This window comes from Pantoea vagans (assembly GCF_004792415.1).
Lineage (GTDB): Bacteria > Pseudomonadota > Gammaproteobacteria > Enterobacterales > Enterobacteriaceae > Pantoea > Pantoea vagans.
Genome location: NZ_CP038853.1, coordinates 3,835,255 through 3,950,597 on the forward strand (window position 1 = coordinate 3,835,255; position 115,343 = coordinate 3,950,597).

General features: G+C 55.6%; 88 protein-coding genes, 11 tRNA genes, 6 rRNA genes and 1 riboswitch (3 of these 106 cut by a window edge). Of the genes, 23 read left to right on the forward strand and 82 right to left on the reverse strand.

All coding sequences use genetic code 11. The features are described 5' to 3' along the window. Positions 1–1,170, forward strand: the 3' portion of a protein-coding gene (locus EGO56_RS17960; protein WP_135910426.1) for a YjbH domain-containing protein. It extends 921 nt beyond the left edge of the window; 1,170 of the gene's 2,091 nt are visible here — the last part of the coding sequence; its start codon lies off the left edge, out of view; its stop codon occupies positions 1,168–1,170. A gap of 320 nt (positions 1,171–1,490) precedes the next feature. Here the strand turns inward: EGO56_RS17960 and metH are convergent, their stop codons facing one another. Then, positions 1,491–5,126: a methionine synthase gene (gene metH / locus EGO56_RS17965; RefSeq protein WP_420371903.1), complete on the reverse strand. Its 3,636-nt coding sequence runs from the start codon at positions 5,124–5,126 to the stop codon at positions 1,491–1,493. Between the two features lie 242 nt (positions 5,127–5,368). Here metH and iclR point away from each other — a divergent pair, with 242 nt between their 5' ends. Continuing rightward, positions 5,369–6,196 carry a glyoxylate bypass operon transcriptional repressor IclR gene (iclR, locus tag EGO56_RS17970; protein WP_033734860.1) on the forward strand — a complete coding sequence of 276 codons (828 nt, stop codon included), beginning with the start codon at positions 5,369–5,371 and terminating at the stop codon, positions 6,194–6,196. Here iclR and aceK read toward each other — a convergent pair. From aceK to EGO56_RS18010, 8 genes are all read right to left on the reverse strand, one after another. Beyond that, positions 6,171–7,919: a bifunctional isocitrate dehydrogenase kinase/phosphatase gene (gene aceK / locus EGO56_RS17975; protein ID WP_135910427.1), complete on the reverse strand. Its 1,749-nt coding sequence runs from the start codon at positions 7,917–7,919 to the stop codon at positions 6,171–6,173. The genes iclR and aceK overlap by 26 nt on opposite strands. Before the next feature lie 62 nt (positions 7,920–7,981). Further along, complete coding sequence (gene aceA / locus EGO56_RS17980; protein ID WP_135910428.1) at positions 7,982–9,283, reverse strand: isocitrate lyase; 1,302 nt, start codon at positions 9,281–9,283, stop codon at positions 7,982–7,984. 17 nt (positions 9,284–9,300) lie between these two features. Next, positions 9,301–10,899 (reverse strand): malate synthase A, encoded by a 1,599-nt coding sequence (aceB, locus tag EGO56_RS17985; RefSeq protein ID WP_135910429.1) that lies wholly within the window; start codon positions 10,897–10,899, stop codon positions 9,301–9,303. Between the two features lie 262 nt (positions 10,900–11,161). After that, positions 11,162–12,091, reverse strand: a complete 930-nt coding sequence (gene metA, locus EGO56_RS17990; RefSeq protein WP_013359748.1) for a homoserine O-acetyltransferase MetA — start codon at positions 12,089–12,091, stop codon at positions 11,162–11,164. 179 nt (positions 12,092–12,270) lie between these two features. Then, positions 12,271–12,386, reverse strand: a 5S ribosomal RNA gene (gene rrf, locus EGO56_RS17995). 196 nt (positions 12,387–12,582) lie between these two features. Continuing rightward, positions 12,583–15,488, reverse strand: a 23S ribosomal RNA gene (locus tag EGO56_RS18000). A 212-nt stretch (positions 15,489–15,700) separates the two neighbouring features. Further along, positions 15,701–15,776: transfer RNA gene (locus tag EGO56_RS18005), tRNA-Glu, on the reverse strand. A gap of 86 nt (positions 15,777–15,862) precedes the next feature. Next, a 16S ribosomal RNA gene (locus EGO56_RS18010) occupies positions 15,863–17,400 on the reverse strand. Together the 16S, 23S and 5S rRNA genes with 1 tRNA gene alongside form the textbook arrangement of a ribosomal RNA operon. 631 nt (positions 17,401–18,031) lie before the next feature. Between EGO56_RS18010 and purH the strand changes: the two genes are divergently transcribed. Both purH and purD read left to right on the forward strand, forming a co-directional pair. After that, positions 18,032–19,621, forward strand: a complete 1,590-nt coding sequence (purH, locus tag EGO56_RS18020; RefSeq protein WP_135910431.1) for a bifunctional phosphoribosylaminoimidazolecarboxamide formyltransferase/IMP cyclohydrolase — start codon at positions 18,032–18,034, stop codon at positions 19,619–19,621. A 19-nt stretch (positions 19,622–19,640) separates the two neighbouring features. Then, positions 19,641–20,921 carry a phosphoribosylamine--glycine ligase gene (gene purD, locus EGO56_RS18025; protein WP_135910432.1) on the forward strand — a complete coding sequence of 427 codons (1,281 nt, stop codon included), beginning with the start codon at positions 19,641–19,643 and terminating at the stop codon, positions 20,919–20,921. 32 nt (positions 20,922–20,953) lie between these two features. Here purD and EGO56_RS18030 read toward each other — a convergent pair whose 3' ends face one another. The 6 genes from EGO56_RS18030 to nudC form a co-directional block, all read right to left on the reverse strand. Then, positions 20,954–21,616 (reverse strand): DUF1481 domain-containing protein, encoded by a 663-nt coding sequence (locus tag EGO56_RS18030; RefSeq protein WP_135910433.1) that lies wholly within the window; start codon positions 21,614–21,616, stop codon positions 20,954–20,956. Positions 21,617–21,687: 71 nt separating this feature from the next. Beyond that, on the reverse strand, positions 21,688–21,960 hold the full coding sequence (gene hupA, locus EGO56_RS18035; RefSeq protein ID WP_003850136.1) for a nucleoid-associated protein HU-alpha: 273 nt from the start codon (positions 21,958–21,960) through the stop codon (positions 21,688–21,690). A gap of 188 nt (positions 21,961–22,148) precedes the next feature. Further along, entirely contained in the window at positions 22,149–22,739 is a 591-nt protein-coding gene (locus EGO56_RS18040; RefSeq protein ID WP_013359744.1) for a YjaG family protein, read from the reverse strand. Between the two features lie 63 nt (positions 22,740–22,802). After that, on the reverse strand, positions 22,803–23,471 hold the full coding sequence (gene nfi / locus EGO56_RS18045; protein WP_013359743.1) for a deoxyribonuclease V: 669 nt from the start codon (positions 23,469–23,471) through the stop codon (positions 22,803–22,805). A gap of 2 nt (positions 23,472–23,473) precedes the next feature. Beyond that, positions 23,474–24,541 (reverse strand): uroporphyrinogen decarboxylase, encoded by a 1,068-nt coding sequence (gene hemE, locus EGO56_RS18050; RefSeq protein WP_013359742.1) that lies wholly within the window; start codon positions 24,539–24,541, stop codon positions 23,474–23,476. A 40-nt stretch (positions 24,542–24,581) separates the two neighbouring features. Continuing rightward, the gene (gene nudC, locus EGO56_RS18055; RefSeq protein ID WP_135910434.1) at positions 24,582–25,352 is read right to left on the reverse strand and encodes an NAD(+) diphosphatase; all 771 of its coding nucleotides are present in this window, start codon (positions 25,350–25,352) and stop codon (positions 24,582–24,584) included. 89 nt (positions 25,353–25,441) lie between these two features. Here nudC and EGO56_RS18060 point away from each other — a divergent pair, with 89 nt between their 5' ends. The 3 genes from EGO56_RS18060 to thiE all read left to right on the forward strand — a co-directional run bounded on the left by EGO56_RS18060 (position 25,442) and on the right by thiE (position 28,840). Then, positions 25,442–25,948, forward strand: a complete 507-nt coding sequence (locus tag EGO56_RS18060; protein WP_013359740.1) for an Rsd/AlgQ family anti-sigma factor — start codon at positions 25,442–25,444, stop codon at positions 25,946–25,948. Between the two features lie 152 nt (positions 25,949–26,100). Continuing rightward, a riboswitch (TPP riboswitch) is annotated at positions 26,101–26,201 on the forward strand. A gap of 87 nt (positions 26,202–26,288) precedes the next feature. Then, positions 26,289–28,211: a phosphomethylpyrimidine synthase ThiC gene (thiC, locus tag EGO56_RS18065; RefSeq protein WP_135910435.1), complete on the forward strand. Its 1,923-nt coding sequence runs from the start codon at positions 26,289–26,291 to the stop codon at positions 28,209–28,211. 2 nt (positions 28,212–28,213) lie between these two features. Continuing rightward, on the forward strand, positions 28,214–28,840 hold the full coding sequence (gene thiE, locus EGO56_RS18070; protein WP_135910436.1) for a thiamine phosphate synthase: 627 nt from the start codon (positions 28,214–28,216) through the stop codon (positions 28,838–28,840). 193 nt (positions 28,841–29,033) lie between these two features. Here the strand turns inward: thiE and EGO56_RS18075 are convergent, their stop codons facing one another. Next, entirely contained in the window at positions 29,034–30,488 is a 1,455-nt protein-coding gene (locus EGO56_RS18075; protein ID WP_135910437.1) for an aminotransferase-like domain-containing protein, read from the reverse strand. A gap of 174 nt (positions 30,489–30,662) precedes the next feature. Between EGO56_RS18075 and EGO56_RS18080 the strand changes: the two genes are divergently transcribed. Further along, positions 30,663–30,845: a DUF1127 domain-containing protein gene (locus EGO56_RS18080; RefSeq protein ID WP_033734941.1), complete on the forward strand. Its 183-nt coding sequence runs from the start codon at positions 30,663–30,665 to the stop codon at positions 30,843–30,845. A 55-nt stretch (positions 30,846–30,900) separates the two neighbouring features. Here the strand turns inward: EGO56_RS18080 and rpoC are convergent, their stop codons facing one another. The 13 genes from rpoC to EGO56_RS18145 form a co-directional block, all read right to left on the reverse strand. Then, positions 30,901–35,124 (reverse strand): DNA-directed RNA polymerase subunit beta', encoded by a 4,224-nt coding sequence (rpoC, locus tag EGO56_RS18085; RefSeq protein ID WP_013359734.1) that lies wholly within the window; start codon positions 35,122–35,124, stop codon positions 30,901–30,903. A 129-nt stretch (positions 35,125–35,253) separates the two neighbouring features. Then, on the reverse strand, positions 35,254–39,282 hold the full coding sequence (gene rpoB, locus EGO56_RS18090; protein ID WP_013359733.1) for a DNA-directed RNA polymerase subunit beta: 4,029 nt from the start codon (positions 39,280–39,282) through the stop codon (positions 35,254–35,256). A gap of 329 nt (positions 39,283–39,611) precedes the next feature. After that, a complete protein-coding gene (gene rplL / locus EGO56_RS18095) occupies positions 39,612–39,974 on the reverse strand; it encodes a 50S ribosomal protein L7/L12 (RefSeq protein ID WP_009092660.1) in 363 nt (120 codons plus the stop codon). 65 nt (positions 39,975–40,039) lie between these two features. Further along, on the reverse strand, positions 40,040–40,537 hold the full coding sequence (rplJ, locus tag EGO56_RS18100) for a 50S ribosomal protein L10 (RefSeq protein ID WP_003848098.1): 498 nt from the start codon (positions 40,535–40,537) through the stop codon (positions 40,040–40,042). 388 nt (positions 40,538–40,925) lie between these two features. Next, positions 40,926–41,630 (reverse strand): 50S ribosomal protein L1, encoded by a 705-nt coding sequence (gene rplA, locus EGO56_RS18105; RefSeq protein ID WP_010261038.1) that lies wholly within the window; start codon positions 41,628–41,630, stop codon positions 40,926–40,928. Between the two features lie 3 nt (positions 41,631–41,633). Beyond that, positions 41,634–42,062, reverse strand: coding sequence for a 50S ribosomal protein L11 (gene rplK, locus EGO56_RS18110; protein ID WP_006121495.1), 429 nt, complete (start codon positions 42,060–42,062; stop codon positions 41,634–41,636). A 147-nt stretch (positions 42,063–42,209) separates the two neighbouring features. Continuing rightward, positions 42,210–42,755, reverse strand: a complete 546-nt coding sequence (nusG, locus tag EGO56_RS18115) for a transcription termination/antitermination protein NusG (protein ID WP_013359732.1) — start codon at positions 42,753–42,755, stop codon at positions 42,210–42,212. Position 42,756: 1 nt separating this feature from the next. Then, positions 42,757–43,140 (reverse strand): preprotein translocase subunit SecE, encoded by a 384-nt coding sequence (gene secE, locus EGO56_RS18120; protein WP_135910438.1) that lies wholly within the window; start codon positions 43,138–43,140, stop codon positions 42,757–42,759. Positions 43,141–43,371: 231 nt separating this feature from the next. Then, positions 43,372–44,556 carry an elongation factor Tu gene (tuf, locus tag EGO56_RS18125; protein WP_013359730.1) on the reverse strand — a complete coding sequence of 395 codons (1,185 nt, stop codon included), beginning with the start codon at positions 44,554–44,556 and terminating at the stop codon, positions 43,372–43,374. A 108-nt stretch (positions 44,557–44,664) separates the two neighbouring features. After that, positions 44,665–44,740, reverse strand: a tRNA-Thr gene (locus EGO56_RS18130). A gap of 5 nt (positions 44,741–44,745) precedes the next feature. After that, a tRNA-Gly gene (locus EGO56_RS18135) sits at positions 44,746–44,820 on the reverse strand. A 190-nt stretch (positions 44,821–45,010) separates the two neighbouring features. Continuing rightward, positions 45,011–45,095: transfer RNA gene (locus EGO56_RS18140), tRNA-Tyr, on the reverse strand. Positions 45,096–45,103: 8 nt separating this feature from the next. Next, positions 45,104–45,179 (reverse strand) — tRNA-Thr (locus tag EGO56_RS18145). A gap of 768 nt (positions 45,180–45,947) precedes the next feature. On the opposite strand from EGO56_RS18145, the gene coaA reads away from it, so the two are divergent. Beyond that, positions 45,948–46,895: a type I pantothenate kinase gene (gene coaA / locus EGO56_RS18155; RefSeq protein WP_033784445.1), complete on the forward strand. Its 948-nt coding sequence runs from the start codon at positions 45,948–45,950 to the stop codon at positions 46,893–46,895. A gap of 43 nt (positions 46,896–46,938) precedes the next feature. Here coaA and birA read toward each other — a convergent pair whose 3' ends face one another. The 11 genes from birA to pepQ form a co-directional block, all read right to left on the reverse strand. Further along, positions 46,939–47,898: a bifunctional biotin--[acetyl-CoA-carboxylase] ligase/biotin operon repressor BirA gene (birA, locus tag EGO56_RS18160; protein ID WP_095706383.1), complete on the reverse strand. Its 960-nt coding sequence runs from the start codon at positions 47,896–47,898 to the stop codon at positions 46,939–46,941. After that, positions 47,895–48,932 (reverse strand): UDP-N-acetylmuramate dehydrogenase, encoded by a 1,038-nt coding sequence (murB, locus tag EGO56_RS18165; protein ID WP_135910440.1) that lies wholly within the window; start codon positions 48,930–48,932, stop codon positions 47,895–47,897. The genes birA and murB overlap by 4 nt, the downstream gene beginning before the upstream one ends. Positions 48,933–49,082: 150 nt before the next feature. After that, a 5S ribosomal RNA gene (rrf, locus tag EGO56_RS18170) occupies positions 49,083–49,198 on the reverse strand. Between the two features lie 92 nt (positions 49,199–49,290). Next, positions 49,291–52,198, reverse strand: a 23S ribosomal RNA gene (locus EGO56_RS18175). A gap of 208 nt (positions 52,199–52,406) precedes the next feature. Next, a tRNA-Ala gene (locus EGO56_RS18180) sits at positions 52,407–52,482 on the reverse strand. Between the two features lie 142 nt (positions 52,483–52,624). Then, positions 52,625–52,701 (reverse strand) — tRNA-Ile (locus EGO56_RS18185). 73 nt (positions 52,702–52,774) lie between these two features. Then, positions 52,775–54,317, reverse strand: a 16S ribosomal RNA gene (locus EGO56_RS18190). A gap of 410 nt (positions 54,318–54,727) precedes the next feature. Further along, on the reverse strand, positions 54,728–55,261 hold the full coding sequence (hemG, locus tag EGO56_RS18195) for a menaquinone-dependent protoporphyrinogen IX dehydrogenase (RefSeq protein ID WP_135910441.1): 534 nt from the start codon (positions 55,259–55,261) through the stop codon (positions 54,728–54,730). A 17-nt stretch (positions 55,262–55,278) separates the two neighbouring features. After that, a complete protein-coding gene (gene trkH / locus EGO56_RS18200; RefSeq protein WP_013359724.1) occupies positions 55,279–56,730 on the reverse strand; it encodes a Trk system potassium transporter TrkH in 1,452 nt (483 codons plus the stop codon). A gap of 32 nt (positions 56,731–56,762) precedes the next feature. Continuing rightward, positions 56,763–57,380, reverse strand: coding sequence for an IMPACT family protein (locus tag EGO56_RS18205; protein WP_135910442.1), 618 nt, complete (start codon positions 57,378–57,380; stop codon positions 56,763–56,765). Then, a complete protein-coding gene (gene pepQ / locus EGO56_RS18210; protein WP_033734842.1) occupies positions 57,380–58,711 on the reverse strand; it encodes a Xaa-Pro dipeptidase in 1,332 nt (443 codons plus the stop codon). Before pepQ ends, EGO56_RS18205 begins: the two co-directional genes overlap by 1 nt. A 187-nt stretch (positions 58,712–58,898) precedes the next feature. On the opposite strand from pepQ, the gene fadB reads away from it, so the two are divergent. Both fadB and fadA read left to right on the forward strand, forming a co-directional pair. Beyond that, the gene (gene fadB / locus EGO56_RS18215) at positions 58,899–61,082 is read left to right on the forward strand and encodes a fatty acid oxidation complex subunit alpha FadB (protein ID WP_135910443.1); all 2,184 of its coding nucleotides are present in this window, start codon (positions 58,899–58,901) and stop codon (positions 61,080–61,082) included. Positions 61,083–61,092: 10 nt separating this feature from the next. Continuing rightward, positions 61,093–62,256: an acetyl-CoA C-acyltransferase FadA gene (fadA, locus tag EGO56_RS18220; RefSeq protein ID WP_013359720.1), complete on the forward strand. Its 1,164-nt coding sequence runs from the start codon at positions 61,093–61,095 to the stop codon at positions 62,254–62,256. A gap of 70 nt (positions 62,257–62,326) precedes the next feature. On the opposite strand, the gene fre is transcribed toward fadA, so the two are convergent. From fre to pepE, 3 genes are all read right to left on the reverse strand, one after another. Next, positions 62,327–63,028 (reverse strand): NAD(P)H-flavin reductase, encoded by a 702-nt coding sequence (gene fre / locus EGO56_RS18225; protein ID WP_008926461.1) that lies wholly within the window; start codon positions 63,026–63,028, stop codon positions 62,327–62,329. Positions 63,029–63,069: 41 nt separating this feature from the next. After that, entirely contained in the window at positions 63,070–64,554 is a 1,485-nt protein-coding gene (gene ubiD, locus EGO56_RS18230) for a 4-hydroxy-3-polyprenylbenzoate decarboxylase (protein WP_010257222.1), read from the reverse strand. Between the two features lie 80 nt (positions 64,555–64,634). Next, entirely contained in the window at positions 64,635–65,360 is a 726-nt protein-coding gene (gene pepE / locus EGO56_RS18235) for a dipeptidase PepE (RefSeq protein ID WP_135910444.1), read from the reverse strand. A 206-nt stretch (positions 65,361–65,566) separates the two neighbouring features. Between pepE and rfaH the strand changes: the two genes are divergently transcribed. Next, a complete protein-coding gene (rfaH, locus tag EGO56_RS18240) occupies positions 65,567–66,055 on the forward strand; it encodes a transcription/translation regulatory transformer protein RfaH (RefSeq protein ID WP_033734838.1) in 489 nt (162 codons plus the stop codon). Here rfaH and tatD read toward each other — a convergent pair. The 10 genes from tatD to udp all read right to left on the reverse strand — a co-directional run bounded on the left by tatD (position 66,052) and on the right by udp (position 75,542). Next, a complete protein-coding gene (tatD, locus tag EGO56_RS18245) occupies positions 66,052–66,834 on the reverse strand; it encodes a 3'-5' ssDNA/RNA exonuclease TatD (RefSeq protein ID WP_033734837.1) in 783 nt (260 codons plus the stop codon). The two genes, rfaH and tatD, sit on opposite strands and share 4 nt — an antisense overlap. 88 nt (positions 66,835–66,922) lie before the next feature. Next, a complete protein-coding gene (tatC, locus tag EGO56_RS18250; protein WP_013359715.1) occupies positions 66,923–67,681 on the reverse strand; it encodes a Sec-independent protein translocase subunit TatC in 759 nt (252 codons plus the stop codon). Further along, positions 67,681–68,382, reverse strand: a complete 702-nt coding sequence (tatB, locus tag EGO56_RS18255; RefSeq protein WP_135910445.1) for a Sec-independent protein translocase protein TatB — start codon at positions 68,380–68,382, stop codon at positions 67,681–67,683. Before tatB ends, tatC begins: the two co-directional genes overlap by 1 nt. Positions 68,383–68,385: 3 nt before the next feature. Next, entirely contained in the window at positions 68,386–68,640 is a 255-nt protein-coding gene (gene tatA / locus EGO56_RS18260) for a Sec-independent protein translocase subunit TatA (RefSeq protein WP_009088506.1), read from the reverse strand. A 109-nt stretch (positions 68,641–68,749) separates the two neighbouring features. Continuing rightward, complete coding sequence (gene ubiB / locus EGO56_RS18265; protein ID WP_033734835.1) at positions 68,750–70,387, reverse strand: ubiquinone biosynthesis regulatory protein kinase UbiB; 1,638 nt, start codon at positions 70,385–70,387, stop codon at positions 68,750–68,752. Beyond that, positions 70,384–70,989 carry a ubiquinone biosynthesis protein UbiJ gene (ubiJ, locus tag EGO56_RS18270; protein ID WP_135910446.1) on the reverse strand — a complete coding sequence of 202 codons (606 nt, stop codon included), beginning with the start codon at positions 70,987–70,989 and terminating at the stop codon, positions 70,384–70,386. Before ubiJ ends, ubiB begins: the two co-directional genes overlap by 4 nt. 11 nt (positions 70,990–71,000) lie before the next feature. Further along, positions 71,001–71,759, reverse strand: a complete 759-nt coding sequence (ubiE, locus tag EGO56_RS18275) for a bifunctional demethylmenaquinone methyltransferase/2-methoxy-6-polyprenyl-1,4-benzoquinol methylase UbiE (RefSeq protein ID WP_008926452.1) — start codon at positions 71,757–71,759, stop codon at positions 71,001–71,003. Between the two features lie 75 nt (positions 71,760–71,834). After that, positions 71,835–73,334, reverse strand: coding sequence for a DNA recombination protein RmuC (rmuC, locus tag EGO56_RS18280; RefSeq protein WP_135910447.1), 1,500 nt, complete (start codon positions 73,332–73,334; stop codon positions 71,835–71,837). 85 nt (positions 73,335–73,419) lie between these two features. Next, positions 73,420–74,688, reverse strand: a complete 1,269-nt coding sequence (locus EGO56_RS18285) for a tetratricopeptide repeat protein (RefSeq protein ID WP_135910448.1) — start codon at positions 74,686–74,688, stop codon at positions 73,420–73,422. A 92-nt stretch (positions 74,689–74,780) separates the two neighbouring features. Further along, entirely contained in the window at positions 74,781–75,542 is a 762-nt protein-coding gene (udp, locus tag EGO56_RS18290) for a uridine phosphorylase (protein WP_033734831.1), read from the reverse strand. Between the two features lie 304 nt (positions 75,543–75,846). Here udp and EGO56_RS18295 point away from each other — a divergent pair, with 304 nt between their 5' ends. After that, positions 75,847–76,680, forward strand: coding sequence for a dienelactone hydrolase family protein (locus EGO56_RS18295; protein ID WP_135910449.1), 834 nt, complete (start codon positions 75,847–75,849; stop codon positions 76,678–76,680). A gap of 259 nt (positions 76,681–76,939) precedes the next feature. On the opposite strand, the gene metE is transcribed toward EGO56_RS18295, so the two are convergent. Then, the gene (metE, locus tag EGO56_RS18300) at positions 76,940–79,210 is read right to left on the reverse strand and encodes a 5-methyltetrahydropteroyltriglutamate--homocysteine S-methyltransferase (RefSeq protein WP_135910450.1); all 2,271 of its coding nucleotides are present in this window, start codon (positions 79,208–79,210) and stop codon (positions 76,940–76,942) included. A 144-nt stretch (positions 79,211–79,354) separates the two neighbouring features. Here metE and metR point away from each other — a divergent pair, with 144 nt between their 5' ends. Further along, positions 79,355–80,281: an HTH-type transcriptional regulator MetR gene (metR, locus tag EGO56_RS18305; protein WP_013359706.1), complete on the forward strand. Its 927-nt coding sequence runs from the start codon at positions 79,355–79,357 to the stop codon at positions 80,279–80,281. An 83-nt stretch (positions 80,282–80,364) separates the two neighbouring features. Further along, the gene (locus EGO56_RS18310) at positions 80,365–80,844 is read left to right on the forward strand and encodes a YehS family protein (RefSeq protein WP_013359705.1); all 480 of its coding nucleotides are present in this window, start codon (positions 80,365–80,367) and stop codon (positions 80,842–80,844) included. Between the two features lie 219 nt (positions 80,845–81,063). Here the strand turns inward: EGO56_RS18310 and EGO56_RS18315 are convergent, their stop codons facing one another. Further along, positions 81,064–81,927: a carboxylate/amino acid/amine transporter gene (locus EGO56_RS18315; protein ID WP_135910451.1), complete on the reverse strand. Its 864-nt coding sequence runs from the start codon at positions 81,925–81,927 to the stop codon at positions 81,064–81,066. 374 nt (positions 81,928–82,301) lie between these two features. Here EGO56_RS18315 and glpT point away from each other — a divergent pair, with 374 nt between their 5' ends. After that, on the forward strand, positions 82,302–83,642 hold the full coding sequence (glpT, locus tag EGO56_RS18320) for a glycerol-3-phosphate transporter (RefSeq protein ID WP_033734825.1): 1,341 nt from the start codon (positions 82,302–82,304) through the stop codon (positions 83,640–83,642). A 46-nt stretch (positions 83,643–83,688) separates the two neighbouring features. Here the strand turns inward: glpT and yigL are convergent, their stop codons facing one another. Continuing rightward, positions 83,689–84,489, reverse strand: coding sequence for a sugar/pyridoxal phosphate phosphatase YigL (gene yigL, locus EGO56_RS18325; RefSeq protein ID WP_033784698.1), 801 nt, complete (start codon positions 84,487–84,489; stop codon positions 83,689–83,691). 52 nt (positions 84,490–84,541) lie between these two features. Beyond that, positions 84,542–85,534, reverse strand: coding sequence for a lysophospholipase L2 (gene pldB, locus EGO56_RS18330; protein ID WP_135910452.1), 993 nt, complete (start codon positions 85,532–85,534; stop codon positions 84,542–84,544). A gap of 112 nt (positions 85,535–85,646) precedes the next feature. Between pldB and rhtB the strand changes: the two genes are divergently transcribed. Continuing rightward, complete coding sequence (gene rhtB, locus EGO56_RS18335) at positions 85,647–86,270, forward strand: homoserine/homoserine lactone efflux protein (RefSeq protein ID WP_010257290.1); 624 nt, start codon at positions 85,647–85,649, stop codon at positions 86,268–86,270. Positions 86,271–86,315: 45 nt separating this feature from the next. On the opposite strand, the gene EGO56_RS18340 is transcribed toward rhtB, so the two are convergent. From EGO56_RS18340 to pldA, 4 genes are all read right to left on the reverse strand, one after another. Next, positions 86,316–87,122 carry a DUF1460 domain-containing protein gene (locus tag EGO56_RS18340; protein WP_135910607.1) on the reverse strand — a complete coding sequence of 269 codons (807 nt, stop codon included), beginning with the start codon at positions 87,120–87,122 and terminating at the stop codon, positions 86,316–86,318. Between the two features lie 211 nt (positions 87,123–87,333). Then, a complete protein-coding gene (rhtC, locus tag EGO56_RS18345) occupies positions 87,334–87,957 on the reverse strand; it encodes a threonine export protein RhtC (RefSeq protein ID WP_135910453.1) in 624 nt (207 codons plus the stop codon). Positions 87,958–87,969: 12 nt separating this feature from the next. After that, positions 87,970–89,799: an ATP-dependent DNA helicase RecQ gene (recQ, locus tag EGO56_RS18350; RefSeq protein WP_135910454.1), complete on the reverse strand. Its 1,830-nt coding sequence runs from the start codon at positions 89,797–89,799 to the stop codon at positions 87,970–87,972. Between the two features lie 24 nt (positions 89,800–89,823). After that, positions 89,824–90,702: a phospholipase A gene (pldA, locus tag EGO56_RS18355; RefSeq protein ID WP_135910455.1), complete on the reverse strand. Its 879-nt coding sequence runs from the start codon at positions 90,700–90,702 to the stop codon at positions 89,824–89,826. 194 nt (positions 90,703–90,896) lie between these two features. Between pldA and EGO56_RS18360 the strand changes: the two genes are divergently transcribed. Together EGO56_RS18360 and rarD are read left to right on the forward strand one after the other, a co-directional pair. Next, positions 90,897–91,367, forward strand: a complete 471-nt coding sequence (locus EGO56_RS18360) for a thioesterase family protein (protein WP_033734820.1) — start codon at positions 90,897–90,899, stop codon at positions 91,365–91,367. 23 nt (positions 91,368–91,390) lie between these two features. Next, positions 91,391–92,290 carry an EamA family transporter RarD gene (gene rarD, locus EGO56_RS18365; protein WP_013359694.1) on the forward strand — a complete coding sequence of 300 codons (900 nt, stop codon included), beginning with the start codon at positions 91,391–91,393 and terminating at the stop codon, positions 92,288–92,290. On the opposite strand, the gene EGO56_RS18370 is transcribed toward rarD, so the two are convergent. From EGO56_RS18370 to EGO56_RS18410, 10 genes are all read right to left on the reverse strand, one after another. Further along, positions 92,261–93,313 (reverse strand): AbrB family transcriptional regulator, encoded by a 1,053-nt coding sequence (locus tag EGO56_RS18370; RefSeq protein ID WP_135910456.1) that lies wholly within the window; start codon positions 93,311–93,313, stop codon positions 92,261–92,263. The genes rarD and EGO56_RS18370 overlap by 30 nt on opposite strands. Before the next feature lie 97 nt (positions 93,314–93,410). Beyond that, a complete protein-coding gene (corA, locus tag EGO56_RS18375) occupies positions 93,411–94,364 on the reverse strand; it encodes a magnesium/cobalt transporter CorA (RefSeq protein ID WP_013359692.1) in 954 nt (317 codons plus the stop codon). A 177-nt stretch (positions 94,365–94,541) separates the two neighbouring features. Further along, on the reverse strand, positions 94,542–94,598 hold the full coding sequence (gene ysgD, locus EGO56_RS22710) for a YsgD/CorL family protein (protein ID WP_350769477.1): 57 nt from the start codon (positions 94,596–94,598) through the stop codon (positions 94,542–94,544). Between the two features lie 67 nt (positions 94,599–94,665). Then, positions 94,666–96,828, reverse strand: coding sequence for a DNA helicase II (gene uvrD, locus EGO56_RS18380; protein WP_033734817.1), 2,163 nt, complete (start codon positions 96,826–96,828; stop codon positions 94,666–94,668). Between the two features lie 153 nt (positions 96,829–96,981). Beyond that, positions 96,982–97,698: a 5-amino-6-(5-phospho-D-ribitylamino)uracil phosphatase YigB gene (gene yigB / locus EGO56_RS18385; RefSeq protein ID WP_013359690.1), complete on the reverse strand. Its 717-nt coding sequence runs from the start codon at positions 97,696–97,698 to the stop codon at positions 96,982–96,984. Then, on the reverse strand, positions 97,695–98,600 hold the full coding sequence (xerC, locus tag EGO56_RS18390) for a tyrosine recombinase XerC (protein WP_135910457.1): 906 nt from the start codon (positions 98,598–98,600) through the stop codon (positions 97,695–97,697). The genes yigB and xerC overlap by 4 nt, the downstream gene beginning before the upstream one ends. Beyond that, positions 98,597–99,301 (reverse strand): DUF484 domain-containing protein, encoded by a 705-nt coding sequence (locus EGO56_RS18395; RefSeq protein ID WP_013359688.1) that lies wholly within the window; start codon positions 99,299–99,301, stop codon positions 98,597–98,599. The genes xerC and EGO56_RS18395 overlap by 4 nt, the downstream gene beginning before the upstream one ends. Then, entirely contained in the window at positions 99,298–100,122 is an 825-nt protein-coding gene (gene dapF / locus EGO56_RS18400; RefSeq protein WP_033734938.1) for a diaminopimelate epimerase, read from the reverse strand. The genes EGO56_RS18395 and dapF overlap by 4 nt, the downstream gene beginning before the upstream one ends. 28 nt (positions 100,123–100,150) lie before the next feature. Next, a complete protein-coding gene (gene lptM / locus EGO56_RS18405) occupies positions 100,151–100,351 on the reverse strand; it encodes an LPS translocon maturation chaperone LptM (RefSeq protein WP_013359686.1) in 201 nt (66 codons plus the stop codon). 147 nt (positions 100,352–100,498) lie between these two features. After that, positions 100,499–103,057: a class I adenylate cyclase gene (locus EGO56_RS18410; protein ID WP_061061275.1), complete on the reverse strand. Its 2,559-nt coding sequence runs from the start codon at positions 103,055–103,057 to the stop codon at positions 100,499–100,501. A 318-nt stretch (positions 103,058–103,375) separates the two neighbouring features. Here EGO56_RS18410 and hemC point away from each other — a divergent pair, with 318 nt between their 5' ends. The 4 genes from hemC to hemY are packed head-to-tail and all read left to right on the forward strand — an operon-like array spanning position 103,376 to position 107,400. Next, positions 103,376–104,317, forward strand: coding sequence for a hydroxymethylbilane synthase (hemC, locus tag EGO56_RS18415; RefSeq protein ID WP_135910458.1), 942 nt, complete (start codon positions 103,376–103,378; stop codon positions 104,315–104,317). Next, entirely contained in the window at positions 104,314–105,042 is a 729-nt protein-coding gene (gene hemD, locus EGO56_RS18420; protein WP_135910459.1) for a uroporphyrinogen-III synthase, read from the forward strand. The genes hemC and hemD overlap by 4 nt, the downstream gene beginning before the upstream one ends. Positions 105,043–105,067: 25 nt before the next feature. Beyond that, positions 105,068–106,201 carry a uroporphyrinogen-III C-methyltransferase gene (gene hemX / locus EGO56_RS18425; RefSeq protein ID WP_013359682.1) on the forward strand — a complete coding sequence of 378 codons (1,134 nt, stop codon included), beginning with the start codon at positions 105,068–105,070 and terminating at the stop codon, positions 106,199–106,201. A gap of 2 nt (positions 106,202–106,203) precedes the next feature. Then, positions 106,204–107,400: a protoheme IX biogenesis protein HemY gene (gene hemY / locus EGO56_RS18430; RefSeq protein ID WP_013359681.1), complete on the forward strand. Its 1,197-nt coding sequence runs from the start codon at positions 106,204–106,206 to the stop codon at positions 107,398–107,400. Positions 107,401–108,509: 1,109 nt separating this feature from the next. Here hemY and EGO56_RS18435 read toward each other — a convergent pair. Further along, positions 108,510–108,586, reverse strand: a tRNA-Pro gene (locus EGO56_RS18435). A gap of 20 nt (positions 108,587–108,606) precedes the next feature. Beyond that, positions 108,607–108,693: transfer RNA gene (locus EGO56_RS18440), tRNA-Leu, on the reverse strand. A gap of 16 nt (positions 108,694–108,709) precedes the next feature. Further along, positions 108,710–108,785: transfer RNA gene (locus EGO56_RS18445), tRNA-His, on the reverse strand. 98 nt (positions 108,786–108,883) lie between these two features. After that, positions 108,884–108,960 (reverse strand) — tRNA-Arg (locus tag EGO56_RS18450). A gap of 158 nt (positions 108,961–109,118) precedes the next feature. Further along, positions 109,119–109,859 (reverse strand): lipopolysaccharide N-acetylmannosaminouronosyltransferase, encoded by a 741-nt coding sequence (gene wecG / locus EGO56_RS18455; protein WP_135910460.1) that lies wholly within the window; start codon positions 109,857–109,859, stop codon positions 109,119–109,121. A 25-nt stretch (positions 109,860–109,884) separates the two neighbouring features. Further along, entirely contained in the window at positions 109,885–111,228 is a 1,344-nt protein-coding gene (wzyE, locus tag EGO56_RS18460) for an ECA oligosaccharide polymerase (RefSeq protein ID WP_135910461.1), read from the reverse strand. After that, complete coding sequence (gene wecF, locus EGO56_RS18465; RefSeq protein WP_135910462.1) at positions 111,225–112,292, reverse strand: TDP-N-acetylfucosamine:lipid II N-acetylfucosaminyltransferase; 1,068 nt, start codon at positions 112,290–112,292, stop codon at positions 111,225–111,227. Before wecF ends, wzyE begins: the two co-directional genes overlap by 4 nt. Beyond that, the gene (wzxE, locus tag EGO56_RS18470) at positions 112,289–113,539 is read right to left on the reverse strand and encodes a lipid III flippase WzxE (RefSeq protein ID WP_135910463.1); all 1,251 of its coding nucleotides are present in this window, start codon (positions 113,537–113,539) and stop codon (positions 112,289–112,291) included. The genes wecF and wzxE overlap by 4 nt, the downstream gene beginning before the upstream one ends. Continuing rightward, complete coding sequence (rffA, locus tag EGO56_RS18475) at positions 113,539–114,669, reverse strand: dTDP-4-amino-4,6-dideoxygalactose transaminase (protein ID WP_033784417.1); 1,131 nt, start codon at positions 114,667–114,669, stop codon at positions 113,539–113,541. Before rffA ends, wzxE begins: the two co-directional genes overlap by 1 nt. Then, positions 114,656–115,343, reverse strand: the 3' portion of a protein-coding gene (rffC, locus tag EGO56_RS18480) for a dTDP-4-amino-4,6-dideoxy-D-galactose acyltransferase (protein WP_135910464.1). It continues 20 nt past the right edge of the window; 688 of the gene's 708 nt are visible here — the last part of the coding sequence; the start codon falls outside the window, past its right edge — the gene reads right to left on this strand; it ends in the stop codon at positions 114,656–114,658. The genes rffA and rffC overlap by 14 nt, the downstream gene beginning before the upstream one ends. Beyond that, positions 115,341–115,343 carry the final stretch of a glucose-1-phosphate thymidylyltransferase RfbA gene (rfbA, locus tag EGO56_RS18485; protein ID WP_008926428.1) on the reverse strand. The gene runs 879 nt beyond the window's last position, so only the last 3 of its 882 coding nucleotides appear in the window; its start codon lies beyond the right edge, outside the window — the gene reads right to left on this strand; it ends in the stop codon at positions 115,341–115,343. Before rfbA ends, rffC begins: the two co-directional genes overlap by 23 nt.

Below are 115,343 nucleotides of genomic sequence, written 5' to 3' on the forward strand. Positions count from 1 at the left end.
CAGCTGACCGATCTGAAATACAACGCCGGTCTTGATGGTCCGCGGATTCAGACTCAGGGCCACACGTTGTATGTGTCAGGCGAGCAGACGAAGTATCGTGATACCCGTGAAGGGGTAGATCGCACTAACCGCATCATCATGAACCACCTGCCGGACGGCATCGACACCATCAATGTGACCGAGTCGCGCTTTAACATGCCGCAGGTGACCACTGAAACGAAAGTTGCCAGTCTGCGTAACGATCTGGAAGGCTACCCGCTGGGCCACGAACAGCCGCTGCAACAGACCCGCAAAGAACCGGTCGATCCGGGCAACACCGAGCAGGGGATGTTTATCCGCCAGGATCGCCTGAACTACAGCCTGTCACCGGTGCTGAACCAGTCGGTGGGCGGCCCGGAAAGCTTCTACATGTATCAGGTTGGCGTGATGGCCAGCGCGGATTACTGGCTGACGGATCACCTGCTGGTGGGCGGCAGTCTGTTTGGTAACCTCGCCAACAACTACGATAAGTTCAACTACAACGGCGCACCGGCGGACTCATCGCTGCCGCGCGTGCGTACCCATATCCGCGACTACGTTGAGAACAACGTTTACGTTAACGATCTGCAGGCGAACTATATGGGCCACCTCGGTAACGGCTTCTATGGTCAGGTCTACGGCGGCTATCTGGAGACGATGTACGGTGGCGTGGGCGGCGAGTTGCTTTATCGTCCGGTCGATGCGAACTGGGCGGTGGGCGTCGATGCCAACTACGTCCGTCAGCGTGACTGGGACAATATGATGCAGTTTAACCGCTACAAAGCGTCAACCGGCAACCTTACGGGTTACTGGCGTCCGTGGTTCATGCAGGATGTGCTGGTGAAAACCAGCGTCGGTCAGTATCTGGCAAAAGATAAAGGCGTGACGGTCGATGTGTCGAAGCGCTTCGACAGCGGCGTGATGGTCGGTGTTTATGCCACCAAAACCAACGTGTCGTCTGAAGAGTATGGCGAAGGCGACTTCACCAAAGGCTTCTATATCTCTATCCCGATGGATCTGTTCACCGTGACGCCAACACGCGGTCGCGCGCAGGTGAACTGGGTGCCGCTGACGCGTGATGGCGGTCAGATGCTGGGACGTAAGTACCAGCTGTATGATCTGACGTCGGATCGCGACGCTCGCTTCAACTAAGCAGAGGCGGCCTCCGGGCCGCTTCATGCTGTTTACAGAAGCAGGCTCAGGGAGCAAACGCCCTGCGTAAAGACGCAAAAACGCCATCCGTGGCATGCTCAGCGCGGGCCATCCCTGGCCCGCGATGCTTTACTCCGGGCGTTTGCTCCCATCGCTTTGACTCCGGCGCGTTTCAGGCGACCATCTGAACGCTTCAGACCGCTGAAAAAAGCCGAAACAGGGTGAATCTGACCGTGTTTCCTGCGCTGGCTCGATATCACAGCTGACAGGTCCCGAGTTGATTCCCCTCCCTTCAAGCGGCCCTCTGGCCGCTTTTTTATTTAATCCGCATCGTAGCCGAGATTCGGTGCCAGCCAGCGCTCCACCTCTGTGACCGATATTCCTTTACGTGCCGCATAATCCTCCACCTGATCACGCTGAATCTGCGCCACGGCGAAATAGCGGCTGTCAGGATGGCTGAAATACCAGCCGGACACCGCCGCACCCGGCCACATGGCAAAGGATTCGGTCAGTTTCATGCCGGTCTGCTCTTCAACCGCCAGCAGACGCCAGATGGCAGCTTTTTCAGTGTGATCCGGGCAGGCCGGATAGCCTGGCGCCGGACGTATCCCCTGATAATTCTCCCGAATCAGCTCTTCATTGCTGAGGTTTTCGTTGGGCGCAAAGCCCCAGATCACCTTACGCACCCGCTCGTGCAGGTATTCAGCAAAAGCTTCCGCCAGACGGTCCGCCAGCGCTTTGACCATGATCTTGTTGTAGTCATCGTGCTGACGATCATAGGCCTCCGCCAGTGCATCCTCTTCCAGTCCGCCGGTCACCGCGAACGCGCCAAGGTAATCCGCTTTTCCCGCTGACTTCGGGGCAACGAAATCCGCCAGACAGTAGTTGGCGAAGTCGGTTTTCTCGGTCTGCTGACGTAAGTGATGACTCACACACAATATTTCATCGCGTCGCTCGTCGCGGTAAATATGGATATCATCGCCAACCCGGTTAGCCGGGAAAATACCGACCACGCCACGCGGCTTCAGCAGCGACTCCTCACTTAATCTGTCGAGCATCGCACTGGCATCGGCAAACAGACGCTGTGCCTCTTCACCCACCACCTCATCCTCAAGAATGCGGGGATATTTACCCGCCAGCGACCAGGTCATAAAGAACGGCGTCCAGTCGATGTAGTTGCGTAGCGTCGCAATACTGGCCTCCACCTGACTGACATCAGCGCGATGCGGCACCGGCGGCGTGTAGCTTTCCCAGTCAATCGACGTGGCGTTATCGCGCGCCGCCTGCAGCGAGACCGGCGGCGTGCGTGGCTTTTTACGTGCATGCTGGATGCGCACGGTCTCATACTCTTTGCGGGTTCGGGCAACGAAGTCGTCTTTCAGCGTGGCGGAAAGCAGCGACGACACCACGCCAACGGTGCGAGAGGCGTTCTGCACATAGACCGTCGGGCCGCTGTAGTGCTGTTCAATTTTGACGGCAGTATGTGCCTTCGAAGTGGTCGCGCCGCCAATCAGCAGCGGTAAGGTAAAGCCCTGCCGCTCCATCTCTTTCGCCATATTGACCATCTCATCCAGCGACGGCGTAATCAGGCCAGACAGGCCGATGATGTCCGCCTTCACTTCACGCGCCGTTTTGAGGATTTTCTCGCCCGGCACCATCACGCCAAGGTCGATAATTTCGTAGTTATTACACTGCAGCACCACGCCGACGATATTCTTGCCGATGTCATGCACGTCGCCTTTGACGGTAGCCAGCACGATTTTACCGTTGCTGCGCCCCGCCTCTTTGCTGGCTTCGATAAACGGCTCCAGATACGCCACTGCCTGCTTCATCACGCGCGCCGATTTCACTACCTGCGGCAGGAACATTTTTCCTTCGCCGAACAGGTCGCCGACCACGTTCATTCCGGACATCAGCGGCCCCTCAATCACCTCTATCGGACGGGGCACCTGCTGGCGCGCCTCTTCGGTATCCTGCTCAATGAACTCCGTGATGCCTTTGACCAGCGAATATTCGAGCCGCTTCACCACGTCCCAGCTGCGCCACTCGGCGAGCTGCTTGTCCTGCGCGCCATCACTTTTGCCGCCACGGTATTTCTCCGCCAGCGCCAGCAGCCGCTCGGTGCCATCATCCCGTCGGTTGAGGATCACATCCTCCACCGCCTCGCGCAGTTCTGCCGGCAGATCGTCATAGATGGCCAGCTGGCCTGCGTTAACGATGCCCATATCCATGCCGTTACGGATGGCGTAGTAGAGAAACACCGCATGTATCGCTTCACGCACCGGATCGTTGCCACGGAATGAAAACGACACGTTGGATACGCCGCCGGAGATCAGCGCATGAGGCAGTTCACGCTTGATGTCTTCACAGGCACCGATGAAATCCATGGCGTAGTTGTTGTGCTCGTCGATGCCGGTGGCGACCGCAAAGATGTTGGGATCGAAAATGATATCTTCCGGCGGAAAGCCGACCTGTTCGGTCAGGATCCGGTAAGCGCGGCGACAGATTTCGATTTTACGGGCGCGGGTATCTGCCTGGCCCACTTCGTCAAATGCCATGACCACCATCGCCGCGCCGTAACGCCGCACCTGGCGCGCATGGTGGATAAAGGCCGCTTCACCCTCTTTCATCGAAATCGAGTTCACAATCCCTTTGCCCTGAATGCACTGCAGCCCTTTCTCAATCACCGCCCATTTCGAGGAGTCGATCATAATCGGCACCCGGGCAATATCGGGTTCGCCCGCAATCAGATTCAGAAACCGCACCATCGCCGCTTCGGCGTCGAGCATCCCTTCATCCATGTTGATGTCGATAATCTGCGCGCCGCTCTGAACCTGCTGCAGTGCCACTTCCAGCGCGTCGTTGTACTTCTCTTCTTTGATCAGCCGCTTAAATTTTGCTGAGCCGGTGACGTTGGTGCGCTCACCGACGTTAACAAACAGCGACTCTGCGGTGATGTTCAGCGGCTCCAGACCGGAGAGGAGACAGGCCACCGGAATCACCGGCAAGGGACGCGGTGCGACGCCTTCAACCGCCGCGACCATGGCCGCAATATGTTGCGGCGTAGTGCCACAGCAGCCGCCAATAATGTTCAGGAAGCCCGAAGTAGCCCACTCACCTATCTGCTGCGCCATCAGCTCTGCATCGAGATCGTATTCGCCAAAGGCATTGGGCAGTCCGGCGTTGGGATGGGCAGTCACGTAGCCTTCAGCGATGCGCGACAGCTCCGCCACATACTGACGCAGCTCATCGGGGCCCAGCGCGCAGTTCAGGCCAAAAGAGAGCGGTTCGGCATGACGCAGGGAGTTGTAAAACGCTTCCGTAGTCTGACCGGAGAGCGTCCGACCGGAGGCGTCGGTGATGGTGCCAGAGATCATCAGCGGCAGCTTCACACCCAGCGCGTCCATCTCGGTCTTCACCGCATAGACAGCCGCTTTGGCATTCAGCGTATCGAACACCGTTTCGATCATGATGAGGTCAGCACCGCCCTCCACCAGCGCACGGGTCGATTCACGGTAGGCTTCCACCAGTTGATTAAAGGTGACGTTGCGATAAGCAGGATCGTTGACGTCGGGTGAGATCGAGCAGGTACGGTTGGTCGGGCCGAGCACACCCGCAACGTAACGCGGACGATCCGGCGTTTTCGCCGTCCACGCATCGGCACAGGCACGCGCCAGTCGGGCCGCTTCGAAATTGATCTCCGCCGACAAGCTTTCCATCTGGTAATCTGCCATCGCAATCGACGTGGCGTTGAAGGTGTTGGTTTCGAGGATATCTGCACCGGCAGCCAGATAAGCGTCGTGGATCTCGCGGATCACCGACGGTTTACTCAGCACCAGAAGATCGTTGTTGCCTTTGAGATCGCAGGGCCAGTCAGCAAAACGGCTGCCGCGATAATCCTCTTCCTCCAGCCGGTAGCTCTGGATCATGGTGCCCATGCCGCCATCCAACACCATAATGCGTTGTGCGAGCTGCTGATGTAGCGCGTCGATTTTAGTGCTCACTGTTGCCCCATTCACGTCAGTCTGCTGGTGGAAAACCCTGTTTTTCATTCTGGCACAAGCCTGTCTGGCGACAAAGTAACCTCTTCTGCGACAGGTTCCAGTCATGTCCATACAGGTCTGACCAGAAAACCAGCGTTTGCAAACGGTGTGATTAAAACGAAAATGATTTCCACAATGAAAAAGGAGAGACAACAATGGCAACGCCCGTTCCCGTTAAGCGCGGTAAGAAACCCCGCGGCACCCCTGTCGCCGCACCTGCGGGCGGTCAGGTTCAATCACTGACGCGCGGCCTGACGCTGCTGGAGCTGATTGCGGATTCACATGGCAGCGTGGCGCTGACCGAGCTGGCACAGCAGGCGGGCCTGCCTAACTCCACCACGCATCGCCTGCTCAGCACCATGCAGCAGCAGGGTTTTGTCCGCCAGGTGGGCGATCTCGGGCTGTGGACAATCGGCGCGCACGCCTTTGTGGTCGGCAGCAGTTTCCTGCAAAGCCGCAATCTGCTGGCGCTGGTCCACCCGGTGCTGCGCAGCCTGATGGAACAGTCCGGTGAGACGGTGAATCTGGCGGTGCTGGATCTCAGCGACCACCAGGCGGTGATCATTGATCAGGTGCAGTGCACCCAGCTGATGAGGATGTCTGCGCCGATTGGCGGCAAGCTGCCGATGCATGCTTCAGGCGCAGGCAAAGCGTTTCTGGCGCATCTGGGTGATGAACAGATTACCGCCCTGCTGCATCAGAAAGGATTGCATTACTACACGCCGAAGACCCTGATGTCGCCGCAGAGCCTGAAAGAGAATCTGGCGCAGGTGCGCAAAGCGGGCTTTTCGCTGGATGATGAAGAGCATGCACTCGGACTGCGCTGTGTCGCCGCGCCTATCTATGATGAACATGGCGAAGCGTTTGCCGCACTCTCCATCTCCGGCCCCATCGCCCGCATGACGGACGATCGCATTACGGAGTTAGGTGCGCTGGTCATCCGGGAAGCGCGTCAGGTTACGCTGGCGTACAGCGGTCGTTAACGGTGTCTGCCGCGTAGCAGACGCTGAAACGCTGCGTCTGCCGCCAGGCGATCACCTCTTCCACATGCCCCTGGGCGATGCGCTGCTGCTGCGCGCGCCACCAGCGGGCGTCGAATATCTCCGGATGCAGTTGCAGCAGTAAGGCGCCAGTCGCGGCTTCACTGCATAACGCATAGCGGAAGGTTTCCGGGAAGACATCATCCGGTCCGACGCTGTACCACGGCTCAGCGCTGAGTTCATCTTCCTCATAGCGCGCCGCGGGCACCTCGCGGAAGTTCAGCTCCTGCATCGGGCGAATCTCATCGTAATCGTAAAAAATCACGCGGCCATGGCGGGTTATGCCGAAGTTTTTGAACAGCATGTCGCCAGGAAAGATGTTGGCGGCTGCCAGCTGTTTAATCGCGTGGCCATACTCTTCAATGGCGTGTCGTTGCTCAGCGTCGCTGGCCTGCGCCAGGTAGAGGTTGAGCGGCTGCATACGACGCTCCAGCCACAGATGACGAATGATCAGGCGATCGCCTTTGATACAGAGCTTCTCTGCCACACAGGCGTGAAGTTCCGTCAGCAGCGCCGGTGAGATGCGCGACAGCGGCAACGCAAACTGCTCGAACGCCTGCGTATCCGCCATTCGTCCCACGCGATCGTGCTCTTTGACCTGCTGATAACAGGCGCGGACCTGCGCTTCCGTCACCTCTTTTTGCGGTGCGAAGCGATCCTTTATTACCTTGAACACCCAGTCAAAGCCCGGCAGCGTGAAGACCAGCATCACCATGCCGCGCACGCCGGGCGCGATCTCAAAAGCGGTGTCACTCTCTGCCAGCGCCTGAAGATATTCACGATAGCTTTCGGTTTTACCGTGCTTCTGGCAGCCAATCGCCATATAGCGCTCCGCCAGCGTTTTGCCAGGCAGAATCGGTTGCAGCCAGGCAACCAGCGCCGCAGGCACCGGGGCATACACTATGAAATAGGCACGGGCAAAACCAAAGACAATGCTGGCGTCATTCACATCAGTCAGGCAGGTATCGATCCACAGTTCGCCAGCTTCCGTGCGCTGTATCGGCAGCAGACAGGGAAAAATGCCCTCCGGCAGCTGCAGGCGCGCCACCAGCCAGGCGGTTTTGTTGCGATAGAAGAGTTCACTGTTGACCTCAAGCCAGCCCTGATCCAGCCGGGGGAAATGCGACTGCAGGTGGCGGACAATCCAGCCGACATCACGCGCGCGGTGCTGCCAGGGCAGCGTCAGCGGTAAATCTCCCAGCACCTGATCCACCAATGCCTGCCAGCCCCGCTCCGGCTGATAATGGCGCGACAACGGTCGCAAAGGTGTCACCGGTGCAGTCTGGGACTGAGAGCTGAAAATAAACAGCCGGTCCGGCTGCAGGTCGGTATGTCCATGCAGCCGGCAGTAAACCGAGTTAAAGAAGCTTTCAGCAATTTCATGCCGGGGATAGCCGGGCAGCAGGCTTTGATAGTGTTCCTTGACCCGCAGCCAGAAAATCTCATCCCAGCTGGCCGCGCCATTCAGCACCCGCAGTTGATCGGCGACCAGACTGACGTGATGATCATAGAGATGAATGCGGGCCTTCATGGCATGCTGCACCGCCTGCCATTCTGCCTGCTCGAACCGCTGCTGCGCCCCGGCGGTAATATCCAGAAAACGGCCATACTGCGCATCAAAACCCTGCAGGATAGTGTGGGCGATCAGGGATTCACGTGGCGGCATAGTCAGCTCCGGTCAATGCCCGCCCGCGTGGTGCGGGCGGGGAATCCGTCATAGGAGAAGTGTCAGAACTGGTGCTCTTCGGTCGAACCGGTGAGCGCGGTGACCGAAGACTTACCGCCCTGAATGATGTTGGTCACCTGATCGAAATAGCCAGTGCCGACTTCCTGCTGATGCGACGAGAAGCTGTAACCGCAATCGCGGGCAGCGAACTCAGGCTGCTGAACCTTTTCAACGTAGTGACGCATCCCTTCGCCCTGGGCATAGGCATGCGCCAGATCGAACATGTTGAACCACATGCTGTGGATGCCCGCCAGCGTGATGAACTGGAAGCGATAGCCCATGTCGCTCAGCGCCTGCTGGAACTTCGCGATGGTGCGGTCGTCGAGGTTCTTCTTCCAGTTGAACGATGGCGAGCAGTTGTAGGCCAGCAGTTTGCCGGGGAAGCGCGCATGGATGGCGTCGGCAAAGCGCTGCGCCATCGCCAGATCCGGCGTTGAGGTTTCACACCACAGAATGTCAGCATAAGGGGCATAGGCCAGCCCGCGACTGATCGCCTGTTCAATGCCAGCGTGGGTGCGGAAGAAGCCTTCTGCCGTCCGGTCGCCACGGATAAAAGGACGATCGTATTCATCGCAGTCTGAGGTAATCAGGTCCGCGGCGTCGGCATCGGTGCGGGCCAGCAGCACGGTGGGTACTCCCATCACATCCGCAGCCAGCCGCGCCGCCACCAGTTTCTGAATCGCTTCCTGAGTCGGTACCAGCACTTTGCCGCCCATGTGACCGCATTTTTTCACCGCCGCCAGCTGATCTTCGAAGTGAACCGCAGCCGCGCCCGCCTGAATCATCGCCTTCATCAGCTCATACGCATTGAGTACGCCGCCAAAACCGGCTTCCGCATCAGCGACAATCGGCAGAAAGAAATCGGTATACCGGCTGTCACCCTTTTCGATACCGCTGGACCACTGAATCTGATCGGCGCGCTGAAAGGTCTGATTGATGCGCGTCACCACTTCCGGCACCGAGTTCACCGGATAAAGCGACTGATCGGGATACATCTGCCCGGCTACGTTGGCATCCGCAGCCACCTGCCAGCCAGAAAGGTAAATTGCTTCAATGCCCGCTTTGGCCTGCTGCAGTGCCTGCCCGCCGCTGAGCGCTCCCAGACTGTTGATATATCCTTTCTTCGCTTCGCCGTTCAGCAGCGCCCATAACTTCTCCGAACCGCGCTCCGCCAGCGTACAGGCGGGCAGGACCGAGCCGCGCAGATTGACGACTTCTGCTGCGCTATAAGGGCGGGTAATGCCCTGCCAGCGTGCGGTCTGCCAGAGTTGTTCCAGTTGATCGATCTGTTGAGTTCGTGTCATGGCAATAGCTCCTCTGTTCAGGGGATCAGGCGGTAGCCTGGCAGGGTAAGAAAGGAAACCAGCTCGCGTTCGGTGGTGATCTGCGCCATCAGCTGCGCCGCGTCGTCATAGCGACCGGCACTAAAGCGGGCTTCGCCCAGCGCGTTTTGCAGCAGATGCAGCTCTTCGTTCAGCCAGCGCAGAAACAGTTCGGCCGTGACCCGCTGGCCACTGTTCAGCACTTGCTGGTGACGAATCCATTGCCAGATTGAGGTGCGCGCAATCTCAGCAGTAGCGGCATCCTCCATCAACCCGTCAATCGGCACACAGCCGTTACCACTGATCCAGGCTTCAAGGTATTGCAGCGCGACGCGGATGTTGGCGCGCATTCCGGCTTCGGTGCGCTCACCCTGACAGGGTGCGAGTAATTGCTCCGCCGTGATCGGGGCATCTTCTTCACGCATGACATGCAGCTGATTCGGCCGGTCGTCCAGCGCAGCATCGAAGACCGCCATAGCGGTATCCGCCAGGCCCGGATGCGCAATCCAGGTGCCGTCATGCCCGTTGCCCGCCTCCCGTTGTTTATCTTCCGTCACGCGCTGCAGCACCCAGGCATTGCGCGTCGGATCTTTAGCGGGTATCAGGGCTGACATTCCGCCCATCGCGAATGCTCCCCGGCGATGACAGGTTTTAATCAGCAGGCGCGAGTAAGCATCCAGAAACGGCTGAGACATGGTGACGGACTGGCGATCCGGCAGGACGCGATCCGGATGCTGTTTCAGGGTTTTGATGTAGCTGAAGATGTAATCCCAGCGGCCACAGTTGAGTCCAACGATGTGATCGCGCAGGTTCCACAGGATCTCATCCATCTGAAACACGGCGGGTAAGGTTTCAATCAGCACTGTTGCTTTGATCGTGCCGCGCGGCAGATCGAACTGATCCTCGCTGAAGCTGAAGATCTCACGCCACCATGCGATCTCCTGCCAGCTCTCGGTCTTAGGCAGATAGAAGTAAGGTCCGCTGCCCTTAGCCAGCAAAGGTCGGACGTTGTGGAAAAAATAGAGCGCGAAATCAAACAGCCCGCCCGGAATCACCTCACCCTGCCAGCTGACATGTTTTTCTGACAAATGCAGGCCGCGAACCCGGCACATCAGCACCGCTGGATTAGCGCCGAGCTGATAAATTTTGCCCGTGTCGCTGGTGTAACGCAGCGTGCCCTGCACCGCCTCACGCAGGGTAAGCTGCCCGTCAATCAGCTTTGACCACTCCGGCGACAGCGAATCCTCAAAGTCGGCCATAAAAACTTTTACGTTTGCGTTCAGGGCATTAATCACCATTTTTCGCTCGGGCGGGCCCGTGATCTCGACCCGACGATCTTCTAAGTCTGCCGGAATGGATTGAATATGCCATTCGCTGGATCTTATGGAAGCCGTTTCCATATCGAAGTCTGGCAGATAGCCCTGGTCATATTGCTGCTGACGCTGCTGGCGAGCTGATAACAGCACGTTGCGTTGTGGTGCAAAGCGTGCAACCAGCACCTCCAGAAAAGAGACGGCCTCGGGGGTTAACAACTGCTGTTCGGCATGGTTAAAGGGCTGGCTGAAAGAGAGGGTATGGCTGATCACTGAGTCTGTCATGCTGGCTTTCTCCTGTATTCAAAGGATCGAATGCAGCGGATCCACACGGTGTTCGTTTTGTGAGCGACAGGATCAGAGCATAAGCATTTATTTTTCTAAATCAAAAACTATTTCCATTTTTGGATATAAATTATTCTATCCCAATGTTTTACATGCAATTAAAGTTATTTTTATTAAAGGAACGACTTTCATTCTTGTTTTAGCGACGAAAAAAAACCGTGTTGCCTTTGGCTAACACGGTTCAGTTGCTCGTCGGGTGCGACTATTCCAGCGTTGGATTCATGCGGCGCAGATCGAACGGGGTGATCTGGTAAACATAGTAGTTGAGCCAGTTCGAGAACAGCAGATTGCCGTGACTTCGCCAGGTGGCGCGCGGTGGCAGAGCCGGATTATCCTGCGGGAAGTAGTTATACGGGACTTCCGGGCTTACTCCCGCTTCATAATCGCGATGATACTCACCCGACAACGTCAGCGCATCATACTCCGGGTGACCGGTAACAAACACCAGACGTTTGTCTTTACTCGCCATCAGATAGGCGCCGGTTTGTTCCGATTCAGCAAACAGCTCAAGATCGGTGTAATCCGTGATCAGCTGAGTAGGAAAATCAGCATAGCGTGAGTGTGGCGCAAGGAAATTATCATCAAAACCCCGGGTCAGTAACGCATGGGGATGCAGAATCTGGTGCTCATAGACGCCAGACAGCTTGTTATGCCGGGTTTGCTTGGGAATGCCATACAGAATATTAAGCGCAGCCTGCACGGCCCAGCAGACAAACAGGGTTGAGGTGACATGCTCATTTGCCCAGTGCAGTACGCGCTGAATCTGGGGCCAGTAGGCGACATCATTAAAATCGACCAGTCCCAATGGTGCACCTGTCACGATTAAGCCATCGTAGTTGTCATGCTGGATATCTTCAAAATTGCAGTAGAAGTTGTTGAGGTGCTCAGTAGGCGTATTGCGTGACTCACGGCTGTCGATGCGCAGCAGCTGAATATCGATCTGTAAGGGCGAGTTGGAAAGCAGACGCAGAAACTGGTTCTCCGTTTCGATCTTTTTCGGCATCAGATTCAGTATGAGCACTTTAAGCGGTCGGATCTCCTGAACACTGGCGCGCGACGATGTCATGACAAAGACATTTTCGTCGCGCAAAAAATTCACTGCCGGTAATTCGTCGGGAACCCTGATTGGCATAGCCTGCTCACCTCTCGCAACCATATAAACGTTTAGACATCTGGATGCCCAACATTAGCCTGATCGTTGTAAGATGTCGAGGTTTCATGCAGAAAATGAAAATGTTTCAGCTTAAAGTGACAAACAACAGACGTAAAAAAGCCCCGCACTTTCGTGCGGGGCTTCTTCACTTATTTAATGCCTGGCAGTTCCCTACTCTCGCATGGGGAGACCCCACACTACCATCGGCGCTACGGCGTTTCACTTCTGAGTTCGGCATGGGGTCAGGTGGGACCACCGCGCTACAGCCGCCAGGCAAATCTTGGTGCACGAAACGAACCTTTTACGCCATGACCGCGTTGCCATCGCTCAGCCACACCGGTCACATACCTCAGTATGCTCCCGCTGATGTCTTCGCTCTGCGCCCTGTCACGCCGCAAAATCTTTCGTTTCCGCTAATTTTATCCGGAATAAGCTGAAAATCTGTCTCTCAAAAACGCCTCTGGCGTTGTAAGGTTAAGCCTCACGGGTCATTAGTACCGGTTAGCTCAACGCATCGCTGCGCTTACACACCCGGCCTATCAACGTCGTAGTCTTCAACGTCCCTTCAGGACCCTCAAGGGGTCAGGGAGAACTCATCTCGGGGCAAGTTTCGTGCTTAGATGCTTTCAGCACTTATCTTTTCCGCACTTAGCTACCGGGCAATGCCATTGGCATGACAACCCGAACACCAGTGGTGCGTTCACTCCGGTCCTCTCGTACTAGGAGCAACCCCCCTCAATTCTCCAGCGCCCACGGCAGATAGGGACCGAACTGTCTCACGACGTTCTAAACCCAGCTCGCGTACCACTTTAAACGGCGAACAGCCGTACCCTTGGGACCTACTTCAGCCCCGTGATGTGATGAGCCGACATCGAGGTGCCAAACACCGCCGTCGATATGAACTCTTGGGCGGTATCAGCCTGTTATCCCCGGAGTACCTTTTATCCGTTGAGCGATGGCCCTTCCATTCAGAACCACCGGATCACTATGACCTGCTTTCGCACCTGCTCGAGCCGTCACTCTCGCAGTCAAGCCAGCTTATGCCATTGCACTAACCTCACGATGTCCGACCGTGATTAGCTGACCTTCGTGCTCCTCCGTTACTCTTTAGGAGGAGACCGCCCCAGTCAAACTACCCACCAGACACTGTCCGCAGCCCGGATTACGGGCCTACGTTAGAACATCAAACATTAAAGGGTGGTATTTCAAGGTTGGCTCCACGCAGACTGGCGTCCGCGCTTCAAAGCCTCCCACCTATCCTACACATCAAGGCTCAATGTTCAGTGTCAAGCTGTAGTAAAGGTTCACGGGGTCTTTCCGTCTTGCCGCGGGTACACTGCATCTTCACAGCGAGTTCAATTTCACTGAGTCTCGGGTGGAGACAGCCTGGCCATCATTACGCCATTCGTGCAGGTCGGAACTTACCCGACAAGGAATTTCGCTACCTTAGGACCGTTATAGTTACGGCCGCCGTTTACCGGGGCTTCGATCAAGAGCTTCTCCTTGCGGATAACCCCATCAATTAACCTTCCGGCACCGGGCAGGCGTCACACCGTATACGTCCACTTTCGTGTTTGCACAGTGCTGTGTTTTAATAAACAGTTGCAGCCAGCTGGTATCTTCGACTGGCTTCGGCTCGGGGAGCAAGTCCCTCCACCTACGCGCCAGCGTGCCTTCTCCCGAAGTTACGGCACCATTTTGCCTAGTTCCTTCACCCGAGTTCTCTCAAGCGCCTTGGTATTCTCTACCTGACCACCTGTGTCGGTTTGGGGTACGATTCTGTGTTACCTGATGCTTAGAGGCTTTTCCCGAAGCTGGGCATTTATCACTTCAGCACCGTAGTGCCTCGTCGTCACGCCTCAGCGTTGATAAGGGACCGGATTTACCTGGACCCTCCGCCTACACGCTTAAACCGGGACAACCGTCGCCCGGCTGATATAGCCTTCTCCGTCCCCCCTTCGCAGTAACACCGAGTACAGGAATATTAACCTGTTTCCCATCGACTACGCCTTTCGGCCTCGCCTTAGGGGTCGACTCACCCTGCTCCGATTAACGTTGAACAGGAACCCTTGGTCTTCCGGCGAGCGGGCTTTTCACCCGCTTTATCGTTACTTATGTCAGCATTCGCACTTCTGATACCTCCAGCATGCCTCACAGCACACCTTCGACGGCTTACAGAACGCTCCCCTACCCAACAACGCATAAGCGTCGCTGCCGCAGCTTCGGTGCATGGTTTAGCCCCGTTACATCTTCCGCGCAGGCCGACTCGACCAGTGAGCTATTACGCTTTCTTTAAATGATGGCTGCTTCTAAGCCAACATCACGGCTGTCTGTGCCTTCCCACATCGTTTCCCACTTAACCATGACTTTGGGACCTTAGCTGGCGGTCTGGGTTGTTTCCCTCTTCACGACGGACGTTAGCACCCGCCGTGTGTCTCCCGTGATAACATTCCTCGGTATTCGCAGTTTGCATCGGGTTGGTAAGCCGGGATGGCCCCCTAGCCGAAACAGTGCTCTACCCCCGAGGATGAGTTCACGAGGCGCTACCTAAATAGCTTTCGGGGAGAACCAGCTATCTCCCGGTTTGATTGGCCTTTCACCCCCAGCCACAGGTCATCCGCTAATTTTTCAACATTAGTCGGTTCGGTCCTCCAGTTAGTGTTACCCAACCTTCAACCTGCCCATGGCTAGATCACCGGGTTTCGGGTCTATACCCTGCAACTTAACGCCCAGTTAAGACTCGGTTTCCCTGCGGCTCCCCTATACGGTTAACCTTGCTACAGAATATAAGTCGCTGACCCATTATACAAAAGGTACGCAGTCACCCCCATAAAGAAGGCTCCCACTGCTTGTACGTACACGGTTTCAGGTTCTGTTTCACTCCCTCGCCGGGGTTCTTTTCGCCTTTCCCTCACGGTACTGGTTCACTATCGGTCAGTCAGGAGTATTTAGCCTTGGAGGATGGTCCCCCCATATTCAGACAGGATACCACGTGTCCCGCCTTACTCATCGAGCTCACAGCACATGCGCTTTTGTGTACGGGAGTATCACCCTGTACCCTGCGACTTTCCAGACGCTTCCACTAACACACATGCTGATTCAGGCTCTGGGCTGCTCCCCGTTCGCTCGCCGCTACTGGGGGAATCTCGGTTGATTTCTTTTCCTCGGGGTACTTAGATGTTTCAGTTCCCCCGGTTCGCCTTGCAGCACTATGTATTCATGCTGCAATGATGCACAGAGTGCACCGGGTTTCCCCATTCGGACATCGACGGCTGTAGCGGTTCATATCACCTTACCGTCGCTTTACGCAGATTAGCACGTCCTTCATCGCCTCTGACTGCCTGGGCATCCACCGTGTACGCTTAGTCGCTTAACCTCACAACCCACAGGCGTTTTTCAACGCTGCGAGCTGCAAGCATTTGAGAGACTCGAACATGTCGCGTTTTTCATTCTTATTACGGAGAATGAAAACGACACGTCGTTTCAATTTTCAGCTTGTTCCGGATTGTTAAAGAGCAATATCTTAAACATGACTCTTAAGTCATCTTTAAGATATGTGGGCAACATCTTTCACCTGTCACCAAGCTTTGGCGTCCCCTAGGGGATTCGAACCCCTGTTACCGCCGTGAAAGGGCGGTGTCCTGGGCCTCTAGACGAAGGGGACAATTAAGTCTGTCTTCGAAAGACACTTTGCTCGTTATTTTCTATCAGACAATCTGTGTGGACACTGCGCGGGAAGGTATCTTCAGGTAAGGAGGTGATCCAACCGCAGGTTCCCCTACGGTTACCTTGTTACGACTTCACCCCAGTCATGAATCACAAAGTGGTAAGCGCCCTCCCGAAGGTTAAGCTACCTACTTCTTTTGCAACCCACTCCCATGGTGTGACGGGCGGTGTGTACAAGGCCCGGGAACGTATTCACCGTGGCATTCTGATCCACGATTACTAGCGATTCCGACTTCACGGAGTCGAGTTGCAGACTCCGATCCGGACTACGACGCACTTTGTGAGGTCCGCTTGCTCTCGCGAGGTCGCTTCTCTTTGTATGCGCCATTGTAGCACGTGTGTAGCCCTACTCGTAAGGGCCATGATGACTTGACGTCATCCCCACCTTCCTCCGGTTTATCACCGGCAGTCTCCTTTGAGTTCCCGACCGAATCGCTGGCAACAAAGGATAAGGGTTGCGCTCGTTGCGGGACTTAACCCAACATTTCACAACACGAGCTGACGACAGCCATGCAGCACCTGTCTCAGAGTTCCCGAAGGCACCAAAGCATCTCTGCTAAGTTCTCTGGATGTCAAGAGTAGGTAAGGTTCTTCGCGTTGCATCGAATTAAACCACATGCTCCACCGCTTGTGCGGGCCCCCGTCAATTCATTTGAGTTTTAACCTTGCGGCCGTACTCCCCGTGCGGTCGACTTAACGCGTTAGCTCCGGAAGCCACTCCTCAGGGGAACAACCTCCAAGTCGACATCGTTTACGGCGTGGACTACCGTGGTATCTAATCCTGTTTGCTCCCCACGCTTTCGCACCTGAGCGTCAGTCTTTGTCCGGGGCCGCCTTCGCCACCGGTATTCCTCCAGATCTCTACGCATTTCACCGCTACACCTGGAATTCTACCCCCCTCTACAAGACTCAAGCCTGCCAGTTTCAAATGCAGTTCCCAGGTTAAGCCCGGGGATTTCACATCTGACTTAACAGACCGCCTGCGTGCGCTTTACGCCCAGTAATTCCGATTAACGCTTGCACCCTCCGTATTACCGCGGCTGCTGGCACGGAGTTAGCCGGTGCTTCTTCTGCGGGTAACGTCAATCGACGCGGTTATTAACCGCATCGCCTTCCTCCCCGCTGAAAGTACTTTACAACCCGAAGGCCTTCTTCATACACGCGGCATGGCTGCATCAGGCTTGCGCCCATTGTGCAATATTCCCCACTGCTGCCTCCCGTAGGAGTCTGGACCGTGTCTCAGTTCCAGTGTGGCTGGTCATCCTCTCAGACCAGCTAGGGATCGTCGCCTAGGTGGGCCATTACCCCGCCTACTAGCTAATCCCATCTGGGTTCATCCGATAGTGAGAGGCCCGAAGGTCCCCCTCTTTGGTCTTGCGACGTTATGCGGTATTAGCCACCGTTTCCAGTGGTTATCCCCCTCTATCGGGCAGATCCCCAGACATTACTCACCCGTCCGCCACTCGTCACCCGAGAGCAAGCTCTCTGTGCTACCGTCCGACTTGCATGTGTTAGGCCTGCCGCCAGCGTTCAATCTGAGCCATGATCAAACTCTTCAATTTAAGTTTGATTTGCTTAAACAAGTTAAGCGGTGCTCATCTGTAAAACGTCATAATGAATTTCATTATGTGTTCACTCGTGAGGCTTTGATATTTTGTTGCGTCCTGAGACGCTGATATCAATCCTGCGAGTGCCCACACAGATTGTCTGATAAATTGTTAAAGAGCAGTGCGAACAGTGCGTTAGCGTCCTGTCGCGAGGTGGCGTATATTACGCTTTCCTCCTGCAGAGTCAACTTCTTTCTCAGAAGTTTTTCTCCGGCGGCGCAGTCTCCTGTGCCTCTCAACCCGTTTCCCGTTGCCGGTGTTCCGTGTTGATGGATGCGCATTATAGGGAGTTCGCGCAGAGGCGCAACCCATAAAATGCATAAAAAAGCGCGTTCGCTGCATTCCACAGCAAAAGCCGCTGTTATACGCAGTTACGCACAATGTTATCCACACGGAGCGGGCTAATCGAATTTAGGCGAGCATCACGCAAACGTTTTCGCTACAATGCCGGGCAATATTCCGGACCCCCTTATCGGGGCGTTACCTGAGGTTTTTGATCTTTTCTTCTTATATAGAAGAGAAAACCGCGATAAAACCTGATGTAACGCTCTTATATACGCGAAACAAAGCCAAGGGATAAACCACCATGCAACAACCTCGTCCTGTACGCCGCGCATTGCTCAGTGTCTCTGACAAAGCCGGTATCCTCGAATTTGCTCAGGCGCTCTCCCATCGCGGTGTCGAACTGCTCTCCACAGGTGGAACCGCTCGCCTGCTGGCGGATGCGGGCCTGGCTGTCACCGAAGTCTCTGATTACACCGGTTTCCCGGAAATGATGGATGGACGCGTCAAAACCCTGCATCCGAAAGTGCATGGCGGCATTTTAGGTCGTCGCGGCCAGGATGATGCCATCATGGCGCAGCACGACATCAGCCCAATCGACATGGTGGTCGTTAACCTCTATCCCTTTGCACAGACGGTCGCCCGTGAAGGATGTTCACTGAAAGATGCGGTGGAAAACATCGATATCGGTGGCCCGACAATGGTGCGCTCTGCTGCCAAGAACCATAAAGATGTCGCCATTGTGGTCAGCAGCAGCGACTACGACGCCATCATTGCTGAAATGGACGCTCACGAGAACGCGCTGACGCTTGAGACCCGTTTCGATCTGGCCATTAAAGCGTTCGAACACACTGCCGCGTATGACAGCATGATCGCTAACTACTTCGGTACCCTGGTGCCTGCCTATCACGGCGAACGCAATCAGCCCGCCGGCCGTTTCCCGCGTACCCTGAATCTGAACTTTATCAAGAAGCAGGATATGCGTTACGGCGAGAACAGCCATCAGGATGCTGCCTTCTATATAGAAGAGAATATCACTGAAGCCTCAGTAGCGACCGCGCAGCAGGTTCAGGGCAAAGCACTCTCCTATAACAATATTGCTGACACGGATGCGGCACTGGAGTGTGTGAAAGAGTTCAGTGAACCTGCATGCGTCATCGTTAAGCATGCCAACCCTTGTGGTGTCGCAACTGGTGACGATCTGCTGGCAGCCTATGAGCGAGCTTACCAGACCGACCCGACTTCCGCGTTTGGCGGCATCATTGCCTTTAACCGCGAGCTGGATGAAGCGACGGCGCAGGCGATTATCAGCCGCCAGTTTGTAGAGGTGATCATCGCGCCCGCCGTTTCCGAAGCCGCGCTGAAAATCACCGCTGCGAAGCAGAATGTCCGTGTCCTGATCTGCGGCCAGTGGCAAAACCGTACCGCTGCGCTGGATTTCAAACGCGTCAACGGCGGCCTGCTGGTCCAGGATCGCGATCTTGGCATGGTCGAAGCCAGCCAGTTGCGTGTCGTCAGCAAGCGCCAGCCAACCGGGCAGGAACTGCGTGATGCACTGTTCTGCTGGAAAGTTGCGAAGTTCGTTAAGTCCAATGCCATTGTGTATGCACGCGACAACATGACGATTGGTATTGGTGCGGGTCAGATGAGCCGCGTTTACTCCGCAAAAATTGCAGGTATTAAAGCAGCCGATGAAGGTCTGGAAGTGAAAGGCTCAGCCATGGCGTCAGATGCCTTCTTCCCGTTCCGCGATGGTATCGATGCCGCCGCCGCGGCAGGCGTGAGCTGCGTTATCCAGCCAGGCGGCTCCATCCGCGATGAAGAAGTGATTGCGGCAGCGGATGAGCATGACATTGCGATGATCTTCACCGACATGCGTCACTTCCGCCATTAATCGATTCGGAGAGTAACAGATGAAAATTTTAGTCATCGGCAACGGCGGACGTGAACATGCTCTGGCCTGGAAAGCGGCCCAGTCACCACTGGCGGAAACCGTATTTGTCGCGCCGGGTAATGCGGGCACGGCATTAGAGCCTGCGCTGCAGAATGTCGCAATCGGAGCCACCGACATCCCTGCTCTGCTTGAGTTTGCAAAGCGTGAAAAGATCGATCTGACGATTGTCGGACCGGAAGCGCCGCTGGTGATCGGCGTCGTAGATGCCTTCCGTGAAGCGGGGCTGGCTATCTTTGGTCCGACGCAGGCCGCGGCACAGCTGGAAGGCTCTAAAGCCTTTACCAAAGATTTCCTGGCGCGTCACCAGATCCCCAGCGCAGCGTATCAGAACTTTACCGATGTTGAGCCTGCTCTTGCGTATCTGCGTGAGAAAGGCGCGCCCATCGTTATCAAAGCCGACGGCCTGGCCGCAGGTAAAGGCGTCATTGTCGCGATGACGCTGCAGGAAGCTGAAGATGCGGTTCAGGATATGCTGGCCGGTAACGCCTTTGGCGATGCCGGACACCGTATTGTGATTGAAGAGTTTCTGGATGGCGAAGAAGCCAGCTTCATCGTGATGGTGGACGGCGAGAATGTGCTGCCTATGGCCACCAGCCAGGATCATAAACGTGTCGGCGATGGCGATACCGGTCCGAACACCGGTGGCATGGGCGCTTACTCGCCGGCACCGGTGGTCACCGATGAGATCCACCAGCGCGTGATGGATCAGGTCATCTGGCCGACCGTGCGTGGCATGGCAGCTGAAGGCAACGTCTACACCGGTTTTCTCTATGCCGGCCTGATGATCGATCACACCGGGCAGCCGAAAGTGATCGAATTTAACTGCCGCTTCGGCGATCCGGAAACGCAGCCGATCATGCTGCGCCTGCAGTCGGATCTGGTCGATCTTTGCCTGGCTGCCTGCGACGGCAAGCTGGATCAGAAAACGTCACACTGGGATCCCCGCCCTGCGCTGGGTGTGGTACTGGCGGCCGGCGGTTATCCGGGTGATTACGCTCAGGGCGATCAGATTCATGGCCTGCCACTGGAAGAAGTGGCTGACGGCAAGGTTTTCCACGCCGGAACACGTCTGGAAGAAGATCGGGTGTTGACGAACGGTGGCCGCGTGCTGTGCGTCACCGCGCTGGGTGACGATGTTGCTGCGGCACAAAAGCGGGCTTACGAGCTGACAAAGCCGATCTCCTGGCAGGGCAGCTTCTGTCGCCGCGATATCGGCTATCGCGCTATTAATCGTAAATAAGCAAAGGGGGCACAGGGTGCCCCCTCTTCAATTCACATATCGTCTTCTGTCGGCTGCTGTGAGCAGTCATCCTGCTGGCTGACCCGCAACAACTGTATCCCTTCAGGCGCTTCAAGCCATGACACCATCAGCGGTGCCGATGCGCTACGCTGCTGCTGTATCAGTATCTGCAGATCGTCAGCATCAAAAGCGGATCTGACCTGCTGGCCTTCACAACTCTCCAGCACATTATTTCCCAGCCAGTGTCCCTGTTTCAGAAACACCTGACCGCTTAACAGCGCATCGCTGAGGTTACGCATGCGCTGAGCATCAAACTTATAGAGTTCAACTGCATCCGGGCTGACCGCTTCACGCCGGCCTGCAAGCTGGCGCTGCATAAAGTTGAGACCACCGGCCTGGTCGAAGCGCAGGGTCACATCGTCAGGTTGCTTGCCCTTTACCTGACGCTGAATGCTGATCAATGACTCTTCCAGCCAGACATAGTCAGTCACTTCACCTTCCCCGCCACTGAACGACGTATAGAGGGTACGGATATGAACCGACTGATGGTCGCTATTTTTGCGCCAGATTCGCACAACACCACGATCGGCAAGATAGCCACTGGCAGAAAAGGGAGGAATATCCGGCGTCGAGCTACAGCCGAAAAGAAACAGAGAGAGAAACAGAACAGATAAACGCGGTAACAGCGAAGTCATGATGGCTGGCCTCTTAAAAACAAAAGGGGCGAAACGCCCCCTGTTTTAAAGCTTAACCGCAGTGCGACGTCTTACTTAACGGCGTCTTTCAGCGCTTTACCAGACACGAATGCCGGTACGTTTGCTGCAGCGATTTTGATCTCTTTGCCAGTCTGCGGGTTACGACCGGTACGCTCAGCGCGGTGGTTCACTTTAAAAGTACCAAAACCAACCAGTTGTACAGCATCACCATCTTTCAGAGACTCAGTGATCGCAGCCAGAGTAGATTCCAGCGCTGCCTTTGCCTGGGTTTTAGACAGGTCAGCTTTTTCTGCGATCACATCAATCAGTTGAGTCTTGTTCATAAGTTATCCTTAAAGTGTATTTATCGCTTGCTAAGCAACGAGTGCGAGGGAAAAGCCATATTCTGGCACTCTTCTGCCTGCACGCACCGATAGCCACAATTTTCAGCCCCCCAAATGTAGACCAGACAGGGGGCCAATGTGAAGCCTTCAGGCGCGCTAATTCGGGCCTGAAGTCACGTTTTATCGCCTTACTGCTGGAAATTTATACCGATGTTGCTAATTCCCGCTTCACGCAGGTCAGATCGCAGGCCTTTAATCAATTCAAGGTCGCGCTCTTCACACTCCGCCAGCAGACGGAAAATCTCCCACTGGAGGTCCCACTCATCGATGATAGCCGGGTTTTCACGCAGCTCTTCATCGGTCATTTCGCGTCCAGCCTGGGTCATCTCCAGCATAGCGACAGTGGTAATTGAGGTCTCGCTGACTTCAATAGCATGCTCAAGCGTTTCGCCGCTCAGCTGCGCATGGACGACTTCGCTTAATGCCACACAGGCATCGATAGCCGGATAAACGCCGTAAACCTCAAATGCATCGCCATCAGGAATGGCGGCTTCGAGTTTTTCCAGCTGGCTGTCGAAGTTAATCTTCGCATCTTTAACCGTCAGGTTTTCCCAGATTAGATCAAGAATCCGGCGATAGAGTGCCGGATCGGCAAATTCAGTCTGCTCGCAGAATGCGCGATAGTTGGGATACATGCGTTCGCACAGGCAGGCCATAAAAGTCAGGTGCTGCCAGCTTTCCAGCTTCGCCAGACGCAGATGAACGGGGTTCTGTAACATAAAGGTGGCTCTTATTCGTTTCTCTGGCCGCAGTGTAACTGCAAAACCGCAGCACAAACAGTGTTAAAGCGCGTTTTGCCAGCGCTGGAAAGCGGTTCGGTTAGAGGCAACCGCATCGGCCCAGCGGGTGGGTTCCGGCAACCGGTAACCGCGCGTACAGTTTTCGACCCACTGCAGCGCCGTATCCAGGCTGACACGATGACCGGTGGCGACAAACAGCGGATTACAACGCAGCTTGCTGCGCCATACCCAGCCTATCTGCTCACCTTTGTCGATCAGCGGCTGACGGCTGCCAGGCTGCGCATCCAGATCGTCAAAACGACCGCAGAGACGGCTTTTCGCAACGCCAATAGTGGGCACATCGACCAACAGGCCAAAATGCGATGCAACGCCCAGTCGTCTTGGATGCGAAATACCGTGTCCATCCACAAACAGCAGATCAGGCTTTTGCTCCAGCATCTGCCAGGCAGCCATCAGCGCCGGATATTCACGGAAGGAGAGAAAGCCCGGAATATAGGGCATGGTGGTCTCAACGCGCGCGATGCGATGCTCCACCAGCGTTAACGAAGGATATTCCAGTATCACCATCGCCGCCCGCGTGATGGTGCCGTCCTGCTCAAATCCAACGTCTGCCCCGCCAATAAAGCGGGGCGGCAGCACGTCAAAGTCATCTTCACGCACCACGTCAGCGGCGCGTTGTAACTGCTCAGCGCGAAGTGCGGCAATGTCCATGATTACTCCTGATGCCAGGGACGTGATAAACGATGCACAGCGTCAACAAAGACACCGGCATTTTCGGGCGGAACATCCTGATGAATGCCGTGCCCCAGATTAAAGACGTGACCGGTGCCTGAGCCAAAACGCTCCAGAATACCGGCCACCTCCTGTTCGATACGTTCAGGTGCCGCATAGAGCATAGAGGGATCCATGTTGCCCTGCAGCGCAACTTTGTCGCCTACGCGACGGCGCGCATCATCAATATCGGTGGTCCAGTCGAGACCCAGCGCATCACAACCGGTGGCTGCCATCGCTTCCAGCCACTGTCCGCCGCCTTTGGTAAAGAGCGTCACCGGCACGCGGCGGCCGTCGTTTTCACGCAGCAGGCCATCGACAATCTTGTGCATGTAGTGCAGGGAGAATTCGCGATAGTCACGACCGGTCAGCACGCCGCCCCAGGTATCAAAGACCATGACGGACTGCGCACCGGCGCGGATCTGAGCGTTGAGATAGAGGATGACGCTGTCGGCCAGCTTATCCAGCATCGCGTGCAGCGTCGCCGGATCGGCATACATCATCTTCTTAATTTTGGTAAACGCCTTGCTGCTGCCGCCTTCCACCATGTAGGTGGCCAGCGTCCACGGGCTGCCGGAGAAGCCAATCAGCGGCAGATCGCCATTCAGGTTTTTACGGATGGTGCGGACCGCATTCATCACATAGCCCAGCTCCATTTCAGGATCGGGCACCGGCAAACGCTCAACGTCGGCGCGACAGGTCACAGGGTTAGAGAAACGCGGGCCTTCGCCCGTTTCAAAATAGAGACCCAGTCCCATCGCATCCGGAATGGTCAGGATGTCACTGAAGAGGATGGCGGCATCCAGCGGATAACGGCGCAGCGGCTGAAGGGTCACTTCGCAGGCCAGCTCGGCGTTTTTACACAGCGACATAAAGTCACCCGCCTGGGCGCGTGTCGCTTTGTACTCCGGCAAATAGCGCCCGGCTTGTCGCATCATCCATACCGGCGTGACATCGACCGGCTGACGTAACAGGGCACGCAAATAACGATCGTTCTTCAGTTCACTCATCTCAACACTCTCTCAATAACAGGCGTGTAGTGTAGCACTTTCACGCTTCGGCGCGGCACAGGGCGACGGTATCTTCAATCAGGCGGCGTGCCACGGTGCCTGGCGGTGGCAGCAAAGGCAGCGCATCAAAACGGAACCAGGCAGCATCCAGCAGCTCTTTGCCGTCGTGTTGCAGATCACCACTGTCATACTCCGCCATAAAAGCGGTCATCAGCGATTGCGGGAAAGGCCACGGCTGGGAGGTCACGTAACGGACGTTTTTGACGCGGATATTGCTCTCTTCCATCACTTCCCGGGCAACGGCCTGCTCCAGCGTCTCGCCGACCTCCACAAAACCGGCCAGCACGGTGTAGACCTTGTTGCGATGGCGGGCATGATTCGCCAGCAGGATTTCATCTCCGCGACGGATAGCCACAATGATGCAGGGCGCGATCTGCGGATAGTAACGCTCACGGCAATGGCTGCAGAGACAGGCAAATTCATGTTTGCTGTGGTGCATCTCATGGCCGCAATAGCCGCACCAGCGATGAGAACGGTAGAACTCCGCCAGCTGTACACCGCGACCCACCAGCTGAAACAGCTCCACATCCTGATCGATCAGCTGTCGCACGGAGAACATATCGGAAGAACGCGGCTCACAAATCAGCCAGACTTTTTCGCCCTGCCATTCACCAATGGTCCGGGCCTTACTGCCGGTTAAACCAAATTTTTCGGCGTTTCCGTGGGGTAAATCACCTTGTGGCAACCAAAGTTTCTGTTCATGGCTGACAATCCACCATCCAGCGTCTACGCTTGAGATTTCGAATTGCATTTATTTCGTCATCCTTAGCGTCAACCCGCACGCTGAAGCCCTGATGTTAAGTGTGTAGATAAACAACTATAACTCACATGGAGTTAGATATGCTTAACCAGTTAGACGTCCTGGCTGAACGCGTAGGTGGCAGTAATGAACTGGTCGATTCGTGGCTTGAAGCACGCCGCCAGCTACTGGTGACCTATTATCACCTGGTCGGTCTTAAACCTAAAAAAGAGGCGCTGACGCGTCTTGACGAGCAGGCGCTCGACAACTTCTGTCACGGCCTGGTCGACTATCTTTCTGCCGGTCACTTCAGTATCTATGAGCGCGTAATCAGCGAAATGAGTGGCGACAGCCCGATGATCGCTGCCGCGCAGATCTACCCTCCGCTGGAAGCGAATACTGAGCGTCTGATGCAGCTGTATGACGGTCACCTGCAGCAGGCGATTGACGATGAAAACTGCATGACCTTCCAGCAGGCACTCTCCGAAGTGGGCGAAGTGCTGGAATCACGCTTTACGCTGGAAGATAAGCTGATCCAGCTGGCCTGGGATAACCAGCTTGCTACGCCGCCAGTGGCGAATGACAGCCATATCGCGCGTCCGGCTTGATGGTCAACAAGGGCAAAGGGCTTGAGATTATCCCGTAGCCCTTTTATGCTGAACAGGTTCTGAGGAGTACTCTCCAAAGAACCTTTTTTATTTGTGCGTTGAAATGTAAGGTTTTTACGCCCGGGTCTTTTATCAGACACCCGCGTAGAAACTGCTTCTTGTCGGAGTGCCCAGTTGGGCTGAGACCGTTAATTCGGGATCCGCGGAACCTGACCAGGTTAGAACCTGCGTAGGGAACAAGAGTAAAACTTCTCTGTATGCCAGCATGCCTGTGCTGTCTATACGGTTACTCCTTCCGAACTCCGGACAAGCATCGTTCCCCCTTAACAGGAAGATTGCTATGTCTGACCCAAAAATGACCCGTCGTGAACAACGTGCCCAGGCGCAGGAATTTATCGATTCCCTGCAAAGCGGCAGTGCTTTTCCCCAGTCCCGTCGCATCTGGATTACCGGCAGCCGGGAAGATATTCGCGTGCCGATGCGTGAAATCACCCTAAGCCCGACCCACATCGGCGGCAGTAAAGAACAGCCTCTCTATGAGCAAAATGAAGCGGTGCCGGTCTATGACACGGCGGGTGCTTATGGCGATCCCGCGGCGCAGATTGATGTGCATCGTGGTCTGGAAAAGCTGCGCGCTCGCTGGATTGCTGAGCGCGACGACAGTGAGCTTCTCGAACAGAACAGCTCAGGCTATACCCAGCAGCGGCTGGCTGACGAGGGGCTGGATCATCTGCGCTTCGATCACCTGCCGACACCGCGCCGCGCCCGTGCAGGCCGCCGTGTCACGCAACTGCACTATGCCCGTCAGGGCAGGATTACCCCGGAGATGGAGTTCATTGCCCTGCGGGAAAACATGGGCCGTGAGCGAATCCTCAGTGAGGTGCTGCTGCAACAGCATCCGGGACACAGTTTTGGCGCACATCTGCCCGCCGATATCACCCCCGAGTTTGTCCGTCAGGAGGTCGCTGCCGGACGCGCCATCATCCCTGCCAACATCAATCACCCGGAATCGGAGCCGATGATCATTGGCCGCAACTTCCTGGTTAAGGTCAACGCCAATATCGGTAACTCGGCAGTCACCTCTTCTATCGAGGAAGAAGTGGAAAAGCTGGTCTGGTCGACCCGCTGGGGTGCCGATACGGTGATGGATCTCTCTACCGGTCGCTATATTCATGAAACGCGAGAATGGATTTTGCGAAACAGCCCGGTGCCCATCGGTACCGTGCCGATCTATCAGGCGCTGGAAAAAGTGAATGGCGTGGCTGAGGCGCTGAACTGGGAAATATTCCGGGACACGCTGCTGGAGCAGGCGGAACAGGGCGTCGATTACTTCACTATCCACGCGGGCGTGCTGCTGCGTTATGTCCCGATGACGGCGAAACGTCTCACCGGGATCGTGTCGCGAGGTGGATCGATCATGGCGAAATGGTGCCTGTCGCATCATCAGGAGAGCTTCCTGTATGAGCACTTCCGGGAGATCTGTGAAATCTGCGCCGCTTACGATGTCTCCCTGTCGCTGGGCGATGGTCTGCGTCCGGGTTCGATTCAGGATGCCAACGATGAGGCGCAGTTTGCCGAACTACGAACCCTGGGTGAACTGACCCGTATTGCCTGGGAATATGACGTTCAGGTAATGATTGAAGGTCCGGGACATGTGCCGATGCATATGATCCGCCGTAATATGACCGAACAGCTCGACCTGTGCGATGAAGCCCCCTTCTACACGCTTGGCCCGCTGACCACTGACATCGCGCCCGGCTACGACCACTTCACCTCGGGTATCGGTGCCGCCATGATTGGCTGGTTTGGTTGCGCCATGCTGTGCTACGTCACACCCAAAGAGCATCTGGGTCTGCCGAACAAAGAGGACGTTAAGCAGGGATTGATCACCTACAAAATCGCGGCGCATGCTGCCGATCTGGCGAAAGGCCACCCCGGTGCGCAGATCCGTGATAACGCCATGTCCAAAGCGCGCTTTGAATTCCGCTGGGAAGATCAGTTTAACCTGGCGCTGGATCCCCATACGGCAAGGGCGATGCATGATGAAACCCTGCCGCAGGAGTCGGGCAAGGTGGCCCATTTCTGCTCAATGTGCGGTCCTAAATTCTGCTCAATGAAAATTTCCCAGGAGGTGCGCGAGTTTGCGGCACGCCAGGATGCCCGTGCCGAGCCGGTTGAAGTTGGCATGGCGCAAATGTCAGACCGTTTCCGCAGCCGCGGCGGTGAGCTCTATCACCCTGCCGATGCCATTAAGGAGGAGTAAGGATGCCCGCATTTCCCGCTACCACCCCACGCCTGGGGCTTTATCCGGTGGTTGATAGCCCCGAGTGGATTGAACGCCTGCTAGAGATGGGCGTTCGCACGCTGCAGCTGCGCATCAAAGATCAGCCTGACGAGTTCGCCGAACCCGCTATTGCTCAGGCAATTGCGTTGGGCAAACGCTATGACGCGCGCCTGTTTATTAATGACTACTGGCAGCTGGCGATTAAGCATCAGGCTTATGGCGTACATCTGGGTCAGGAGGATCTGGATGTCGCCGATCTTGCCCGCATTCATCAGGCCGGGTTACGACTGGGACTCTCTACCCACGACGATGCGGAACTGGATCGCGCACTGGCAATCCAGCCCTCTTACATCGCACTTGGGCATATTTTCCCGACGCAGACCAAAGAGATGCCTTCTGCACCGCAGGGCATTGCACAGCTGAAGCGGCACCTGACACGTCTGTCGCATATTCCCACCGTGGCGATTGGCGGTATCTCAATTGCACGGGCACCTGAGGTGCTGGCCACCGGCGTCGGCAGCATTGCGGTGGTGAGTGCGATTACTCAGGCAGATGACTGGCGTGCAGCAACGCGCACCCTTCTGGCGCTGGCAGGACCAGGCGATTAAGCATTTATGGAACCTGCCGCGCATATTGGCTGCAAAATCGGTAACGTCAGCGTTCTTCCGGGAAAGTGCCGCTCAAAGGTGCATGTTGCCGCTGGCGTGCTGTGATCCAAAACCTTAACGTGGCATCCGTCAGGTTAAGGTTATCTGACCAGGGCCGGTTCCCTCCTCTTGCCGGCCCTGCTTCTTCTTTTCGCTATGCGGGAGTCGAGGCTGAAGTCTGCGTCTCATGCTGGCACGAGAGCATGGCACGTTCGACGGCCGCACCCACCAGCGCCAGCGCCTGCTCAGTCTGCTCGTTGATCGGCAGCCCGTAGTTTAAACGCAGACAGTTACGATATTTACCCGACGCTGAAAACAGTGAGCCTACAGCAATCTGAATTTTTGACTCGCGCAGTTCGCGGTTAAGCCGGACCGCATCAAACGCTTCGGGAAGTTCTATCCACATCAGAAAGCCGCCCTGAGGACGGGAAACGCAGATGCCGCAGGGAAAATAGTGGCGTACCCAGCAGCTAAAGGTTTCATAGTTGCGATGGTAGAGTTGCCGCATCCGGCGCAGATGAGGCTGATAATGACCCTGGCGGATAAACTCGGAAACCGCATGCTGAGGCTGCGTAGCGGTGGAGCCGGTGACGATATATTTCATGTGCAGCACGCGGTCACGATAGCGGCCTGGTGCAACCCAGCCAACGCGCAAACCTGGCGCCAGCGTTTTCGAAAAGGAGCTGCACAGCAGCACCCGGCCATCGAGATCCAGCGCTTTAATGGTGGTCGGGCGCGGATATTCCCAGGCTAACTCACCATAGACATCATCTTCAATCACCGCCGCATCAAACCGCTGCGCCAGCGCCAGTAAAGCCCGCTTACGCGGCTCAGGCATGATAAATCCCAGCGGGTTATTGCAGTTTGGCACGACAACGACGGCTTTGATCGGCCATTGATCAAAGGCCAGCTCCAGCGCTTCCAGACTGATGCCGGTGACTGCATCGGTCGGGATCTCAATGGCACGAATGCCAAAGCCGCGCAGGGTTTGCATAATGCCGTGAAACGACGGTGATTCAACAGCAATGATATCGCCCGGCTCGCAGACTGCACGTACGGCGACCGATAACGCTTCGTGGCAGCCGGTCGTAATGACAATGTCATCGGCCGTGAGCTGACAGCCGCTGTCTATCGCCAGCCGTGCAACCTGTTGCCGCAGCGCGAGCACACCATAAAGGTTGTCATAATTCAGTAGCGCCATGTCCTGCTTCTGCGCCTGGCGGCTGAAAGCTTTCCACAGTGGCTTAAGCGTCGGCTGGGTCAAATCGGGCATGCCACTGCCCAGCTGCAACACATCATCTTCCAGACGGCCGTTAATCAGTTCCAGCACCGCGTCCCACTGTGTCACCTCAACCGGCCGCTGTGCGGGACGGGTCAGCGCAGGGATCGGCGGCGTTGCTTTGCGTGACGCCACAAAATAGCCGGAGCGCGACTGTGGCGTAATCATCTGCTTCTCTTCCAGCAGATGATAAGCCTGCTGCACGGTACTGATACTGACGCCATGCTCGGTACTCAGACTGCGTACTGAAGGCAGGCGCTCACCGCTGCGATATAAGCCTTGTTCGATACGCTGAGCCAGCAGCGTAGCCAGATGTTCATAGCGGGTCATTGTATCTCCAGAGGCTCAGAGGCTGAGCAGTAACCAGTACAGTTCCGTCTCTTTTTTACCATTCAGATCGTCCTGACGGCAATCTGTATGTTAAATAAAAGTGATTTTTGCGTCTGTATCATACAGAGTAATCCACTGAAAATGGTCCTCAGACACTTCACTGAGGGCACTATCATGGGATATGACGAGAATCGCGCAGCTAAACCGTTTACAGGCACGCCTTACCACCTGGTTCGCTATCTGTGGCGCAGTTACAAACGCTGGCAGCTGCGGCGTGAGACACGCCTCATCCTGTCGAAGTTAAGCGACAGTCAGCTGAAAGATATTGGTATCAGCCGTAGTGACTGGAATGGCTGAATCTGAGACAAAAAAAAACCCTGCCGAGGCAGGGTTTTTATCAGGCAAAGGACGATTAATCGTCTTTGTTGCCGCCGAGACCGGCGTTCAACAGTTCAGCCAGGCTGGCTGAGGCTTCATCCGCAGTCACCTGCGGTGCAACCGGAACTTCACCTGCCGCTTTGCGGCGCATACGATCCTGATGGTACGCATAACCGGTACCGGCCGGGATCAGACGACCCACGATCACGTTCTCTTTCAGGCCGCGCAGTTCGTCACGCTTGCCTGCTACTGCTGCTTCGGTCAGGACACGTGTGGTCTCCTGGAACGAGGCTGCAGAGATGAACGATTCGGTAGCCAGTGACGCTTTGGTAATACCCAGCAGGTCACGCATGAAGGTTGCGCCGACTTTTCCGTTCGCTTCCAGATCACGGTTAGAGATCTTGATGCGAGAGAATTCAGCCTGCTCACCTTCCAGGAAGTCTGCACTTCCTGCGCTCACGATGGTTGCTTTACGCAGCATCTGACGAACGATGACTTCAATGTGCTTATCGTTAATCTTAACGCCCTGCAGACGGTAAACTTCCTGCACTTCGTTAGTGATGTAACGGGTCACCGCATGCACGCCACGCAAGCGCAGGATGTCATGTGGAGACTCTGGGCCATCGGAAACCACGTCACCGCGCTCAACACGTTCACCTTCGAACACGTTCAGCTGACGCCATTTCGGAATCATCTCTTCGTATGGCTCACTGCCATCCAGCGGAGTAATGACCAGACGACGCTTACCTTTGGTCTCTTTACCGAAGGAGATGATGCCGCTGATCTCCGCCAGAATAGCTGGCTCTTTCGGACGACGCGCTTCGAACAGGTCAGCAACGCGTGGCAGACCACCGGTAATATCCTTGGTACCACCAGATTCCTGCGGAACACGCGCTAACGTGTCACCGGCACTGATCTTAACGCCATCTTCCAGCTGAACAATCGCTTTACCTGGCAGGAAGTACTGAGCCGGCATGTCGGTGCCCGGGATCAGAACGTCGTTGCCGTTGGCATCAACAATTTTCAGCGCAGGACGCAGATCTTTACCGCCTGCAGTACGCTCAGCACTGTCCAGAACCACCAGCGAAGACAGACCGGTTAAGTCATCTGTCTGACGGGTAATCGTCTGGCCATCAACCATATCCGTGAAGCGAATGAAACCGCCCACTTCGGTGATGACTGGCATGGTATGCGGATCCCAGTTTGCGACGGTTTCGCCCGCTGCAACCTGCTCACCATCACCTTTCGCCATGGTAGAACCGTAAGGAACTTTATAGCTCTCTTTGGTACGACCAAATTCGTCGATCATTTTCAGTTCAACGTTACGTGAGGTGATCACCAGCTTGCCTGCCGAGTTCGTTACCGACTTGGCGTTGGTCAGCTTGATGGTACCTTTGTTCTTCACCTGAATGCTGGATTCAGCAGCCGCACGTGATGCCGCACCACCGATGTGGAACGTACGCATCGTCAGCTGTGTACCTGGCTCACCGATGGACTGTGCCGCGATAACACCGATCGCTTCACCTTTGTTGATGATGTGACCACGTGCCAGGTCGCGACCGTAGCAATGCGCACACACACCAAAGTCGGTTTCACAACCTACTACCGAGCGGACTTTCAGGCTGTCGACTGAGTTCAGTTCCAGCACGTCACACCAGTGCTCATCGAGCAGCGTGTTGCGTGGGACCAGAATATCAGCAGTACCCGGCTTCAGAACGTCTTCAGCAGTCACACGACCCAGTACACGTTCACGCAGTGGCTCTTTAACGTCGCCACCTTCGATGACAGGCGTCATCATGATGCCTTCGTGTGTACCACAGTCATCTTCGGTAACCACCAGATCCTGAGCAACGTCAACCAGACGACGCGTCAGATAACCGGAGTTCGCTGTTTTCAGTGCGGTATCCGCAAGACCTTTACGTGCACCGTGGGTTGAGATGAAGTACTGAAGTACGTTCAACCCTTCACGGAAGTTCGCCGTGATTGGTGTTTCGATGATGGAGCCATCTGGCTTCGCCATCAGACCACGCATACCGGCCAGCTGACGAATCTGTGCAGCAGAACCACGCGCACCGGAGTCAGCCATCATAAAGATGCTGTTAAAGGAAACCTGGCGCTCTTCTTCGCCGTCACGGTTAATGACGACTTCGGTAGAGAGGTTTTCCATCATCGCCTTGGCAACACGTTCGTTGGCTGCGGCCCAGATATCGATGACTTTGTTATAACGCTCGCCTGCAGTTACCAGACCAGACTGGAACTGCTCCTGGATCTCAGCCACTTCCGCTTCCGCTTCGGTGATGATTTCCACTTTCTTCTCTGGAATAACCATGTCGTCGATGCCGACTGACGCGCCTGAACGGGCAGCGTAAGCGAAACCGGTGTACATGGTCTGGTCAGCAAAGATAACGGTCGGCTTCAGGCCCAGAATGCGGTAACAGGTGTTCAGCATTTTGGAGATAGCTTTTTTGCCCAGCGCCTGGTTAACGATGGAGAAAGGCAGACCTTTTGGCACGATCATCCACAGGATGGCACGGCCAATCGTGGTATCGATGATGCTGGTTTTAGCAACCCACTCATCCTGCTCATTCTTCTCGTGTTCGGTGATACGCACCTTAACGCGAGCATGCAGAGAGGCGAGGCCGGCGCGATAAATACGCTCAGCTTCTTTCGGGCCAGTCAGCACCATGCCTTCGCCTTTGGCGTTAACACAGTCACGGGTCATGTAATACAGACCCAGTACAACGTCCTGAGATGGAACGATGATTGGCTCGCCGTTCGCAGGTGACAGGATGTTGTTGGTCGACATCATCAGCGCACGCGCTTCCAGCTGGGCTTCCAGCGTCAGCGGTACGTGAACAGCCATCTGGTCACCATCGAAGTCGGCGTTATAAGCCGCACAAACCAGCGGGTGCAGCTGGATCGCTTTACCTTCAATCAGAACCGGTTCAAAGGCCTGAATACCCAGACGGTGCAGCGTAGGCGCACGGTTCAGCAGAACCGGGTGCTCACGGATCACTTCGTCGAGGATATCCCAGACAACCGCTTCTTCGCGCTCAACCATTTTCTTCGCGGCTTTGATGGTGGTGGCCAGGCCACGCAGTTCCAGCTTGCCGTAAATGAACGGTTTGAACAGTTCGAGTGCCATTTTCTTCGGCAGACCGCACTGATGCAGACGCAGGTATGGACCAACGGTGATAACCGAACGACCAGAATAGTCGACACGTTTACCCAGCAGGTTCTGACGGAAACGACCCTGCTTACCTTTTATCATGTCAGCCAGCGATTTCAGCGGACGCTTGTTGGAACCGGTGATCGCACGACCGCGACGACCGTTGTCCAGCAGTGCATCGACCGCTTCCTGCAACATACGCTTTTCGTTGCGCACGATGATGTCTGGCGCAGCCAGATCCAGCAGGCGCTTCAGACGGTTGTTACGGTTGATCACGCGACGATACAGATCGTTCAGATCCGACGTAGCGAAACGACCACCATCCAGCGGTACCAGCGGACGCAGATCCGGTGGCAGAACAGGCAGCACGGTCAGGATCATCCACTCTGGCTTGTTGCCAGACTGGACGAACGCTTCCAGCAGCTTGATGCGCTTGGTCAGTTTTTTACGTTTTGTTTCGGAGTTAGTTTCGTTCAGCTCTTCACGCAGCTGCTCGCACTCCTGCTCCAGATCCATGTTTTTCAACAGGGCCTGGATCGCTTCGGCGCCCATTTTGGCGTCGAACTCGTCACCGAACTCTTCCAGAGCGTCAAGGTACTGCTCTTCAGTCAGGATCTGACGCTTCTCGAGGTTGGTCATGCCACCTTCGATTACCACGTAAGATTCAAAGTAGAGCACGCGCTCGATGTCACGCAGTGGCATATCCAGCAGTAAGCCGATACGCGATGGCAGTGACTTCAGGAACCAGATGTGCGCAGTCGGCGACGCCAGTTCGATGTGGCCCATACGCTCACGGCGTACTTTAGTCTGGGTCACTTCAACGCCGCACTTCTCACAAATCACACCACGGTGTTTGAGGCGCTTGTACTTGCCGCACAGGCACTCATAGTCTTTAACCGGCCCGAAGATACGGGCACAGAACAGACCATCGCGCTCTGGCTTAAAAGTACGGTAGTTAATGGTTTCTGGCTTTTTCACTTCACCAAAAGACCAGGAACGGATCATGTCTGGCGAAGCCAGCGCAATTTTGATCGCATCAAACTCTTCGGTCTTAGTTTGCGCTTTCAGAAACTTAAGTAAGTCTTTCACGGATTAGCTCCCGTCGGAGTGAGACTCAGGGGGCGTCCAACCGAAATTGAACGCCCCGTAACCAGTACAATTGCGAGCGCTTTAAACCCTGCGCTTTCAGGCGGCGGCAAGCCGCAGCCTGAAAAGGGGTTACTCGTCTTCCAGCTCGATGTTGATACCCAGCGAGCGAATCTCTTTCAACAGTACGTTGAAGGATTCCGGCATGCCCGGTTCCATCTGATGGTTACCGTCAACGATGTTTTTATACATCTTGGTACGGCCGTTGACGTCATCAGACTTAACGGTAAGCATTTCCTGCAGGGTATACGCGGCACCGTATGCTTCCAGTGCCCATACTTCCATCTCACCAAAGCGCTGACCACCGAACTGCGCCTTACCACCCAGCGGCTGCTGAGTAACCAGGCTGTAAGAACCGGTAGAACGTGCATGCATCTTGTCATCAACCAGGTGGTTAAGTTTCAGCATGTACATGTAGCCAACGGTTACCTGACGTTCGAACTGCTCACCGGTACGGCCGTCAAACAGGGTAATCTGACCGGAAGAAGGCAGGCCGCCGAGCTGCAGCAGCTCTTTGATCTCGCTCTCTTTCGCGCCATCAAACACCGGCGTGGCGATTGGCATACCTTTCTTCAGGTTCTCAGCCAGACGCAGTACTTCGTCATCAGAGAAGGTGTTCAGATCAACTCGCTGACGCAGATCGGTACCCAGGTCATAGGCGCGCTGGATGAATTCGCGCAGTTTCGCGACTTCTTCCTGCTTCTTCAGCATGGCGTTGATTTTCTCGCCGATACCTTTCGCTGCCATACCCAGGTGCGTTTCCAGAATCTGACCGATGTTCATACGCGATGGTACGCCCAGCGGGTTCAGAACGATGTCAACCGGCGTGCCGTTTTCATCGTAAGGCATATCTTCGATCGGGTTGATCTTGGAGATAACACCTTTGTTACCGTGACGGCCTGCCATTTTGTCACCCGGCTGAATCTGACGCTTAACAGCCAGATAAACCTTAACGATTTTCAGCACGCCTGGTGCCAGATCATCGCCCTGGGTGATCTTACGACGCTTACCTTCGAGTTTTTTCTCAAACTCGTGCTTCAGTTCGTCGTACTGCTCTGCCAGCTGCTCCAGCTGGTTTTGCTTGGCTTCGTCAGTCAGACCCAGTTCCAGCCAGCGCTCGCGCGGCAGCTTGTCCAGTTTGTCTGCTTCAACGCCACCCGAAATCAGTACGTTCTGGATACGGCTGAACAGGCCCGCTTCCAGGATCTGCAGTTCTTCAGACAGGTCTTTTTTGGCCTGCTTCAGCTGCATCTCTTCGATTTCAAGCGCACGTTTGTCTTTTTCCACGCCATCGCGGGTAAAGACCTGAACGTCGATCACGGTACCTGACACGCCATTCGGCACGCGCAGTGACGAATCTTTCACGTCAGAGGCTTTTTCACCGAAGATAGCGCGCAGCAGTTTTTCTTCTGGCGTCAGCTGGGTTTCACCTTTAGGCGTTACCTTACCAACCAGAATGTCGCCACCGGTCACTTCAGCACCGATGTAGACGATACCTGACTCATCCAGTTTAGAGAGTGCAGCTTCACCCACGTTCGGGATATCAGCAGTGATCTCTTCCGGCCCCAGTTTGGTGTCACGCGACACGCAAGCCAGTTCCTGAATGTGGATAGTCGTAAAGCGATCTTCCTGAACCACGCGCTCGGAGACCAGGATGGAGTCTTCGAAGTTGTAGCCGTTCCACGGCATGAACGCCACGCGCATGTTCTGGCCCAGTGCCAGTTCACCCAGATCGGTGGACGGGCCATCTGCCAGCACGTCGCCGCGCTCAACCGGCTCACCCAGAGAAACACATGGCATCTGGTTGATGCAGGTGTTCTGGTTAGAACGGGTATATTTGGTCAGGTTGTAAATGTCGATACCGGCTTCGCCAGCATGCATTTCGTCTTCGTTAACTTTGATAACGATACGTGATGCGTCAACGTACTGTACGGTACCGCCACGTTTCGCCACGGCTGTTACACCGGAGTCAACGGCAACAGCACGTTCCATACCGGTACCAACCAGCGGCTTATCAGCACGCAGAGTCGGAACGGCCTGACGTTGCATGTTCGCACCCATCAGGGCACGGTTGGCGTCATCGTGTTCCAGGAACGGGATCAGGGATGCACCGACAGAAACCACCTGCTGGGTGGAAACGTCCATGTAGTCAACCTGATCGCGGCTGAACAGACTTGATTCGCCTTTGCTACGGCAGGTGACCAGGTCATCAACAAACGCGCCGTTGTCATCCAGAGGGGCGTTCGCCTGAGCGATAACGTAGTTACCCTCTTCGATAGCAGAGAGGTAGTGAATCTCGTCAGAAACCAGACCGTCGATAACACGGCGATAAGGTGTCTCAAGGAAACCGTACTCATTGGTCTGTGCATAGACAGACAAGGAGTTGATCAGACCGATGTTCGGACCTTCAGGGGTTTCGATTGGGCAGACACGACCGTAGTGCGTTGGGTGTACGTCACGCACTTCGAAGCCGGCACGCTCACGCGTCAAACCACCCGGGCCGAGAGCAGAGATACGACGTTTGTGCGTAATCTCTGACAGCGGGTTGTTCTGATCCATAAACTGAGAAAGCTGGCTTGAACCAAAGAACTCTTTCACCGCAGCCGAAATCGGCTTCGCGTTGATCATGTCCTGTGGCATCAGCGTATCAAGGTCGCCCAGAGACAGACGCTCTTTAACCGCACGCTCAACACGGACCAGACCGACACGGAACTGGTTCTCAGCCATTTCACCCACTGAACGAATACGACGGTTACCGAGGTGGTCGATATCGTCCACTTCGCCTTTACCGTTACGGATGTCGATCAGCTTCTTCATCACTTCGATGATGTCATCTTTGCTCAGGATGCCTGAACCTTCGATTTCATCACGCAGCAATGAGCGGTTGAACTTCATACGACCGACCGCAGAAAGATCGTAACGATCTTCTGAGAAGAACAGGTTCTCAAACAGGTTCTCTGCAGCTTCGCGTGTTGGCGGCTCACCAGGACGCATCATGCGGTAGATCTCAACCAGGGCGCTCAGGCGATCGCTGGTTGGGTCGACACGCAGGGTCTCGGACATATATGGACCGTGATCCAGATCGTTGGTGAACAGCGTTTCGATGCGCTTGTGACCGGACTGGCTCAGTTTAGCCAGCAGATCCAGTGACAGTTCCATGTTCGCTGCAACAATCAGCTCACCGGTGCTCTCATCGATGTAATCTTTAGCGACCACTTTGCCCGCGATATATTCAACCGGGACTTCGATGTGCTGAATGCCATCTTTTTCCAGCTGACGAATATGGCGCGCAGTAATGCGGCGACCTTTTTCGACGTAGACGGTGCCGTTCGCTTCGATATCGAAGGTAGCGGTTTCACCGCGCAGGCGCTCAGGCACCAGCTCCATCTGCAGCTTGTTGTCACGGATTTCAAACACCACTTTCTCGAAGAAGATATCGAGGATCTGAGGTGTAGTGAACTGTAACGCGCGCAGGATGATAGTGGCCGGCAGCTTACGACGACGGTCAATACGGACAAACAGGTTATCTTTCGGGTCAAACTCAAAGTCGAGCCATGAACCGCGGTAAGGGATGATACGTGCGTTGTACAGCACTTTACCCGATGAGTGGGTTTTACCCTTATCGCTATCAAAGAACACGCCGGGACTACGGTGCAGCTGAGAAACGATAACGCGCTCGGTACCATTGATAACAAAGGTACCGTTGTCGGTCATGAGCGGAATCTCGCCCATGTAGACTTCTTGTTCTTTAATGTCTTTTACGGTGCCTTCTGGCGCTTCGCGCTCATAGATCACCAGACGCAGTTTCACGCGCAGCGGTGCCGAATAGGTCACGCCACGTATCTGACACTCTTTGACGTCAAAGACAGGTTCACCCAGGCGGTAGCTGACATACTGCAACTCAGAGTTGCCGCTGTAGCTCGCAATAGGGAATACAGAGCGGAATGCAGCTTCCAGTCCGTACTGACCTTCTGGATCTTGCTCGATAAACTTCTGGAACGAGTCGAGCTGGATGGAAAGGAGATAAGGTATGTCCAGTACTTGCGGACGTTTACCAAAATCCTTACGAATACGTTTTTTCTCGGTATAGGAGTAAACCATAGGGTTCCTCAGCTAGCTGACAAGTCGACCCACGCTGTCCGTCCTGACAGGACAGTTCATGCAACACGATTTTGTTTGATTCACTGGCTGCGCGGCAGCAGTGCAATACCTCTTTCTATCACGCTTAAATCATTTCATCGCTTTTGTGAAGGCAGGGAACCCGCACAGGAAAGCGGTATATTAAGTCGTCGATAGAGAAAGATATTGAATAGTAACAATGGACAAACAGTGTGAAACCCCATTGAGACCCTGTAGCGCAAAAAGGCTGGTGACCAAAAAGTCACCAGCCATCAGTCTGAAACTACTCAGACTGCAACCCGAAGGCTGTCTTACTTAACTTCAACTTCAGCGCCAGCTTCTTTCAGAGCAGCTTCAAGTGCAGCTGCGTCATCTTTGCTGATGCCTTCTTTGATTACGCCAGTTGCTTCAACCAGGTCTTTGGCTTCTTTCAGGCCCAGACCAGTCGCAGTACGTACGGCTTTGATGACTGCTACTTTGTTCGCGCCAACAGCTTTCAGTACGACGTCGAATTCAGTTTTTTCTTCAACAGCTTCAGCCGGGCCCGCAGCAACAGCTACAGCAGCAGCAGCAGAAACGCCGAATTTTTCTTCCATAGCAGAAACCAGCTCAACAACTTCCATTACGGACATCGCTGCAACAGCTTCCAGAATTTGGTCTTTAGTGATAGACATGACAATTGTTCCTAAGAATCAGAAAAAGTTTATACGTAAGCAGGTACGAAGAAAAGAATAAGGCCTTAAGCCGCTTCTTTTGCATCGCGTACAGCAGCCAGAGTGCGGACCAGTTTGCCGGCAGCGGCTTCTTTCATGGTCGACATCAGACGTGCCAGTGCTTCTTCGTAGGTCGGCAGCGTTGCCAGACGGTCAATATTGGCCGCCGTGATCAGCTCACCTTCAAAGGCTGCAGCTTTGACCTCAAATTTTGCATTCGCTTTCGCGAAATCTTTGAACAGACGAGCAGCAGCGCCCGGGTGTTCCATAGAATATGCAATCAGGGTCGGACCAACAAACGTGTCTTTCAGGCACTCAAACTGAGTACCTTCAACGACGCGGCGCAGCAGGGTGTTACGAACAACACGCATGTAAACGCCAGCTTCACGGCCTGCTTTACGCAGTTCGGTCATTTTATCAACGGTAACGCCACGGGAATCCGCAACAACCGCTGAAAGCGCACCTTTGGCTACTTCGCTGACTTCAGCAACAATCGCTTGTTTGTCTTGAAGATTTAATGCCATTAGCTTTTGCTCCTGGATTTGACCGGGAAAGGATTTCCCCGGAACTCACTTCACTTACTCACCCCGAGGGGTAATAAGCGCTCGAACACGGTGAGCAGAATCCAGCTAAGAAAAAATTCTTTTGGTTCTGTCACCGTCTACGCAGGGGATTAAGCGGAATATCCGGAGATAAACAGCACCTGCGGTCTTGGACGGAGGCCAGGATAAGGCCTGGCTCCAACCTAAATTCTGTGCGACGCAGCAGAGTCAGAGGGAATGGCGATAAACGCAACCGTCGGTTCTGGCTCTCTGGTGTCCTGTTCTGCTAATATCTGGTGTCCTGTTCTGCTAATAACAGAACAACGGGCGTAAGATTCTAGGTGAATTTTTCGCCCGTTTCAAGCAGCAATTAGTTTGCTGTTGCGTTCAGACCAGCCTGGTCAACGGCAACGCCGGCGCCCATGGTGGTTGAAAGGCTGACTTTCTTGATGTACACGCCTTTAGCCTGTGATGGTTTAGCTTTTTTCAGCGCAACCAGCAGAGATTCCAGGTTTTCTTTCAGTTTGTCAGCGTCAAAGTCCACTTTACCGATGGTAGTGTGGATGATGCCGTTTTTGTCGTTACGATAACGAACCTGACCGGCTTTAGCGTTCTTAACCGCTTCAGCAACGTTAGGGGTTACAGTACCGACTTTCGGGTTTGGCATCAGGCCACGTGGACCCAGAATCTGGCCCAGCTGGCCAACAACGCGCATTGCATCCGGAGAAGCAATAACAACGTCAAAATTCATTTCGCCTTTCTTGATCTGATCAGCCAGGTCTTCCATACCTACCAGCTCTGCGCCAGCTGCTTTAGCAGCTTCAGCGTTAGCGCCCTGGGCGAAGACAGCAACACGTACTGAACGACCAGTACCGTGTGGCAGAACGGTCGCGCCGCGAACGTTCTGATCAGATTTACGTGCATCAATGCCGAGGTTGACAGCAACGTCAACGCTTTCAACAAACTTGGCAGTTGCCAGTTCTTTCAGCAGAGCAACAGCTTCAGCAATGTCGTACTGCTTGGTCGCGTCAACTTTGTCGCGAATTACGGTCATGCGCTTGGTCAGCTTAGCCATTTCTTAGTCCTCTACTACCAGGCCCATGGAACGAGCAGTACCTTCGATTGAGCGAGTCATCGCTTCAACGTCAGAACCAGTCATGTCCGCAGCTTTGGTTTCTGCGATTTCACGTACCTGAGCACGAGTCACTTTACCGACTTTATCTTTGTTCGGCTTACCAGAGCCAGACTTGATACCCGCTGCTTTTTTCAGCAGTACGGCAGCCGGAGGCGTTTTGGTAATGAAGGTGAAAGAACGGTCGCTGTATACGGTGATAACAACAGGAGTCGGCAGACCTTTTTCCAGAGATTCGGTCTTAGCGTTGAACGCTTTACAGAATTCCATGATGTTAACACCCTGCTGACCCAGAGCTGGACCAACCGGTGGACTTGGGTTCGCCATACCAGCTGCAACCTGCAGCTTGACGTAGGCTTGGACTTTCTTAGCCATGATATTTCCTCAATTGGGTTATAGCGCCTGTAAAGGCTCCCCGTGATAACGATTTATACGCTGTTGCCAGCGCATAAAAACAAAAGGCGCGAAATTGTAGTTAAATTTCGCGCCTGCTGCAACAGCTAATTTGTGAGCGGAAAGAGGTTAACCTTTCTCCACCTGACCGAAGTCGAGCTCAACCGGTGTTGCACGACCAAAGATGGAAACGGATACCGTCAGGCGGCTCTTCTCGTAATCCACATCTTCAACCACACCGTTAAAGTCAGCGAACGGACCGTCATTAACACGAACCATTTCACCGGGTTCAAACAGCGTTTTAGGACGAGGCTTGTCGCCGACCTGCTGCAGACGATTCATGATCGCATCAACTTCTTTATCGCTGATAGGTGCAGGACGGTCAGAGGTACCGCCGATGAAACCCATCACGCGCGGGACGCTGCGTACTAAATGCCAGCTGGCGTCATTCATCACCATCTGAACCAGTACGTATCCCGGGAAAAACTTGCGCTCGCTCTTACGACGCTGGCCACCACGGATTTCAACGACTTCTTCAGTCGGAACCATGACTTCACCAAACAGCTCTTCCATGTTGTGCAATTTGATATGCTCGCGCAGCGATTGGGCTACGCGGCCTTCAAAACCGGAAAACGCCTGTACGACGTACCAGCGTTTCTTTGGAGCTTCAGACATCTCAGAACCTCAGGCCAGTGATAAACGATACCAGACGGACCAGAATACCATCCAGCCCCCACAAAATCAGTGACATCACGGCAGTAACCGCGGCAACGATTAACGTGGTGTGCAGCGTTTCCTGGCGGGTTGGCCAGATAACCTTACGCATTTCTGTTCTTGCTTCACGAGCAAAAGCCACGGTCGCTTTGCCTTTGGTCGTTAAAAGCGCAATGCCGCCAGCCGCTGCAATCAGTACAACTACGGCTAATGCACGCAGTGGCAGTGACACATCACGATAGAGGTAGTTACCTACAATCGCTGCAAGCAGCAGTAATATAACACCTACCCACTTTACCGCTTCCAGGCCACGCCCGCTCCCTTGAGCTTCGGTATTCGCACTCATAAACCAACCTGCCACAATAATTCAGAAACTATTCTGCCCCGCAGTGCGAGGCGTCCAAACCGAATGAGCTTTTGGGGCGTAACTCGGTATCCAACGCCGCATAACAGAGCCTGTCTCAGCAATGATTATGATTCAAAAAATCACTGATGAGCCAGGTTCTATGAAACAGCGTGCAAAAAGGGCATCAAATGATGCCCTTTCCGTGTGCATTGCGTCAAACGTTATCGGTAATTATGCGATAACTTTAGCAACAACACCCGCGCCAACGGTACGGCCACCTTCGCGGATTGCGAAGCGCAGACCTTCGTCCATTGCGATTGGGTGGATCAGGGTAACAACCATTTTGATGTTGTCGCCTGGCATGACCATTTCAACGCCTTCTGGCAGCTCTACTGAGCCGGTTACGTCAGTTGTACGGAAGTAGAACTGTGGACGATAGCCTTTGAAGAACGGAGTATGGCGGCCACCTTCGTCTTTAGACAGAACGTAAACTTCTGACTCGAACTGGGTGTGTGGCTTAATTGAGCCTGGCTTAGCCAGAACCTGGCCACGCTGGATGTCTTCACGCTTGATACCGCGCAGCAGAACACCACAGTTTTCGCCTGCCTGACCCTGGTCCAGCAGCTTACGGAACATCTCAACACCGGTACAGGTTGATTTCGCAGTATCTTTGATACCCACGATTTCAACTTCGTCGCCGACTTTAACGATGCCGCGCTCAACACGACCGGTAACAACAGTACCACGGCCAGAGATTGAGAATACGTCTTCGATTGGCAGCAGGAACGGCATGTCGATCGCACGGACTGGATCCGGGATGTAGTTGTCCAGGTGTTCAGCCAGTTCAATGATTTTCGCTTCCCACTCAGGAACGCCTTCCAGCGCTTTCAGAGCAGAACCACGAACGATTGGGGTGTCGTCGCCTGGGAAGTCGTACTGTGACAGCAGGTCACGCACTTCCATCTCTACCAGCTCCAGCAGCTCTTCATCATCAACCATGTCGCACTTGTTCAGGAACACGATGATGTAAGGAACGCCAACCTGACGACCCAGCAGGATGTGCTCACGGGTCTGTGGCATCGGGCCATCAGTCGCAGCAACAACCAGGATCGCGCCGTCCATCTGCGCAGCACCGGTGATCATGTTTTTCACATAGTCGGCGTGGCCTGGGCAGTCAACGTGAGCGTAGTGACGTGCAGCAGTCTCGTACTCAACGTGAGCGGTGTTGATGGTGATACCGCGGGCTTTTTCTTCAGGCGTGCTGTCGATCTGGTCGAATGCACGAGCCTGGCCGCCGTTGGTTTTAGCCAGTACGGTAGTGATAGCTGCAGTCAGGGTGGTTTTACCGTGGTCAACGTGACCGATGGTGCCCACGTTTACGTGCAGTTTGTTACGTTGAAATTGCTCTTTAGCCATCGCTAGTCCCTCTAAGACACGGATATATCAATGATATCATCACATTAACCAGGCAATGCCTGACTGCAAGGAAGTTACAGAGAAAATCAGGAGGGAGATTAAAGGAAGTGGTGCTGATACCCAGAGTCGAACTGGGGACCTCACCCTTACCAAGGGTGCGCTCTACCAACTGAGCCATATCAGCACATCTGGAGCGGGCAGCGGGAATCGAACCCGCATCATCAGCTTGGAAGGCTGAGGTAATAGCCATTATACGATGCCCGCATCCTGGAACTCGGCTACCTGTTCTTTCTGTAGCTTGCAGATAACAGTGAATGCTTCTCTGCTATCTACTGTCTGCCAGCGAAGCTGACCGACGTTGACTTCGCTAACGCTCAGTCTGAATTCAGGGTGATAAGTGACTCACCTGACAGATAAACAGGCCGTTTATCTGTACTCAACCGCGAGGCTGAGATGGTGGTGGGAGAAGGATTCGAACCTTCGAAGTCTGTGACGGCAGATTTACAGTCTGCTCCCTTTGGCCGCTCGGGAATCCCACCTACTTGATTGGTGCCGGCTACCGGAATCGAACTGGTGACCTACTGATTACAAGTCAGTTGCTCTACCAACTGAGCTAAGCCGGCATCAAGTGGAGCGCATTCTAGGAAGGTCGGGCCCTGGATGCAACTAAAAAATCGCATATTTTTTTCTATCGCTTACTATTTGTGCAAATCATCGCATTTTAACGTTTTTATGCAGATTATTTGTGCAATCTGGCGCTGTTTTCACAGGATCAGACTAAAGCGCGCCACCATCTTAACTCCCTCTGCCCTTCTCTTTTATGCGAATAAAAGGAGTGGCCAGCACCCTTTTTTTTACGTCGGGGTGCTGAATGAGGTTTTTTTGACCCTGGCTGAACCCTTTTTTCTCATGGAGCGGCGCACTTCTATCGAAAGCGGGACCATATTGTCATGCGCATTCTTTCTCACTATGACGATTTGCGCTGAAAGGAAGTGTTTAAAATGTCTTTGTACTGTTTGTTTTTTTGCGAAAGGTTGTGCGTGACATGTATCAGCCTTACTGTAAGCGTCGTATTATGCCGTTCAGCCAATCAGGCATAGCGATGACTGTATAAGCAGATTAAACGTCGCACATTAGCTGTGCCGGCCTGCAATATCATAAACAACGATAAAGCAGTAAAAATTAAAGGCACTGCAACGTTTTGTGGGTATGCCGACGAAAGCGTGATCGCGTTTATCTTTTTACTTCTGTTAAAAGCCATACTGGTGATACCCTCCAGCCCATTGTTCTCAATGATAAACCAGCGATTCGTGATTCACTTCACCCGTGCTGTCCTGCTTATCGGCTAATACGCGGTTGATAGTAATGAATTTGCGGTCAGATGCATGCTTATGGATAAAACAACCCCCCTGACAACGCCTTATCTGGAGTTCACTCGTGAGCAGTGGGCTGCATTACGTGATTCTGTGCCTATGACGCTGTCAGAGGAAGAGATCGCGCAGCTCAAGGGCATCAACGAAGATCTTTCGCTGGAGGAAGTTGCAGAAATTTATCTGCCACTTTCGCGTCTGCTTAATTTCTATATCAGCTCTAACGTTCGTCGGCAGGCGGTACTGGAGCAATTTCTGGGCACCAATAGCCAGAAAATCCCCTATATCATCAGTATCGCGGGGAGCGTCGCGGTCGGTAAAAGTACGACTGCGCGTGTACTGCAGGCGTTGCTCAGTCGCTGGCCTGAACATCGTAAAGTGGAATTGATCACGACGGATGGCTTCCTTCACCCTAATGCCGTGCTGAAAGAGCGTGGCTTAATGAAGAAAAAAGGCTTCCCGCAATCTTATGATATGCACCGGCTGGTCAATTTCGTCTCCGATTTAAAATCCGGCGCCAGTCAGGTGACCGCCCCGGTCTATTCGCACCTGATTTATGATGTCATCCCTGATGGCGATAAAGTGATACAGCAGCCAGATATTCTTATTCTGGAAGGTCTGAACGTATTACAGAGTGGCATGGACTATCCCCATGACCCTCATCATGTCTTTGTTTCGGACTTCGTTGACTTCTCTATCTATGTAGATGCAGAGGAAGACCTTCTGCAAAGCTGGTATATCAATCGATTCCTGAAATTCCGTCAGGGTGCCTTTACCGATCCAGACTCCTACTTCCACCATTACGCCCAGCTCTCGGAGGCAGAAGCGGTTGAGATAGCAGGTAATCTATGGAAAGAGATTAACTGGCTTAACCTGCAGGAAAATATCCTGCCGACACGTGAAAGGGCCAGCCTGATCATGACCAAAAGTGGCGATCATGCGGTCGATAAGGTTCGCCTGCGTAAATAACAGCGGTCATAAAAAAGCCTGCATCAGTGCAGGCTTTTTTTGATCAGACAGGACGCAGTGATATTTCCCCCCCCACCCAGGCTTTTATTTCACCATCCTGCTCCAGTAATAAACCACCCTGGCTGTCGACACCCCGTGCAATACCATGCACTTCACGTTCGCCGATGAGCAACTTAACGGGCCGGTTAATAAAATTGTCCAGTGCCGCCCAGCGCGAGATGAAGGCAGTTAATCCCTCCTGCTCAAACAGCGGCAGGGCCTCGCGCAGGCTGTTGATCAGACGGGCTGCCAGCTCATTGCGGTTCACGCTTACTCCGGCCTCCTGCAGGTTAATCCAGCCCTGATTAATCTGTGAAGCATCCGCTGTCCGCATCGCCAGATTGATGCCCGCCCCCATCACGATCTGAGCAGCATCACCGGTTTTACCGGTCAGTTCGACCAGAATACCTGCCAGTTTCCGATCGTTGAGGTAAATATCATTAGGCCACTTTACCCGGACATCATCGGCACCGAGTGCACGTAATGTTTCAGCCATAACAATGCCAATGACCAGGCTAAGACCCATCGCCGCAGCCGGACCCTGCTCAAGACGCCAGTACATGGACATGTAGAGGTTGGCACCAAAAGGAGAGAACCATTGACGACCACGACGGCCACGACCTGCCTGCTGATATTCAGCGATACAGGCGGCACCCGACTGCAGGTCATGCATGCGTTCTAGCAGATACTGGTTTGTGGAGTCAATGACCGGGATAACCGAGACATTGCCCTGCTTCACCTGTGACAGAATTGCCTGCTCATCCAGCAGCTGTATCGGGGCAGAGAGACTGTAGCCTTTCCCTGTCACGGTATAGACGTCCAGACCCCAGCTTTTTAGTGTCTGGATGTGCTTGTTGATGGCGGCACGACTCATGCCCAGAGTGTCGCCCAGCTGCTCGCCAGAATGAAACTCACCATCAGATAAAATATCGACCAGTTTTAGCGGGACACTGTGGTCTTTCATGCGATCACCCCGACAGCATTGCACTCACCCTGCGCCTGAATAAAGCGGACTTCGGGCTCCAGCCAGACATCAAATTTTTCACCCACCCGGGCGCGCACAGTTTTTGCCAGCGCAACGATATCCTCAGGCGTGGCATGGTCAGCGTTAATCAGCACCAGAGCCTGTTGCTGGTGAACGGCGGCGCCGCCGATGCGATACCCTTTCAGCTGACACTGATCGATAAGCCACCCTGCGGCCAGCTTAGTTTCTCCATCTGGCATCAGATAGTGTGGCATAGCGGGAAATTGGGTGAGCAGTGTGTGACACTGCGCCTCGGTGACGACCGGGTTTTTAAAGAAGCTGCCGACATTACCGGTGACTTTCGGATCCGGTAATTTGCTCTGCCGCATCTGGCAAACCGCGTGATAGACATCCCAGGCATTAGCTGTCACCGGATTAAGCGTTTTCAGATCGCCATAGGTTAATACCGGCTGCCATTGCTTAGGCAGGATCATCCCGACGGCGACGATGACATAGCCTGACTGGTAGCGATGTTTAAAAATGCTGTCACGATAGCCAAACTCACAGGCTTCACGATCGAGGCGTTCTGTCTCACCACTGTGCAGATTAAGTACATCCACGTATTCGCAGACAGCTTTTAATTCCACACCATAGGCACCAATGTTCTGAATCGGTGCCGAACCCGTCATTCCAGGGATCAATGCCAGGTTTTCCAGGCCAGTGATCCCTTTTTCCAGCGTGCTTTTAACCAGTTGATGCCAGTTTTCACCTGCCCCGACATGCAACTTCCAGCACTCAAATTCATCCTGAATTTTGATGCCTTTAATGCGATTCAGCACCACGGTACCGGCAAAATCCTCCAGGAAGAGGACGTTACTGCCTTCCCCGAGCACAAGGAAAGGTGACTGATTACGCTGGCTATCCTGCCATGCGGCCAGAATGGCGGCTGGCGTCTCTGCGACGATGCGTTTTTGTGTGTGTACTTCAAGCCCAAGCGTGTTGTCGGCTTTTAAGGAGGGATGCTGGCTGGACATTTGACGGCCTTTACTGAGTTATCTGGCCGTAGTTTACCGTATCAGAGAGGGGTTCTCAGGCTGTTTTCGGAGATTACGGTGCGGTTTTTCACGATCTGCAGACGTAAAAAAGCCCCGCACTCTCGTGCGGGGCTTCTTCACTTATTTGATGCCTGGCAGTTCCCTACTCTCGCATGGGGAGGCCCCACACTACCATCGGCGCTACGGCGTTTCACTTCTGAGTTCGGCATGGGGTCAGGTGGGACCACCGCGCTAAAGCCGCCAGGCAAATTCTGTCTCCGCGCCGCCACAGGGGGCCGCGCAGAATATCCGGTACAAGGCTGAAAATCGTGTCTCTCAAAAACGCCTCTGGCGTTGTAAGGTTAAGCCTCACGGGTCATTAGTACCGGTTAGCTCAACGCATCGCTGCGCTTACACACCCGGCCTATCAACGTCGTAGTCTTCAACGTCCCTTCAGGACCCTCAAGGGGTCAGGGAGAACTCATCTCGGGGCAAGTTTCGTGCTTAGATGCTTTCAGCACTTATCTTTTCCGCACTTAGCTACCGGGCAATGCCATTGGCATGACAACCCGAACACCAGTGGTGCGTTCACTCCGGTCCTCTCGTACTAGGAGCAACCCCCCTCAATTCTCCAGCGCCCACGGCAGATAGGGACCGAACTGTCTCACGACGTTCTAAACCCAGCTCGCGTACCACTTTAAACGGCGAACAGCCGTACCCTTGGGACCTACTTCAGCCCCAGGATGTGATGAGCCGACATCGAGGTGCCAAACACCGCCGTCGATATGAACTCTTGGGCGGTATCAGCCTGTTATCCCCGGAGTACCTTTTATCCGTTGAGCGATGGCCCTTCCATTCAGAACCACCGGATCACTATGACCTGCTTTCGCACCTGCTCGAGCCGTCACTCTCGCAGTCAAGCCAGCTTATGCCATTGCACTAACCTCACGATGTCCGACCGTGATTAGCTGACCTTCGTGCTCCTCCGTTACTCTTTAGGAGGAGACCGCCCCAGTCAAACTACCCACCAGACACTGTCCGCAGCCCGGATTACGGGCCTACGTTAGAACATCAAACATTAAAGGGTGGTATTTCAAGGTTGGCTCCACGCAGACTGGCGTCCGCGCTTCAAAGCCTCCCACCTATCCTACACATCAAGGCTCAATGTTCAGTGTCAAGCTGTAGTAAAGGTTCACGGGGTCTTTCCGTCTTGCCGCGGGTACACTGCATCTTCACAGCGAGTTCAATTTCACTGAGTCTCGGGTGGAGACAGCCTGGCCATCATTACGCCATTCGTGCAGGTCGGAACTTACCCGACAAGGAATTTCGCTACCTTAGGACCGTTATAGTTACGGCCGCCGTTTACCGGGGCTTCGATCAAGAGCTTCTCCTTGCGGATAACCCCATCAATTAACCTTCCGGCACCGGGCAGGCGTCACACCGTATACGTCCACTTTCGTGTTTGCACAGTGCTGTGTTTTTAATAAACAGTTGCAGCCAGCTGGTATCTTCGACTGGCTTCGGCTCGGGGAGCAAGTCCCTCCACCTACGCGCCAGCGTGCCTTCTCCCGAAGTTACGGCACCATTTTGCCTAGTTCCTTCACCCGAGTTCTCTCAAGCGCCTTGGTATTCTCTACCTGACCACCTGTGTCGGTTTGGGGTACGATTCTGTGTTACCTGATGCTTAGAGGCTTTTCCCCGAAGCTGGGCATTTATCACTTCAGCACCGTAGTGCCTCGTCGTCACGCCTCAGCGTTGATAAGGGACCGGATTTACCCGACCCTCCGCCTACACGCTTAAACCGGGACAACCGTCGCCCGGCTGATATAGCCTTCTCCGTCCCCCCTTCGCAGTAACACCGAGTACAGGAATATTAACCTGTTTCCCATCGACTACGCCTTTCGGCCTCGCCTTAGGGGTCGACTCACCCTGCTCCGATTAACGTTGAACAGGAACCCTTGGTCTTCCGGCGAGCGGGCTTTTCACCCGCTTTATCGTTACTTATGTCAGCATTCGCACTTCTGATACCTCCAGCATGCCTCACAGCACACCTTCGACGGCTTACAGAACGCTCCCCTACCCAACAACGCATAAGCGTCGCTGCCGCAGCTTCGGTGCATGGTTTAGCCCCGTTACATCTTCCGCGCAGGCCGACTCGACCAGTGAGCTATTACGCTTTCTTTAAATGATGGCTGCTTCTAAGCCAACATCCTGGCTGTCTGTGCCTTCCCACATCGTTTCCCACTTAACCATGACTTTGGGACCTTAGCTGGCGGTCTGGGTTGTTTCCCTCTTCACGACGGACGTTAGCACCCGCCGTGTGTCTCCCGTGATAACATTCCTCGGTATTCGCAGTTTGCATCGGGTTGGTAAGCCGGGATGGCCCCCTAGCCGAAACAGTGCTCTACCCCCGAGGATGAGTTCACGAGGCGCTACCTAAATAGCTTTCGGGGAGAACCAGCTATCTCCCGGTTTGATTGGCCTTTCACCCCCAGCCACAGGTCATCCGCTAATTTTTCAACATTAGTCGGTTCGGTCCTCCAGTTAGTGTTACCCAACCTTCAACCTGCCCATGGCTAGATCACCGGGTTTCGGGTCTATACCCTGCAACTTAACGCCCAGTTAAGACTCGGTTTCCCTGCGGCTCCCCTATACGGTTAACCTTGCTACAGAATATAAGTCGCTGACCCATTATACAAAAGGTACGCAGTCACCCCCATAAAGAAGGCTCCCACTGCTTGTACGTACACGGTTTCAGGTTCTGTTTCACTCCCCTCGCCGGGGTTCTTTTCGCCTTTCCCTCACGGTACTGGTTCACTATCGGTCAGTCAGGAGTATTTAGCCTTGGAGGATGGTCCCCCCATATTCAGACAGGATACCACGTGTCCCGCCTTACTCATCGAGCTCACAGCATATGCGCTTTTGTGTACGGGAGTATCACCCTGTACCCTGCGACTTTCCAGACGCTTCCACTAACACACATGCTGATTCAGGCTCTGGGCTGCTCCCCGTTCGCTCGCCGCTACTGGGGGAATCTCGGTTGATTTCTTTTCCTCGGGGTACTTAGATGTTTCAGTTCCCCCGGTTCGCCTTGCAGCACTATGTATTCATGCTGCAATGATGCACAGAGTGCACCGGGTTTCCCCATTCGGACATCGACGGCTGTAGCGGTTCATATCACCTTACCGTCGCTTTACGCAGATTAGCACGTCCTTCATCGCCTCTGACTGCCTGGGCATCCACCGTGTACGCTTAGTCGCTTAACCTCACAACCCACAGGCGTTTTTCAACGCTGCGAGCTGCAAGCATTTGAGAGACTCGAACATGTCGCGTTTTTCATTCTTATTACGGAGAATGAAAACGACACGTCGTTTCAATTTTCAGCTTGTTCCGGATTGTTAAAGAGCATAATACTTCGCAGCACACCGTTGCCGGTACGCTCTGAAGTATTCAGAAAAAACAGTTAAAACGGTATGGTGGAGCTAAGCGGGATCGAACCGCTGACCTCCTGCGTGCAAGGCAGGCGCTCTCCCAGCTGAGCTATAGCCCCATACAGTTACTGCAGAGACCACTACTACCACTCAACCGAGTACACTTCGTGAGAAATGCAATTCGTGCTCAGGCAAGGCATGTCTTCGCGAAGCATAGTGAACTATGCGAGCCGGAGACATAACGCAGCGTGAGTGCGAATTTGGTAGGCCTGAGTGGACTTGAACCACCGACCTCACCCTTATCAGGGGTGCGCTCTAACCACCTGAGCTACAAGCCTGTAGAGGTTTTTTCTGCTCGTTACTTTTTATCAGACAATCTGTGTGGACACTGCGCGGGAAGGTATCTTCAGGTAAGGAGGTGATCCAACCGCAGGTTCCCCTACGGTTACCTTGTTACGACTTCACCCCAGTCATGAATCACAAAGTGGTAAGCGCCCTCCCGAAGGTTAAGCTACCTACTTCTTTTGCAACCCACTCCCATGGTGTGACGGGCGGTGTGTACAAGGCCCGGGAACGTATTCACCGTGGCATTCTGATCCACGATTACTAGCGATTCCGACTTCACGGAGTCGAGTTGCAGACTCCGATCCGGACTACGACGCACTTTGTGAGGTCCGCTTGCTCTCGCGAGGTCGCTTCTCTTTGTATGCGCCATTGTAGCACGTGTGTAGCCCTACTCGTAAGGGCCATGATGACTTGACGTCATCCCCACCTTCCTCCGGTTTATCACCGGCAGTCTCCTTTGAGTTCCCGACCGAATCGCTGGCAACAAAGGATAAGGGTTGCGCTCGTTGCGGGACTTAACCCAACATTTCACAACACGAGCTGACGACAGCCATGCAGCACCTGTCTCACGGTTCCCGAAGGCACTAAGGCATCTCTGCCAAATTCCGTGGATGTCAAGAGTAGGTAAGGTTCTTCGCGTTGCATCGAATTAAACCACATGCTCCACCGCTTGTGCGGGCCCCCCGTCAATTCATTTGAGTTTTAACCTTGCGGCCGTACTCCCCAGGCGGTCGACTTAACGCGTTAGCTCCGGAAGCCACTCCTCAGGGGAACAACCTCCAAGTCGACATCGTTTACGGCGTGGACTACCAGGGTATCTAATCCTGTTTGCTCCCCACGCTTTCGCACCTGAGCGTCAGTCTTTGTCCAGGGGGCCGCCTTCGCCACCGGTATTCCTCCAGATCTCTACGCATTTCACCGCTACACCTGGAATTCTACCCCCCCTCTACAAGACTCAAGCCTGCCAGTTTCAAATGCAGTTCCCAGGTTAAGCCCGGGGATTTCACATCTGACTTAACAGACCGCCTGCGTGCGCTTTACGCCCAGTAATTCCGATTAACGCTTGCACCCTCCGTATTACCGCGGCTGCTGGCACGGAGTTAGCCGGTGCTTCTTCTGCGGGTAACGTCAATCGACGCGGTTATTAACCACATCGCCTTCCTCCCCGCTGAAAGTACTTTACAACCCGAAGGCCTTCTTCATACACGCGGCATGGCTGCATCAGGCTTGCGCCCATTGTGCAATATTCCCCACTGCTGCCTCCCGTAGGAGTCTGGACCGTGTCTCAGTTCCAGTGTGGCTGGTCATCCTCTCAGACCAGCTAGGATCGTCGCCTAGGTGGGCCATTACCCCGCCTACTAGCTAATCCCATCTGGGTTCATCCGATAGTGAGAGGCCCGAAGGTCCCCCTCTTTGGTCTTGCGACGTTATGCGGTATTAGCCACCGTTTCCAGTGGTTATCCCCCTCTATCGGGCAGATCCCCAGACATTACTCACCCGTCCGCCACTCGTCACCCAAGGAGCAAGCTCCTCTGTGCTACCGTCCGACTTGCATGTGTTAGGCCTGCCGCCAGCGTTCAATCTGAGCCATGATCAAACTCTTCAATTTAAGTTTGATTTGCTTAAACAAGTTAAGCGGTGCTCATCTGTAAAACGTCATAATGAATTTCATTATGTGTTCACTCGTGAGGCTTTGATATTTTGTTGCGTCCTGAGACGCTGATATCAATCCTGCGAGTGCCCACACAGATTGTCTGATAAATTGTTAAAGAGCAGTGCGAACAGTGCGTTAGCGTCCTGTCGCGAGGTGGCGTATATTACGCTTTCCTCCTGCAGAGTCAACCTCTTTCTCAGAAGTTTTTCTCCGGCGGCGCAGTCTCCTGTGCCTCCCGACCCGTTTCCCGTTGCCGGTGTTCCGTGTCGATGGAGGCGCATTATAGGGAGTTCGCGCGGGCTGACAAGTGTTTATTACGAAAAGATTATCGTTCGCAGTAATTTTCATCAAATCGCGCTAATTCGCTACGATTTGCCTGGTAACTGTGCAAAATCATTGGCAAAAGTGCGAACCTGCTGCCAGTCCGTGTATTCCACTTCTTTCGTTGAATCTGTCTCGCCACCGGTCATACGCATAATCAGCTGTATCATGACGCGATCGAACCAGCGATAGCGCGGATAATAAAGTGCGCCCGCGAACACGGCACAGCAATTGGGTTGCCACGGAGAGTTAGCCAGAAACTTTTGCGTATAGGCGTTAGTTTCAGGCGAACGCTTCTCCGGTTTCCGCGCCGTCAGGTTCACCGAAAAGAAACCGCTGGTACGCTGCTGCAATTCCCTGAGGTGCTGCTTAACGAACTTATCGACGACCGGCTGGAAATGGCCGTAGCGGATCGAGGCGCCAATCAGCACGCGATCATACTGCGCCCAGTCAGGCAGAGCGACATCCTGAATGTCCAGCACATCACATGGCTGCTGCTGACGGATCACCTCAGCAATAGAAGAGGCAATCTTCTTTGTTTGTCCGTCGCGAGTGGAATAGAGAATCAGCGCTTTCATGTCAGCATCCTTATTAATTATTCGCGCCAGAAAGTAGGCGTGAACAGCACCAGCAAGGTAAATACCTCGAGACGCCCGAACAGCATGGTAGAAATAAGAATCCATTTCGCCACGTCATTCATTGAAGTGAAGTTATCGGCCACAACCCCTAAACCCGGCCCGAGGTTGTTGAGCGTCGCGGCAACCGCAGCAAAAGCCGAGAAGTCATCGACACCGGTGGCGATGATTGCCAGCATGCTAACCAGGAACACCAGTGCATAGGCCGAGAAGAATCCCCAGACGGCTTCAAGGATACGTTCCGGAAGCGCCCGATTACCCAGCTTAATGGTGTAGACCGCATTCGGGTGAACCAGACGCTTAAGCTCACGGTTACCCTGCTTGCATAACAGCAGGATGCGAATCACCTTCAGGCCACCGCCGGTTGAACCGGCACAGCCGCCAATAAAGGCGGAGCACAACAGAAGCACCGGCAGGAACAATGGCCAGCGTGCGATGCTGTCGGTCGTGAATCCCGCCGTCGTCGCCATGGAAACCACCTGGAAAAAGGCCTGATTCAGCGTCTGCCAGCCGCTGGCATAGACATTGTGGAACCAGAGCACCAGCGTGCAGATCAACACCAGCGTCAGCTGAACGCCAATGAACATGCGGAATTCCGGGTCGCGCCAGTACACGCGCAAATTACGTCCGCTTAACATGGCAAAGTGCAGGCCGTAATTACAGCCTGAGATCAGCAGAAACACCGCCACGATGGTATTGATGGTACCACTATGAAAATAGCCGATGCTGGCATCGTGAGTAGAAAAGCCGCCAATGGCGATGGTTGAGAAGCTGTGACCGATAGCATCAAACGCCGGCATGCCCGCCAGCCACAGCGCCAGTGCACAGGCCACCGTCAGCAGGACGTAGATCAGCCAGAGTGTCTTGGCTGTCTCGGCGATTCGTGGCCGCATCTTGTTATCTTTTAACGGACCCGGCATTTCAGCGCGATAGAGCTGCATGCCCCCGACGCCCAGAATCGGCAGTATCGCCACCGCTAACACGATGATCCCCATACCGCCCAGCCACTGGAGCATCTGCCGATAGAAGAGGATCGCCTTAGGCAGAGAATCCAGCCCCACCAGCGTGGTGGCACCCGTCGTCGTCAGGCCCGAGAACGATTCAAAGAATGCATCCGTCACCGAAAGATGCGGCTGCTCGGCAAAGATAAAGGGCATGGCCCCTACGCTGCCCAGCACCGTCCAGAACAGGACGACGATCAGGAACCCTTCGCGCGGTTTGAGTTCGGTTTTCTTTTTACGATTCGGCCACCACAGCAGCGAGCCAATCACCAGCGCCATCATAAAGGTCTGGCTAAACGCCCGCCCCGCCCCATCGCGATAAATGAGGGCGACCAGACCGGGCAAAATCATCGTCACTGAAAAGAGGATCACCAGCAGACCGACTATGCGGGTAATGGCGCGAAAGTGCATTCAGCCGTTCCTTTAAATAATAGAGATGAACATCAGGGTGTGAGCGGGATCAGCGATAACGCGCCCCGACTAAAGTCTGACAGATTTTTTTTGAATCCGTCGATTTGTCCGTAAGGTACAGCCAGCGTCAATGCAATGCGATCCTGAAACTGACTGTCGGTCACCCTACCGTCGAAACGCTGAACCAGCCGTTCAATATCGCTGAGCTGTGGATAGTCGCATTGCAAGGTGAACAGCTTCATCGGTACTTTGCGCTGCCGTGGCAGCAGCTTAAGTCCCTGCTGGACCCCACCGCCATAGGCTTTTACTAAGCCGCCGGTTCCCAGCATGATGCCGCCGTAATAACGCACGACGACGGCGGTAATCTCGCCAATATCTGCGCCCATCAGCTGCGCAAGCATCGGTTTGCCGGCCGTGCCCGAGGGTTCCCCATCATCAGAGAAGCCAAGCTGCTGGGAATCATTCGGTGCGCCCGCGACCCACGCCCAGCAGTGATGCCGGGCAGCGGGATGCTCGCTTTTCACCTGCTGGACAAATGCCCGCGCCGCCTCAGCGCCTTCGGTGTGTGCCAGTAGCGTAATGAAGCGACTCTTTTTGATCGTCTCCTCACTACTGCTGACTGGCACAGCCGGAATATCAAAAGCGTCCATCAGGCCAGATGCAGATCGCGGGTCATATTCTCAACGCGATGCGCATGGATCACCACGTTGTCCTCGATACGAATCCCGCCATAAGGCCGAAGCGCATCGATAGCCTGCCAGTTAAAGTGCTGACTGAAACGGCCTGCACGCAGCGGTGCCAGTAATGAGTCAATAATATAGAAGCCCGGCTCGATGGTTAAGACCATGCCCGGTTGCAGCACGCGGGTGCAGCGAAGATAAGGATATTGCGCGGGCGCGGCCAGATGGGTGCCCTGATCATCCTGCATAAAGCCAGCCACGTCATGCACCTGCAGACCCAGCGGATGTCCCAGACCATGTGGCATAAACGGACCGGTCAGATCTTCAGCCACCAGCGCTTCTTCGCTAATCCCCTGCACCAGCTCAAACTTCAGCAACATCTTCGCAATACGCTGGTGCATCTGAAGATGATAATCGGTGTAGCGCACGCCCGCTTTCAGCGTAGCGATCAGCGCCAGCTCTTCCGCATTCATCGCCTCAACCATTCTGGCATAGAGCGAACTGCTCTGCGCCGCATAGCTGCGGGTTAAATCGGCGGCATAGCCAAGATACTCAGCACCGGCATCAATCAAAAAGCTGTGGCGTTTCGCCGGTGGCTGATGATCCAGCCGGGTGTAGTGCAGCACCGCAGCGTGTTCATTAAGCGCGATGATATTGCCGTAAGGCACATCAGTATCGCGATGCCCGGTTGCGGTCAGATAGGCCTGGTTGATATCGAACTCGCTTAAGCCTGCAGAGAATGCCTCTTTCGCTGCGCGATGACCCGCAACCGCCAGTTTCTGCGCCTGGCGCAGGCAGGCAAGTTCATAATCTGTTTTGATGCTGCGATGGAAATGCAGGAAGTCGATCACCGCTTTCGGATTGATATTGCCGGAAGTGATACCGAGCTGAGCCGCACGTGCGTTAACCGGGCCGATATAGGCGACGTTATCGCGCTGTGCAGGCAGCAGTTGCGCAATCTCATCGGCATTTTTCAGGCCGATAACCTCAACATCCCCGGTCCAGAAGCTATCCGGCAGCGGTTCAACGTTGTGCCAGTAATCTACCGGAGAGTAGAACCACAGTTTCGGTTTGTTCACCCCGTCAATCCAAAGCCAGCAGTTGGGGACCTGCGTTACCGGCACCCAAGCCTTGAACTGCGGATTCACCTTAAACGGATAGGTGTGGTCATCCAGAAACACCGTCAACAATTCACCGGAATGGATCAACATCGCATCCAGTTTATTGCGTGCCAGCACCTGCTGCGCCCGTTGTTGCAACGTGGCGATATGCGCGTGATACAAGGTCTTCAGTGAATCCATTGACGTCTCTCCAGTGTCGCGAAATGGCCGCAAGTTTAGCATACCCCTTGTGCAGATGCCGAAGTCGGCGCAGCTGTGATCTTGTTAGCAAATAAGCAAAGAGCAGTTTGCAAATAATTAACATCGCTCCCACACTCACGATCATCTGGTATGACCAGATCACCTTTCGCGGTTTCAGGAGACGCACATGCTCTACCAAGGCGCTAACCTTACTCTTCACTGGCTGGACGATGGCATCGCCGAGCTGGTTTTTGACGCTACAGGCTCGGTCAATAAGCTCGATACGCAAACGGTCGCCAGTCTGGGCGAGGCGATTGCGGTGCTGGAACAGCAGCCAGAACTGCGCGGCCTGCTGTTGAGCTCCGCTAAACCTGCTTTTATTGTGGGCGCGGATATCACCGAGTTCCTTTCTCTGTTTGATGCACCCACCGAAAAACTAAGCCAGTGGCTGAGCTACGCCAACAGCATCTTCAACCGTCTGGAAGATTTACCGGTGCCAACCCTGGCCGCCATTGACGGCTATGCGCTGGGCGGCGGATGCGAATGCGTACTGGCAACCGATCTGCGTATCGCCACTGCGGACGCCCGTATTGGCCTGCCGGAAACAAAACTCGGCATCATGCCCGGATTTGGCGGCAGCGTGCGACTACCGCGCCTGCTGGGTGCCGACAGCGCGCTGGAAATTATTGCAGCGGGCAAAGATATCGATGGCAATGCCGCCCTGAAACTCGGTCTGGTCGATGCGGTCGTGGCGCGTGAGAAACTTCGCGAGGCGGGGATCACCATGCTTAAGGCCGCTGCCGCAGATGGCAGCTGGCGCGCGCGCCGGGCACCGAAACTGGCACCGCTGAAACTCAGCCCGATTGAAGCGGCGATGAGCTTCACGATTGCGAAAGCGATGGTGCTGCAGACCGCAGGTAAACACTATCCCGCTCCGCTAATGGCCGTAAAAACCATTGAAGCGGCGGCCAGCCTGGGGCGTGATGATGCGCTGAAACTTGAAACGGCGGCGTTTGTGCCGCTGGCGCAGTCTGATGAAGCCCGCGCACTGGTCGGCATCTTCCTCAACGACCAGTACGTTAAAAGCCTGGCGAAAAAGCGCGGCAGCGAAAGCGGCGCACCGGCTCAGGCAGCGGTACTGGGCGCGGGCATCATGGGTGGCGGCATCAGCTACCAGTCTGCCTGGAAAGGCGTGCCGGTCAGAATGAAAGACATTAATCCGCAGGCGTTAACGCTGGGGATGAATGAAGCCAGCAAGCTGCTCAATAAGCTGCTGGAGCGCGGCAAAATCGACGGCAGTAAACTCGCCAGTGTGATCGCCACTATTCAGCCCACCCTGGATTACGCCGGTTTTGACCAGCCCGATGTGGTGGTGGAAGCCGTGGTCGAGAACCCGCTGATCAAGGCCAAAGTGCTGGCTGAAACCGAACAGCATCTGCGTCAGGATGCGATTCTGGCCTCCAATACCTCAACCATTCCTATCACCCAGCTGGCACAGGCGCTGCAGCGCCCGGAAAATTTCTGTGGCATGCACTTCTTCAATCCGGTGCCGCGTATGCCGCTGGTTGAAGTCGTTCGTGGCGAGAAAACCAGTGAAGCGACACTGAGTAAAGTGGTGGCATGGGCCAGCAAAATGGGCAAAACGCCGATCGTGGTGAATGACTGCCCTGGCTTTTTTGTGAACCGGGTGCTGTTCCCCTACTTCGCTGCTTTCAGCCTGCTGCTGCGCGACGGCGCTGATTTCCGTCAGATTGATAAAGTGATGGAAAAACAGTTCGGCTGGCCGATGGGGCCGTCATGGCTGCTGGATGTGGTGGGCATCGATACCGCGCACCACGCACAAAGCGTCATGGCCGATGGTTTCCCGGATCGTATGAAGCATGACTATCGCGATGCGATCGATCTGTTGTTTGATGCCGGTCGTTTTGGTCAGAAAAATGGCAAAGGCTTCTGGCGCTGGGAAGAGGATAAAAAGGGCAAGCTGAAGAAAGTGCCGGATGCTGAAGTGGATACGCTGCTGCAACAGGTCTGTCAGCCCGCGCGGGTCTTCAGCGATGAAGAGATCCTGAACCGCATGATGCTGCCGATGCTGAATGAGGTGGTGCGCTGTCTGGAAGAGAAGATTATCGCCTCGCCCGCTGAAGCGGATATGGCACTGGTATATGGTCTCGGCTTCCCGCCGTTCCGTGGTGGCGCTTTCCGCTATCTCGATACCCTGGGCAACAGCAATGTGGTCGATCAGGCCCGGCGCTACAGCGCACTTGGTGGCCTGTATGCCCTGCCTGCGCTGCTGGTGCAGAAAGCCCATCAGCATGAAAGCTGGTATCCCGCCGCCAAACCGATTGATGAAGCCGCGCTGAAAAGCGCCTGAGGGCAAGAAGATGGAAAATGTGGTGATTGTTGATGCGGTGCGCACGCCAATGGGACGTTCAAAAGGCGGAGCTTTTCGGAACGTGCGCGCTGAAGATCTCTCCGCGCACCTGATGCGCGAAATCCTGAGCCGCAACCCGGCGGTGAACCCGGCATCCCTCGACGATATCGTCTGGGGCTGCGTACAGCAGACGCTGGAACAGGGATTTAATATCGCGCGTAACGCCGCGCTGCTGGCCGAAATCCCGCACTCTGTGCCGGCCACGACCGTTAACCGGCTGTGTGGTTCGTCAATGCAGGCGCTGCACGATGCGGCCCGCGCCATTATGGTCGGCGATGCGCAGTGCTGCCTGATTGGCGGTGTGGAGCATATGGGACACGTGCCGATGAATCACGGCGTCGACTTTCATCCCGGCCTGGGCCGCACCGTCGCTAAAGCTGCGGGGATGATGGGCTTAACCGCCGAGATGCTGGCGCGTATGCATCATATCAGCCGTGAGCAGCAGGATGCGTTCGCCCTGCGTTCGCACCAGCGCGCATGGCAGGCCACCCAGCGCGGGGACTTCGCAACGGAAATTGTCGCCACCTATGGTCACGACAGCGACGGCATTCTTAAGCGCTATGATTTCGATGAGGTGATCCGCGAGGAGACCAGCGCCGAAGGTCTGGCGGCACTCAAACCCGCCTTCGATCCGGTGAATGGCACCGTCACAGCGGGTACGTCGTCGGCCCTGTCCGATGGCGCGGCGGCCATGCTGATTATGAGTGAATCACGCGCCCGTGAACTGGGGCTGACGCCACGTGCACGTATCCGCAGCATGGCAGTGGTCGGCTGTGATCCGTCGATCATGGGCTACGGACCGGTTCCGGCCAGCAAACTGGCATTGAAACGGGCGGGACTGAGCGTCAGTGATATCGACGTGTTTGAGCTGAACGAAGCCTTTGCCGCGCAGACCCTACCCTGTATTAAAGACTTAGGTTTGCTGGAACTGATGGATGAGAAGGTCAATCTGAATGGCGGCGCGATTGCTTTAGGTCATCCGCTGGGCTGTTCCGGCGCACGCATCAGCACCACATTACTGAACATCATGGAACGCCGCGATGCCCGTTTTGGCCTTGCCACCATGTGCATCGGACTGGGCCAGGGGATCGCAACCGTATTCGAGCGTCTTTAATACGTTGAGTTTTATTTTGTCAGATTTACCCGCCGTTGATCGGCGGGTTTTTTCTGTCTGCTACCAGGAATCAGATAAAGGCAAACGCATCGCCATACATCTGTGATTCCACTGCGCCACGCTCGGCACAGAAACGGTCGCGGGCAATCTTCGCCATCTCAAAACGTCCGGCGATGTAGATCTCATGCTCACTCAGCGTGCTGAAGTCCTGCATCACTGCGGTCAGCACCGTACCAGAACGGCCCTGCCAGCCTGCTTCGGGCTGCTCGACCACCGGGATCACCTTCAGGTTCGGGTGCTTCACGGCCAGCGCATCCAGCTCATCCATATCGTACAGATGCTTAAGCTCACGTCCGCCCCAGTAAATGGCGATATCGCGCTCTGGCTGTTCCGCCAGTGCGGTAAGCAGAATCGAACGGGCATAGGAGAAACCGGTGCCGCCTGCAATCAGGATCAGCGGTTTGGTGCTCTCTTCACGCAGCCAGGCATCGCCGTGCGGCATATCAACCGTGATCTGGCGATCGTTACGGATGCGGTCCATTACGGCCATGGCATAGAGGTTCAGATCGGACGCGCCGATATGCAGCTCGATAATATCTTTTTCCATCGGCGTTGAGGCCAGCGAGAACGGACGCTTGTCGCGCTCATCCATCACTACCATCAGATACTGTCCCGCGCGAAAACTGAATTCCGCTTCAGGGATCAGGCGAACGCGATAGACCGTGTCGGTAATCGCCTCAACCGAAGTTACTTTACAGCTTAACGTTGTCATGCGTTCCCTCTGTCGGGTCGTCTTTATGGTTGTGCTCGCCATCAACGCTGTGGCGGCTGATCAAAAATACCTAGCTCATCCCAGATAGCATCAATGCGCGCGGTGACCGCCGGATCTTTAACGATGGGTGTGCCCCATTCACGCTGCGTTTCACCTGGCCACTTATTGGTCGCATCCATCCCCATTTTCGACCCCAGCCCGGAAACGGGCGAGGCGAAATCGAGATAATCAATCGGGGTATTTTCCACTAATACCGTATCGCGGGCCGGATCCATACGGGTGGTAATGGCCCAGATCACGTCGTTCCAGTCACGCGCATTAACATCATCGTCACACACAATAACAAATTTGGTGTACATGAACTGCCGTAAAAACGACCAGACGCCAAACATGACACGTTTCGCATGCCCGGCGTACTGCTTTTTAATCGTTACGACCGCCAGCCGGTATGAGCAACCTTCCGGTGGCAGATAGAAGTCCACAATCTCCGGGAACTGCTTCACCAGGATTGGCACCAGCACTTCATTCAGCGCCACACCTAACACCGCAGGTTCATCCGGCGGACGGCCGGTGTAGGTGGAGTGATAGATAGGCTTATGGCGCTGCGTAATATGTGTCACGGTAAACACCGGGAAGCTATCTACTTCATTGTAGTAGCCGGTGTGATCGCCGTAAGGTCCTTCTGGCGCCATATCGCCCGCTTCGATATAGCCTTCCAGCACGATTTCCGCACTGGCCGGCACTTCGAGATCGTTCGACAGGCACTTCACCACTTCGGTTTTATTGCCGCGCAGCAACCCGGCAAACGCATATTCTGACAGCGTATCAGGCACCGGCGTGACGGCACCGAGAATGGTGGCGGGATCGGCACCCAGCGCTACCGAGACCGGAAAACGCTCACCCGGATGCGCTTTCGTCCACTCCAGATAATCGAGCGCGCCGCCACGGTGCGACAGCCAGCGCATAATCAGACGGTTTTTGCCGATCACCTGCTGTCGATAAATGCCAAGATTCTGCCGCTCTTTATGCGGGCCGCGCGTGACGGTCAATCCCCAGGTAATCAGCGGTGCCGCATCGCCAGGCCAGCACTTCATCACCGGAATACGCGTCAGATCGACTTCATCGCCGCTGAACACCTCTTCCTGACAGGGTGCATTGCGCAGACGTTTGGTCGGCATGTTCAGGACCTGCTTAAACTGCGGCATCTTATCGAACAGATCGCGGAAGCCTTTTGGCGGCTCCGGCTCTTTCAGGAAGGCCAGCAGTTTACCCACTTCACGCAGTGCGCTGACTTCCTCCTGGCCCATGCCCATGGCCACGCGCTTTGGCGTGCCGAACAGATTGCACAGCACCGGCATGTCGTACCCTTTCGGGTTTTCAAACAGCAGAGCAGGGCCACCGGCACGCAGGGTGCGGTCGGCAATTTCGGTCATTTCCAGTTCAGGATCGATCGACTGGGTAATGCGCTTTAGCTCACCGCGCTGTTCGAGCAGCGCGAGAAAGTCTCTTAAATCGTGATATTTCATGCGGCTTTAGCTTTCCGGCCAGAGTGAGTCGGCCATTATAGGTCTGATTACACGGAGTTGCTGAGGTTTATACGGCCGCCTCATACGCACTGAAAGGGAACCAGCGGTTGTAACGCACGGGCATCGTGATACCCCTGAATCGGCTCGCCGTGGCGAAACAGTTTAAAATCTTCGTTACGCACGCTGTGATAACGCAGCTGGTTGTCATGCAGGTGCAGAAAACTGCCTTCACGCAGCGCAATGACCGACTCAGCAGGGTTAACGGCACAGAACTCCGCCAGACGTTCATCACGGGTTTCGCCCATATGGCCGCTGACGCTGGCATCCAGATAGTGGGGATTGATCTGCACCGGAAAGAGGCCTAGCGCAGGTAACACCACGCTGCTGCGTACCGGCATATCGTTAGTGGTACGGATTGAGGGCGTTGCCACGTTGCAGCCTGCGCTCCAGCCGACATAGGGTACCTGCCGCTCCCGCACCGCGCGCTGAATCGCTCCGATCAGACCCTGTTCATGCAGCATCTGATTCAGAAACCAGGTGTTGCCACCGCTGACTAAAATCAGCTCTGCCTGGGCAATCGCGTCAGCTGGCGAAGCGAATGCCTGGACCCGCTCCACCTGAATTCCGAGAGAAGCACTGAGCTCGGCAGCACGTTGCTGCTGGTCGCCACGAATAATTGCGTAGGGGATCAGTACCGCCGACCGGATAGCGCGTCGGGCGATCATGGCGTGCAGCTGTGGCTGCGCATAGCCCAGTAGCGGCGCATCATCCGCCAGCTTGCCATTGCTCAACAGAAAGAGTTCCATCAGAGGATCCTTGTGCAGATGTGATGGTCATCGAGTCTGATACAGAGCAATAGCTGACGTCAATTACCCATCAATGCTTTTACTGCCATCCGGCATGTTAGGAAAAGTCTCAGTTTATTTTCGCTGCAGGACGCTTTACCCTGCCCCTGCGCTATAACTCTGGCAGCAGGTTTGCTATTCTTAGCGTCCATTCAATGGGAGCAGTTATGGAATCCTGGTACTTACTCTATTGCAAACGTGGACAGCTATTGCGCGCGAAGGAGCATCTGGAGCGGCAGGAAGTGCATTGCCTCAGTCCAATGATCGCTCTGGAAAAAATCGTGCGCGGCAAACGCACCACGGTGAGTGAGCCACTGTTCCCAAATTATCTGTTTATCGAATTCGATCCGGAAGCGATTCACACCACGACGATTAGCAGCACACGCGGTGTCAGTCACTTCGTGCGCTTTGGCACCACGCCCGCAACCGTGCCATCGGCGGTGATCGAAGCGCTGGAAACCGACGTTCCGCAAATCCTGCTTGACCCTGAGACGCCACAAAGCGGCGATGAAGTCGTCATCACCGAAGGGACGTTTGAAGGGCTGCGCGCCATTTTTGCCGAGCCGGATGGTGAAACGCGCTCGATTCTGTTGCTGAATCTGCTGAATAAGCAGGTGATGCGCAGCGTCGACAACAAGCAGTTCCGTAAGATTTAAGCCAGTCTGAACAACGTCCGCGCATTCTGATCGATGCGGGTCGCCAGTTCCTCAGCACTCTCGCCCCGCCATGTCGCCACCTGATTAACAATATGCGGTAAAAAGCAGGGTTCGTTCCGGCGTGAGGTCGGGCGCGGACGCATGTCGCGTGGCAGCAGATAAGGCGCATCCGTTTCCAGCAGCAGCCGGTCAGCCGGAATCAGCGGCAGCAGCTCGCGCAACTCCAGTCCACGACGCTCATCACAAACCCAGCCGGTAATCCCCACCGATAATCCCATTGCCAGACAGGCCTCCAGCTCATCACGCGTGCCGGTAAAGCAGTGGATCACCGCACCAGCCAGTTTCGGCAGCCAGGGTTCAAGTACCGCAGCGAAACGGGCATGGGCTTCACGGCAGTGCAGAAACACCGGCATGTTGAGTTCGGCCGCCAGCGCCAGCTGCGCGTCAAACGCGTACTCCTGCTGCTCATGCGCCGACAGGTTGCGGTTGAAATCGAGCCCGCACTCACCGATGGCTACCACTTCCGGTTTTTCAGCCAGGCGACGCAGGGTACTGGCGATTTCCGTGGACCATTCGCTGGCATGGTGAGGATGAACGCCCGCAGTAGACCAGCAGAAGCCGGGTTGAGCTTCAGCCAGTCGCTGAGCCTGCTGGCTCTCCAGCGCGTTAGTGCCGGTAATAAGCATGCCGGTGACGCCCGCATCACGCGCGCGTTTAACCACCTTTTGCCGGTCGGAGGCGAATTGCGTGCTGGTCAGGTTTACACCGATATCAAACATAATATTTCCCACTGTTTATAAACAAAAACCGCCCATCAGGGCGGTTTGGAGTGAACGCTTCCCGCCAGTGCGGGTAAGGCTGTCAGCATCAGGCGTCGGTGTTCTCTTCCTCATCCTGTAAGCGTCGGCCTTTACCCACGTAGTACCGGGAAAAGAATACGCCGACTTCAAACAGGCAGTACATCGGAATAGCGAGCAAAGTTTGGGAAAAAACATCCGGCGGTGTGAGCAACATCCCGACCACGAAGGCACCCACCAGAATATAGGGACGCTTCTTCTTCAACTCTTCCGGACTGGTGATCCCCGTCCAGCACAGCAACACAATCGCTACCGGCACTTCGAACGCCACGCCAAATGCCATAAACAGCGTCATGACAAAATCGAGGTACTTAGAGATATCCGTTGCGACGGTGACGCCAATCGGTGCGGTCTTGGTGAAAAAACCAAATGCCAGTGGGAAAACCACGAAATAGGCAAAGGCCACGCCGAAATAGAACAGGAAGGTGCTGGAAAAGAGCAGCGGCATAACCAGCTTACGCTCATGCCGGTAAAGCGCCGGGGCAACGAAAGCCCAGACCTGATAGAGGATCACCGGCACCGCAAGAAACACTGACACAATAATGGTCAGCTTAATCGGTGTGAAAAACGGTGAGGCCACATCGGTCGCGATCATGCTGGAGCCAACCGGCATCTGGCTGATCAGCGGTGCCGCGACCAGCTGATAGATGTCATTGGCGAAGTAAACCAGCACCAGAAAAATCGCTAATACAGCGAGAATGCAATTCAGTAGTCGCTTACGCAGCTCAATCAGATGACTGATGAGCGGTTGGGTATCTTCAACGGCCATTATCGTTCATCACTTGCAGAAGGGGAGGCTGCGGGATTACGCGCAGAATCTGCCGGTCTGGCAACATCACTCGCAGGCGCCTGTGCCGGAGCGCTGGCCACAGCGGCAGGTGCGGCAGAGGATTGCACAGCCGGAGCGGATGAAACCGCGGATGGAGCCTGTGCCGGAGCCGTGGCGACTGCGGAAGGTGCCGCAGAAGGTTGCACGGCCGGACCTGAATCTGAAACCGCAGCGGGAGCCTGTGCCGGGGCACTGGCCTGATGTTCTGCGCTAGCCGGCGTTGCCGAAGGCTCAACCGGGCCAGGTTCAGATGCCTGCACCGTCTCAGAAGCCGCCTGAGGTACATGCCTGTGCTGAGCCGAATGAATGGTGTTCGCCTCGTCTTCCTCTTTTTCAATGTCGATGCTCTGACTGACCGAGCGTTTCATTGAATCCGCGGTTTTACGCAGCTCTTCCATTGACTCTTTCAGCTCAGGGGAGAGCGTGCCGCGGCCCGCTTCTTCCACCTTTTTCAGGCTCTCCTGCAATTCCTGCAGCTTGAGCTCCTGCGCCAGTTCATGTTGTACATTGGCTGCCAGCGAGCGAATCGCCCTGATCCAGCCGACCACGGTTTTCACCGCAACCGGTAAACGTTGCGGGCCGAGAACAATCAGCCCGATAACGAACACCAATACCAGTTCACTAAAACCAATATCGAACACGGTTTACACCTGCTTGTCGTTCTTGGCTTCTTCTTTGTTAGCCGACGTTTGCTGTTTGTCCGCCAGTGTTTTGGCCGCGAAGTCAGCGTCCTGCTCTTTCGGCTGATCCTTTTTGTCATCCTCGTCACTCATGGCTTTTTTGAAGCCACGAATCGAAGAACCTAAATCTGAACCCAGATTACGTAATTTGTTGGTACCGAACAGAAGAACAACAATCACGGCAATGATTAACAATTGCCAGATACTGATACCGCCCATGAGATAGCCTCTAATATTCTGTGAAAACGATAAGGTAATGCAGGACAGAGTGCCCTTTTTAACCGGGCTTTAACCAGCGACATTACCTTTTTTTAAACAGACGTGACAATCAGTTTGTCTTACGCCAGCCGATTAACCAGGAGACGATTCCCGCTGCCATCAGCACCGCCGGGAAGAAGTCCCAGTCCGGTCGGGTGAGCAGCACCGCCGTTCCACTTAACAGCAACGTTGCACCGACGCCAAACAGGTATCGCGCCTGATGGTGACGGACGCGTTGCGCGTTCATGTCGCCCACTAACTTATCGACGCTGTGCCGTAAGAGTTTGTGCTGGCGCATGCTGTCGTAAAAGAGTTCTGGCAACTCAGGTAACTTTTCAGCCCAGAATGGCGCTTTCTCTTTGACCGCACGGATAATAGCGGGCAAACCGACCTGGTCCTTAATCCAGTCTTCCAGGAACGGCTTAGCCGTCTTCCACAGGTCGAGCTGCGGATAGAGCTGACGGCCAATCCCTTCCACATAGAGCAGCGTTTTTTGCAGTAATACCAGTTGCGGCTGCACTTCCATATTAAAGCGACGTGCAGTGTTAAACAGATTCAGCAGCACATGACCGAAGGAGATCTCAGCCAGCGGTTTTTCAAAAATCGGCTCACAGACCGTACGGATCGCAAACTCGAAATCTTCAACGTTGGTATCGGGCGGCACCCAGCCTGAGTCAACGTGCAGCTCCGCGACCTTACGGTAGTCACGGTTGAAGAAGGCGATGAAGTTTTCCGCCAGATAACGCTTATCTTCTTTGTTCAGCGAACCCACGATACCGCAGTCAATACCGATATATTGCGGATCTTCCGGATGCTCATAGCTGACAAAAATGTTGCCCGGATGCATATCCGCATGGAAGAAGCTGTCGCGGAAAACCTGGGTGAAGAAGACCTGCACGCCACGCTCTGCCAGCAGCTTCATGTTCACACCATGACGCTCCAGCGTCGCTACGTCTGAAATCGGAATGCCGTAGATGCGCTCCATCACCATCATGGTTTCGCTGCAGTAATCTGAATAGACTTCCGGCACATAGAGCATGCGGCTATCTTCAAAGTTCCGGCGCAGCTGAATGGCGTTGGCGGCTTCGCGTAACAGATTCAGTTCATCAAGCAGGGTTTTCTCATAATCGCGCACCACCTCGACCGGACGCAGACGACGGCCATCCGGCAGCAGACGCGGAACCCAGCGTGCCAGCCGATAGATAAGCTTCATGTCCGCTCTGATGACCGGCAAAATATCGGGGCGAATCACCTTGATGACCACTTTCTTACCGGTCGATTTCAGCGTGGCGGTGTGTACCTGCGCAATGGATGCCGACGCCAGTGGCTTGATATCAAAATCATCAAACCAGGTTTCAATCGGCGCGCCCATTGAGGCTTCAATCTGCGCTTTGGCTTTGACGCCATCGAACGGCGCAACGCGGTCCTGCAGGATTGCCAGTTGATCGGCGATCAGCGGCGGGAAAAGATCGCGACGGGTTGAGAGCATCTGACCAAACTTGATCCAGACCGGCCCAAGTTGCTCCATCGCCATGCGCATGCGTGCGCCAATCGGTTCATGCTTATACAGATTCGGGATCCAGAAAACAGAGCGACGCCACAGGCGAAACAGGAAAGTGAGGCGTGTCTGAGGGATCAGTTCATCAAGGCCGTAGGTCAGAAAGACCTTCATGATCAGATATAAACGGCGGATCTCTCCAAAACTCATTTTGCCTCCAGCTGCGCCAGACGCGCATCAAGCGCCTCAAGCGAACGTTCCATCGCGTCGACCTCCTCAGAAAACCAGGCTAACTCCAGCGAGCTAGGCGCAACACGCCACTCTTCGGTCATGGCCTGCCCGAGATAATCCTGGCGACGCTGCACTTCACCTTTGAAAAAGCGGAATGCCTGTTGTGAGCGCTGACTGATACCCTGAGCGGCGATATCGCCGACCCAGGGAGCCAGATATTCGGCCGGATCCAGCTCAGCCAGATCCATCAGCGCGGAGAACTGCTGCACCACCTGCAGGTCACCTTCAACCTGCAGCTCACCGCTGCGGATCAGCGGCGTCAGCTGCTGGCGATCGCGCAGCTTAGGCAGCGTTTTCAGCGAGGTGATCACCGTGCAGTCACTGCGATCCTGCCAGTCCGCTAATACATCCAGCTGCTGCTCACTGAAAACCAGCACCAGCGGATGCGAAAACTCACTCAGGCGCAGCGTCAGCACTTTGCCATTCAGGCGTTGCCGCGCCGCTTTCAGGCCACGATCGCGATAGAGAATACGGTTCAGCGCCGTTTCCAGACCCGCGGTAATCAAGGGCGTCAGGTTCATTACCATCTCACTCAGAACTTAAATCCACGATGCAGCGCGACAATGCCGCCGGTCATATTGGAGTAAGTGGTATTTTCAAAACCGACATCGTTCATCATCGCTTTCAGGGTCTCCTGATCGGGATGCATGCGGATCGATTCGGCCAGATAGCGATAGCTCTCTGCATCCTGCGCCACCAGCTGTCCGATGCGCGGCAGAATATGGAACGAGTAAGCGTCATACGCTTTGCTCAGCGGATCCAGAACAGGCTTAGAGAACTCCAGCACCAGCAGGCGTCCGCCCGGCTTAAGGACGCGGAACATGGAGGCCAGCGCCTTCTCTTTTTCCGTGACGTTGCGCAGACCAAAGGAGATGGTGATGCAGTCGAAATAGTTATCGGGGAAAGGCAGCGCTTCTGCGTTGGCCTGGACGTAACTTACGTTGCCCACCACGCCCTGATTGCGCAGTTTTTCGCGGCCCATCTTCAGCATGGAGCTGTTGATATCCGCCAGGACAACCTGACCGGTTTCGCCTACCAGGCGAGAAAATTTGGCGGTGAGATCGCCGGTACCACCCGCCAGATCTAACACGCGCTGACCGCGACGTACGCCGCTGCTGTCAATGGTAAAACGCTTCCAGATACGATGGACGCCAAACGACATCAAATCGTTCATCAGGTCATATTTTGCTGCTACGGAGTGAAACACATCCGCGACTTTGTCAGCTTTTTCGCTTTTGGCGACCGTCTGAAAGCCAAAATGGGTAGTTTCCTGCTGTGATTCATCTGCCATCGGTTTTACCTGCTCCACAAACAATACTTCCCGAAGTGTATCAGAGTCACGGAAGTCAGGCACGCTGCGCCCATACTATTCGTGGAGGCGTCTCACACGACTCTCACTTTCATCCGCATCCCTGTCGTCATCTGCGTCGTCAGCCGCCCGGTTTTCCGGCATGGCCCGCTCGGCCAGCTGGGGATTGATGGGTCGTTTGATCTCCACGCCCAGCGCACGAAATCCTTCCGTCTGCGCAATCAGGTTGCCGCGCCCTTCTGCCAGCTTTTTCATCGCCTCACGATAGCTGTTCTGCGCCTTATCCAGGCTGTGACCAATGCCGCTCATGTCATCAACAAACAGCCGCATCTTGTCATAGAGGCGCGTGGCCCGGTCAGCAATACGCTGCGCATTGCGGCTCTGATGCTCATAGCGCCAGAGATTGTTAATGGTACGCAGCGCCACCAGCAGCGTGGTGGGACTGACCAGCATGATGTTCTGCTGCAGCGCCTCGCCAATCAGCTCAGGCTGACGGTCAATTGCCAGCAAAAAAGCCGGCTCGACCGGAATGAACATCAACACATAATCGAGTGACCGTAAACCGGGCAATTGTTGATAATCTTTTCGTCCCAGCAGGCGAATGTGCGCTCGCATCGCGCTGACATGTTCCTGGATCGCCTGCTCACGTTCGATCTCATCATCCGCATTGAAGTAGCGCTCATAGGCCACCAGCGTCATTTTGGCGTCCACCACCACATCTTTGCCCTGCGGCAGACGCACAATGACATCCGGCTGCATCCTGCCCTGCTGTTCTGACTGGATGCTGACCTGAGTTTCATATTCGTAGCCTTCACGCAGCCCGGAGGCTTCCAGTACCCGGCTCAGCACCACTTCACCCCAGTTACCCTGGATTTTATTGTCGCCCTTGAGCGCTTTGGTCAGGTTAAGCGCCTCCTGAGCCATCTGCGCATTCAGCTGCTGTAACTGCCGGATTTCATGAGTCAGTGTGTGCCGTTCACGCGCCTCTGTGCCAAAGCTTTCATGCACCTGACGACGGAAGCCATCCAGCTGTTCACGCAGCGGACCAATCAGCCCGTCCAGACTCTGGCGGTTCTGTTCATCGACGCGACGGCCGCTGTTTTCGAAAATACGGTTGGCGAGGTTTTCAAACTGGGCGCTGAGGCGTTGTTCGCTGTTGGTCAGCAGGCGCTGTTTCTCTTCAGCGGCAAAACGGGTCTCTTCAAGGCGGATGGTCACTTCGCGCAGCTCTGCTTCCTGCGCGCTGTTCACCTCCAGCTGATTACGCAGTTCACGATTAAGCTGTTCGCTTTCATTGCGCCAGTAATCGAGCTGTTGCAGGCGCTCATTGGCACCGCTCAGCGCGCCATGAAGCTGACGCAGCTCCTGCTCACGCTGCTGCGTCTGCTGCTGAAGCTGTTCGATTTGCTGCTGCTGGCGCTGTTGCGCCTCTTCCTGCAGACGGCGCTCGGTCTGAAAACTGGCGACCTGATGGCCGGCACGTAACTGTGCCAGCATCCAGCCAATCCCCAACCCGGCAAGCGCCAGACAGGCGCTGATAATGATGTGCTGATCCATGATTTCCCCGCGACTCAGGCTGCTGAGGAAAAAGGTAGAGTCGCACTGTATGAATGTCCAGATAAATTTACCGGCATTCAGCGCCTTACAGGGCCGCTACCGTCAACTTTCCAGCCTGCCACTCATCAATCAGGAAGAATGGCATCGGCAATAGCCACTCGCCGTTTTTGACCTGCGCCAGATAATGCCAGGTTGTCTCGCCGGAGGTGATCGCGACGCGCTGTCGGCTCCCCTCCGCGGCGCTGGATTTACCGGTCATACTGGCAAAGCCGGCATTGCTGCCCACGTGGAAATGCGGCGTCTGCCAGCGCACGGGCGCATGGTCAGGCCACGCCTGGGCATGATGAAAACTGAACAGCTCATCATGGCTCAGGAGGCTTTCACGCACTGTCGGCCATAACGCCACCTTAAGGAAATACTGATCGGTGAAGCGTTCACTGCCCTGATACTGCGCAATAAAATCGCGCATCGCCTGCTCTACGTTCTGGAAGACGCCGTGACAGCCGCCCCACATTCCCGCCAGCAGCAGTTCGGTATGAGAGAAGTAGTCGCGCATATGGTGAAACCAGTAAGGCGACGCCAGCCAGGCGTTAACCGCGGCCGCTTCGCGCTCCGATAGCAGCGAGTCGGCATCGCGCACGATAAAGCGCTTCACCGTCGGATCGTCGAGCACCAGAAAACGCCACAGGGTCGGAAACAGTGTTTTCTCGTGAGACATATCGACCAGCTGGACGTGTGGCTGGTCCAGGCGCTGCCAGACATGCTGCGGCACGCTGTCATCAAGGTAGATGCGGCAAACCCAGCCGGGATAGAACTCAGGCGCCACCTCAACGTTTTTAATCAGCGTTTCGCAATAGCGTGGCTGATCGCCATACAGGCAGAAGGCGATGACATTCTGCTGTGGCTGGCTGAGATCGACAGGCTCAGGTTGCGGAGCAGGAAACGCGGCACGCTGTCCCTGACTGAAACGCGCATCAGAGCGCATCAGCGACGTCAGACCAAAACGTGCCACCTCTTCCTTTTTGCCCAGCCAGCCGCACACTTCGGTTAAGCCATCCAGCCAGGTTTCAGAAGCCGTGGCCTGCACCGCGGGCGGTGACTGATAAATCTTCTGGTAGATTTTGTACGATTTATTGTACTGACCCAGACGCAGCAGGCAGAGCGCGTAGTCGCTCAGCACCTGCATCTGATTGGGCATTGAGCGCAAGACTTCTTCGCAGCACCGGGCAGCCAGCGCGTGGTCACCCTGCTGCATGGCAGCGCGAAAACGTTCGGCGCTGCGTTCCAGCCGGGCATTGATTGCCGCAGGATTAGCGCCAGGAACAGGACGTCGGACAGGAATCGTATTGCGCATAAAAACTCTCAGGTTTCACTGATGTTACGCGCCGTTAACTACCGGCAACAGGTTTTGAGTCTGGACAAAAAACCTGCTGCCAGACGCGGGCGTTATAATAAACGACGCGCCGCTTCGACCACAATCTTCACTGCGTCACTTTCTGTCTGCTTCATGGTGACCGCATCCGGAATCTCTTTCTGAGTACGGTTCACAATCACGCCCGCGACCATGCCGGCCCGCAGACCCTGGCTGGCGCACATGGTTAACAGCGTTGCAGATTCCATCTCATAGTTGAGAACGCCCATCTCCTGCCACTCTTTCATCGATCCTTTGAAACGACTGACGACGCGGCCTGAAACGGTGTCGTAGCGCTCCTGGCCCGGATAGAAGGTGTCAGAAGAGGCGGTGATGCCAATGTGGGTTTTCGCGCCACAGGCTTCAGCGGCGGCAACCAGTGCAGTGGTGCAGGCGAAGTCAGCGACAGCCGGGAATTCCATCGGGGCAAAATGCAGGCTTGCTCCGTCCAGGCGAACGGATGCGGTGGTCACCAGCACATCGCCGACGTTGATGTGTGGCTGGATAGCACCTGTGGTACCGACACGCAGGAAGGTACGCACGCCAAGCTGCGCCAGCTCTTCGACCGCAATCGATGTAGAAGGACCGCCGATGCCTGTTGAGCAGACCACGACCGGCTTACCATCAAGTTTTGCCAGCCAGGAGGTAAATTCACGGTGTGAGGCGAGATGCGTGGCATCTTCCATCAGTCCGGCAATTTTCTTCACACGCTCCGGGTCGCCCGGCACAATCGCCAGGGTCGCGCCCTGCAGATCGGCTTTTGTCAGGCCAAGATGGAAAACGTCAGACTGTGTCATTTTCAGACTCCTGTTAAGGGAAGGTAGCGCGCCACTCTACGCCAGCACGCCCGATAAATATGTGACAACATTCACTTAAGAAAATGAAAGTTACATTTCCCGGAAGATAAAATGTGATTTTAATCACACAATTACGTCTTATTCTTCCGGATAGCCCTTAGCGAGGCTGTGTCAGGGTCGGCGCAGTGTTAAAGAGGTGGATGATATTATTCGCTGCTGATTCTGTTACCCGACACCTGGACGCAGACGCTTTACGGCCAGGCTATAGTTACGTGATTGCGCAAATGCTTGCACGGAGAGAATAATGAAACCCAGTGACACTATGGCACAAAAACCGGCGACGGGCGGCTTTGCCCCTGCCGTGCAGCCCACCGCCTCTACCACCATTATTACCGAAAGCCCGGCGATTCACTCAGGTGAAACCTCAGTGCCCAGCCAGGGCGAAAACATGCCGGCATTTTTTGCAAAACCGCACTCAGCGGAAGGCCCATTGCCTGTGGTGCTGGTGGTGCAGGAGATCTTTGGCGTCCATGAACACATCCGGGACATCTGTCGCCGTCTGGCGCTGGAAGGCTATCTGGCGATTGCGCCTGAGCTCTATTTCCGCGAAGGCGACCCGACTGAGTATAACGATATCCCGACCCTGTTCAGCGAACTGGTCAGCAAAGTGCCGGATACGCAGGTACTGGCCGATCTCGATCATGCCGCTAACTGGGCAGCACGTAATGGCGGTGATATCCGTCGCATGGGCATCACCGGTTTTTGCTGGGGTGGCCGCATTACCTGGCTCTACGCCGCGCATAACCCACAGCTACGCGCTGCGGTTGCCTGGTATGGACGATTAATCGGCGAGCGAACGCTGAAGCAGCAGAAGCATCCAATTGATGTTGCGGTCGATCTGAGTGCACCGGTGTTAGGTTTGTATGGTGGTCAGGATGACGGCATTCCGCTGGAGAGCGTCGAGCAGATGCGTCAGGCGCTGCATGCCGCCAATGCGACCGCCGAGATCATCGTCTATCCCGAGGCGGGACATGCGTTTAATGCTGACTACCGTCCGAGCTATCATGCTGAATCAGCCAATGATGGCTGGCAGCGGATGCTGGCCTGGTTCAGGCAGTATGGCGTTGCATCAAAATAGCATCACGTGTTGGCAGCAATAGATTAGTTCAATACGCAGGGAACACGGTCAGAGGAGGAAAGCGTCCCGCGCCATGGATGGGGCGGGCCGAGCGTGCCATGGATGGGGCGGGCCGAGCGTGCCATGGATGGCGGTTTTTGCGTCTTTCCGATCTGAGCGTGTTCCCTGTGCCTGCACGATCTTATAGCAGGCTTTAGCAGGATTTATCAAAAACAGGGGCGCTTCTGCGCCCCTGTTTTTTTGCCAACCGGTCCCATTCCTACGCCGTCTCACCACGCAGTTTCTTCGCCGCCGTCACCATATTCGCCAGCGCCTGACGCGTCTCCGTCCAGCCACGCGTTTTCAGACCGCAGTCCGGGTTTACCCACAGACGCGCTTCCGGAATCCGTTTCGCCGCCTTCAGCAACAGCGCCTCTATCCACGCCACGCTGGGAACATTAGGCGAGTGAATGTCATAGACGCCGGGCCCGATTTCATTCGGGTAGTCGAAGTGTTCGAACGACTCCAGTAAGTCCATGTCAGACCGTGAAGTTTCGATGGTAATCACATCCGCATCCAGCGCCGCGATGGCGTCCATGATGTCGTTAAACTCGCAGTAACACATATGTGTATGAATCTGGGTTTCATCCTGCGCCACCGCCGCATTCAGCCGGAAGGCCTCCACCGCCCAGTTCAGATAGTCCGCCCACTCAGACTGATGCAGTGGCAGACCTTCACGCAGGGCAGGCTCATCGATCTGAATAATACCAATACCTGCTTTCTCCAGATCTTCCACCTCATCCCGCAGCGCCAGCGCGATCTGCTTCGCGATGGTTTCTCGTGATACATCTTCACGCGGAAATGACCAGCACAGAATCGTCACCGGGCCGGTCAGCATTCCTTTTACCGGCTTGTCGGTCAGCGACTGCGCATACTTCGCCCACTCAACGGTAATCGCCTCTGGGCGACTGACATCGCCGATGATCACAGGCGGTTTCACACAGCGGGAACCGTAACTCTGTACCCAGCCATTCTGGGTGAAGACAAATCCCTCCAGATGCTCGCCGAAGTACTCAACCATGTCGTTACGTTCCGCTTCACCGTGCACCAGCACATCCAGTCCCAGCCGCTCCTGTTCGGTAATCGCCTGTCTGATGTGCTCCGCGATGCCGGTGCGGTAATGGTTGCTGTCGAGACGGCCCTGTTTAAAGTCGAGGCGCAGGCCGCGAATTTCAGTGGTCTGCGGAAATGAGCCGATGGTGGTAGTGGGCCACGCGGGCAGATTGAAACGCTGACGCTGCAGCGCTGCCCGCACCGGGTAGGCGTTCTGGCGCTCACTGTGCTGCGGCGTAATGGCCTGCAGCCGCTGTCCCACCGCCGCATTATGCACGCGGCGGGAATGAGCACGGGCACGCACCGGTGCGCTCCAGGCGTCCAGCAGCGTCGCATCATTGTTATTCAGTGCCTGACTCAGCAGTGAAAGCTCAGCACATTTCTGCAGCGCAAAGGCGAACCAGCTTTTGACCTCATCATCCAGCCGGGTCTCGACGCCGAGATCGATCGGACTGTGCAGCAGAGAACAGGAAGAGCCAATCCATACCTGTTCACGCTGAGTAATCAGCGGTTGCAGGCGACTGAACCAGCGGCTCAGATCGGCGCGCCAGACGTTACGACCGTTAATCACGCCCAGCGACAGCAGCCAGCTGGGGGGCAGTTGCTGATTCAGATGCTCAATATCATCGCGGCCATGGACCAGATCGACATGCAGGCCCTGTACCGGCAGCTCACGAATAACATCAAGGTTCTGGCCGATGCTGTCAAAATAGGTGGTCAGCAGCAGCTTGCTGTGCCCCTGCAGGGCGTCATACGCCGGTTTAAACGCATCGCGCCACGTCTGTGGCAGCTCCAGCGCCAGGGCGGGTTCATCGATCTGAACCCATTCGATGCCGCGCTTCGCCAGTTCTGCCAGCACCTGCTGGTAGACCGGTAGAATCCTTTCCAGCAGCGACAGACGTTCAAACGGCTCACCTTTAACTTTACCCAGCCACAGATACGTCACCGGTCCCAGCAGCACCGGTTTGATGTTGTGGCCCAGCGCCAGCGCCTCATCCACCTCGTCCAGTAGCTGAGTCCAGGTCAGTTTAAAGGTCTGGTCCTGAGTAAATTCCGGCACCATGTAGTGATAATTGGTGTTAAACCATTTCGTCATTTCTGCCGCCGCCGCAGGCTCGCCAGTCGGCGCACGACCGCGCCCCAGACGAAACAGCGTGTCGAGATCAACGGTCCCTTCTTTGTTCTGATGACGCGCGGGCACGTTGCCCAGCAGCAGGCTGGTGGTCAGCACATGATCATACCAGGCGAAATCGCCGACCGGCAGCAGATCGACACCCGCCTCTTTCTGTTGTTGCCAGTGTCGGGCGCGCAGCTCGCGGCCCGTTGCCAGTAACGCCTGCTGCGTGCTGTCGCCCGCCCAGTAACTCTCCAGGGCTTTTTTCAGTTCACGGCGCAGGCCAATACGGGGAAAGCCGAGGGTATGGTTCAGGATAGTCATATGCTGTTCTCCAGATAATCTTTCACTTTGGCTTAAATGGGCAGCCAAAGATGTTTAGCCGTCCAGATGTTTACACTGCTATACTCTGCGGGTACTGTATGTTGCTCAAGCGCAATATGTTCATTTTCGATGTGAAGGACTCTCATGATCGAACTCAAGCACCTGCGGACGCTTCAGGCTCTGCGCAATACCGGATCGCTGGCGGCGGCGGCGGCCCAGCTTCATCAGACGCAATCGGCGTTGTCTCACCAGTTCAGCGATCTGGAGCAGCGGCTGGGATTCCGCCTGTTCGTGCGTAAAAGTCAGCCACTGCGCTTTACGCCGCAGGGCGATATTCTGCTGCAGCTGGCGGAACAGGTGCTGCCGCAGATTCAGCAGGCGTTGCAGGCCTGCCATGAGCCGCATCAGACCACGCTGCGGGTAGCGATTGAGTGTCACAGCTGCATTCAGTGGCTGACCCCGGCGCTGGATAAGTTCCGTCAGAGCTGGCCGCAAGTAGTGATGGATTTTAAATCGGGCGTGACCTTTGATCCCCAGCCCGCTCTGCAACAGGGTGAGCTGGATGTGGTGCTGACCTCCGACATTCTGGCGCGCTCGGGCCTGTTCTACTCGCCGATGTTTGATTATGAAGTGCGGCTGGTGCTGGCGACGGATCATCCGCTGGCGCAGGTTGAGCAGATTTCGCCGGAAGATTTAGCCGATGAAGTGCTGATGATCTATCCGGTGCAGCGTCAGCGTCTGGATATCTGGCGTCACTTCCTGCAGCCCGCTGGCGTCAGTCCGGCCCTGAAAAGTGTGGATAACACCCTGCTGATGATTCAGATGGTGTCGGCACGCATGGGGATTGCCGCACTGCCGCACTGGGTGGTGGAGAGTTTTGAGAAGCAGGGTCTGGTCGTCACGCGCACGCTGGGTGAGGGTCTGTGGAGCCGTCTTTATGCCGCCGTACGTGAAGGTGAGCAGCGTCAGCCGGTGCTGGAGGCGTTTATCCGTTTTGCCCGTCAGCACGCCTGTGAGCATCTGCCATTTGTACGCGACGCCGCACTGCCCGGTACGGTGTTGCAACGGTAATCCGGCCAGCACAAACCTGCGCGAAGGCGGGCAAAATCCCCTATAATGCGCAGCCTGTCGACTGACCATGAGAAGATCTCACCATGACTAACAACGATATTCTGCGCAGCGTGCGCTACATGCTCAACCTGAGCGATGCCAAAATGGTGGAGATTTTTGCGCTGGCAGAATGTGACGTGCCGCAGACAGATATTCAGGCGTGGCTGAAAAAAGATGACGATGCGGCGTTCCGTCCCTGCCCCGATGTGCTGATGGGTTATTTCCTGAATGGCCTGATCTTTTACCGTCGCGGCAAGAGTGAAGATGCGCCTGCACCGTCGATTGAACGCAAGATGACGAACAACATCTTCATGAAAAAACTGCGTATCGCTTTCGATTTAAAAACCACCGACATCCCTGACGTGCTCAAACGCGTGAACTTTACCGTTTCGCAGGCGGAAGTCGGCGCGATTTTCCGCAAGCCCGATCATAAAAATTACCGCGAGTGCGGCGATCAGATTCTGCGTAACTTCCTGAAAGGGCTGGCGATGATTCAGCGCCCTAAGAGTGAGAAGCCAGCTTAATTTCTGATCGCTTCTGACCCCTGCGTGGTCAGAGGTGGCGCATCTGATCGCAAAGAAAACCTGCATCCATGCAGTACGGCCTCGCCATCCCTGGCCCGGCCGATCGACAGGGAGGTGAGATTGCTTCGCGATCGGACGCCCCAGCCCGGGAGGCGGCACCCATTCAACAGCCACTTTTCAAAGCCTGTTTATGGTCTGTGGCACCGCACCCCTTTCACCTTATGACCGGTCACCGCGCCCCACTACCCAGCGCTTATGCACCCACAGCGAGGCGATGATCACCAGCGCGCCCGCAATAAAGCTCGGCCAGTGCGGTTTCTGCTGCCAGATAGCCAGATTCACCAGCAGCCCGGCGGGCACGTGCATGTTATTCATGATGCCCAGCGTACCGGCATCGACCTGCGTCGCACCGTAGTTCCACATAAAATAGCCGAGACCGGAAGCCGCAACGCCCAGCCAGACCAGAATGCCCCACTGCAATGAGGTGGTCGGTAACTTCTGCGGGTTGCCCCAGGCGCACCAGGCGATGACGGCAATCAACACCGCCCCCAGATAGAACCAGGAGAAGGCCGTGTGCTGCGGCATTGGGCGGGTCTCCTGCAGACGCTTATAGCCCACCATGCCTGCCGCAAAGCAGACGTTAGCCAGCTGTACTAACAGCAGACCAAACCAGAAATGATCGCTGACTTTGTCATAGCGAATAATAGCCGCACCCGCTACCGCCAGTAACGCACTGAAGATATAGCCGATCCGCAGCGGACGACGGCTGATCAGATCGTAAATCAGCGTCACATAGAGCGGCGTCATCACCGTAAACAGCAGGAATTCTGACACGCTAAGGTAGAGATAGGCTTCGAAGCTCAGCAGATACATCACGCCCAGCTGCAGCATCCCCACCAGCATATACAGCAGTAGCGTGGAAGGGCGATAACCCCGCCAGCGCAGGAAAGGCAAAAATACCAGCGCAGCCAGCGCCAGCCGCATCAGCACAGAGAACCAGCTATCCACCTGCCCGGCGAGGTATTCGCCAATCAGGCTGAACGAAAAGGCCCACAGAATGGTGGTAATAATCAATAAAAACACGGCAACGACCCCGAAATTAACAGGCCGACAGTGTAAACAATGTGCCGCCGTCAGGCTGTGAAATCTGGTTGACATCTGATTATAAACCAGGCGATTAAAAAGCCGGCCGGATAGCCTGCTTACACTTCCTGACACATCAATCGACAGAACAGGTTTTCAGCCAGATAAAATGCGCGAAATGATCCATCTGGTGATCACTTCCGCTCCCTACTGTAATAAAACTGTAACAAATGTGTCATTCATCACAGTAACGTTGCGCAACTAACACTATTCTTTGCGCGAAATGGAACATTCTGCATCCATTTTGTTCTGCACTTTCCTGCTCCAACCTGCCGGGAATGAAAAACCATAATGTGCCCTGGAGGGCCTCACTGATGCTGAGCATTTTTAAACCTGCACCACGTCAGCCGCAGGTGGCGGCGGATCACGTTGATCCGCTCTACCGTCGTCTGCGCTGGCAAATTTTCATCGGGATCTTCTTTGGTTATGCTGCCTACTACCTGGTCAGAAAAAACTTCGCACTCGCCATGCCCTACCTGGTCGAGCAGGGTTTTTCACGTGGCGATCTCGGGTTTGCCCTGTCCGGCATCTCCATTGCCTACGGCTTTTCAAAATTCATCATGGGCTCGGTCTCTGACCGATCAAACCCGCGCGTCTTCTTACCAGCCGGTCTGATTCTGGCCGCAGCAGTGATGCTGATCATGGGATTCGTCCCCTGGGCGACCTCCAGCATCATGGTGATGTTCGTACTGCTGTTTATCTGCGGCTGGTTCCAGGGCATGGGCTGGCCACCCTGTGGGCGCACCATGGTTCACTGGTGGTCGCAGAAGGAGCGCGGCAGGATCGTTTCGGTCTGGAACTGTGCGCATAACGTGGGCGGGGGTATTCCGCCACTGCTCTTCCTGCTCGGCATGGCGTGGTTCAACGACTGGAAAGCGGCGCTTTATATGCCCGCGTTTGGTGCCATTGCTATTGCGATTATTGCCTTTGCGCTGATGCGTGACACGCCGCAATCCTGTGGCCTGCCACCGATTGAAGAGTACAAAAACGACTACCCGCCCGACTACGATGCCAGCCACGAAGAGGAGCTGACGGCAAAACAGATCTTCATGAAGTATGTGTTGCCGAACAAGCTGCTGTGGTACATCGCGCTGGCCAACGTCTTTGTCTATCTGCTGCGCTACGGCATCCTCGACTGGTCACCCACCTATCTGCGCGAAGTCAAACACTTCACACTGGATAAATCGTCGTGGGCCTACTTCCTGTATGAATACGCGGGGATTCCGGGAACGCTGCTGTGTGGCTGGATGTCGGACAAAGTGTTCCGGGGTAATCGCGGTGCGACCGGCGTATTCTTTATGACGCTGGTGACCATTGCGACCGTGATTTACTGGCTCAACCCGGCGGGCAATCCTGGCGTCGACATGGCCTGCATGATCGTGATTGGCTTCCTGATCTACGGTCCGGTGATGCTGATTGGTCTGCATGCGCTGGAGCTGGCACCGAAAAAAGCAGCAGGGACGGCGGCGGGCTTTACCGGCCTGTTCGGTTACCTGGGTGGCTCGGTCGCGGCCAGCGCCATTGTCGGTTACACCGTCGATTATTTCGGCTGGGACGGCGGCTTTATGGTGATGATTGCGGGCTGTGTGCTGGCGGTTATTCTGCTGTTACTGACCATGGTCAGCGAACACAAACACAAAAAGACCCTGGCCTGACGGCAATAAAAAGGGCCGGTTATCCGGCCCTTTTAACGCAGGCTGCTTAAGCAAGATAGAGCGTGCGCAGCGTCTGCGGCACCGCATCATCGGCATTCGAACCAATCACATCCAGCTCTGGCAGCGTATCTTTTAAGCGCTGATGGGCGTTCTGCATGATATAGCCTTTACCCGCCATGCTCAGCATCTCCACATCATTCATACCGTCGCCAAAGGCAATGCAGCTCTCCAGCGAGTGACCCAGCGTTTTCGCGACCGCTTCCAGCGCATGTCCTTTCGACACGCCGCCCGCCATCACTTCAAGGCAGGTTGGCAGCGAGAAACTGACGTTAACCCGATCGCCCCAGCGCGCTTCAATCGCCTGCTCCATTGGGATCAGATGCTCAGGGTTTTCGCAGGTGAAGAAGACCTTACTGATGTTGCTGGTTGGCAGCAGACCTGGCTCGTAGACCTGATAGTTGAACACTGACTCGCGGAAATAGTCCTGCTCAGCCGGGCTTGAACGGCTGACAAACCACTCATCGTCGCGGTAAACGTGCGTCAGAATATCGCTGTGATGATACTGCAGGCCAAACAGGTCGCTGGCGATATCCTCATCCAGATTATGACTGAACACCAGCTCGCCCTCTGCGTTGTGCACACGCGCGCCGTTCGAGGTGATCATATAGGCCGGAATCGCCAGGCTGTCGCGCATCTGTCCGACATCGATATGATGACGGCCGGTGGCGAAGACAAAGTGAATATCCTTAGCGACCAGCTGCTGCAGCGTTTCACGTGCAAAAGGGGTCAGGCGATGTTCGGGAGAAAGCAGCGTGCCATCCAGATCGGATGCAACGATGTGATACATGAAAACCTCGGGTATCTGGTTCTGCCGGTTTTTACCGGTCGGATAAATAACGTCAGTGGTGCGATGAAAAAAAGTCGACCACTGCATTGAGTGCTTCGGCACGCATCTCATCTTTTTCAAACAGGATCTCGTGACGCGCGCCGTCGATCACCCGTGGCTGATTACCTTCACACGGATGACCCGCCGCCGCCATCGCGGCACAAAACAGGTCCTGCGAACGATTGTCGACCACCCGATCGTCGCTGGCCTGTAACAGCAGCAGCGGCGTAGTGATCTTATCCACCTGACTGATGATGTTGCGCCCCGCATGGATGCCTTCGCGTACCCAATGGTAGGTCGGTCCGCCCACACGAATCGCCGGATCGTCCGCATAAAAACGCAGGTTACGCCGGTAACGCTCGGCGCTATGGGTCAGCCGGTTAATGCCAAACGGATGCGCGCGCCAGCGTCCGGTGCCGAGCGCATAGCCATCGCGCAAGGCTGGACGTTTCTCCGCCCAGTCCAGGATACGATGAGCCAGAAAAGAGGGCAACGGTAAGGCAATGCCAAACATCGGTGCCACCAGCGCGACGGCATGAAACGCCTGCGGCTGACGCGCCAGAAACAGCGTTAAAATCGCGCCACCCATTGAGTGAGCCAGGGCATAGCGCTGCTGGTAATGGCCGCTGACGATCTCTTTCAGATAGAGCGTTTCAAGATCGTCAACGTAATGCGTGAATTCTGCCACGTGACCGCGGTGTGAATCTTCCAGCAGCCGATCGGAGCGCCCCTGACCGCGATGGTCCAGGATCACCACATCAAATCCGCAGTGAAACAGATCGTACGCCAGCTCAGGATATTTTATGTAACTCTCGATGCGTCCCGGCACAATCAGGATCACACGCTTGTGTTGCGGCGATGTGAAGCGAACATAGCGCAGCGTCAGATTACCCACGCCGGTAAACTCAAGCTCCTCACGACTGTGCCAGAAATCGAGCAGCGGCCCGGTGGCGAAGGCAGCAAAGGCTTTTTCCCGTCGCAGCCAGCTGGCTTTGTGTTGATTCATTCGCCCTCCTGATGACCGGATACAGAGTCCTGAACGCCCTGCGCGGGCCGTAGCGCCGCGCTTATTTCTGGCGTATTGTGTCACAAATCCGCGACTAAAGAGAGCCTGACCCATGACCATCGAATGGTGGCTGACCTACCTGCTTACCACCACAATTCTGAGCCTGTCGCCGGGTTCCGGTGCAATCAATACCATGAGTACCGGGATCAGCCACGGCTATCGCGGCACGGTGGCCTCTATCTCCGGTTTGCAGGTCGGCCTGGCGCTGCACATCGTGCTGGTCGGCATCGGTCTGGGCGCGCTGTTTTCGCAGTCGCTGCTGGCGTTTGAAATTCTGAAATGGGCCGGTGCAGCCTATCTGGTCTGGCTGGGTATTCAGCAGTGGCGCTCAGCAGGCGGCATCGATCTTGATGCGGTCGCCAGAGCGATGCCGCGTCGTCGCCTGTTCAAACGTGCCGTGCTGGTTAACCTCACCAACCCGAAAAGTATCGTTTTTCTGGCGGCGCTGTTCCCGCAGTTTATCCAGCCGCATCAGCCGCTGTTTATGCAGTATCTGGTGCTCGGCGTGACCACCGTGGTGGTGGATATCATCGTGATGATTGGCTACGCCACGCTGGCAACGCGCATTGCTGGCTGGATTAAAGGGCCAAAGCAGATGAAGTTAATGAACCGTATTTTCGGTGGGCTGTTTATGGCGGTGGGCGCACTGCTGGCCAGCGCCAGAAAAATCGCTTAACACCTGACGCGCCGAATCCGGCGCGCAATTTCTTCCTTACCGCTGCTACGGTGCGCTCAGTGGCACCGCACGTAACACAATCATGCCTGGCTTCGACTGCATATATTCCCTGAACGGTGTATCGACAACCCTGCGATTAGCGGCCAGTGATGAGGCGTTCCTGAACCACAACCTGCCATCATGCCGGACGGCAATTCCGGCATGCGTGACATCCAGCCCCTGCGCGGGGGTGTAAACCCCGATGTAATCGCCAGTCTGGATCTGCGCCAGCACCTTTGGTGTGATCGCCCGGGCCGGAATGTAGGTGATGCGGCGAGGAATGATACCCAGACCGGGCACCTGTTCTTTTCCACGAGCCTGATGATTGAGCTGCTTCACTACCGTCACCGCATCCGGGCTGAGGGTGCCGGTGACATCATCGGCATTGCGCGGGTTCTCAGCGAACCAGTCGGAAAAGAAGTGGCGACGCTTCAGAAAGCTGACCTCGCCGCCAGCGTAGCGGGTCCGAATCAGGCTAGCCTCAAAGCTGGCGCGGTCATGGCTGCGGCTCAGCGCCTGGACATAATCAAGCAGCGTGAAACAATCCACCTCCTTGAAATTGATCACCAGCGCTTCCGGCGTATCTGGGGATCCAATCAGCGTATCCGCCTGGTAAGGCGTGCCGAGAAAAGCAGCAGAGATCTGGCTAATCCTTTCGCCCTGCAGCTCTGACGCCGGGGATGTCTGCGCCAGGATAGCCGACACGCTATCTCCTTTCGCCGGTTCGGGAACGCGATTATGGGCAGCATCAGGGGAAGCGCAGGCGCTGATACAGGCCGCGATAACCAATAGTAAAAGGGGTTTTACTCGCATCATCCTCTCCATGAAAAATAGTCCGTCGATACGACCATACCGGAGGTGATGGTTTCATTAATTAACGAAGGGTGACTTTTTGTCAGCGATGACAGCAGAAAGACGTCAGCAGGCCTGGATTGTAATAGCCGTCACCCAGGTGAAGTTCAGAAAGAGGCAACAGGAGGTGAAATGACTGCCGGATGCGCAGCGCGCGCTCCGGCATTAGGGCTTAACGCGAAATAATCAGGTGGATACCAAAACCAGCGAACAGCACGCCAGCCATACCATCTACCCACTTCGCCAGCCGCTGATAACGGGCGCGGATCCACGGCAGCGCAAAGATAGCCGCCACCAGCGTAAACCAGGCAAAAGTTTCACCAACAATCAGCAGGAACAGACCCCAGCGCTCCGCCGAACCGACATCGTCACCGACGAACAGCGAGAAGACGCTGCCGAAGTAGATAATCGCTTTAGGATTCGACAGGTTGGTCAGCAGGCCCTTAAGAAAGCTCATGCCGCGTTTCGGCAGCTCTACCACCGGCTCATCCTGCTGCGGTTGCTTGTGGCGCTGACGCGCCGAGCGCATCAGCTGCCAGCCCATCCACAGCAGATAGAGGCCACCGCCGACCATAATAATCTGATGCAGCCACGCCATTTTTTCCAGGATCAGATGCAGGCCCATCAGCGCCACGCCCGCCCAGACCACAATGCCCAGGGTAATGCCCAGCACACCCATCATCGCCTCTTTGCGCGAACGGCTGGCTGCGGTCTGTGACACGAAAAAGAAGTCGGGGCCGGGGCTCATCAGCGCCACCAGATGTACCAGCGCCACGGTTGCGAATAACATCAGCATGATTAGTGTCCTTTACTCTTCATCATCAAGATGCTCTTTGATCATCACCAGGAAGGGTTTGCCAAAGCGCTCCAGTTTGCGGTGACCCACGCCGTTGACGCTAAGCATCTCGGACGCGCTGACCGGCATCTGTTCTGCCATCTCTATCAGCGTGGCGTCATTGAACACCACGTAAGGCGGAATATTCTCTTCGTCGGCGATCGCTTTTCGCAGCTTACGCAGCTTAGCGAACAGTTTGCGATCGTAGTTGCCACCGTGAAACTTCGCCGGACCACTGCTCTTTATTTTCGCGGTGATTAAACGCGGCACCGCCAGCATCAGTGGCACTTCACCGCGCAGCACCGGCCGCGCTGCTTCGGTTAGTTGCAGTGCCGAGTGCATAGCGATGTTCTGCGTCACCAGCCCCAGATGGATTAACTGACGTAACACGCTGACCCAGTGTTCGTGGCTCTGATCTTTGCCCAGCCCATAAACTGGCAGCTTGTCATGACCCTGTTCACGGATGCGCTGGTTGTTGGACCCGCGCAGGACCTCAACGATATAGCCCATGCCGAACCGCTGGCCCACGCGATAGATGCCGGAGAGCGCTTTTTGCGCTTCAACCAGGCCGTCGTAACGCTTCGGCGGATCAAGGCAGATATCGCAGTTGTCGCACGGCTGCTGGCGACCCTCGCCAAAATAATTCAGCAGCACCAGGCGGCGGCAGGTCTGTGCTTCAGCAAACGCGCCCATGGCGTTGAGCTTGTGGCGCTCAATATCCTGCAAGGGCCCCGGCACTTTCTCTTCCAGGCATTTACGCAGCCAGGCCATATCGGCTGGATCGTAGAGCATCATCGCTTCGGCAGGCAGACCGTCACGACCGGCTCGTCCGGTTTCCTGATAGTAGGACTCGATGTTGCGCGGAATATCAAAGTGGACCACAAAACGGACGTTGGGCTTGTTGATGCCCATGCCAAAAGCCACGGTCGCCACTACGATTTGCAGATCGTCACGCTGGAACGCTTCCTGCACGCGGGCACGCTGTTCACTGTCGATGCCGGCATGATACGCCCCGACGCTGAATCCACGGCTTTGCAGTCGCGCGGCGGTGTCTTCCACCTTCGCCCGGCTGTTGCAGTAGATAATGCCGCATTTGCCGCGCTGATCCTGAACGTAGCGCAGCAGCTGATCGGTGGGTTTGAATTTTTCCACCAGCGTGTAGCGAATATTGGGGCGGTCAAAGCTGCTGATCTGAATCAGCGGATCCTGCATGTGCAGCAGGTTAACGATGTCGTTGCGGGTGGTTTCGTCCGCAGTCGCCGTCAATGCCATGACCGGTAATTCAGGGAAGCGCTGACGCATCTTCCCGAGTGCACCATATTCCGGACGGAAATCGTGGCCCCACTGTGAAATACAGTGCGCCTCATCTACCGCCAGCATCGCCGGTTGCCAGTGCGCCAGACTTTCCAGGAAGTTATCCATCATCAGGCGTTCAGGGGCGATGTAGAGCAGCTTAACCCGGCCGGTACGGCAGTCAGCCATCACCGTCTGCTGCTGATCGCGCGTCATGGTGGAGTTGAGATAGGCTGCCGCCACGCCGTTCGCCAGCAGCTGATCGACCTGATCTTTCATCAGTGAGATCAGCGGCGACACCACCAGTGTCAGCCCTTCGCGCACCAGCGCCGGGATCTGATAACAGAGCGATTTACCGCCGCCGGTGGGCATCACCACCAGACAGTCGCGTCCGCTCAGCGCCTGATTAATGATCGTCTGCTGACCGGGACGAAACTGCTGGTAGCCGAAGGTATCCTGCAATACCTGCTGAGCCAGCGCTTCCTGATTAAGAACTGCCGAGGTTGCCACGCGATTCCTGTCTTACGTTAGGGATTAGAACAAGTCGTTAAGCGTTACACCCACACCCAGACGCGTCTGGCGATGGTTGTAATCGATCAGTGATTCACCGTAGCCGCTAAACACCTGAGTATAGAAGCGGACGTGCTCGCTGATAGGGTAGCTCCAGCCCATTGTCGCGCCGCCATAACCGCTGTTCCAGTTATAGTTGCCCTCTACGCTGAAGATACTGTCGCCGAACTTATAGCCCAGCCGGGTGCGGTAGTAACCCATATATTTGGTGATGTCGGGATTATCATCGCTGCTCGCCCCTTCAGGGATGCGATACCAGGGTTTGATTTCCGCCAGGAAGTTACCGTTCTCCGCCATCAGACGCGCATAGACACGGTTCCAGCTGCGTGAGGTCGGGTCACTACGTCCGTTAGATTGGTGATTGAGACCCAGTTCGACATCACGCAGCGTCCAGCCACCCAGCGTGTAGTCGGTCGCCCAGCCGAGAAAAATCTGCGGCTCATAGTTGGTCTCACGGAAAGGTGATGACTCAGCACTATTCGACAGCTGCCACCAGGAACGCTGGGTATAAGAGGCTGCCAGCACCGAGTTGTCGCCCAGAATACCGCGCCACAGCGGAAACGCCAGGCTGAGCTGGAATTTCACTTCATCTTTGCGGGCGTTTTCACCCCAGTTATAAGATGAGATCGCCTCTTTATTGAGGTCGCTGGTATAGGTGTAGAGCAGATAGTTGTTCTCGTAAGGATAGAGAACAAACGGGTTATCATGCTTCTCCAGCAGGTTAGCAATAATGCTGCCCTGAACCTGTGGCGCGTCATGAACCTCTTTAATCCGGGCTTCATCCGCCTGCGCCAGCGCAGGAAATATCAACATTGCCGCCAGCAAGGCGCGATGCTTACGCATAAAATTCTCCGGTGAGCAGCTGCGTATCAGAATAACTGAAAGGGTGTTGTAAAAAGCAGGCCATTCTACACGCAAATGGCAGTGAGCATGAGTGCTGATTTCTTAAACTGGAAACACCCTCGCAGGCGGCATAGAATACACAACTCATTCATGTTCCGCGCCCCTCTGGCCCGATTTTTTCAGGACACATCATCATGTCATCACCCGTGCTGACACCGCAGGACGCTCGCCAGCTGGTCGGCGAAATTTTTGTTTATCACATGCCGTTTAATCAGGCGTTAGGCCTGGAGCTGATGCGTCTTGACGCAGACTACGCTGAAATCAGCTTCAATAATAAATCCATGCTGGTGGGCAATCAGGCGCAGCAGATTCTGCACGGTGGTGTTATCGCGTCTGTCCTCGATGTGGCCGCGGGCATGGTCTGCGTCAGTAATGCGTTAACCCGTCAGGAGAGCATCAGCGAAGCGGATCTGCGCCAGCGTCTGTCACGCATGGGCACCATCGACATGCGCGTTGACTATCTGCGTCCCGGACGCGGCGAGCGCTTCACCGCCACCAGCAGCCTGCTGCGCGCTGGCAACAAAGTCGCCGTGGCGCGCGTGGAACTGCACAATCAACAGGGCGATTATATCGCCACGGCTACCGCCACCTATCTTATCGGCTAACCACGCCACTGAATGGATCGCATATGGATACGCAACAAACCCGCCAGGGCGTTGGCTTTGCACTGGGTGCCTACTTTATCTGGGGCATTGCGCCCGCCTATTTCAAGCTGGTCAAACAGGTTCCCGCCACAGAAATCATGACGCACCGGGTGATCTGGTCGGCACTCTTTATGCTGTTGCTGATTACCCTGAGCCGCAGCTGGCCCGGCGTTCGCAGCGTATTGCGCCAGCCCAAAAAAGTGCTGTTGCTGGCGATCACGGCGCTGACGATTGGCGGCAACTGGCTGCTGTTTATCTGGGCGGTCAACAATCAGCATATGCTGGAGGCCAGCCTGGGCTACTTTATTAACCCGCTGATCAACGTGGTGTTCGGCATGCTGTTTCTGCGCGAACGTTTTCGCCGCCTGCAGTGGCTGGCCGTGCTGCTGGCCACCGTCGGCGTGCTGGTGCAGCTGTGGCAGTTTGGATCCTTGCCGGTTATCGCACTCGGCCTGGCCCTGAGCTTTGCCGTTTATGGTCTGATGCGCAAAAAGATCCAGGTCGATGCACAGAGCGGCATGCTGATTGAAACTCTGTGGCTGTTTCCGCTGGCGGCGATTTACCTGTTCGGCTTTGCCGACAGCGCCACCAGCCATTTATCGGCGAACCCGCTGAGTCTCAACCTGAAACTGATTGCAGCAGGTATTGTGACCACCATTCCACTGATGCTGTTTGCGGCGGCCTGCAGCCGGCTGCGCCTCTCAACGGTCGGTTTCTTTCAGTACCTCGGCCCGACGCTGATGTTTGTGCTGGCGGTGGCGTTTTACGGTGAAACTATCACGCCAGACAAGATGGTGACGTTTGGCTTTATCTGGCTGGCGCTGCTGGTGTTTGTCTGCGATGCGGTGGCGTTTTCATTCCGTTCCCGCGCGCGCATAGCGTGAAATAAAGCGCGCTAAAGCCGGGCCGGTCAGCAGGATGGTAAAGAGACGCAACGTCTGCATCGCCATTACAAATGCCATGTTGACCTGGGTTCCCGCAGCAATAATCGCCACCGTGTCCAGTCCGCCTGGGCTGGTGGCGAGATAGGCCGTCATCAGATCGATATCCAGCATGCGCGTCAGTATCCAGGCCAACCCGCCACACAACAGCATCAGCCCGAAGATTGAGGCCAGCATCTGCGGCAGCGTGCGCAGTGCCAGCAGAAAAATCGGGCGGGTAAAACGTAATCCCACGCTCCAGCCAATCAGCGCATAGGCTACGGCCAGCAGCCATTCCGGCACCTGTAACACTGCGATTTCGCTGCTGTTCAGTACCGCACCCGCCAGCGCGGGCAGCAGTAATGCGCCAGAGGGGATGCGCAGTCGTGTGCCCAGCCACGCGCCCGTCAGCATCACCACCAGCGTAATCGCAAAGCCATAATTCAGCGCGGGAAACCAGAGCAGCGAGATGCTGTGCGCTTCATCGCCCAGCCCGATACGCGCGACCAGCGCGGCGGCCGAGGCGACAAACAGCACCCGCAGATACTGCATAAACGCCACCAGCCGTACATCAGCGCCGAAGTCACCCGCCATCGCCACCATGGCCGAAGCACCGCCCGGCGACGAGCCCCAGGCGCCGGTCGGACCAGGCAGATGGCTGAAGCGCACCAGCAGAAAGCCGGACAGGCCGCTGGCCGCCAGCGTCAGCAGCAGCACCGCCAGCACGATTGGCCACTCCTGAATCAGCGGTGTCAGAATTGAAGGCGAGAGGCTCTGGGCAATCATGCAACCCAGCACAGCCTGGGCAAGCAGGAAGAATCGTTTATCAATCCGCAGCGTGGCACCTGACAGCCCCATCACCACACCCACCATCATCGGTCCCAGTAGCAGCGCGGCGGGTACATGAAAATAGTGCAGCACCGCGCCCAGTAGTACCGAGATCAACAGCAGCAGCGTCCACTGCATGCGTAACGAAAAAGCATCCATAAGAAGTTAATTATTTGTAAAAACAGGAAGGTCAGAGTACGCAGAAATCGGGACGGGAGCCAGCAGAACGGGCCATCTGAGATGACCCGCTCGTGTTTCAAAGCCAGTTTTTGCGCTTGAAGTAGAGATAGGGCGCCAGTCCGGCCAGAATCATCAGGCCTATGGCTGCGGGATAACCGAAGCTCCACTTCAGTTCCGGCATAAACTCGAAGTTCATTCCGTAGCTGGAAGCGACCAGCGTCGGCGGCAGAAACACTACCGAGACCACCGAGAAGATCTTGATGATGCGGTTCTGTTCGATGTTGATAAAGCCCATCGCCGCCTGCATCAGGAAGTTGACCTTCTGGAATAGTGATTCGTTATGCGGCAGCAGCGATTCGATATCGCGCAGAATTTCCCGTGCCTGCTCCAGCTGATTGCCCGGCAACCGCGCTTTACGCACCAGGAAGTTCAGGGCGCGCTGGGTATCCATCAGGCAGAGACGCACCTTCCAGCCGATATCTTCCAGTTCCGCTAAGCGTGACAGCGCCTGATCGTACTCTTCGCCCTGCTGACCTTCCATGATCACCCGGCTGAGTTTCTCCAGCGCGCTGTAGATGTTCTCGATTTCATCCGCCAGCTGTTCGATTTTGGTTTCAAACAGGTCGAGCAGCAGCTCAAAGGCGTTGCCGTCGATCAGGGTCTGGTTACGGGCACGCATGCGATAGAGGCGGAAAGCGGGCAGCTCACGTTCACGCAGCGTGTAGAGGCGGCCTTCACGAATGGTGAACGCCACGGTGGAGTTACCGGCGTGATCGTCAGCATCTTCATAGAAGAAGAAGGAGTGGATATGCAGACCATCTTCATCTTCGAAGAAGCGTGCCGAGGCCTCGATATCTTCCAGCTCTGGCCGTGTTGCCAGGCTCTGGCCCAGCTCGGTTTGCACCCGGTCACGTTCGCCCTCTTCCGGCTCGATCAGATCGACCCAGACGGAGGTGGTCAGTTTGTCGTTTTCGTCTTCCAGCTCCAGTCGCGTCAGGCGGCTGTGATCCAGTTTAAATGCGCTCAGCATAGCAATACTCCCCATTGCAGACTAAATGGGACAAAGCGGTCCGCCGTTCCTTTAAAAGGAACAGGCAGCCTGAACACGGAAACAGAGTTTCAAAGATAAATCAGTGCTGACTCGCGCGACGGAATCAAAAGGGAGGTCGCTGATAACCGCTAAGGCTACCCGCGTAAAGAGGTAGCCTTAGATGTTATGCCTGGTATCCAGGTCATTGAGCCAGCATCGACTGGGCGTGTCCAAGGCATTGTCCTCTCATGATAATAGTGGGCGCATGTTACGCTGAGACGAAAAAGCCGTCAACCGCGCGCTAAAGCGTTTCCAGCTTCGCGTAAGCCGCCACCAGCCACTTGATTCCCTGCCCCTGAAACGCCACCTGCAGGCGGCTGTGCTCACCGCTGCCTTCCAGATTAATGATGGTGCCTTCGCCAAATTTTGCGTGATGAACACGCTGGCCCAGCGCGAATCCACTGTCATTTTTGGTCACCGGCGCACCCATCCGCTGATGGTTGACCGGACGGCTGACGCTGGCGCGCAGACGCACTTCTTCAATGCAGGTCTCGGGCAGTTCGCCGATAAAACGGGAAGGCCGGTGATACACTTCCTTACCATAGAGTCGGCGGGTTTCGGCATAGGTCAGCGTCAGCTTAAGCATCGCGCGGGTCACACCGACATACGCCAGACGACGCTCCTCTTCCAGCCGCCCGCCTTCATCCAGCGACATCTGGCTTGGGAACATCCCCTCTTCCATACCGACGATAAAGACCTGACTGAACTCCAGCCCTTTGGCCGAGTGCAGCGTCATCAGCTGAACCGCATCCTGCCATTTGTCTGCCTGACCTTCGCCCGCTTCCAGCGCCGCATGGGATAAGAAGGCCTGCAGCGGCATCAGATCTTCATCTTCATCCTGATAGCTGAACTGACGCGTTGCCGTCACCAGCTCCTCAAGGTTTTCGATACGCGCCTGGCCCTTCTCGCCTTTTTCCTGCTCATACATCAGCCACAGGCCGGAGTCTTTGATAACCCGGTCGGTCTGAACATGCAGCGGTAATTCGGCGGTTTCGGTAGCCAGTGAATCGACCAGCTCACAGAAGCGTTGCAGCGCAGACGCGGCGCGGCCAGCCAGTGCGCGACTTTGCAGCAGTTCGCGCGTGGCCTGCCACAGCGTCATCTGACGTTCACGCGCCGTCTGACGCACCACGTCGAGCGTGCGATCGCCCACGCCGCGCGTCGGGGTATTCACTACGCGCTCAAAGGCGGCGTCGTCATTGCGGTTCGCCATCAGACGCAGATAGGAGAGCGCATCTTTGATCTCCTGACGTTCGAAGAAGCGCATGCCGCCATAAATACGGTACGGCATGCTGCTCTGCAGCAGCGCCTCTTCCAGCACGCGCGACTGGGCGTTGCTGCGATAGAGAATGGCGCAGTCGTTGAGCGCACCGCCGTTCTCCATCCAGACCTTGATACGGTTCACGACAAAGCGCGCTTCATCCAGCTCATTAAAGGCGCAATAGATAGAGATCGGTTCGCCATCGCTGCCTTCGGTCCAGAGCTCTTTACCCAGACGGCCATTGTTATTGGCGATCAGGGCGTTGGCCGCTTTCAGGATGTTATTGGTTGAGCGGTAGTTCTGCTCCAGACGGATCGTTTCTGCACCAGGGAAATCCTGCAGGAAGCGCTGAATATTCTCGACCTGTGCGCCGCGCCAGCCGTAGATCGACTGGTCATCATCGCCCACGATGATCACCCGGCCGCTGTCGCCCGCCAGCATCCGAATCCAGGCATACTGAATGTTGTTAGTATCCTGAAACTCATCCACCAGCACGTTGGTAAAGCGTTCGCGGTAGTGATTGAGGATATGCGGCTTGTTGAGCCAGAGTTCATGGGCGCGCAGCAGCAGCTCAGCAAAGTCGACTAAACCCGCACGGTCACAGGCTTCCTGATAGGCCTGATAGATGCGCAGCCAGGTCTGCTCAATCGGATTGCCATAACTTTCAATGTGCTTTGGCCGCAGGCCTTCATCTTTTTTGCCGTTGATGTACCACATGCCCTGGCGCGCAGGCCACTGCTTGTCATCAAGGTTCATCGATTTGATCAGGCGCTTGAGCAGACGCAGTTGGTCTTCGCTGTCGAGGATCTGAAAATCCTGCGGCAGACCGGCGTCAAGATGGTGGGCGCGCAGTAAACGGTGCGCCAGACCGTGGAAGGTGCCGATCCACATTCCGCCCTGGCTGGTGCCGATCAGATGCTCGATACGGTGACGCATCTCCGCGGCTGCTTTATTGGTAAAGGTCACCGCCATAATCGAATAGGGTGAGCAGTTCTCTACTGACATCAGCCAGGCAATGCGATGCACCAGCACCCGCGTTTTACCACTGCCCGCGCCTGCCAGCACCAGCAGGTTACTGCGCGGAGCCGCAACGGCCGCGCGCTGATTGTCATTCAAACCGTCGAGCAGTTCAGAAACGTCCATAAGCACCGTTTACCAGAGAAAAACGCCGTCGCCGCGTTGTTTATTCCGCCTGCCGCAAGGCAGTGTCGCGGCCAGTCAGGCGGCGACACAGGTGCCGGATAAGGGACGGCGGCAAAGCAGAGAAGAGGAGACGACTGGATAAATTTACAGCCATTATAGCAGTGAGGTGAGTGATGCCAACCGCGAAATTTCGACATGCGGCAACAGGCGCGCATCCGGGATATGCATCAGGTTGCCCTGACGCAGGTTAATCCAGCAGGCCTGCATGCCGCAGCGCAGTGAGCCGGCGACATCGGTAGTCAGGTCGTCGCCCACATGCAGAATGTGTTGTGGCGCGATATCAAGGCGTTGCGCGGCAAGCTGATACATATCCTGCCACGGCTTGGCGCGCCCGTCAGGTCCGGCCCGCAGCGTGAACTGAAAGTATTCAGCGATGCCCATTTTTTCCGGGCTGGCGTTGCCGTTGGTGACTGCCACCAGCGGGATTTTTTCCGCCAGCGCCTTCAGCGTCTGATGCGTCTCATCCGGCATCTCGACCTGACTCCGCCACTGATGGAACACCGCCATCACGTCTGCCGCACCCGCGGTCGCTTCCGCAGCAGAGAGGCCGATATTGAGCATCGCCAGCTCCACCGAACGGCGTCGCCACTCTGAAACGTCATGATAGATTTCAGGCTCGCGCTGCAGCAATTCATCGCGCAGCTGCTGATAATCCTGCGGCGTGAAGTCACGCAGCGCCGGATGAAAAGCCTGCAAAGCGGCGTGAGACTCCAGCGTGGTGCGACGGATTACCGGATAATTATCGTAGAGCGTGTCATCAAGATCGAAAGTCATGGCTTTAATGGCCGACAGCGGACGATAAAACTTCATTCGTTCTTTCCTCGTTTGGCGCGGGGATGCGCAGCGTCATACACCGAAGCCAGATGCTGGAAGTCGAGATGGGTGTAGATCTGGGTCGTCGAGAGGTTCGCATGCCCCAGCAACTCCTGCACGGCGCGCAGGTCGCCGCTGGATTCCAGCAGATGCGTGGCAAAAGAGTGTCGCAGCTTATGCGGATGGATATGGCTCGCCACACCCTGTCTGACGCCCCATCCGGCAAAGCGTTTCTGCACGTTACGGGGGGAGATGCGGTTGCCGCGCGTCGACAGGAACAGCGCATCATCCTGGCCGCCAAAGTTTTCACGCAGCGGCAGCCAGTGCTGGATCCAGGTGACTGCCGTGCGACCAATCGGCACCCGGCGCTCTTTGCTGCCCTTACCCACGACCCACACTTCGCCGGAATCGAGGTCGACGTGGCGGCAATCCATATTCACCAGCTCGGAGAGACGCAGCCCGCCGCCATACATCACTTCCAGCATCGCGCGATCACGCACCGCCAGCGGATCGTTAAGGTCGATCTCCAGCAGCTGATTCACTTCATCCACATCGATATTTTTAGGCAGATGGCGCGCTTTACGCGGCGTCATCACCCCTTTGGCCGGATTGGCGGAGAGCAGACCCTGGCTTACCTGCCAGTCGAGAAAACTGCGCAGGGCGGAGAGGCGCAGCGCGAGGCTGCTGGCAGAAAGTCCGGCGCGACGGCTGCGTGCCGCCATACTGCGCACCTGTGCCGGTTCCAGCTGTGCCCAGCTGCCGAGCTTCATCTCATCCGCAATTGCCACCAGCGCGGCAAGCTGGCGCGCATAGCTGCTCTGGGTTAACGGACTCAGCTGGCGCTCCACTTTCAGGTAGCGCAGAAATCCGTCGACGGCCTCCTGCAGTCCGCTGCTCATGCGCGCTCAACCCAGCGGGAAAGCAGGCCAGGCATCATCTGTGACAGGTGCTGCAACAGCAGCGTTCCCATGCCCGACTGATAGTGCTGGCTGTCACGGCTGCTGAACACCAGCACGCCGAGATCGCCCTCTTCGCCCATCAGCGACATCGCAACCGAGCCAATTGCTTTGGCCTGTGGTAGCAGCAGCAGCAGTTCCGGCCCATTGATATTACCGAGATAGTGGTGCTGGTTGCCGAAACGCTGAATACGCAGCGGCTCAAACGCCTGACGCGACAGGCTCAGCTGGAAGAAATCGGAGGGGGCACCCAGCAGCCATTTGTCGCTGAACAGCCGCACATTGGCACCCGCCAGGCCCAGCTCACGCGCCCAGCGATGCAGACGGTTGAGCATATCCTGCAGCGAATCAGCCGCGGCCAGATGACTTTCCAGCGACAGCAAACGGTCAAACAGCTCATGGTTCGCGCTGGCCTGCTCCATCAGCAGCGTGATCTCTTCTTCCAGCCGCTGAATGTGGTTGCGTTGCCGCGCCATATGCCACTCGACCAGTGACACGCTGCCGCGCACCGGATGCGGCACCGCCATCTGTTCAACTTCACGGGCATTACGGATGAAGAAATCGGGATTCTGCCGCAGATAATCACTGACGGCCTGATCGTCCAGCAGAACCGAACTGTCAGCCTGCTCTTCGATATTTTTCATAGATGAATAAACCCATCGTAGACATGTGTCGCAGGCCCGGTCATATAGAGCGGCTGACCGGCGCCTTTCCAGGAGATATGCAGCGTCCCGCCAGGCAGATCGACACGCACTTTCGGTGCCAGAATGCCCTGCTGAATGCCACATGCAACGGCAGCACAGGCGCCGCTGCCGCACGCCTGCGTTTCACCCGCTCCGCGTTCGTAGACGCGCAGCCGGATATGTTCGGGATTGATGATCTCCATAAAACCGACATTAACGCGATCTGGGAAGCGCTCGTGGCTCTCCAGAATCGGGCCAAGCAGTTCAACCTGCGCGGTTTTAACACTTTCCACCTGGATGACGCAGTGGGGATTCCCCATCGACACCGCACCCAGCATCACCGTCTGTTCGGCCACGCGCAGCAGATAGAGATTTTCAGCTTTGTTAGCGCGGAACGGCACCTGCTGAGGCTCAAAGTTGGGCTCGCCCATGTTCACGCGCACGTGATCGTCAGGCGTCACGGTTAACACCATGCGGCCATTCTGGGTACTGACCCGGATATCGCTTTTGTTGGTCAGCCCTTTCAGCTGAACAAAGCGGGCAAAACAGCGCGCACCGTTACCGCACTGGGCCACTTCACTGCCGTCAGCGTTGAAAATGCGATAGTGAAAATCGAGATCGGGATCGTAAGGCGGTTCAACAATCAGCAGCTGATCAAAACCGATCCCCAGATGACGATCGGCCAGCCGGCGGATCAATTCCGGCGAAAAGAAGACGTTTTGTGTCACCGCATCCACAACCATAAAATCGTTGCCGAGACCGTGCATTTTGGAGAACTGCATTTTTTGCTCCGCCGGATAAGCCATCAGATTAGTTCGCTTTTACGCCTGAATTGCCGGTCACCAGCCCGCCGACATCGGCTTTAGTGGCATCCGCTTTCTGGCGTTCGGTTGGGGCTTGTTGTTTCTTCGGCTGGTCCTTCGGCGGGAAGTAGAGCGGTCCTTTCAGACCACAACCTGCAAGGCTGATTACTGCCAGTGTCATGGCCAACAGGCTTATTACTTTCTTCATTATTTATGCTCTTAATGTCCTTTACCTGGATGCTTATCATCGCAGTTGAAGGTGGAAAAGCAACAGGAAATCCCCGCAAATAGCGTGAACCGGGTGACAGGCCAGGAAGATAGCGGCTACCTGCAGAGCGCAGGCAGCCCGTCAGCATCAATGCACCTGATAGCGCGGTTGATAGTCGCTGTTGTCGTTGTCAGGCTGCGTTGTACAGAGCTGCGTCAGCGTCTGACTCCGGAACGGGATCACCTGGAATCGCTCACCGGTGTTCACAATCTGGTAGAACTGCGGCAGGTTGAAGTTGATAAAGCTTGAGCCATAGGTAAAGCGATCGTGTGACGAGGAGTAGAAGCGGCTGACGTCGCGCACCAGCTCCTCTTTGCTGCCTTCACAGTGATGATAAACCTCAACCCGATTGCTCTCATCGAGGATGTAGATGTTGAAGCCGCGCTCATCCGTGGTGTTTTCAAAGAAGAACTGAATGATGCCTTCGCTGGCATAGCCGTTCACTACCGGTGGCAGCGGCGTCTGATTCGTTTCGACTTTGATCGACAACCCATGCAGCTTGTTGTTGGAGATCGCGCCATAAAATTCCACGGCGTTTTCCAGCTTCTGCACCGAGACACTCATGCGTTCAAAGAACAGACCCCAGGTCTCACCCGCCATGCGCAGCGCTTTAAAGCGGCCCGGCTCCTGACGCGTGCTGGAGAGGCGCAGCTCAATGCATTCAGAGACCAGCTGCTGCACGCGCGTGCGAATCAGCCCGCGCAGATGCTGGCTGTAGCAGAATACTTCTACCGTATCCGGCGGTGCGGCATCCTGATGCATCTTGCCGAGAATAGTTTTCAGCCCTTCGATCATCGCCTGTTCGCCGCTGAAGTGCAGCGTACGCACTTCATTCCAGGAGTTGCGATAGAGCAGATCGATGCTGCCAATCAGGCACTGCTGCTGCTGACCAAAGCTAAAGACATCCAGTTTGCGGAAGTCGAAGTGCACCACCTGATTGCGGAAGGCCGCCGTCGGATCGTGCTCAAGATTAACAATAATCGCGAGGTGCCGGATTTCGCACGGGCTGTAGAGCGCTTTTGGCGTCGGCGAAGGCAGGCGCAGCGGGAAGTGGCTGGAAACATCGTTAACCAGCTCCTGCAGACGCGCCAGGTCGCAAATCTCATTGCCTTTAATATGCAGCCGGGTTTTACGGGTCAGCAGGCCATTGAACCACGCCCACGCCACCAGCTTGTTCAGATAGCGGTTATATTCCAGCGGCTGATGGCTGATGATCGAATCCATATCTGGTGCCTGGTTATAGAGATACCAGCCGGAACGGTTGGCGCGGCCAGGCGGCACATGAATAAAGGTCAGATTCGGTTCAGAGAGATCGGGCGAAATCTGTGGATTCACCAGCGTCACTTTGCCCGGCAGCGCTTCAAACGCGGCATACAGTTTACGGGTCAATACACCGATATCCTGCGGGCTGGCGCTGACGCTTAAGTTATTGCGACGGGCAAAGCGGATCAGATTGCGATAACTCTGCATCATCGCATCCAGCAATTCGTTATGGGCTTCGCGCACCCGCTCGATTTTCCATCCGGCGCGGTTGTCCAGAATGGCAATCTTCTCTTCGTTCCAGCCCCACTCTTTCACCAGCTGCGATAAAATCTCGCGACGCCAGCCGGTGCGTTGCTGATGATCGTCGGTGCTGAGCTTTTCACACACTTTGAGATAGAAGCAGCGACGCACCAGGTCAAGGCGCGGCTGATCGTCAACGCTGGTAAGGTAGTGCGTAACGCGCTCCAGCATCATGCAGTAAGGATCAAGTCCGAAGCAGATGATTTCGCCGTCGTGCAGTCGCTGTTTAATATCCATCGCCAGCAGCTGCGTGTTCGGGTATTCCCAGCTGTAGGCTTCCAGCAGCAGCGTTTTCAATACGGCTTTGTAAGGCGAGTCGATACTTTTATAGAGCTGCCACAAGCTGGCACCGAAATACTCTTCCGCCGACAGCGTGCCCAGGCCGCCCAGGTCAAGCCACTCATTGGGTGTCAGCACGCCTTTGGCATACAGCGACATCACGTAGTCGTCGTAATGATGCTCTTCTTCGCCCGGCACCATATTCCACAGGAGGCGTTTGCCCGCCATACGAACCGCGGTACGGTAAAACTCATCCAGCAGTAAAATGTGCTGGGTTGAACCGCAATCTTCACCGCCCAGGCTGCCGCTTTCGTTGTGACGGAAGCGGTTCTCGTCAATCAGGAAGAAACTGACTTCCACGCCCATTGAGACGCACCACTTCTGCAACAGCGTGCATTTGCGCTGCAGATTCAGGCGCTCTTCATTATCGAGCCAGGATTGATGGCAGACCCAGATATCAAGATCGGAGATGCTGTTCTGGCCGACAGACGAGGTGCTGCCCATAGAGTAGATAGCGGTGATCGGCATTTCGCCTTTCGGCGCATCGGCATGGCGCAGATCGCTGTCGCCGGTGAGGTCGGCCAGCAGCTGGCGTTGATTTTCATCAGGCGTGAAGAAGCTGATGCCATGTGGAACGCTACCTTCAAGGTAACCCGGCATCTGCGGATGTTGATAATGTAATAAGGTTGGCAGCAGACTGTAGACGCGCTGAAAAGCGGGTCCCATGGCAGCCAGCGCACGATCAACGCGCAGCTGGTTGATTGCATCCAGTCTCTGTTTCAGTGTCTCAATGTAGAGGTACAAGACGTTTCGCCTGATTGTCCCAGTGTTTAAGCACCCTGTTTCCACGCTCTGCCGCTTATTAAAAGTAAAAAAGTGGGCAGATAATTGCTGGAAACGTGATCAATCTATCACTCGGCAGATTGACCGTAAAGAAAGTTGCGCTACTTAACAGTTTAGCACGTTCTTACCAGCTTCCCGCCTTTTCGGCACTGGTTGCCACGCTATGGCTTGATAAACCGGGCCTGAAACCGCACACAGGCCGTTTTCAATCCGTTGAAACTGACAGTATTCACCCAGAGATGATAGGATATTCAGTGAACGATAAAAATGGTTAACAGCATGTTAGACAAAATTTTCAGAATTGCTACAAGACAAAGCCCGCTCGCATTATGGCAGGCACATTATGTACAGCAACGACTCATGAGTGCCCATCCGGGACTGCGCGTTGAGCTGGTGCCTATGGTCACCAAAGGTGACATTATCCTTGATACGCCGCTGGCAAAAGTCGGTGGCAAAGGGCTGTTTGTCAAAGAGCTTGAGCTGGCAATGCAGGATGGCCGTGCCGATATGGCAGTGCATTCTATGAAAGATGTGCCGGTCAGTTTCCCTGAAGGTCTGGGCCTGGTGACCATCTGCGAGCGCGACGATCCGCGCGATGCGTTCGTTTCTCATCATTATGACTCCATTGATTCGCTGCCACAGGGCGCCATTGTCGGCACCTCCAGCCTGCGTCGTCAGTGCCAGATTAGCGCGCGCCGTCCGGATCTGGTGATCCGCTCGCTGCGTGGCAACGTCGGCACCCGCCTCGGCAAACTTGATGCCGGCGAGTATGACGCGATCATTCTTGCCGTCGCCGGGCTGAAGCGTCTGGGGCTGGAAGATCGCATTCGCCAGGCATTGCCTGCCGAAGTCTCCCTGCCCGCCGTGGGTCAGGGTGCGGTCGGCATTGAATGCCGTCTGGACGACACCACCTTAATCAGCCTGTTACAGGCGCTGAATCACGATGACACCGAAGTTTGTGTCAGAGCGGAACGCGCCATGAATACCCGCTTAGAGGGTGGCTGCCAGGTGCCAATTGGCAGTTTTGCGGTGCTGGAAGGCGATGACCTCTGGCTGCGCGGCATGGTCGGCGCGCCCGATGGCCGGGTGATGGTCAGCGGCGAACGTCGTGGTCCACGCGCGCAGGCAGAACAGATGGGCATTTCACTGGCCGATGAACTGCTGAATGGCGGCGCGCGTGAAATCCTGAAAGAGGTCTACCAGGGGCAGCCGCCGGCATGACCATCCTGGTGACGCGCCCGGAACCCGCAGCGGCAGAGCTGGTGTCACGCCTGCATGCCCTTGGCAAACAGGCGTGGAGCCTGCCGCTGATTGAATTTGCACCGGGCGCTGACCTCGATTCCCTGCCTCACAGGCTCGCCGGACTTCGTGCTGGCGACCTCGTCTTTATTCTTTCTCAGCAGGTTATTCACTACGCACAGCACGCGATCAAAGCATGGCCCACTGAGCTGGACTATTATGCAATTGGTCGCAGCACCGCGCTGGCGTTTCACACCGTCAGCGGACAGCAGGTGACCTGGCCTCATGCGCATGAAACCAGTGAGGAATTGATCAGGATAAACACGCTTCAGCAGGTTGCCGGTAAACGTGCGCTGATTCTGCGTGGCGATCCTGGACGCGAATTGCTGGCGGAGACATTAACCCGGCGAGGTGCTGAGGTAACGTTTGCTGCCTGCTACCAGCGCTGCCAGAAGCATTATGACGGGCCGGTTGAAGGCCGCCGCTGGCGCGATCGCGGCGTCTCTGTGCTGGTGGTGACCAGCGGTGAAATGTTACAACAGCTTTTTTCGCTATTCCCCGCGGTTGATCGCGAGGAATGGCTGCTCAACTGCCGACTGATAGTCGTCAGTGAACGTTTGGCTACCCTGGCCGCAGGATTGGGTTGGCAGGATATTCAGGTAGCCGATGGTGCCGATAACGATGCGCTGCTGCGCGCGTTACGCTGAACTTTAACAATGGGATGTGCCACATATGACGGAACAAAAAGACTCCTCCGCCATGGTTGAAGAAACCACCCCAGCGGTCGACCGCTCTCCTTCCAGCAACAGCACACCACCGCGTAATGCGAAAAATGGTGGCATGGTGTTGGGTGCAGTTGCGATTGTCATCGCGCTGGCGATAGGTGCGGGTTTATACCTTAACGGGAAACATCAGGCTGATTTACAGGCACAAACCAATCAGAAGCTGAGCGATCAGTTAAGCGCGTTGCAGCAGCAGGCCAGCAGCGATAAACAGCAGCTGACACAGCAACTGAGTGGCGCTGAAACTGCCCTGCAGACGGCACAGCAGCAGCAGACCGCGTCAGCAAAAGAGCTGGAAACGCTGCGTGAAAAAGTGGCGGTGATTTCTGGCAACGACGTGCGCAGCTGGCTGCTGGCACAGGCGGACTATCTGGTGAAACTGGCTGGCCGCAAACTCTGGAGCGATCAGGATGTTACTACCGCCGCGGCACTGCTGAAAAGCGCCGATGCCAGCCTGGCTGACATGAACGATCCCAGCGTCATGAATGTGCGTCGTGCGCTGACCCAGGATATCAGTAACCTCTCTTCCGTTACGCAGGTCGACTACGACGGCGTGATCCTCAAACTGAATCAGCTGTCGAACAACGTTGATAATCTGCGTCTGGCCGACAACGACAGCGATGATGCGCCGATGGACAGCGATGGCGGCGAACTCTCAGGTTCCGTGCGCGAATGGCGTCAGAATCTGGTGAAAAGCTGGCATAACTTTATGGATGACTTTATTACCATCCGCCGCCGCGATAACACTGCACAGCCGCTGCTGGCACCGAATCAGGATGTTTACCTGCGTGAGAATATCCGCTCGCGTCTGCTAATCGCTGCTCAGGCCGTACCGCGTCATCAGGATGAGATTTATAAACAATCTATCGACACCGTGTCCGCCTGGGTTCGCGCCTGGTACGATACCAACGATGCCGCCACCAAAGCCTTCCTTGCCCAGCTGGATGAGCTGAGCCAGCAGAACATCAATATGGATCTGCCGGATAACCTGGAAAGTCAGCCATTGCTGGAACAGCTGATGCAGACCCGCGTGCGTAACCTGTTAGCGCAACCTTCTGCCGCTGCTAATCAGCAGGGAGGCTAAGCATGCTTAAGGTATTTATCCTCTTTATCCTGCTGATTGCTGGCGTAGTGCTGGGGCCGATGATTGCCGGTCATCAGGGCTATGTGCTGATTCAGACCGATAACTGGAACATCGAAACCAGCGTCACCGGCCTGGTGATTATCCTTATCATCAGCCTGCTGGTGATTCTGGCGGTGGAATGGCTGCTGCGCCGCGTGCTGCACACCGGGGCGCGTACCCGCGGCTGGTTTACCGGCCGTAAGCGCCGTCGCGCCCAGCGTCATACCCAGTCTGCGCTGATGAAGCTGGCAGAAGGCGACCACCGTCAGGTGGAGAAACTGCTGTCTAAAGATGCCGATCACGCCGATGTGCCGGTAGCCAACTATCTTCTGGCAGCCGAAGCCGCCCAGCAGCGTGGCGATGAGATCCGTGCCAATCAGCATCTTGAACGTGCCGCTGAGCTGTCTGAAAGCAATACCATCCCGGTTGAAATTGCCCGCGCTCGTATTCAGCTGGCCCGTAACGAAGATCATGCGGCGCGGCACAGCATTGACCGTCTGCTGGAAGTGGCTCCGCGTCACCCTGAAGTGCTGCGCCTGGCCGAACAGGCGTATGTCCGTACGGGTGCCTGGAGTGCATTGCTGGATATTCTGCCTGCTATGCAGAAGGCGCAGGTCGGTGATGAGCTCCATCGTGATGCGTTACAGCAGCAGGCCTGGCTGGGTCTGATGAATCAGGCAATGGCCGATCAGGGCAGTGATGGCCTGAAGCGCTGGTGGAGCACGCTGAGCCGCAAAACCCGTCAGGATACGACCCTGCAGGTGGCAATGGCGGATCATCTGATTGAGTGCAACGATCACGACACCGCACAGTCGATCGTGCTGGAAGGCCTCAAGCGTCATTATGACGATCGTCTGGTACTGCTGATGCCGCGCATCAAAAGCGGCAATCCGGAAGCGCTGGAGAAGGCATTACGCCAGCAGATCAAACAGCATGGCGCAACGCCGTTGCTGCACAGTACGCTGGGACAGCTGCTGATGCGTCATGGTGAGTGGCAGCAGGCAGCAGACGCGCTGCAGCAGGCGCTGGCACAGCGTCCGGATGCGTTTGATTATGCGTGGCTGGCGGATGTTTATGATCGTCTGCATCGTCCGGAAGAGGCCGCGAAGATGCGCCGTGAAGGATTGTTGCTGACGCTGAAGAATAATCCCAACGCCTGATGCGGTTGTCAGACAGGATAAAGCCGGGCTTGCCCGGCTTTTTTGTGCCCGCAATCTGCCGCCCTATTCTTACAGGCAAAAAAAAACACCTGCCAGTGGCAGGTGTAAGATCAGGTCGGTAAGACAACCGGGAGGTACCTGACTCAACGTGGTGTCTGTTAACCCTGTAAGGCTTACGCGATACAGGCAGGCAGACAACAGGTACCTAAAATTGGCTCTGCATCATTCCCAGGTTTATGTAGCATCAGCAGACATAAGAGGTGGAATGAGCATCTACAGCAGAAGTATTGCACACGCCGTGCCAGGTTAAGATTTATTTTTAATATGTTTATAAATCAATGACTTAATCAGATCGGCATTTCTGGTCATAGCGAGGTACCGGAGGAAGTGTCGGTATCAGGCGACAGCTGGCATTTTCTCTGTCTCTGAATGGAGACAGCGAGATCAATCTCTCTCTGAACGTAATAATAACAATGGTTTATTTGTCGGCGATTCACGACGCTATTGATTCTGCTAATATTGCGTGCGGAATCAAAGCAGAGTGATTCAGCAGCAATGAAGAAGCCCAACGCGTAGGGAACACGGTCAGAGGAGGAAAGCGTCCCACGCCAGGGACGGCGTGGGCCGAGCGGCCATGGATGGCTTAAGCGCCTTTCCGATCTGACCGTGTTCCTTTCGCCAGCGCACGCTCACCGCGGTGCGGGCTTCAGGGAGCATACGCCTTTCGCAAAGACGCAAAAGACGCCATCCCTGGCGGGCTCAGCGCGGGCGATTACGCACCTCATCCCTGAGGTGCGCCCGTATCCGGGCCAACGCTTTGCGTTGTTCAAAAACGCTCCCGGCGTTTTTGTCCCTGGCCCGCGATGCTTTGCTACAGGCGTATGCTCCCTTCGCTTCAAGTCTGGCAGACGCATCAGGAACTTACATGGACGCTTCAGACTGGTGAAAGATCTAAAGCCGGATTCATCTGACCGTGTTCCCTTCGCAGGCTCGAACTCACAGCAACATTGTTCCACAGCACCCAACCCGGCCCATATCTCCCGCAGAAATTCAAATCCACTTTTCTACAGACGAAAAAAAACCTGTCTTTTCAGACAGGTTTCTAAAAATGGTCGGCGAGAGAGGATTCGAACCTCCGACCCACTGGTCCCAAACCAGTTGCGCTACCAAGCTGCGCTACTCGCCGATTTTTTTAACTGTTTTGCCTGGTGCGAAGAGAGGGACTTGAACCCTCACGTCCGTTAGGACACTAACACCTGAAGCTAGCGCGTCTACCAATTCCGCCACCTTCGCGTTTCCCAGCAAAATCTGGGGTGGCTAATGGGACTCGAACCCACGACAACTGGAATCACAATCCAGGGCTCTACCAACTGAGCTATAGCCACCACTATTCTTAATGTTACAAGTTTAAAACCTGCAGCATTTAAATCTCTACTGCCAACCGCGGTAAATCAACCACCGAAGCTCATGCGCACAAACGATATGGCGCGCCCGACAGGATTCGAACCTGAGACCTCTGCCTCCGGAGGGCAGCGCTCTATCCAGCTGAGCTACGGGCGCGTAGCGCCGTTGCGGATGTGCATACTAGAGATAAGCGCCCATCGTGTCTAGTGCTTTTTAAATAAAAAGACGCGTTTGATTACGCTTTGTGCATTTCGTCGACAAATAGTACATTTCCACTCTCGTAATGCCTGAAAATGCGGCGTTTATCAGCAATATCAGAGATCGCCACGCCAGTGATAGCGCAAATATTTAAGCAGTTTTAATTGCCTGCGCAGGCGGCTTGGCTGCCGAATCAGACGATAAAGCCACTCCAGCCCCAGCCGTTGCCAGATTTTAGGCGCGCGCTTCACATGGCCGGTGAAAACATCGTAGGTTCCGCCCACGCCCATATAGAGGGCATCAGGCCAGTACGCACGGCACGCCAGCATCAGCAGCTCCTGACGTGGCGAGCCCAGCGCGACGGTCACCAGCTTCGCACCGCTGGCCGCAATCCGGGCAAACAGCGCATCCTGATCGGCTGGCGCAAAATAGCCATCCTGCGCGCCGACAATATCTACATTCCACTGACGACGTAACTTATCGCAGGTTTCATCCAGCACCTGCTGGCGACCGCCGATAAGAAACACCGGCGTCCCTTCACGCCCGGCGCGTTCCATCAGCGCTTCCCATAAATCAGCACCCGCAATGCGCTGCACCGACGCCTGCGGATACTTTTTACGAATCGAGCGCACGATGCTGATGCCATCGGCATACGCATATTCCGCCTGCGCTAACAGCGTGCGCAATCCTTCATCCCGCTCAGCGGTCAGGATCTTCTCCGCATTGATGGCCACTAAAATACCGCTGCGAACGCTCTGCGGCGGCATCAGAAAATTCACTGCCGACGGCATGTTTTCGAAGCCATACAAATCAACGCCGCGAATACGGTACTGCGGCGTCTCAGTTAACGTTGTCATATCTTCCGTCAATCCCAAAGGTTAATCAGAGCGGGCTGTGCAACACCCGCCTGCTGCGGTCGCGAATTAAACCTGCGCGATCCAGTAACCAGAAAAGTAATTTAGCCATGCCCAGACAGGCAGCAAAAATGAGGCAGAAAAACACCACTCGTGAGCCGAACGCATCGAGACCCTCGCGGGCCAGTACGATCATGTTAAACACTGCGCCAAAACAGAAACTTTGCAGGATGGCACCGGTATAGCGGTTCGTCTCAAGGCAGCCACGCTGATAAATCGCATCAAAGGCTTTAATAATCATCCCTACTGCAACAGCACCAACTGGAATAGCCCAGACACCGCCCATGACCACCAGGGAGCCGATCAGCGTGGGTGAAATCGCCAGGCCCGAATGGTTATTCAGCACTTCCCATGTGAAGTAGTTGGCACTGTTCAATACCGCCAGCGGCCGATCCGGCCAGAGCCAGCTCGGAATAAACACGTAGAAATCACGCCACAGAGGCGCCAGCCCCTGAAACTCAATTTTGTCGTAGTTATCCAGCAGCCTGGCGAGATTTTCCCACGGCGAGAAGGTATCACGCGTCAGATACAGGAAGGTATAGAACGCTTCATCGCCCATCACGTCGAGGTTATAGCGGCGCAGCGCCAGCCAGAACATCCCCCCAATCGCCATCACCCCCGCCGTTGCCAGCATCCACAGGGTGATCCAGCCACGGGTAATCCCGATAAACAGGAACAGGGCAAACGCAATAATGATATTGGCGCGGGTTCCGCCCACCAGCGCGTAAGTCAGTAGACCAAAGGCCACAGTCACCACCAGGAACAGCAGCCAGTTGCGGCGCGTCGGGCGTAAAAAGTAGGGGATCAGCATCGCCGGAATAAAGAAATAGAAGAAGCGTTTAAGCGCCACGCCCGATACTTCACTGGAGAAAATCTGGTTATAGGCGGTCAGGCGGAACAGCAGAAAACCGTTGTGAATGAAGAACACCGTCACGGTACCCAGCGCGACCAGCGCCAGAATCACACAGGTCAGGTGGGTTTCAACCCGGTTCATCTGCAGCCAGGGCTTCGCCGGAGGCGCACCAGCCGGTTTCAGCCGCACTTTATAGCTGACGTAATAAATGGCGTAAAACGCCGTGGCCGACAGCAGCGCCTCAAGCAGATTCTCAACCGGCATCACGTCCACGTTAAAGCGAAACACCAGCACGGAGGTCAGCGGGAAGCCGAAGTAAAAGGTCAGCAGAAACAGCAGTGTAAAGAACAGATGGAAGTTAAAACGGACGCGCTTAAACTCCCGCCAGGTCAGGGTCAGAATAAAGACCAGCGACAGCAGATAGACCACCAGCAGGCCGCCAAACTGCATAAGACTCATGACAACTCCCCTTCGCTGAGTTGTAACGCTGTGCGCCAGCCTGCCAGATAACCCGGCTCAAAGAAGGCGATAGCCTGTTTATCACAGCGCATCAGCTGCCGGCGTGCCTCGGCGATCACCGCAGGCGACAGCGTATCTTCGCTGAACAGTACCGGAAGCTGCTGCTCTGCCACATCACGCCAGAATGGATTTTTGCGGGTCAGAACAAACGGCACGTTGGCCTGGATCAGCAGGCAGAGTGTTCCCACCCCCTGCTGGCGTTCAAACATAAAATAGCCGACATGGCAGCGCGCCAGCAGTGCTAAGTAATCATCAAACGCCAGACTTTCGCGCAGCAAATTCACCTGCCCGTTCGGGAACAGCGCCTCTGCTGCAGCCTGAACCTGGCTGATATATGCCTCATTGCCCGGCGGATAACCTAATGGGACTTCGATGCGCACCTGCTCGCCAAACTGTGCGTGAATCGCCTTTAAGCCTTCGATGTGCCGGTTACTCGGATCGCCCGAATTGCCCAGCAGTAGCGTAAACGGCTCTGACGGCGCAGACTCAACAGCGGCGGCTGGCATTCGGGTCGGGAAATAGAGCAGTGAACCCGGAACCCGGCGATGACGCAGCTGGTAGTGATGCAGGTCGCCACGGGTCGCAAAAACCTGTGCAACCCGTCCCTGCGCTATCCGGCGCACCAGATAAAACAGGCGAAACTTCAGGCTGCGCGAATCTTCATAGAGATCGGCGCCCCAGACATGCCAGAAGAGCTGAGAACGTCGCAGCTTACCGCTGAGTAATGCCAGCCAGATCCACGGGTTAAACTGACCGTGACAGAAAAAACGCTGCTGCCGATTCCTGGCTCGCTGCAGTACCGCCTGCGCCAGCGCTTTCTTGCTGGCGAAACACTCGATCTGCAACGCACTGAACGGCGCAAGGCGCTCTGGCTGCTGCGTCACCACCATAAAATGGCGTGGCGAAGCCACAGGCTGCTCAACGCTCAGTACGTCGTTGAAAAAGCGCAGCACCGTAAGATTGTGGTGGGGAATGTCCGATCCCAAAACGTGAATTAAAGTCATTTTTTCCGGCAGTAAACAATAAAAGCGCCACAACACAGGGCAAAGTAAGCCATATAAGTAAACATGTAGGCCTGCGCCGCACCCGTCGCGCCATGTAACGGGATCAGCCAGCGTGAGAACAGGGTCAGCAACAGAAACTGGCTGATCTCAGTCAGAACATAAAAGCGCAGCGAGGCTTTGGCGATAACCAGATATCCGAAAACATAGGCACCGACTTTAAAAACATCGCCGCACAGCTGCCAGACAAAGAGATCGCGCATTCCGCGAAAAGCCTCAGAGAACAGCAGGCTGATGGCGAAGTCACGCAGTACCCAGACGCCAAAGCTGGCAACCGCCACGGCGGGCAGGACAAAGCGCAATGCACGGCCAATCTCACGTGCGATGTCGCGTTTGTTGTCGAGCCGCGCCAGCGTCGGCAGCAGCCAGACGCTAAACGTTGCGGTGATAAACTGCAGGTAGGCATCGGAAATGCTGGTGACGCCCTGCCACAATCCGACCTGCGCCCAGCCCTCCTGCTCTGCCAGCAGGTTACGCATCATTACCCAGGCAACCGGCAGGGTCACGGCCGTGATCAGCGCCATCAGAGTATATTTTGCCAGATTACGCGCCAGCTCAGGATACCACTGTGGCCGCAGCCAGCTTAGCGGCAGCGGCGCGCGGCGTTTCAGCATCAGTAGCGCAGGCAGCAACAGCAAGGCCGGTACCAGCGCAAGGCCGATCAATGCGCCCTGATAGCCGCCCAGCCACCAGCAGAGCAGATAGCCCGCCACGCCAGTCAGACTGCCGAGAATTAGCGCCAGCGCATTACCACGCGCGTCGCGATACCCCTTCAGCAGCGCCAGCGTAAAGTTGGCCCAGGCGATGCCGAGCTGAAGAAAAGCGACGACGCGGATGACGCCCTGATAGCGGTCGTGACCAAACAGCGCGGTGCTGATGGGTGCCGCCGCCAGCAGAAACAGCAGCGCCAGCACGCCGGAAAAGCCCAGCACCATAGCCGATGCCGTGCCCACCATCGCCCGCAATTGTCCGGGCTGCTGCTGATACTGCGCGACATAGGTGGTAACGCCGTTGAAGATGCCCGCGCCCGCCAGCACACCCAGCACGGTGATCAACTGGCGGAAGTTACCCGCCTGGCCGACACCTTCGGGGCCGAAGCTGACCGCCAGCAGTTTGACCACCAGCAGACCAGACACAATTTTTACCAGCGTGGACGACGCGGTCCACACTGAGGCTCTGGCTAATGACATCAGGAAAAGAAGCTCAGCAGCGAGCTGATAACTGTGCTCTGATTATTATCCGACAGGTTATAAAACAGCGGCAGGCGCAGCAGGCGTTCACTTTCCAGCGTGGTAAAGCGGTCGTCGCCGACAAATTGCGAGAAACGCTCACCGGCAGGTGAACTGTGCAGCGGAATATAGTGGAACACCGTCAGTATCTCGGCTTCTTTCATCCAGTTGATCAGCGCCTGGCGATCGTCCTGATCGCGCAGTTTGATGTAGAACATGTGCGCATTATGTTCGCAGCTGGCGGGGATCACAGGCAGACTGATGCGGCCCTGGGCGGCCAGCGGCTGGAGTGCGTCATAATAACGCTGCCAGATGCGTAACCGCTGCTGGTTGATGCGTTCAGCGGCTTCCAGTTGCGCCCAGAGATAGGCCGCCTGCAGATCGGCCATCAGGTAGCTCGATCCCATGTCGCGCCAGGTATATTTATCGACCTGACCCCGGAAGAACTGGCTGCGGTTGGTGCCTTTTTCCCGCACGATCTCGGCGCGCTCGACCAGGCTGGCGTCGTTGATCAGCGTCGCGCCACCTTCGCCACCGGCGGTGTAGTTCTTGGTTTCGTGGAAACTGAAGCAGCCAATATGACCGATGGTGCCCAGCGCGCGACCTTTGTAGCGTGACATCACACCCTGCGCCGCATCTTCAATCACAAACAGCTTATGCTTTGCCGCCAGCGCCATAATGGTATCCATTTCACAGGCCACGCCTGCGTAATGGACCGGCACAATGGCGCGGGTTTTTTCAGTGATGGCCGCTTCGATCAGCGTTTCATCAATGTTCATGGTATCCGGGCGCACATCGACAAACACGATTCGCGCGCCGCGCAGCACAAAGGCATTGGCGGTAGAGACAAAGGTGTAGCTCGGCATGATCACTTCATCGCCAGGCTGCAGATCGATTAACAGCGCCGCCATCTCCAGCGAAGCGGTGCAGGAAGGGGTCAGCAGTACTTTTTTGCTGCCAAAACGCTGCTCCATCCACTGCTGACAGCGACGGGTGAAACCGCCATCGCCGCACAGCTTGCCGCTGTTCATCGCCGACTGCATATACTCGATTTCTGTGCCCACAATCGGGGGCGCATTAAATGGAATCATGACCTTTCCTGTAAAACCAGTAGGCGGTGCTGTCGAGTCGGGCACCGCTGCGTAAATAGAGGCGCATCGCCTTGAGATTACTGAGCTGGGTAGCCACCCGAAGCTGAGCCAGCTGTCTTACCCGCGCCCAGTCCGCCGCCGCCAGCAGCAGTCGCTGACCCAGCCCCTGGCCCTGCGCGTCAGGCATTACGCCCAGCAGGCCAATGCGGGCATCGCCGTCCACTGCGCGTAGCGAAACAAATCCCTGCAGCTGACCTGTGGCATCACTGGCCACCAGGCACTGATCGTCAAACGTTCCGCGCACCGCATTCTCAATCCACTGCGCATAAAAACGGCCGCTGGCGTCTGGTGCATACCAGGGCGCGCGAAAACGACTCTGGCTGAAGAGCTGTGACGCTGCATCACGCAGCTGCGGGATTTGTGCTTCGCGCGCAATGCGAATCCCCGCCTGCCGTTCCGTCTCTTTAACCGCCAGCGTCAGGTCCGCCTCGCCTTCTGCCAGCTGGAACTGATGCTGCTGCAACGTATCAATCAGCGCTGTCTCGCTGGCCGCAACTTTCATCTGCATCAGCGCACAGGGATGACGCAGCGCCTGCTCCAGCGGAATGTCACCTTCCGGCTCCAGCCGCACGGTCTCAACACCGAAGAATGCACTTTCCCAGCTAAGGGGATTA

Bases quoted from the DNA above. Each gene is read 5' to 3' on its own strand.
- metH (WP_420371903.1), bottom strand. From the start codon at position 5,126: ATGGTGTTGGATGGCGGCATGGGCACCATGATCCAGAGCTACCGGCTG.
- iclR (WP_033734860.1), top strand. From the start codon at position 5,369: ATGGCAACGCCCGTTCCCGTTAAGCGCGGTAAGAAACCCCGCGGCACC.
- aceK (WP_135910427.1), bottom strand. From the start codon at position 7,919: ATGCCGCCACGTGAATCCCTGATCGCCCACACTATCCTGCAGGGTTTT.
- aceA (WP_135910428.1), bottom strand. From the start codon at position 9,283: ATGACACGAACTCAACAGATCGATCAACTGGAACAACTCTGGCAGACC.
- aceB (WP_135910429.1), bottom strand. From the start codon at position 10,899: ATGACAGACTCAGTGATCAGCCATACCCTCTCTTTCAGCCAGCCCTTT.
- metA (WP_013359748.1), bottom strand. From the start codon at position 12,091: ATGCCAATCAGGGTTCCCGACGAATTACCGGCAGTGAATTTTTTGCGC.
- purH (WP_135910431.1), top strand. From the start codon at position 18,032: ATGCAACAACCTCGTCCTGTACGCCGCGCATTGCTCAGTGTCTCTGAC.
- purD (WP_135910432.1), top strand. From the start codon at position 19,641: ATGAAAATTTTAGTCATCGGCAACGGCGGACGTGAACATGCTCTGGCC.
- EGO56_RS18030 (WP_135910433.1), bottom strand. From the start codon at position 21,616: ATGACTTCGCTGTTACCGCGTTTATCTGTTCTGTTTCTCTCTCTGTTT.
- hupA (WP_003850136.1), bottom strand. From the start codon at position 21,960: ATGAACAAGACTCAACTGATTGATGTGATCGCAGAAAAAGCTGACCTG.
- EGO56_RS18040 (WP_013359744.1), bottom strand. From the start codon at position 22,739: ATGTTACAGAACCCCGTTCATCTGCGTCTGGCGAAGCTGGAAAGCTGG.
- nfi (WP_013359743.1), bottom strand. From the start codon at position 23,471: ATGGACATTGCCGCACTTCGCGCTGAGCAGTTACAACGCGCCGCTGAC.
- hemE (WP_013359742.1), bottom strand. From the start codon at position 24,541: ATGAGTGAACTGAAGAACGATCGTTATTTGCGTGCCCTGTTACGTCAG.
- nudC (WP_135910434.1), bottom strand. From the start codon at position 25,352: ATGCAATTCGAAATCTCAAGCGTAGACGCTGGATGGTGGATTGTCAGC.
- EGO56_RS18060 (WP_013359740.1), top strand. From the start codon at position 25,442: ATGCTTAACCAGTTAGACGTCCTGGCTGAACGCGTAGGTGGCAGTAAT.
- thiC (WP_135910435.1), top strand. From the start codon at position 26,289: ATGTCTGACCCAAAAATGACCCGTCGTGAACAACGTGCCCAGGCGCAG.
- thiE (WP_135910436.1), top strand. From the start codon at position 28,214: ATGCCCGCATTTCCCGCTACCACCCCACGCCTGGGGCTTTATCCGGTG.
- EGO56_RS18075 (WP_135910437.1), bottom strand. From the start codon at position 30,488: ATGACCCGCTATGAACATCTGGCTACGCTGCTGGCTCAGCGTATCGAA.
- EGO56_RS18080 (WP_033734941.1), top strand. From the start codon at position 30,663: ATGGGATATGACGAGAATCGCGCAGCTAAACCGTTTACAGGCACGCCT.
- rpoB (WP_013359733.1), bottom strand. From the start codon at position 39,282: ATGGTTTACTCCTATACCGAGAAAAAACGTATTCGTAAGGATTTTGGT.
- rplL (WP_009092660.1), bottom strand. From the start codon at position 39,974: ATGTCTATCACTAAAGACCAAATTCTGGAAGCTGTTGCAGCGATGTCC.
- rplJ (WP_003848098.1), bottom strand. From the start codon at position 40,537: ATGGCATTAAATCTTCAAGACAAACAAGCGATTGTTGCTGAAGTCAGC.
- rplA (WP_010261038.1), bottom strand. From the start codon at position 41,630: ATGGCTAAGCTGACCAAGCGCATGACCGTAATTCGCGACAAAGTTGAC.
- rplK (WP_006121495.1), bottom strand. From the start codon at position 42,062: ATGGCTAAGAAAGTCCAAGCCTACGTCAAGCTGCAGGTTGCAGCTGGT.
- nusG (WP_013359732.1), bottom strand. From the start codon at position 42,755: ATGTCTGAAGCTCCAAAGAAACGCTGGTACGTCGTACAGGCGTTTTCC.
- secE (WP_135910438.1), bottom strand. From the start codon at position 43,140: ATGAGTGCGAATACCGAAGCTCAAGGGAGCGGGCGTGGCCTGGAAGCG.
- tuf (WP_013359730.1), bottom strand. From the start codon at position 44,556: ATGGCTAAAGAGCAATTTCAACGTAACAAACTGCACGTAAACGTGGGC.
- coaA (WP_033784445.1), top strand. From the start codon at position 45,948: ATGGATAAAACAACCCCCCTGACAACGCCTTATCTGGAGTTCACTCGT.
- birA (WP_095706383.1), bottom strand. From the start codon at position 47,898: ATGAAAGACCACAGTGTCCCGCTAAAACTGGTCGATATTTTATCTGAT.
- murB (WP_135910440.1), bottom strand. From the start codon at position 48,932: ATGTCCAGCCAGCATCCCTCCTTAAAAGCCGACAACACGCTTGGGCTT.
- hemG (WP_135910441.1), bottom strand. From the start codon at position 55,261: ATGAAAGCGCTGATTCTCTATTCCACTCGCGACGGACAAACAAAGAAG.
- trkH (WP_013359724.1), bottom strand. From the start codon at position 56,730: ATGCACTTTCGCGCCATTACCCGCATAGTCGGTCTGCTGGTGATCCTC.
- EGO56_RS18205 (WP_135910442.1), bottom strand. From the start codon at position 57,380: ATGGACGCTTTTGATATTCCGGCTGTGCCAGTCAGCAGTAGTGAGGAG.
- pepQ (WP_033734842.1), bottom strand. From the start codon at position 58,711: ATGGATTCACTGAAGACCTTGTATCACGCGCATATCGCCACGTTGCAA.
- fadB (WP_135910443.1), top strand. From the start codon at position 58,899: ATGCTCTACCAAGGCGCTAACCTTACTCTTCACTGGCTGGACGATGGC.
- fadA (WP_013359720.1), top strand. From the start codon at position 61,093: ATGGAAAATGTGGTGATTGTTGATGCGGTGCGCACGCCAATGGGACGT.
- fre (WP_008926461.1), bottom strand. From the start codon at position 63,028: ATGACAACGTTAAGCTGTAAAGTAACTTCGGTTGAGGCGATTACCGAC.
- ubiD (WP_010257222.1), bottom strand. From the start codon at position 64,554: ATGAAATATCACGATTTAAGAGACTTTCTCGCGCTGCTCGAACAGCGC.
- pepE (WP_135910444.1), bottom strand. From the start codon at position 65,360: ATGGAACTCTTTCTGTTGAGCAATGGCAAGCTGGCGGATGATGCGCCG.
- rfaH (WP_033734838.1), top strand. From the start codon at position 65,567: ATGGAATCCTGGTACTTACTCTATTGCAAACGTGGACAGCTATTGCGC.
- tatD (WP_033734837.1), bottom strand. From the start codon at position 66,834: ATGTTTGATATCGGTGTAAACCTGACCAGCACGCAATTCGCCTCCGAC.
- tatC (WP_013359715.1), bottom strand. From the start codon at position 67,681: ATGGCCGTTGAAGATACCCAACCGCTCATCAGTCATCTGATTGAGCTG.
- tatA (WP_009088506.1), bottom strand. From the start codon at position 68,640: ATGGGCGGTATCAGTATCTGGCAATTGTTAATCATTGCCGTGATTGTT.
- ubiB (WP_033734835.1), bottom strand. From the start codon at position 70,387: ATGAGTTTTGGAGAGATCCGCCGTTTATATCTGATCATGAAGGTCTTT.
- ubiJ (WP_135910446.1), bottom strand. From the start codon at position 70,989: ATGAACCTGACGCCCTTGATTACCGCGGGTCTGGAAACGGCGCTGAAC.
- ubiE (WP_008926452.1), bottom strand. From the start codon at position 71,759: ATGGCAGATGAATCACAGCAGGAAACTACCCATTTTGGCTTTCAGACG.
- rmuC (WP_135910447.1), bottom strand. From the start codon at position 73,334: ATGGATCAGCACATCATTATCAGCGCCTGTCTGGCGCTTGCCGGGTTG.
- EGO56_RS18285 (WP_135910448.1), bottom strand. From the start codon at position 74,688: ATGCGCAATACGATTCCTGTCCGACGTCCTGTTCCTGGCGCTAATCCT.
- udp (WP_033734831.1), bottom strand. From the start codon at position 75,542: ATGACACAGTCTGACGTTTTCCATCTTGGCCTGACAAAAGCCGATCTG.
- EGO56_RS18295 (WP_135910449.1), top strand. From the start codon at position 75,847: ATGAAACCCAGTGACACTATGGCACAAAAACCGGCGACGGGCGGCTTT.
- metE (WP_135910450.1), bottom strand. From the start codon at position 79,210: ATGACTATCCTGAACCATACCCTCGGCTTTCCCCGTATTGGCCTGCGC.
- metR (WP_013359706.1), top strand. From the start codon at position 79,355: ATGATCGAACTCAAGCACCTGCGGACGCTTCAGGCTCTGCGCAATACC.
- EGO56_RS18310 (WP_013359705.1), top strand. From the start codon at position 80,365: ATGACTAACAACGATATTCTGCGCAGCGTGCGCTACATGCTCAACCTG.
- glpT (WP_033734825.1), top strand. From the start codon at position 82,302: ATGCTGAGCATTTTTAAACCTGCACCACGTCAGCCGCAGGTGGCGGCG.
- yigL (WP_033784698.1), bottom strand. From the start codon at position 84,489: ATGTATCACATCGTTGCATCCGATCTGGATGGCACGCTGCTTTCTCCC.
- pldB (WP_135910452.1), bottom strand. From the start codon at position 85,534: ATGAATCAACACAAAGCCAGCTGGCTGCGACGGGAAAAAGCCTTTGCT.
- rhtB (WP_010257290.1), top strand. From the start codon at position 85,647: ATGACCATCGAATGGTGGCTGACCTACCTGCTTACCACCACAATTCTG.
- EGO56_RS18340 (WP_135910607.1), bottom strand. From the start codon at position 87,122: ATGCGAGTAAAACCCCTTTTACTATTGGTTATCGCGGCCTGTATCAGC.
- rhtC (WP_135910453.1), bottom strand. From the start codon at position 87,957: ATGCTGATGTTATTCGCAACCGTGGCGCTGGTACATCTGGTGGCGCTG.
- pldA (WP_135910455.1), bottom strand. From the start codon at position 90,702: ATGCGTAAGCATCGCGCCTTGCTGGCGGCAATGTTGATATTTCCTGCG.
- EGO56_RS18360 (WP_033734820.1), top strand. From the start codon at position 90,897: ATGTCATCACCCGTGCTGACACCGCAGGACGCTCGCCAGCTGGTCGGC.
- rarD (WP_013359694.1), top strand. From the start codon at position 91,391: ATGGATACGCAACAAACCCGCCAGGGCGTTGGCTTTGCACTGGGTGCC.
- EGO56_RS18370 (WP_135910456.1), bottom strand. From the start codon at position 93,313: ATGGATGCTTTTTCGTTACGCATGCAGTGGACGCTGCTGCTGTTGATC.
- corA (WP_013359692.1), bottom strand. From the start codon at position 94,364: ATGCTGAGCGCATTTAAACTGGATCACAGCCGCCTGACGCGACTGGAG.
- uvrD (WP_033734817.1), bottom strand. From the start codon at position 96,828: ATGGACGTTTCTGAACTGCTCGACGGTTTGAATGACAATCAGCGCGCG.
- yigB (WP_013359690.1), bottom strand. From the start codon at position 97,698: ATGAAGTTTTATCGTCCGCTGTCGGCCATTAAAGCCATGACTTTCGAT.
- xerC (WP_135910457.1), bottom strand. From the start codon at position 98,600: ATGAGCAGCGGACTGCAGGAGGCCGTCGACGGATTTCTGCGCTACCTG.
- EGO56_RS18395 (WP_013359688.1), bottom strand. From the start codon at position 99,301: ATGAAAAATATCGAAGAGCAGGCTGACAGTTCGGTTCTGCTGGACGAT.
- dapF (WP_033734938.1), bottom strand. From the start codon at position 100,122: ATGCAGTTCTCCAAAATGCACGGTCTCGGCAACGATTTTATGGTTGTG.
- lptM (WP_013359686.1), bottom strand. From the start codon at position 100,351: ATGAAGAAAGTAATAAGCCTGTTGGCCATGACACTGGCAGTAATCAGC.
- hemC (WP_135910458.1), top strand. From the start codon at position 103,376: ATGTTAGACAAAATTTTCAGAATTGCTACAAGACAAAGCCCGCTCGCA.
- hemD (WP_135910459.1), top strand. From the start codon at position 104,314: ATGACCATCCTGGTGACGCGCCCGGAACCCGCAGCGGCAGAGCTGGTG.
- hemX (WP_013359682.1), top strand. From the start codon at position 105,068: ATGACGGAACAAAAAGACTCCTCCGCCATGGTTGAAGAAACCACCCCA.
- hemY (WP_013359681.1), top strand. From the start codon at position 106,204: ATGCTTAAGGTATTTATCCTCTTTATCCTGCTGATTGCTGGCGTAGTG.
- wecG (WP_135910460.1), bottom strand. From the start codon at position 109,859: ATGACAACGTTAACTGAGACGCCGCAGTACCGTATTCGCGGCGTTGAT.
- wzyE (WP_135910461.1), bottom strand. From the start codon at position 111,228: ATGAGTCTTATGCAGTTTGGCGGCCTGCTGGTGGTCTATCTGCTGTCG.
- wecF (WP_135910462.1), bottom strand. From the start codon at position 112,292: ATGACTTTAATTCACGTTTTGGGATCGGACATTCCCCACCACAATCTT.
- wzxE (WP_135910463.1), bottom strand. From the start codon at position 113,539: ATGTCATTAGCCAGAGCCTCAGTGTGGACCGCGTCGTCCACGCTGGTA.
- rffA (WP_033784417.1), bottom strand. From the start codon at position 114,669: ATGATTCCATTTAATGCGCCCCCGATTGTGGGCACAGAAATCGAGTAT.